The organism is Paenibacillus sp. FSL K6-3182, from assembly GCF_037976325.1.
GTDB lineage: Bacteria > Bacillota > Bacilli > Paenibacillales > Paenibacillaceae > Pristimantibacillus.
Genome location: NZ_CP150265.1, coordinates 3,222,302 through 3,336,831 on the forward strand (window position 1 = coordinate 3,222,302; position 114,530 = coordinate 3,336,831).

The 114,530-nt window shown below is 45.7% G+C and carries 125 protein-coding genes, 1 pseudogene and 1 riboswitch (2 of these 127 running past the window's edge); of the genes and pseudogenes, 104 read left to right on the forward strand and 22 right to left on the reverse strand.

All coding sequences use genetic code 11. The annotated features are described in order from the left end of the window. From MHH56_RS13850 to spoVM, 21 genes are all read left to right on the forward strand, one after another. Positions 1 to 1,390, forward strand: the 3' portion of a protein-coding gene (locus MHH56_RS13850; protein WP_339209592.1) for a bifunctional homocysteine S-methyltransferase/methylenetetrahydrofolate reductase. Its footprint begins 500 nt before the window's first position; only the last 1,390 of its 1,890 coding nucleotides appear in the window; the start codon falls outside the window, past its left edge; its stop codon occupies positions 1,388 to 1,390. 326 nt (positions 1,391 to 1,716) lie between these two features. Beyond that, positions 1,717 to 1,977, forward strand: coding sequence for a DUF370 domain-containing protein (locus MHH56_RS13855; protein WP_005548256.1), 261 nt, complete (start codon positions 1,717 to 1,719; stop codon positions 1,975 to 1,977). A gap of 13 nt (positions 1,978 to 1,990) precedes the next feature. Next, positions 1,991 to 2,608 (forward strand): guanylate kinase, encoded by a 618-nt coding sequence (gene gmk, locus MHH56_RS13860; RefSeq protein ID WP_076268262.1) that lies wholly within the window; start codon positions 1,991 to 1,993, stop codon positions 2,606 to 2,608. A gap of 16 nt (positions 2,609 to 2,624) precedes the next feature. Beyond that, entirely contained in the window at positions 2,625 to 2,834 is a 210-nt protein-coding gene (rpoZ, locus tag MHH56_RS13865) for a DNA-directed RNA polymerase subunit omega (protein ID WP_053375625.1), read from the forward strand. Between the two features lie 105 nt (positions 2,835 to 2,939). Beyond that, positions 2,940 to 3,122, forward strand: a complete 183-nt coding sequence (locus MHH56_RS13870; protein WP_339208828.1) for a hypothetical protein — start codon at positions 2,940 to 2,942, stop codon at positions 3,120 to 3,122. 28 nt (positions 3,123 to 3,150) lie between these two features. Continuing rightward, positions 3,151 to 3,363, forward strand: a complete 213-nt coding sequence (locus MHH56_RS13875; RefSeq protein WP_339208829.1) for a hypothetical protein — start codon at positions 3,151 to 3,153, stop codon at positions 3,361 to 3,363. Between the two features lie 24 nt (positions 3,364 to 3,387). Next, complete coding sequence (locus MHH56_RS13880) at positions 3,388 to 3,933, forward strand: NUDIX hydrolase (RefSeq protein WP_339208830.1); 546 nt, start codon at positions 3,388 to 3,390, stop codon at positions 3,931 to 3,933. A gap of 26 nt (positions 3,934 to 3,959) precedes the next feature. Then, the gene (locus tag MHH56_RS13885; RefSeq protein ID WP_339208831.1) at positions 3,960 to 4,100 is read left to right on the forward strand and encodes a hypothetical protein; all 141 of its coding nucleotides are present in this window, start codon (positions 3,960 to 3,962) and stop codon (positions 4,098 to 4,100) included. Beyond that, entirely contained in the window at positions 4,045 to 4,569 is a 525-nt protein-coding gene (locus tag MHH56_RS13890) for a YfiT family bacillithiol transferase (protein WP_339208833.1), read from the forward strand. Before MHH56_RS13885 ends, MHH56_RS13890 begins: the two co-directional genes overlap by 56 nt. A 256-nt stretch (positions 4,570 to 4,825) precedes the next feature. After that, complete coding sequence (gene coaBC, locus MHH56_RS13895; protein ID WP_339209593.1) at positions 4,826 to 6,037, forward strand: bifunctional phosphopantothenoylcysteine decarboxylase/phosphopantothenate--cysteine ligase CoaBC; 1,212 nt, start codon at positions 4,826 to 4,828, stop codon at positions 6,035 to 6,037. After that, the gene (gene priA, locus MHH56_RS13900; RefSeq protein ID WP_339208834.1) at positions 6,037 to 8,529 is read left to right on the forward strand and encodes a primosomal protein N'; all 2,493 of its coding nucleotides are present in this window, start codon (positions 6,037 to 6,039) and stop codon (positions 8,527 to 8,529) included. Before coaBC ends, priA begins: the two co-directional genes overlap by 1 nt. Before the next feature lie 42 nt (positions 8,530 to 8,571). Beyond that, positions 8,572 to 9,057 carry a peptide deformylase gene (def, locus tag MHH56_RS13905; protein ID WP_218639590.1) on the forward strand — a complete coding sequence of 162 codons (486 nt, stop codon included), beginning with the start codon at positions 8,572 to 8,574 and terminating at the stop codon, positions 9,055 to 9,057. 4 nt (positions 9,058 to 9,061) lie between these two features. Then, on the forward strand, positions 9,062 to 10,018 hold the full coding sequence (gene fmt, locus MHH56_RS13910; RefSeq protein WP_339208835.1) for a methionyl-tRNA formyltransferase: 957 nt from the start codon (positions 9,062 to 9,064) through the stop codon (positions 10,016 to 10,018). Then, positions 10,015 to 11,529: a 16S rRNA (cytosine(967)-C(5))-methyltransferase RsmB gene (gene rsmB / locus MHH56_RS13915; RefSeq protein ID WP_339208836.1), complete on the forward strand. Its 1,515-nt coding sequence runs from the start codon at positions 10,015 to 10,017 to the stop codon at positions 11,527 to 11,529. The genes fmt and rsmB overlap by 4 nt, the downstream gene beginning before the upstream one ends. 101 nt (positions 11,530 to 11,630) lie before the next feature. Beyond that, the gene (gene rlmN, locus MHH56_RS13920) at positions 11,631 to 12,677 is read left to right on the forward strand and encodes a 23S rRNA (adenine(2503)-C(2))-methyltransferase RlmN (RefSeq protein WP_076268270.1); all 1,047 of its coding nucleotides are present in this window, start codon (positions 11,631 to 11,633) and stop codon (positions 12,675 to 12,677) included. Between the two features lie 7 nt (positions 12,678 to 12,684). Next, entirely contained in the window at positions 12,685 to 13,446 is a 762-nt protein-coding gene (locus tag MHH56_RS13925) for a Stp1/IreP family PP2C-type Ser/Thr phosphatase (RefSeq protein ID WP_076268271.1), read from the forward strand. Between the two features lie 5 nt (positions 13,447 to 13,451). Further along, the gene (gene pknB / locus MHH56_RS13930; RefSeq protein WP_339208837.1) at positions 13,452 to 15,560 is read left to right on the forward strand and encodes a Stk1 family PASTA domain-containing Ser/Thr kinase; all 2,109 of its coding nucleotides are present in this window, start codon (positions 13,452 to 13,454) and stop codon (positions 15,558 to 15,560) included. Beyond that, positions 15,511 to 16,485, forward strand: coding sequence for a ribosome small subunit-dependent GTPase A (gene rsgA, locus MHH56_RS13935; protein WP_339208838.1), 975 nt, complete (start codon positions 15,511 to 15,513; stop codon positions 16,483 to 16,485). Before pknB ends, rsgA begins: the two co-directional genes overlap by 50 nt. A gap of 5 nt (positions 16,486 to 16,490) precedes the next feature. Then, on the forward strand, positions 16,491 to 17,135 hold the full coding sequence (gene rpe / locus MHH56_RS13940) for a ribulose-phosphate 3-epimerase (RefSeq protein ID WP_339208840.1): 645 nt from the start codon (positions 16,491 to 16,493) through the stop codon (positions 17,133 to 17,135). An 11-nt stretch (positions 17,136 to 17,146) separates the two neighbouring features. Then, complete coding sequence (locus MHH56_RS13945; RefSeq protein ID WP_076268274.1) at positions 17,147 to 17,422, forward strand: hypothetical protein; 276 nt, start codon at positions 17,147 to 17,149, stop codon at positions 17,420 to 17,422. A gap of 121 nt (positions 17,423 to 17,543) precedes the next feature. After that, a complete protein-coding gene (gene spoVM, locus MHH56_RS13950) occupies positions 17,544 to 17,624 on the forward strand; it encodes a stage V sporulation protein SpoVM (RefSeq protein ID WP_010345573.1) in 81 nt (26 codons plus the stop codon). A 99-nt stretch (positions 17,625 to 17,723) separates the two neighbouring features. On the opposite strand, the gene rpmB is transcribed toward spoVM, so the two are convergent. Further along, the gene (gene rpmB / locus MHH56_RS13955) at positions 17,724 to 17,912 is read right to left on the reverse strand and encodes a 50S ribosomal protein L28 (protein ID WP_053375639.1); all 189 of its coding nucleotides are present in this window, start codon (positions 17,910 to 17,912) and stop codon (positions 17,724 to 17,726) included. A 293-nt stretch (positions 17,913 to 18,205) separates the two neighbouring features. Between rpmB and MHH56_RS13960 the strand changes: the two genes are divergently transcribed. The 5 genes from MHH56_RS13960 to MHH56_RS13980 all read left to right on the forward strand — a co-directional run bounded on the left by MHH56_RS13960 (position 18,206) and on the right by MHH56_RS13980 (position 23,654). Further along, entirely contained in the window at positions 18,206 to 18,565 is a 360-nt protein-coding gene (locus MHH56_RS13960; protein ID WP_076268275.1) for an Asp23/Gls24 family envelope stress response protein, read from the forward strand. Positions 18,566 to 18,621: 56 nt separating this feature from the next. Next, entirely contained in the window at positions 18,622 to 20,349 is a 1,728-nt protein-coding gene (locus MHH56_RS13965) for a DAK2 domain-containing protein (RefSeq protein WP_339209594.1), read from the forward strand. 33 nt (positions 20,350 to 20,382) lie between these two features. After that, positions 20,383 to 21,237 (forward strand): DegV family protein, encoded by an 855-nt coding sequence (locus MHH56_RS13970; protein ID WP_339208841.1) that lies wholly within the window; start codon positions 20,383 to 20,385, stop codon positions 21,235 to 21,237. Between the two features lie 7 nt (positions 21,238 to 21,244). Then, positions 21,245 to 23,296 carry an ATP-dependent DNA helicase RecG gene (gene recG / locus MHH56_RS13975; RefSeq protein WP_076268278.1) on the forward strand — a complete coding sequence of 684 codons (2,052 nt, stop codon included), beginning with the start codon at positions 21,245 to 21,247 and terminating at the stop codon, positions 23,294 to 23,296. Between the two features lie 70 nt (positions 23,297 to 23,366). Next, a complete protein-coding gene (locus MHH56_RS13980; protein ID WP_076268279.1) occupies positions 23,367 to 23,654 on the forward strand; it encodes a stage VI sporulation protein F in 288 nt (95 codons plus the stop codon). A gap of 64 nt (positions 23,655 to 23,718) precedes the next feature. Here MHH56_RS13980 and MHH56_RS13985 read toward each other — a convergent pair whose 3' ends face one another. Then, on the reverse strand, positions 23,719 to 24,414 hold the full coding sequence (locus tag MHH56_RS13985; protein ID WP_339208842.1) for an SOS response-associated peptidase: 696 nt from the start codon (positions 24,412 to 24,414) through the stop codon (positions 23,719 to 23,721). 168 nt (positions 24,415 to 24,582) lie between these two features. Between MHH56_RS13985 and MHH56_RS13990 the strand changes: the two genes are divergently transcribed. Then, positions 24,583 to 25,878: a DUF2515 domain-containing protein gene (locus MHH56_RS13990; protein WP_339208843.1), complete on the forward strand. Its 1,296-nt coding sequence runs from the start codon at positions 24,583 to 24,585 to the stop codon at positions 25,876 to 25,878. Positions 25,879 to 26,067: 189 nt separating this feature from the next. On the opposite strand, the gene MHH56_RS13995 is transcribed toward MHH56_RS13990, so the two are convergent. The 3 genes from MHH56_RS13995 to MHH56_RS14005 are packed head-to-tail and all read right to left on the reverse strand — an operon-like array spanning position 26,068 to position 27,855. After that, positions 26,068 to 26,394 carry a YolD-like family protein gene (locus MHH56_RS13995; RefSeq protein ID WP_339208844.1) on the reverse strand — a complete coding sequence of 109 codons (327 nt, stop codon included), beginning with the start codon at positions 26,392 to 26,394 and terminating at the stop codon, positions 26,068 to 26,070. Further along, positions 26,391 to 27,656 carry a DNA polymerase IV gene (locus MHH56_RS14000; protein WP_339208845.1) on the reverse strand — a complete coding sequence of 422 codons (1,266 nt, stop codon included), beginning with the start codon at positions 27,654 to 27,656 and terminating at the stop codon, positions 26,391 to 26,393. Before MHH56_RS14000 ends, MHH56_RS13995 begins: the two co-directional genes overlap by 4 nt. After that, positions 27,646 to 27,855: a hypothetical protein gene (locus tag MHH56_RS14005; RefSeq protein ID WP_339208847.1), complete on the reverse strand. Its 210-nt coding sequence runs from the start codon at positions 27,853 to 27,855 to the stop codon at positions 27,646 to 27,648. The genes MHH56_RS14000 and MHH56_RS14005 overlap by 11 nt, the downstream gene beginning before the upstream one ends. A 240-nt stretch (positions 27,856 to 28,095) precedes the next feature. On the opposite strand from MHH56_RS14005, the gene MHH56_RS14010 reads away from it, so the two are divergent. The 10 genes from MHH56_RS14010 (at position 28,096) to MHH56_RS14055 (ending at position 38,809) form a co-directional block, all read left to right on the forward strand. Continuing rightward, on the forward strand, positions 28,096 to 29,643 hold the full coding sequence (locus MHH56_RS14010; protein ID WP_339208848.1) for a spore germination protein: 1,548 nt from the start codon (positions 28,096 to 28,098) through the stop codon (positions 29,641 to 29,643). 18 nt (positions 29,644 to 29,661) lie between these two features. Continuing rightward, positions 29,662 to 30,870, forward strand: coding sequence for a Ger(x)C family spore germination protein (locus MHH56_RS14015; RefSeq protein WP_339208849.1), 1,209 nt, complete (start codon positions 29,662 to 29,664; stop codon positions 30,868 to 30,870). Between the two features lie 16 nt (positions 30,871 to 30,886). Continuing rightward, positions 30,887 to 31,969 carry a GerAB/ArcD/ProY family transporter gene (locus tag MHH56_RS14020; RefSeq protein WP_339208850.1) on the forward strand — a complete coding sequence of 361 codons (1,083 nt, stop codon included), beginning with the start codon at positions 30,887 to 30,889 and terminating at the stop codon, positions 31,967 to 31,969. 93 nt (positions 31,970 to 32,062) lie between these two features. Continuing rightward, positions 32,063 to 33,535: a glycosyltransferase gene (locus MHH56_RS14025; protein WP_339208851.1), complete on the forward strand. Its 1,473-nt coding sequence runs from the start codon at positions 32,063 to 32,065 to the stop codon at positions 33,533 to 33,535. Between the two features lie 136 nt (positions 33,536 to 33,671). After that, positions 33,672 to 33,786, forward strand: a riboswitch (TPP riboswitch). Between the two features lie 182 nt (positions 33,787 to 33,968). Further along, entirely contained in the window at positions 33,969 to 35,009 is a 1,041-nt protein-coding gene (locus MHH56_RS14030; RefSeq protein WP_339208852.1) for an ABC transporter substrate-binding protein, read from the forward strand. A gap of 68 nt (positions 35,010 to 35,077) precedes the next feature. Continuing rightward, the gene (locus MHH56_RS14035; protein ID WP_054028091.1) at positions 35,078 to 35,380 is read left to right on the forward strand and encodes an MTH1187 family thiamine-binding protein; all 303 of its coding nucleotides are present in this window, start codon (positions 35,078 to 35,080) and stop codon (positions 35,378 to 35,380) included. Further along, positions 35,370 to 36,143 carry an ABC transporter permease gene (locus tag MHH56_RS14040; protein ID WP_339208854.1) on the forward strand — a complete coding sequence of 258 codons (774 nt, stop codon included), beginning with the start codon at positions 35,370 to 35,372 and terminating at the stop codon, positions 36,141 to 36,143. Before MHH56_RS14035 ends, MHH56_RS14040 begins: the two co-directional genes overlap by 11 nt. Positions 36,144 to 36,145: 2 nt before the next feature. Continuing rightward, positions 36,146 to 36,943, forward strand: a complete 798-nt coding sequence (locus MHH56_RS14045) for an ABC transporter ATP-binding protein (protein WP_339208855.1) — start codon at positions 36,146 to 36,148, stop codon at positions 36,941 to 36,943. Further along, positions 36,944 to 37,810, forward strand: a complete 867-nt coding sequence (locus MHH56_RS14050) for a TatD family hydrolase (protein ID WP_339208856.1) — start codon at positions 36,944 to 36,946, stop codon at positions 37,808 to 37,810. 207 nt (positions 37,811 to 38,017) lie between these two features. Beyond that, positions 38,018 to 38,809: a glucosaminidase domain-containing protein gene (locus MHH56_RS14055; protein ID WP_339208857.1), complete on the forward strand. Its 792-nt coding sequence runs from the start codon at positions 38,018 to 38,020 to the stop codon at positions 38,807 to 38,809. A gap of 114 nt (positions 38,810 to 38,923) precedes the next feature. Here MHH56_RS14055 and MHH56_RS14060 read toward each other — a convergent pair whose 3' ends face one another. From MHH56_RS14060 to MHH56_RS14070, 3 genes are all read right to left on the reverse strand, one after another. After that, complete coding sequence (locus MHH56_RS14060; protein ID WP_179089800.1) at positions 38,924 to 39,085, reverse strand: hypothetical protein; 162 nt, start codon at positions 39,083 to 39,085, stop codon at positions 38,924 to 38,926. 261 nt (positions 39,086 to 39,346) lie between these two features. Next, a complete protein-coding gene (locus MHH56_RS14065; RefSeq protein ID WP_339208859.1) occupies positions 39,347 to 40,402 on the reverse strand; it encodes a DUF418 domain-containing protein in 1,056 nt (351 codons plus the stop codon). A 314-nt stretch (positions 40,403 to 40,716) separates the two neighbouring features. After that, positions 40,717 to 41,568 carry an MBL fold metallo-hydrolase gene (locus MHH56_RS14070; RefSeq protein ID WP_339208860.1) on the reverse strand — a complete coding sequence of 284 codons (852 nt, stop codon included), beginning with the start codon at positions 41,566 to 41,568 and terminating at the stop codon, positions 40,717 to 40,719. Positions 41,569 to 41,712: 144 nt separating this feature from the next. Between MHH56_RS14070 and MHH56_RS14075 the strand changes: the two genes are divergently transcribed. Next, complete coding sequence (locus tag MHH56_RS14075) at positions 41,713 to 43,257, forward strand: FAD-dependent oxidoreductase (protein ID WP_339208861.1); 1,545 nt, start codon at positions 41,713 to 41,715, stop codon at positions 43,255 to 43,257. Between the two features lie 50 nt (positions 43,258 to 43,307). Beyond that, complete coding sequence (locus MHH56_RS14080; RefSeq protein WP_339208862.1) at positions 43,308 to 44,522, forward strand: MFS transporter; 1,215 nt, start codon at positions 43,308 to 43,310, stop codon at positions 44,520 to 44,522. Between the two features lie 16 nt (positions 44,523 to 44,538). On the opposite strand, the gene MHH56_RS14085 is transcribed toward MHH56_RS14080, so the two are convergent. From MHH56_RS14085 to MHH56_RS14095, 3 genes and pseudogenes are all read right to left on the reverse strand, one after another. After that, positions 44,539 to 44,685 (reverse strand): excalibur calcium-binding domain-containing protein, encoded by a 147-nt coding sequence (locus MHH56_RS14085; RefSeq protein WP_256710905.1) that lies wholly within the window; start codon positions 44,683 to 44,685, stop codon positions 44,539 to 44,541. A gap of 9 nt (positions 44,686 to 44,694) precedes the next feature. Beyond that, positions 44,695 to 45,117: pseudogene (locus MHH56_RS14090) on the reverse strand (NucA/NucB deoxyribonuclease domain-containing protein); the annotation flags it as partial. A gap of 199 nt (positions 45,118 to 45,316) precedes the next feature. Beyond that, positions 45,317 to 45,430: a YjcZ family sporulation protein gene (locus tag MHH56_RS14095; protein ID WP_339208864.1), complete on the reverse strand. Its 114-nt coding sequence runs from the start codon at positions 45,428 to 45,430 to the stop codon at positions 45,317 to 45,319. Between the two features lie 173 nt (positions 45,431 to 45,603). On the opposite strand from MHH56_RS14095, the gene MHH56_RS14100 reads away from it, so the two are divergent. Then, positions 45,604 to 45,888 (forward strand): hypothetical protein, encoded by a 285-nt coding sequence (locus tag MHH56_RS14100; protein WP_339208866.1) that lies wholly within the window; start codon positions 45,604 to 45,606, stop codon positions 45,886 to 45,888. Between the two features lie 445 nt (positions 45,889 to 46,333). Here the strand turns inward: MHH56_RS14100 and MHH56_RS14105 are convergent, their stop codons facing one another. Next, positions 46,334 to 46,582 carry a DUF2642 domain-containing protein gene (locus MHH56_RS14105; RefSeq protein ID WP_339208868.1) on the reverse strand — a complete coding sequence of 83 codons (249 nt, stop codon included), beginning with the start codon at positions 46,580 to 46,582 and terminating at the stop codon, positions 46,334 to 46,336. Between the two features lie 1,032 nt (positions 46,583 to 47,614). Here MHH56_RS14105 and MHH56_RS14110 point away from each other — a divergent pair. Further along, on the forward strand, positions 47,615 to 47,887 hold the full coding sequence (locus MHH56_RS14110; RefSeq protein WP_339208870.1) for a hypothetical protein: 273 nt from the start codon (positions 47,615 to 47,617) through the stop codon (positions 47,885 to 47,887). 516 nt (positions 47,888 to 48,403) lie between these two features. Here MHH56_RS14110 and MHH56_RS14115 read toward each other — a convergent pair. After that, positions 48,404 to 48,658: a hypothetical protein gene (locus tag MHH56_RS14115; RefSeq protein ID WP_339208871.1), complete on the reverse strand. Its 255-nt coding sequence runs from the start codon at positions 48,656 to 48,658 to the stop codon at positions 48,404 to 48,406. A gap of 461 nt (positions 48,659 to 49,119) precedes the next feature. Here MHH56_RS14115 and MHH56_RS14120 point away from each other — a divergent pair, with 461 nt between their 5' ends. Continuing rightward, the gene (locus MHH56_RS14120; protein WP_339208873.1) at positions 49,120 to 50,889 is read left to right on the forward strand and encodes an ABC transporter substrate-binding protein; all 1,770 of its coding nucleotides are present in this window, start codon (positions 49,120 to 49,122) and stop codon (positions 50,887 to 50,889) included. A 628-nt stretch (positions 50,890 to 51,517) separates the two neighbouring features. Here the strand turns inward: MHH56_RS14120 and MHH56_RS14125 are convergent. The 4 genes from MHH56_RS14125 to MHH56_RS14140 all read right to left on the reverse strand — a co-directional run bounded on the left by MHH56_RS14125 (position 51,518) and on the right by MHH56_RS14140 (position 54,025). After that, positions 51,518 to 51,874 (reverse strand): hypothetical protein, encoded by a 357-nt coding sequence (locus MHH56_RS14125; protein WP_339208874.1) that lies wholly within the window; start codon positions 51,872 to 51,874, stop codon positions 51,518 to 51,520. 392 nt (positions 51,875 to 52,266) lie between these two features. Beyond that, entirely contained in the window at positions 52,267 to 52,839 is a 573-nt protein-coding gene (locus MHH56_RS14130) for an IS3 family transposase (protein ID WP_339208875.1), read from the reverse strand. Beyond that, a complete protein-coding gene (locus MHH56_RS14135) occupies positions 52,811 to 53,152 on the reverse strand; it encodes an IS3 family transposase (protein ID WP_339208876.1) in 342 nt (113 codons plus the stop codon). Before MHH56_RS14135 ends, MHH56_RS14130 begins: the two co-directional genes overlap by 29 nt. A gap of 363 nt (positions 53,153 to 53,515) precedes the next feature. Next, positions 53,516 to 54,025, reverse strand: coding sequence for a MepB family protein (locus MHH56_RS14140; protein WP_339208877.1), 510 nt, complete (start codon positions 54,023 to 54,025; stop codon positions 53,516 to 53,518). Positions 54,026 to 54,239: 214 nt separating this feature from the next. Here MHH56_RS14140 and MHH56_RS14145 point away from each other — a divergent pair, with 214 nt between their 5' ends. From MHH56_RS14145 to MHH56_RS14165, 5 genes are all read left to right on the forward strand, one after another. Further along, positions 54,240 to 54,368, forward strand: a complete 129-nt coding sequence (locus MHH56_RS14145) for a hypothetical protein (RefSeq protein WP_339208879.1) — start codon at positions 54,240 to 54,242, stop codon at positions 54,366 to 54,368. Continuing rightward, a complete protein-coding gene (locus MHH56_RS14150) occupies positions 54,365 to 54,622 on the forward strand; it encodes a hypothetical protein (RefSeq protein WP_339208880.1) in 258 nt (85 codons plus the stop codon). The genes MHH56_RS14145 and MHH56_RS14150 overlap by 4 nt, the downstream gene beginning before the upstream one ends. Then, complete coding sequence (locus MHH56_RS14155; RefSeq protein WP_339208881.1) at positions 54,619 to 54,921, forward strand: hypothetical protein; 303 nt, start codon at positions 54,619 to 54,621, stop codon at positions 54,919 to 54,921. Before MHH56_RS14150 ends, MHH56_RS14155 begins: the two co-directional genes overlap by 4 nt. A 210-nt stretch (positions 54,922 to 55,131) precedes the next feature. After that, on the forward strand, positions 55,132 to 55,878 hold the full coding sequence (locus MHH56_RS14160; protein WP_339208883.1) for a phage tail protein: 747 nt from the start codon (positions 55,132 to 55,134) through the stop codon (positions 55,876 to 55,878). 171 nt (positions 55,879 to 56,049) lie between these two features. After that, a complete protein-coding gene (locus MHH56_RS14165; RefSeq protein ID WP_339208884.1) occupies positions 56,050 to 56,415 on the forward strand; it encodes a hypothetical protein in 366 nt (121 codons plus the stop codon). A gap of 98 nt (positions 56,416 to 56,513) precedes the next feature. On the opposite strand, the gene MHH56_RS14170 is transcribed toward MHH56_RS14165, so the two are convergent. After that, a complete protein-coding gene (locus MHH56_RS14170) occupies positions 56,514 to 56,855 on the reverse strand; it encodes a hypothetical protein (protein WP_339208885.1) in 342 nt (113 codons plus the stop codon). A gap of 340 nt (positions 56,856 to 57,195) precedes the next feature. Between MHH56_RS14170 and MHH56_RS14175 the strand changes: the two genes are divergently transcribed. From MHH56_RS14175 to coaD, 5 genes are all read left to right on the forward strand, one after another. Next, the gene (locus tag MHH56_RS14175; protein ID WP_339208887.1) at positions 57,196 to 57,432 is read left to right on the forward strand and encodes a helix-turn-helix transcriptional regulator; all 237 of its coding nucleotides are present in this window, start codon (positions 57,196 to 57,198) and stop codon (positions 57,430 to 57,432) included. Positions 57,433 to 57,653: 221 nt separating this feature from the next. Continuing rightward, a complete protein-coding gene (locus MHH56_RS14180) occupies positions 57,654 to 57,899 on the forward strand; it encodes a hypothetical protein (RefSeq protein ID WP_339208888.1) in 246 nt (81 codons plus the stop codon). Between the two features lie 56 nt (positions 57,900 to 57,955). Next, positions 57,956 to 58,261 carry a YolD-like family protein gene (locus tag MHH56_RS14185; RefSeq protein WP_339209595.1) on the forward strand — a complete coding sequence of 102 codons (306 nt, stop codon included), beginning with the start codon at positions 57,956 to 57,958 and terminating at the stop codon, positions 58,259 to 58,261. A 688-nt stretch (positions 58,262 to 58,949) separates the two neighbouring features. After that, positions 58,950 to 59,546, forward strand: a complete 597-nt coding sequence (rsmD, locus tag MHH56_RS14190) for a 16S rRNA (guanine(966)-N(2))-methyltransferase RsmD (protein WP_339208889.1) — start codon at positions 58,950 to 58,952, stop codon at positions 59,544 to 59,546. Beyond that, on the forward strand, positions 59,533 to 60,036 hold the full coding sequence (gene coaD, locus MHH56_RS14195; RefSeq protein ID WP_339208890.1) for a pantetheine-phosphate adenylyltransferase: 504 nt from the start codon (positions 59,533 to 59,535) through the stop codon (positions 60,034 to 60,036). The genes rsmD and coaD overlap by 14 nt, the downstream gene beginning before the upstream one ends. 39 nt (positions 60,037 to 60,075) lie before the next feature. Here the strand turns inward: coaD and MHH56_RS14200 are convergent, their stop codons facing one another. Next, the gene (locus tag MHH56_RS14200) at positions 60,076 to 61,347 is read right to left on the reverse strand and encodes a nucleoside recognition domain-containing protein (protein ID WP_339208891.1); all 1,272 of its coding nucleotides are present in this window, start codon (positions 61,345 to 61,347) and stop codon (positions 60,076 to 60,078) included. A 208-nt stretch (positions 61,348 to 61,555) separates the two neighbouring features. Between MHH56_RS14200 and MHH56_RS14205 the strand changes: the two genes are divergently transcribed. Then, positions 61,556 to 62,611, forward strand: a complete 1,056-nt coding sequence (locus MHH56_RS14205; RefSeq protein ID WP_339208892.1) for a S16 family serine protease — start codon at positions 61,556 to 61,558, stop codon at positions 62,609 to 62,611. A gap of 20 nt (positions 62,612 to 62,631) precedes the next feature. Here the strand turns inward: MHH56_RS14205 and MHH56_RS14210 are convergent, their stop codons facing one another. Then, entirely contained in the window at positions 62,632 to 63,882 is a 1,251-nt protein-coding gene (locus MHH56_RS14210; RefSeq protein WP_339208893.1) for a nucleotidyltransferase, read from the reverse strand. A 161-nt stretch (positions 63,883 to 64,043) separates the two neighbouring features. Here MHH56_RS14210 and MHH56_RS14215 point away from each other — a divergent pair, with 161 nt between their 5' ends. The 18 genes from MHH56_RS14215 to trmD all read left to right on the forward strand — a co-directional run bounded on the left by MHH56_RS14215 (position 64,044) and on the right by trmD (position 80,779). Beyond that, positions 64,044 to 64,565 (forward strand): DUF177 domain-containing protein, encoded by a 522-nt coding sequence (locus tag MHH56_RS14215; protein ID WP_054029020.1) that lies wholly within the window; start codon positions 64,044 to 64,046, stop codon positions 64,563 to 64,565. Positions 64,566 to 64,603: 38 nt separating this feature from the next. Beyond that, entirely contained in the window at positions 64,604 to 64,777 is a 174-nt protein-coding gene (rpmF, locus tag MHH56_RS14220; protein WP_006036546.1) for a 50S ribosomal protein L32, read from the forward strand. 277 nt (positions 64,778 to 65,054) lie between these two features. Beyond that, positions 65,055 to 65,651, forward strand: a complete 597-nt coding sequence (fapR, locus tag MHH56_RS14225; protein WP_054029019.1) for a transcription factor FapR — start codon at positions 65,055 to 65,057, stop codon at positions 65,649 to 65,651. Further along, positions 65,635 to 66,624 (forward strand): phosphate acyltransferase PlsX, encoded by a 990-nt coding sequence (plsX, locus tag MHH56_RS14230; RefSeq protein ID WP_339208894.1) that lies wholly within the window; start codon positions 65,635 to 65,637, stop codon positions 66,622 to 66,624. The genes fapR and plsX overlap by 17 nt, the downstream gene beginning before the upstream one ends. 9 nt (positions 66,625 to 66,633) lie before the next feature. Continuing rightward, complete coding sequence (locus MHH56_RS14235) at positions 66,634 to 67,620, forward strand: beta-ketoacyl-ACP synthase III (RefSeq protein ID WP_339208895.1); 987 nt, start codon at positions 66,634 to 66,636, stop codon at positions 67,618 to 67,620. Positions 67,621 to 67,754: 134 nt separating this feature from the next. After that, positions 67,755 to 68,690, forward strand: a complete 936-nt coding sequence (fabD, locus tag MHH56_RS14240) for an ACP S-malonyltransferase (RefSeq protein WP_339208896.1) — start codon at positions 67,755 to 67,757, stop codon at positions 68,688 to 68,690. An 18-nt stretch (positions 68,691 to 68,708) separates the two neighbouring features. After that, positions 68,709 to 69,458 carry a 3-oxoacyl-[acyl-carrier-protein] reductase gene (fabG, locus tag MHH56_RS14245; RefSeq protein ID WP_339208897.1) on the forward strand — a complete coding sequence of 250 codons (750 nt, stop codon included), beginning with the start codon at positions 68,709 to 68,711 and terminating at the stop codon, positions 69,456 to 69,458. 91 nt (positions 69,459 to 69,549) lie between these two features. Then, positions 69,550 to 69,783: an acyl carrier protein gene (locus MHH56_RS14250; RefSeq protein WP_053375686.1), complete on the forward strand. Its 234-nt coding sequence runs from the start codon at positions 69,550 to 69,552 to the stop codon at positions 69,781 to 69,783. Positions 69,784 to 70,072: 289 nt separating this feature from the next. After that, a complete protein-coding gene (fabF, locus tag MHH56_RS14255; RefSeq protein ID WP_054029014.1) occupies positions 70,073 to 71,314 on the forward strand; it encodes a beta-ketoacyl-ACP synthase II in 1,242 nt (413 codons plus the stop codon). Next, positions 71,304 to 72,008 (forward strand): ribonuclease III, encoded by a 705-nt coding sequence (gene rnc, locus MHH56_RS14260; protein ID WP_076268334.1) that lies wholly within the window; start codon positions 71,304 to 71,306, stop codon positions 72,006 to 72,008. Before fabF ends, rnc begins: the two co-directional genes overlap by 11 nt. 210 nt (positions 72,009 to 72,218) lie before the next feature. Next, positions 72,219 to 75,794: a chromosome segregation protein SMC gene (gene smc, locus MHH56_RS14265; protein ID WP_339208898.1), complete on the forward strand. Its 3,576-nt coding sequence runs from the start codon at positions 72,219 to 72,221 to the stop codon at positions 75,792 to 75,794. 42 nt (positions 75,795 to 75,836) lie between these two features. Next, entirely contained in the window at positions 75,837 to 76,844 is a 1,008-nt protein-coding gene (gene ftsY / locus MHH56_RS14270) for a signal recognition particle-docking protein FtsY (protein ID WP_339208899.1), read from the forward strand. A gap of 163 nt (positions 76,845 to 77,007) precedes the next feature. After that, entirely contained in the window at positions 77,008 to 77,370 is a 363-nt protein-coding gene (ylxM, locus tag MHH56_RS14275; protein ID WP_076268337.1) for a YlxM family DNA-binding protein, read from the forward strand. Positions 77,371 to 77,396: 26 nt separating this feature from the next. Then, on the forward strand, positions 77,397 to 78,773 hold the full coding sequence (ffh, locus tag MHH56_RS14280) for a signal recognition particle protein (protein WP_076268338.1): 1,377 nt from the start codon (positions 77,397 to 77,399) through the stop codon (positions 78,771 to 78,773). Positions 78,774 to 78,807: 34 nt separating this feature from the next. Continuing rightward, a complete protein-coding gene (gene rpsP, locus MHH56_RS14285) occupies positions 78,808 to 79,080 on the forward strand; it encodes a 30S ribosomal protein S16 (RefSeq protein WP_053375694.1) in 273 nt (90 codons plus the stop codon). Between the two features lie 25 nt (positions 79,081 to 79,105). Beyond that, positions 79,106 to 79,336: a KH domain-containing protein gene (locus MHH56_RS14290; protein ID WP_076268339.1), complete on the forward strand. Its 231-nt coding sequence runs from the start codon at positions 79,106 to 79,108 to the stop codon at positions 79,334 to 79,336. Between the two features lie 162 nt (positions 79,337 to 79,498). Further along, complete coding sequence (gene rimM, locus MHH56_RS14295) at positions 79,499 to 80,023, forward strand: ribosome maturation factor RimM (protein ID WP_339208900.1); 525 nt, start codon at positions 79,499 to 79,501, stop codon at positions 80,021 to 80,023. Between the two features lie 3 nt (positions 80,024 to 80,026). Continuing rightward, positions 80,027 to 80,779 (forward strand): tRNA (guanosine(37)-N1)-methyltransferase TrmD, encoded by a 753-nt coding sequence (gene trmD, locus MHH56_RS14300; RefSeq protein ID WP_339208901.1) that lies wholly within the window; start codon positions 80,027 to 80,029, stop codon positions 80,777 to 80,779. Between the two features lie 72 nt (positions 80,780 to 80,851). On the opposite strand, the gene MHH56_RS14305 is transcribed toward trmD, so the two are convergent. Beyond that, positions 80,852 to 82,270 (reverse strand): CAP-associated domain-containing protein, encoded by a 1,419-nt coding sequence (locus tag MHH56_RS14305; RefSeq protein ID WP_339208902.1) that lies wholly within the window; start codon positions 82,268 to 82,270, stop codon positions 80,852 to 80,854. Positions 82,271 to 82,473: 203 nt separating this feature from the next. Here MHH56_RS14305 and rplS point away from each other — a divergent pair, with 203 nt between their 5' ends. From rplS to MHH56_RS14340, 7 genes are all read left to right on the forward strand, one after another. Beyond that, positions 82,474 to 82,815, forward strand: a complete 342-nt coding sequence (gene rplS, locus MHH56_RS14310; RefSeq protein WP_053375699.1) for a 50S ribosomal protein L19 — start codon at positions 82,474 to 82,476, stop codon at positions 82,813 to 82,815. 97 nt (positions 82,816 to 82,912) lie between these two features. Next, the gene (gene lepB / locus MHH56_RS14315) at positions 82,913 to 83,614 is read left to right on the forward strand and encodes a signal peptidase I (RefSeq protein WP_339208903.1); all 702 of its coding nucleotides are present in this window, start codon (positions 82,913 to 82,915) and stop codon (positions 83,612 to 83,614) included. Positions 83,615 to 83,623: 9 nt separating this feature from the next. Next, on the forward strand, positions 83,624 to 84,490 hold the full coding sequence (gene ylqF, locus MHH56_RS14320; RefSeq protein WP_076268343.1) for a ribosome biogenesis GTPase YlqF: 867 nt from the start codon (positions 83,624 to 83,626) through the stop codon (positions 84,488 to 84,490). 21 nt (positions 84,491 to 84,511) lie between these two features. Further along, a complete protein-coding gene (locus tag MHH56_RS14325) occupies positions 84,512 to 85,126 on the forward strand; it encodes a ribonuclease HII (RefSeq protein WP_339208904.1) in 615 nt (204 codons plus the stop codon). Between the two features lie 249 nt (positions 85,127 to 85,375). Beyond that, entirely contained in the window at positions 85,376 to 87,202 is a 1,827-nt protein-coding gene (locus MHH56_RS14330; protein ID WP_339208905.1) for a hypothetical protein, read from the forward strand. After that, positions 87,199 to 87,507 carry an EscU/YscU/HrcU family type III secretion system export apparatus switch protein gene (locus MHH56_RS14335; RefSeq protein ID WP_076268346.1) on the forward strand — a complete coding sequence of 103 codons (309 nt, stop codon included), beginning with the start codon at positions 87,199 to 87,201 and terminating at the stop codon, positions 87,505 to 87,507. Before MHH56_RS14330 ends, MHH56_RS14335 begins: the two co-directional genes overlap by 4 nt. After that, a complete protein-coding gene (locus tag MHH56_RS14340) occupies positions 87,500 to 87,904 on the forward strand; it encodes a YraN family protein (protein ID WP_339208906.1) in 405 nt (134 codons plus the stop codon). The genes MHH56_RS14335 and MHH56_RS14340 overlap by 8 nt, the downstream gene beginning before the upstream one ends. 58 nt (positions 87,905 to 87,962) lie before the next feature. Here MHH56_RS14340 and MHH56_RS14345 read toward each other — a convergent pair whose 3' ends face one another. Further along, positions 87,963 to 89,588: a YifB family Mg chelatase-like AAA ATPase gene (locus tag MHH56_RS14345; protein ID WP_339208907.1), complete on the reverse strand. Its 1,626-nt coding sequence runs from the start codon at positions 89,586 to 89,588 to the stop codon at positions 87,963 to 87,965. A gap of 293 nt (positions 89,589 to 89,881) precedes the next feature. Here MHH56_RS14345 and sucC point away from each other — a divergent pair, with 293 nt between their 5' ends. From sucC to MHH56_RS14475, 26 genes are all read left to right on the forward strand, one after another. Further along, positions 89,882 to 91,042: an ADP-forming succinate--CoA ligase subunit beta gene (gene sucC / locus MHH56_RS14350; RefSeq protein WP_339208908.1), complete on the forward strand. Its 1,161-nt coding sequence runs from the start codon at positions 89,882 to 89,884 to the stop codon at positions 91,040 to 91,042. A 59-nt stretch (positions 91,043 to 91,101) separates the two neighbouring features. Beyond that, positions 91,102 to 92,034 (forward strand): succinate--CoA ligase subunit alpha, encoded by a 933-nt coding sequence (sucD, locus tag MHH56_RS14355; protein WP_053375706.1) that lies wholly within the window; start codon positions 91,102 to 91,104, stop codon positions 92,032 to 92,034. A gap of 177 nt (positions 92,035 to 92,211) precedes the next feature. After that, positions 92,212 to 93,345: a DNA-processing protein DprA gene (dprA, locus tag MHH56_RS14360; RefSeq protein ID WP_339208909.1), complete on the forward strand. Its 1,134-nt coding sequence runs from the start codon at positions 92,212 to 92,214 to the stop codon at positions 93,343 to 93,345. Between the two features lie 28 nt (positions 93,346 to 93,373). Further along, positions 93,374 to 95,482: a type I DNA topoisomerase gene (topA, locus tag MHH56_RS14365; RefSeq protein WP_076268350.1), complete on the forward strand. Its 2,109-nt coding sequence runs from the start codon at positions 93,374 to 93,376 to the stop codon at positions 95,480 to 95,482. 757 nt (positions 95,483 to 96,239) lie between these two features. Then, complete coding sequence (trmFO, locus tag MHH56_RS14370; RefSeq protein WP_076269141.1) at positions 96,240 to 97,559, forward strand: FADH(2)-oxidizing methylenetetrahydrofolate--tRNA-(uracil(54)-C(5))-methyltransferase TrmFO; 1,320 nt, start codon at positions 96,240 to 96,242, stop codon at positions 97,557 to 97,559. A 57-nt stretch (positions 97,560 to 97,616) separates the two neighbouring features. After that, positions 97,617 to 98,162 carry an ATP-dependent protease subunit HslV gene (gene hslV, locus MHH56_RS14375; RefSeq protein ID WP_076269142.1) on the forward strand — a complete coding sequence of 182 codons (546 nt, stop codon included), beginning with the start codon at positions 97,617 to 97,619 and terminating at the stop codon, positions 98,160 to 98,162. A 78-nt stretch (positions 98,163 to 98,240) separates the two neighbouring features. Then, positions 98,241 to 99,641, forward strand: coding sequence for an ATP-dependent protease ATPase subunit HslU (hslU, locus tag MHH56_RS14380; RefSeq protein WP_339208912.1), 1,401 nt, complete (start codon positions 98,241 to 98,243; stop codon positions 99,639 to 99,641). 27 nt (positions 99,642 to 99,668) lie between these two features. Further along, complete coding sequence (codY, locus tag MHH56_RS14385; RefSeq protein WP_339208913.1) at positions 99,669 to 100,439, forward strand: GTP-sensing pleiotropic transcriptional regulator CodY; 771 nt, start codon at positions 99,669 to 99,671, stop codon at positions 100,437 to 100,439. Between the two features lie 216 nt (positions 100,440 to 100,655). Next, positions 100,656 to 101,069 (forward strand): flagellar basal body rod protein FlgB, encoded by a 414-nt coding sequence (gene flgB, locus MHH56_RS14390; protein ID WP_339208914.1) that lies wholly within the window; start codon positions 100,656 to 100,658, stop codon positions 101,067 to 101,069. Positions 101,070 to 101,071: 2 nt separating this feature from the next. Continuing rightward, a complete protein-coding gene (gene flgC, locus MHH56_RS14395) occupies positions 101,072 to 101,521 on the forward strand; it encodes a flagellar basal body rod protein FlgC (protein ID WP_339208915.1) in 450 nt (149 codons plus the stop codon). A 36-nt stretch (positions 101,522 to 101,557) separates the two neighbouring features. Continuing rightward, positions 101,558 to 101,866 carry a flagellar hook-basal body complex protein FliE gene (fliE, locus tag MHH56_RS14400; protein ID WP_305953893.1) on the forward strand — a complete coding sequence of 103 codons (309 nt, stop codon included), beginning with the start codon at positions 101,558 to 101,560 and terminating at the stop codon, positions 101,864 to 101,866. A 42-nt stretch (positions 101,867 to 101,908) separates the two neighbouring features. Further along, complete coding sequence (gene fliF, locus MHH56_RS14405) at positions 101,909 to 103,480, forward strand: flagellar basal-body MS-ring/collar protein FliF (RefSeq protein ID WP_339208916.1); 1,572 nt, start codon at positions 101,909 to 101,911, stop codon at positions 103,478 to 103,480. 23 nt (positions 103,481 to 103,503) lie between these two features. After that, on the forward strand, positions 103,504 to 104,505 hold the full coding sequence (gene fliG / locus MHH56_RS14410) for a flagellar motor switch protein FliG (RefSeq protein ID WP_179089844.1): 1,002 nt from the start codon (positions 103,504 to 103,506) through the stop codon (positions 104,503 to 104,505). Next, positions 104,498 to 105,337, forward strand: coding sequence for a FliH/SctL family protein (locus tag MHH56_RS14415; RefSeq protein WP_076269149.1), 840 nt, complete (start codon positions 104,498 to 104,500; stop codon positions 105,335 to 105,337). Before fliG ends, MHH56_RS14415 begins: the two co-directional genes overlap by 8 nt. Continuing rightward, positions 105,324 to 106,649: a flagellar protein export ATPase FliI gene (gene fliI, locus MHH56_RS14420; RefSeq protein WP_076269150.1), complete on the forward strand. Its 1,326-nt coding sequence runs from the start codon at positions 105,324 to 105,326 to the stop codon at positions 106,647 to 106,649. The genes MHH56_RS14415 and fliI overlap by 14 nt, the downstream gene beginning before the upstream one ends. Positions 106,650 to 106,657: 8 nt before the next feature. Beyond that, positions 106,658 to 107,104 (forward strand): flagellar export protein FliJ, encoded by a 447-nt coding sequence (fliJ, locus tag MHH56_RS14425; RefSeq protein WP_076269151.1) that lies wholly within the window; start codon positions 106,658 to 106,660, stop codon positions 107,102 to 107,104. Positions 107,105 to 107,150: 46 nt separating this feature from the next. Continuing rightward, on the forward strand, positions 107,151 to 108,047 hold the full coding sequence (locus MHH56_RS14430; RefSeq protein WP_339208918.1) for an MgtE protein: 897 nt from the start codon (positions 107,151 to 107,153) through the stop codon (positions 108,045 to 108,047). A gap of 45 nt (positions 108,048 to 108,092) precedes the next feature. Next, positions 108,093 to 109,463 (forward strand): flagellar hook-length control protein FliK, encoded by a 1,371-nt coding sequence (locus MHH56_RS14435; protein ID WP_339208919.1) that lies wholly within the window; start codon positions 108,093 to 108,095, stop codon positions 109,461 to 109,463. Between the two features lie 41 nt (positions 109,464 to 109,504). Continuing rightward, positions 109,505 to 110,038, forward strand: a complete 534-nt coding sequence (locus MHH56_RS14440; RefSeq protein WP_339208921.1) for a flagellar hook capping FlgD N-terminal domain-containing protein — start codon at positions 109,505 to 109,507, stop codon at positions 110,036 to 110,038. Continuing rightward, the gene (locus MHH56_RS14445; protein WP_339208923.1) at positions 110,038 to 110,415 is read left to right on the forward strand and encodes a TIGR02530 family flagellar biosynthesis protein; all 378 of its coding nucleotides are present in this window, start codon (positions 110,038 to 110,040) and stop codon (positions 110,413 to 110,415) included. Before MHH56_RS14440 ends, MHH56_RS14445 begins: the two co-directional genes overlap by 1 nt. Positions 110,416 to 110,531: 116 nt before the next feature. Continuing rightward, positions 110,532 to 111,350, forward strand: coding sequence for a flagellar basal body rod protein FlgG (flgG, locus tag MHH56_RS14450; protein WP_076269155.1), 819 nt, complete (start codon positions 110,532 to 110,534; stop codon positions 111,348 to 111,350). 56 nt (positions 111,351 to 111,406) lie between these two features. After that, positions 111,407 to 111,634, forward strand: coding sequence for a flagellar FlbD family protein (locus MHH56_RS14455; protein ID WP_054028981.1), 228 nt, complete (start codon positions 111,407 to 111,409; stop codon positions 111,632 to 111,634). Beyond that, entirely contained in the window at positions 111,631 to 112,095 is a 465-nt protein-coding gene (locus MHH56_RS14460; RefSeq protein ID WP_076269156.1) for a flagellar basal body-associated FliL family protein, read from the forward strand. The genes MHH56_RS14455 and MHH56_RS14460 overlap by 4 nt, the downstream gene beginning before the upstream one ends. A gap of 37 nt (positions 112,096 to 112,132) precedes the next feature. Continuing rightward, positions 112,133 to 113,134 (forward strand): flagellar motor switch protein FliM, encoded by a 1,002-nt coding sequence (gene fliM, locus MHH56_RS14465; protein WP_054028979.1) that lies wholly within the window; start codon positions 112,133 to 112,135, stop codon positions 113,132 to 113,134. After that, positions 113,124 to 114,389, forward strand: a complete 1,266-nt coding sequence (fliY, locus tag MHH56_RS14470) for a flagellar motor switch phosphatase FliY (protein WP_339208924.1) — start codon at positions 113,124 to 113,126, stop codon at positions 114,387 to 114,389. The genes fliM and fliY overlap by 11 nt, the downstream gene beginning before the upstream one ends. A gap of 20 nt (positions 114,390 to 114,409) precedes the next feature. Beyond that, a protein-coding gene (locus MHH56_RS14475) for a response regulator (protein ID WP_076269158.1) crosses the window boundary here: on the forward strand, positions 114,410 to 114,530 show its beginning. Its footprint extends 242 nt past the window's final position; 121 of the gene's 363 nt are visible here — the first part of the coding sequence; the start codon lies at positions 114,410 to 114,412; its stop codon lies beyond the right edge, outside the window.

A 114,530-nucleotide genomic window follows, 5' to 3' on the forward strand; every position in this document is an offset into this window, starting at 1 on the left:
TGTTATTTGCCAGTTTGCAGTCGAGGATGTTGGCCGCACGCAGGATGGGAATGGCATGAAGGGAGCCTTCGATTTACTGCAAGAAGAGGGCGCTGATATGGTTGGATTTAATTGCCGCAGCGGCCCGAATGGGATTATGAGAGCGATCGACTCGATAACGGGGCCAGTTGGCTTACCATTATCGGTATATCCGAATGCAGGTATACCCGACTATATTGATGGCAAATATACGTATCCCGCAGGACCTGAATATTTTGCAGAGACAGCCTTGCGCTTTGCAGATCGCGGCGCTCGCTTGATTGGCGGCTGCTGCGGTACGACTCCTGAGCACATTAAGGCAATTGCCGAGGCGCTAGATGGTTATGTTCCACAGCTCGGACAAGCAGCTGTTCATACGGCTGCAGCAGAGAGAATTGTTGTAAAGCCAGTTGAGAAATTAGCTGATACAGTAGACGCTGCGCCACTGAAACAAACGGTGCAGGAGCCTAACATTGTAGATTTGGTTCAGAAGCGCCACACCGTCATTGTTGAGCTTGACCCGCCGCGTGATTTGGATATTCGCAAATTTATGGCTGGTGCTGCTGCTTTGAAGGAAGCAAAGGCGGATGCGGTTACGATGGCTGACAACTCACTGGCTGTTACGCGAATGAGCAACATTGCACTCGCAGCGCTTGTCCAGGAGAAAGTAGGCATTCGTCCGCTCGTGCATATCGCTTGCCGAGATCGCAACTTGATTGGTACGCAGTCACATATGATGGGTCTCGATGCACTCGATATCGATCATGTGCTCGCTGTAACTGGAGATCCTGCCCGATTTGGCGATTTGCCGGATTCGAGCTCGGTTTATGACCTTACTTCCTTCGAGATGATTCGTATGATTAAGCAGTTGAATGATGGAACAGCCTTCTCAGGCAAGCCGCTTAAGCAAAAAGCGAAGTTTGTTGTAGGCGCCGCATTTAATCCTAATGTGAAGCATTTAGACAAAGCGGTCCAACGGCTTGAACGTAAAATTACTTCGGGTGCAGATTACATTATGACGCAGCCTGTCTATGACCCAAGCTTAATTGAGCGAATCGCAGAATCAACGAAGCATTTGTCAGTACCAGTATTTATCGGAATTATGCCGCTGGCCAGCGGACGGAATGCCGAATATTTGCATAACGAGGTGCCTGGTATCCAGCTATCTGATGAGGTTCGCCAGCGCATGGCGGGTCTTGAAGGGGAAGCGGGCCGAGCGGAAGGCGTGCAAATTGCAAAGGAGCTGCTCGACGTTGCTTTGCCGCATTTTAATGGCATATATTTAATCACACCGTTTATGTTCTATGATATGGGTGTTCAGCTTACCAAATACGTTTGGGAGAAGACTGAGCGTACACAACTAAATCGATAAAATAGATGCGAAAACAGCCTTTTTTTGCTTGTTTTCGCATTTTCGCTTGTTCGTTCGTGAAAAATCAATTAAAATGAATCATGGATACAGATGCCGCACATATTCAGCGTGGTAAGGACAGGCTGCCTAAAATCGTTTATAATGGCTTCTAAAGCCTGTAACGGAAGTATGTCCGACACTTTTTTCGTCAACAATAGTGCAGTAGTTCTGTCGGTATTTGGCAAGAACGCGAACTTGTCGTATTCACATTTATAAAATATAAAAGGTATTTGAACATTTGTAGACAGATGCACAAGGGAAGACCGTAGGCGGAGGAGGAACGAGGCTTGGCTATTAAACTTATTAATATCGGATTTGGTAATATTGTATCTGCAAATCGCATTATATCAATCGTAAGCCCTGAATCGGCTCCGATTAAAAGGATCATTCAAGAAGCGCGTGACCGACATATGCTGATCGATGCTACATATGGTCGTCGCACACGGGCTGTTATTATTACGGATAGTGATCATGTGATTTTATCGGCGGTTCAGCCAGAAACAGTTGCGCACCGATTATCCACTAAGGACGACGATAACGACGAATAGTACGGGGAGTAATATGGATAAGGGATTGTTAATTGTATTGTCCGGCCCTTCAGGGGTTGGCAAAGGAACGGTTTGTTCGGTTCTTCGCAACAAGGTTCCTGAGCTGGTTTATTCTGTGTCGGCGACGACCAGGCTACCGCGTCAGGGTGAAGTGGATGGCGTGAATTATTTTTTCAAAAGCAGAGAGCAGTTCCAAGATATGATTGCGCGTGACGCACTTTTGGAGCATGCTGAATATGTTGGTAATTACTACGGTACACCGCGTGATTTCGTTGAACGCACTTTAGAAAGCGGCAAGGATGTTATTTTGGAGATCGAGGTACAGGGAGCGCTTAAGGTGAAACAAAAGTTTCCCGATGGTATTTTCGTATTTCTATTGCCACCATCTTTGGATGAGCTGAAGCAGCGAATTACCGGACGTGGTACTGAATCTTTGGATACGATCAATAATCGCATGTCTGTGGCCGTTGAAGAAATGAATTTGCTCGGTCACTACGACTATGCGGTATTGAATGATGAGATAGATGCTGCATGCGATCGTATTCGCAGCATCATGATTGCAGAGCATTGCCGCAGAGAAAGATATTTACCTTACGTTTCGGGAATGGTTGCCGCAATTGAGAAAGCATGAGTGAGGAGAATGAACGATGTTATATCCGTCCATTGATGAAATGGTGAAAAAAGTTGACAGTAAATACACGCTTGTCGTAGCAGCTTCAAGACGCGCACGCATGCTTCGCAACGGAGACAAGTCGGAGCTTAAAAACCCGCGCTCCCGCAAGTATGTTGGTGTGGCACTAGAAGAAATTTACGGTGACATTCTCCAAGTGGAAAACCTAGCAACAAAAGAGGATTAAGATCTGTTTTATTATAGTAAACAGAACAGCGGAGTGTATACTGGAGACAGTATTACACTCCTTTTTTCTTTTTTAATGCGCACAATTCTTGAAAGGAGCAATCCTGTGGATCCCATTTTTTTTACGATTATTATTATGGTTGTTTTCTTGTTTCTATTGTCATTTATTATCCGAGATTCGATAAACTCGTCTAAATTGACAAAGCAAGTGGAAATGCTTAATACAGAGATCCAAATGCTGAGGAAAGAAATCAAAGAGAACAAACATATTGTTGATAAGCGAGTTTGAGCAGGTCATAACGTTTCAAAGAGAGGCTGTGAGTGCGAGAATGATGGCAGATGAACAGGAACTCCGCGAAATAAAAGAGTCATTAAACAAGCTGGATGAACAGGTCAAGCGGATCGTTGCTAAGCCTAGACGCAAACGCTCAGGATGGATGAACTTTGTTATTGGCTTTCTTATTGTGCTTGTAGGGATATGCATGTCAGTTGGAATATTTGAATTTCTAAAAATGATGAATAATCAATAATAGACGATAAGGACGTACATCAAAATGAACATTAGCCTGCAATCTTTTCCAACATTATCTAAAGGTATAGTATGGGGTTTGGTTGAAAATTGTTTCTCTCTTGATTACGAAGTGGCAGAAAAATCTGTTAGCAATATTAGCATTATACCTACGGTTGGCGATCAATATGTAGTCATGAAGCTAGATGACGGAAGATGGGAACTTGCCGGAGGAACTTTAGAGCCTAACGAGCACCATATGGACGCCCTTGTTCGTGAAGTGAAAGAAGAACTTGGTGCAGAATTGGTTTCTTATACGTTGTTTGGCTGCTTTCAATGCCGCTCGTTTGCTGATGAGCCATATAGGCCGCATATTCCGCACCCGCATTTTGTGCGGCTAGTCGGCTATGGCGAGGTTAATCTGGTGGAGGCACCGCTTAATCCGCCAGACGGCGAGCAAGTCATTGCCGTTGATGTCGTGGATATTGACGAGGCAGTAGGTAGGTTCGAGCAAATAGGCAGATATGATATTGCCGAGCTGTACAAGCTTGCTCATCAGTTAAGAAAAGCAGCTCTTAATCAAGGGAAATAAAACATAAATTACAGCTCGAAATGTGAATGGATTACTTAGAATTTTCTGCCGCATATGATATGATAGAAGCAGTGTTTGCAGGTGCAGGACGAATGAACAGGAGGGAACGGAATGGACAAATTACGTTATCCAATTGGCAGGTACTCGTTCGAGGGAATGACGGTTAAGCAGCGTGAACAATGGATTGTAGAGATTGAGAAGCTCCCAGGACAGCTAAGAGCAGCTTTGGCAGATTTGGATGAAGACATGTTGAATACGTCTTATCGAAGCGGCGGATGGAGCTTGCGCCAGGTAGTTCATCATTTGGCAGATGCATCGATGAATAGTTTCACACGATTCAAGCTTGCCCTGACGGAGTCCAATCCGACGATTAAGCCTTTTAACGGGGAACGCTGGGCAGAAACCGCTGACAGCCTGCAAGCATCGACAGAGATCAGCTTAGCGATTGTAGAGGGTATTTATGCGCGCTGGGTATTGCTGCTTCGTTCAATGAATGCTTCAGATTTCGAAAAAATGTTCTATCATCCAGAGAAGGGCAGTCAAATTGGATTAGCTTATTTTCTTGGATTTGTAGCTTGGCACGGCAAACATCATGTTGCCCAAATTACAAGCTTAAGGGAACGCAAGGGTTGGTAGCACAATTCGTAATTATCAATGACAAATAAAGTTACACATTTCAAATAATATAACATGATAAGCTAGATACTTATTATGCGGCTTATCATTTTATCGCGTAACGAGCTTATCTGCCATTGGGCGGCTTCTGCCGTTTGCATTTGAAATATAAAAATTGATGTTAACATATTGTGAAAGCAGTTTATATTTCATCATGAAACGGGCTATTGCCGCCAAAGGATGGGTTTTGCTGTTTACGCTTGACGGGAGATACACCATGCTAAAAGGAAAAACAATTATACTCGGCATCACAGGCGGAATTGCAGCCTATAAAGGCGCAGCGCTTTGCAGCAAGCTGGTGCAGGCGGGCGTTAATGTGAACGTCATCATGACTGAATCGGCAACAAAATTTATAACGCCGCTCACGTTGCAAACGTTATCTCGCAATCCCGTATATATCGATACGTTTGATGAGAGAGATCCAGCGGTAGTTTCTCATATTCATTTGGCAGATCATGCGGATTTAATCGTCATTGCTCCGGCTACAGCTAATGCAATAGCAAAGCTAGCCGGAGGTCACGCTGATGATATGCTTAGCACAACGCTGCTTGCTGCTACTTGTCCGGTACTCATAGCGCCAGCGATGAATGTACATATGTATGAGCATCCAGCCGTTGTCCATAATTTGGAGCTGCTGGCGTCGCGCGGCGTGATGTTTGTTGAGCCTGGCACTGGGCAGCTCGCATGCGGCTATGTTGCCAAAGGACGCCTTGCTGAACCGGAAGATATCGTAGCTGCAATCGACTCGTGGTTTAGCAAAAACGGTAAGCTAAAAGGGAAAAAATTGCTTGTTACCGCGGGTGGAACGATTGAGCGACTGGACCCGGTAAGATATTTGACCAATGACTCGTCAGGCAAGATGGGCTTTGCAATTGCTGAGGCAGGGCTGATGATGGGCGCTGATGTAACTTTAGTTGCGGGCCGTACCTCAGCAGAGCCTCCTGCAGGTGTGAAGGTCATTCATGTGGAGTCCGCGCAGCAAATGCTTGAAGCTGTTACGAGCATCTATGACGACATGGATATTGTCGTGAAATCGGCAGCGGTAGCCGATTATCGAGCGGCACATGTGAGCGATCAGAAGATGAAGAAAAAAGGCGAGAAGCTCGTACTCGAGCTAGAGCGTACAAAGGATATTTTGGAGACATTGGGACAGCACAAGCAGAAGCAGTTTCTTGTTGGTTTTGCTGCAGAAACGGAGCAGATCGAGCATTATGCGATGGACAAGCTGCGCCGCAAGCATTGCGACCTCATTGTTGCTAATGATGTAAGCAAGGACGGAGCGGGCTTTAACGGAGATACCAATATTGTGCAAGTATATGGCGCAGAAGGACTTGTGGAGAAGATGCCGCTATTGTCTAAGCGTGAGGTTGCGAATCGCTTGCTGGAGTTGATTGCAGGACGGCTAGTGTCTCCTGGAGGGAACGGCTAATGATTGCTAAAGTAATTGTTGACGTGCCGAGCCGCCAGACGGATCGGCCGTTTGACTATGAAGTGCCTGCAGCCTTTGAAGATTGGATTGAGGTCGGCAGCCGCGTTGGCGTTCCTTTTGGCGGCCGCGTCTTGCAAGGATTTGTCACGGAATTGTCGGAGACGACAGATGTTGCTATAAATCGATTAAAATCGATTTCAGAGCTGCTCGATCATGTTCCGCCTTTATTGCCGGATCTTATTGAACTTGCGAAATGGATGAGCGATAAATATTGCTGCTCATGGACGACAGCGCTTCAGGCTATGATTCCGGCAGCCTTGAAGGGAAAGGCTGAACGGCTGGTTGGCATTCAAGACGAAGAAGCAGCAATGGTGGATCTGCCGCCAGCTATGCTGGAGTGGCTAGGCAGCAGTGGACAGCTTGTTAAACTTGAAGTGCTGCTGGAGCGTTTTCCTGAGCATGCAAAGGCCGTTAAGGCTGCTCTTCGCGAAGGTGTGCTGGTCGAACAAACTTCAATTCGCGATCGACTTGCTGTACGCAAGGTGCTGACCGTATATGTGCCAGATAATGTGGAGGCTGTACGCGTACAGATGGAAGCCTTGCCTTCTCGTGCGGCTAAGCAGCGTGAAGTTCTTGCCTTTATGCTGGAGCATGGCGGACCACTGGCGATGCAGCAGCTGCTCGCTTTGGCAGGGGGCTCTGCGGCAAGTGTTCGTTCACTCGCAGAGAAAGGGCTGCTTGAGCTTAGAGAGGTAGAGCAGCAGCGCGATCCTTATGCGGGTAGAGAATTTGAACGAACGACTCCGCTAGAGCTGACAGAAGGCCAGAAAGATGTTTATGACCGTATCGTTAGAGCTGTTGATGCGGGCGAGCCTCAGACGATGCTGCTGCATGGCGTAACGGGAAGCGGGAAAACGGAAGTTTATTTGCAGTCGATTCAATTTTGCTTGGAGCAGGAGAAGCAGGCCATTGTACTCGTTCCTGAAATTTCACTGACGCCCCAAATGGTTGAGCGTTTTAAAGGACGGTTTGGCGACGCAGTTGCTGTGCTGCATAGCCGGCTTTCGAATGGCGAGCGATACGATGAGTGGCGAAAAATTCGCAGCCGCCAAGTTCAGGTAGCCATTGGCGCACGCTCCGCTATTTTTGCACCTTTTGAACGAATTGGGCTTATTATAATTGATGAAGAACATGAATCCTCCTATAAACAGGAGGAAAGTCCGAAGTATCATGCACGTGATGTGGCGGTCAGAAGAGCGAAGCAGCATGGAGCGGCAGTCGTTCTTGGTTCGGCAACGCCATCGCTGGAATCCTTTGCAGCGGCTAGCCGGCCGCTGTCTGCCCGTGACGAAGGCCGCGAGCCGGCATTGCTGCCAATGCCTAGCCGTGTTGGCGACAGACCGCTTCCGCCGGTTGCCGTTATCGACATGCGCGAGGAGCTGAAGGAAGGCAACCGCTCGATGTTCAGCCGCTTGCTTCACAGCTCGCTTGCTGATAGGCTCGAGCGCGGAGAGCAATCGGTGCTGCTTCTAAATAGACGCGGTTACTCAACATTTGTGATGTGTAGGTCTTGCGGCTATACTGCAGCTTGTCCCCACTGCGATATTTCATTGACCTATCATCAGAAATCACGGGCGCTGCGCTGCCACTATTGCGGGCATGCCGAGCAGGCCCCAACCACATGTCCTTCTTGTCAAAGCGAGCATATTCGTTATTTTGGAACTGGAACGCAGCGGGTTGAGGAAGAGCTCTCGAAGCTGTTCCCGGGCATTCGTGTTATTCGCATGGATGTGGATACAACTACAGAAAAGAATTCGCATGAAAAGCTTCTGAAGCAGTTTGGCGAGCGTAAAGCGGATGTATTGCTCGGTACGCAAATGGTAGCGAAAGGTCTTGATTTTCCTTTTGTTACTCTAGTTGGCGTAATTGCTGCCGATACATCGCTTAATTTACCTGATTTTCGCGCAGCAGAACGAACGTTTCAATTGCTTACACAGGTTGCGGGACGTGCAGGCAGGCATCATTTGCCAGGTGAAGTCGTCATTCAAACCTATGCTCCCGAGCATTATGCAGTAGTGACCGCTCAGCAGCATGATTACACTGCTTTTGTAAGTGAAGAGCTGCGTCATCGCAGTGCAATGGGCTATCCGCCTTATTGCAGACTGATTCTCGTTACGATGTCTCATGAGCAGCTGCCGCTGCTATCTTCCATTAGTGAACGATTTGCTTCTGATCTGCGAGAATTAGCGGAAAATGAAGGCGTCCTTATTTCGCTAAGCAGCGGTTTTGGTCGAGCGCTAGAGGTGCTTGGACCAGTAGCATCGCCAATTTCGAGAATGAAAGATCGCTACCGTTTTCAATGTGTGATAAAATATCGTGGGAGTATCGATGCTTCGGCCCTTGTTCGCAAGGCACTCGTCCCGTTTACGGATGGTCCGCCGCAGCGCCAGGTGCAATTCAGTATTGACGTAGATCCACAAGTTATATTATAAATAGCTATTACTATTTTAATGAACGTAAAGGAAGGGAATACTATGAGTATCCGTATAATTGTAAAAGAGCCAGATCCGGTATTGCGGGAAGTGGCGAAGGAAGTAACGAAATTTAATGCAAACTTGCAAAAGCTGTTAAAAGATATGGCTGAAACGATGTACGATGCAGAGGGAGTAGGTCTTGCTGCGCCGCAAATCGGCATCTCGAAGCGTGTTATTGTAGTAGATGTAGGCGATGAGAATGGTTTGGTCGAGATGGTTAATCCCGTCATCGTAGAGCAAGAAGGAGAGCAGCTTGGTCCTGAGGGCTGCCTTAGCATTCCGAATCTTAATGGCGACGTGCTGCGTGCTGATCGCATTGTGGTAACCGGACAAGACAGCAGCGGACAGACGTTTACCGTTCAAGCATCTGGTTACTTCGCTCGCGCGTTCCAGCATGAAGTTGATCATTTGAACGGCATTTTGTTTACCGATTTGGCGGAGAGCATCTACGACATTTCGGAAAGAGCTAGAAAAGGCGGCGAATAGCTTCATGCGTATCGTATTTATGGGGACGCCAGAATTTGCCGTTCCCTCTTTGAAGCTGCTCCTTGAGCAGCAATATAATGTTGTCGCTGTTGTAACACAGCCTGATCGGCCGAAGGGCCGCAAAAAAACGCTGACGCCGCCGCCTGTAAAGGAAGCGGCGTTGTCGCTTGGACTGCCAGTGCTCCAGCCTGAGCGCATGCGCAGTGCGGAGGCGGTTGCAATGGTTGCTGAGATGCAGCCGGATCTGATTGTAACGGCAGCCTACGGTCAAATATTGCCGAAGGCGCTGCTGGAAATCCCTCGACTTGGATGCATCAACGTGCATGGCTCGCTGCTGCCGAAATATCGCGGCGGCGCACCTATACAGCGGTCGATCATAAATGGCGAGAGTTCAACTGGCGTGACGATTATGTATATGGCAGAAGGACTGGACACGGGCGATATGATTAGCGTCGTGGAGCTTCCAATTACTGATGAGGATACATCAGGCACAATGTTTGAGAAGCTGAGCATCGCAGGTGCTGAACTGCTTGGCAAGACGCTTCCTGCTATCGTTGCTGGAGAAGTAAAAGCCGAGCCGCAGCAGCACGAGCAAGCAACCTATGCACCGAATTTGACACGCGATGATGAACGAATTGATTGGACAAGACCTGCGCGTGCCATCTTTAATCAGGTACGAGGTTTGTCGCCAATGGCCGGCGCCTTTACGTACTTAAACGGAGAAGTATTCAAAGTGTGGAATTGCGGAGTTCCTTCGGCAGCCACAGCAGCTAATGCTGCTGCTGAGCCAGGGACCGTAGTTGCAGCAGACAGCAGCGGCATTCACGTTCAAACGGGTGAAGGCGTACTAGTGCTGAAAGAAATTCAGCCCGCTGGAAAAAGAACGATGACCGCAGCAGATTGGCTTAAGGGTGCACGCTTAGAAGCGGGCACACGATTAGGAGATGGTGGAGCAGCATGACGGAAAGTACACAAAAACCAAGTCCAAATCGCAATAGCAGCAATCGAGCAAAAGGAAAATCCGGAGCGAAAGCTGGTCATAAACGACCTGCTGCCGGCGGGCAGTCTGCTCAAAACGGCCAGCAGCAGCCGGCACCGCGAAAGGTGAAATCTCTCCGTGAGCTGGCAATGGATACATTAGTAAAGGTCGCACAAACCGGTGCATACAGCAATTTGCAGCTTAATCGCACATTGCAGGATGCAGGTTTGCAGAGAGCGGACGCTGGGCTTGTTACCGAGCTTGTTTACGGCACGATTCAGCGACAAGTGACGCTTGATTACTGGCTTAGCCGCTTTGTATCCAAAGGGCTGAATAAGCTTGAGCCTTGGGTACATCAGCTGCTTCGAATGAGTGCTTATCAGCTATTGTACTTAGATCGAATTCCGGCACATGCTGCTGTGAATGAAGCGGTTACGATTGCAAAGAAACGCGGACATTCAGGTATTTCAGGTATGGTTAACGGCGTGCTCCGCAGTATCGATCGCGGACGAGCTGAGCTGCAGCCAGCTGAAATTAAACATAAAGATCCAATTATGCAAATTGCGCTGCGGCATTCCTATCCAGAATGGCTCGTAAGCCGCTGGTCTACGGCTTACGGTTATGAGCAGGCAGAAGCTATCTGCGCTGCGGGCAATGAACATCCGCATACAAGCGTTCGCGCTAATACACTAAGGGGCACTCGTGAAGAGGCGATCGAGCTTCTAAAAGCAGCAGGATATGAGGCTGAGCCTTCTGTCATTGCTCCTGCAGGTATTACGATTAATCGCGGAGGCAATCTGGCCGATACAGACGGATTCCGCGAGGGTGTTTGGTCGGTACAGGATGAAAGCTCCATGCTGGTAGCTGAAGTTGTAGCGCCAAAAGCCGGCATGCAAGTGCTGGATTGCTGCGCGGCACCAGGTGGAAAGAGCGCGCATTTGGCAGAACTGATGGGCGGCAAAGGCAAGGTTTGGGCGAATGATTTGCATGCGCATAAACGTGATTTAATTGTGACGCAAACCGAGCGCTTGAAGCTTCGTAATGTTGAAGCGATTACCGAAGATGCTCTCAAATTAGGCGAGCGCTTCAAACCGCAATCGATGGATGCCGTGCTGCTTGACGCACCATGCTCTGGATTCGGCGTTATTAGACGTAAACCAGAAATCAAATGGACTAAAACCGCAGGTGATGTATCGGATATCGCTGCCATTCAACAGCGTTTATTGCATTCAGTATGTGATTTAGTGCGCCCTGGCGGTGTGCTTGTTTATAGCACATGTACGATAGAGAAGGAAGAAAATGAGCAGCAAGTAGCTCGGTTTCTGCAGGAGCATCCTGAATTTGAATTGGATCGCAATTGGCCAGAAGCTATCGTTGATCAGTTGATGAAAGCTGGAGCCATCGATGAGCATTTTAATGGTCAAGCTCAGCTGCTTCCACAGCATTTTGACAGTGATGGATTTTTCATAGCAAGGATGGTAAAGCGTCCATAATCGCTGCTTATGGCTGAACATGGGCGTTTGTGGTAAAATAAATCGATGGCGGTGTTCAGCTTCTATGAGCCGTCCTACTATAAAGGTACAGGTGTGATGAAATGAAACCATGCATATATGACTACACGCTCGAACAGCTTCAACAATGGATGACAGATAATGGTGAGCCGGCATTTCGCGGCGGACAGCTGTTTGATTGGTTATATGTGAAGCGGGTAAAGAGCTTTGAAGATATGTCCAACCTATCGAAAGCCCTTCGCGATAAGCTGGAGGAGAACTTCCAAATTATTACGCTTAATGAGATTACAAAGTTTGAATCGAAGGACGGAACCGTGAAGTTTCTATTCGGACTTCATGATGCCCACGCGATTGAGACTGTTATTATGCGCCATAACTACGGCAACAGTATTTGTGTAACTACACAGGTCGGCTGCCGAATCGGATGTACGTTTTGTGCTTCGACGCTTGGCGGCTTGAAACGCAACTTGACTGCGGGCGAGATCGTAGCGCAGGTTGTTACAGCGCAGATGATGCTTGATGCTACCGGAGAACGTGTATCCAGCATCGTTATTATGGGTTCTGGAGAGCCGTTCGAAAACTATGATGCAACGATGGCTTTCTTGCGTATTATGATCCACGAGAAAGGCCTTAACATCGGTCAGCGTCACATTACGGTTTCGACTAGCGGCATCGTGCCGAGCATGTACAAGTTTGCCGAGGAGAATACACAAATCAACTTGGCACTATCGATCCATGCACCAAATGATGCGCTTCGCTCAAAGCTAATGCCGGTTAACCGTCGTTTTCCTTTTGCTGATGTAATGGCAGCTTGCCATAACTATATTGCGAAGACTGGCCGGAGAATAACATTTGAATACGCCTTGATCGGCGGTGTTAATGATCAAGCTGAGCATGCGCAGGAGCTGGCAGACGTGCTGCAAGGAATGCTTTGCCATGTTAACTTGATACCTGTAAACCATGTCCCTGAACGCAATTATGTTCGGACTCCGCGCGAGGACATCTTTGAATTCCAGCGTGTACTTGAGAAAAATAAAGTGAGTGTAACGATCCGCAGGGAACAAGGGCATGACATTGCAGCTGCATGCGGCCAATTAAGAGCAAAACATATGGAGTCTCAGGCGAGGTGATGATTGATTGTTAACGGCAAACCGCAGTGATATTGGACGGGTTCGTCATGTCAATGAAGACCAATCATGGGTAAGTCAACTGAATAATGGAGTAACGCTTGCCATCGTAGCTGATGGCATGGGCGGCCATCAGGCTGGAGACGTTGCAAGCCAGAGAGCAGTTGACGCTTTCCGAAGCATGCTGGAGAAAAGCGCCGCTAAAGAGGACTTGTCTCTGCAAGAAGGAAAAATGCTCATAAGACAAGCGATTTCGCAGGCGAATGACGCTGTCTTTGAGCTTGCTTCCCAGAACGAGCAGTATCGGAATATGGGTACTACGATCGTGGCCGCTTTAGTGAAACAGGACAACGCTATTATTGGCCATGTGGGAGACAGTCGCGCTTACAAGATTACCGAGGGCGTCATTACACAATTAACGAATGATCATACACTTGTGAATGAATTGGTCAAGTCTGGCCAGCTTAGCGCAGAGGAGGCTGCTCACCACCCAAGGCGCAACGTACTGACTCGCGCAGTTGGTACGGATTCTCAAGTTGAAATCGATGTTCAAGCGGTAGAATGGTCCGCACAGGACGTGCTGCTGCTGTGCAGCGATGGATTATCAAATATGGTGAGCGATCAGGAAATGCTGCAAACGGTCACGACGGATCAACTTGAGCTGGATGCAAAAGCTGATCATCTCATTTCGCTTGCGCTGCAAGCAGGCGGGGACGACAATATAACTGTCGTACTTCTCCAAGAAGCAGCTGGCACGAATCGAGAGGGGTGACAAGGATGATTGGACAGGATTTAGGCGGACGTTATGAAATATTGACTCGCATAGGCGGCGGCGGGATGGCGCTTGTGTATAAAGCGCATGACGTGCTGCTAAATAGAAAAGTCGCAGTGAAGGTGCTGCGGCAGCAATTTGTGCATGATGAAGAATTTATTCGCCGATTCCGTCGTGAAGCACAGTCAGCAGCTGCGCTATCTCATCCGAATGTCGTCAGCATTTATGATGTAGGACAAGAAGAAGATACGCATTATATCGTTATGGAATATATTGAAGGCCATAATTTGAATGAAATTATACAAGAACGAGCGCCGTTGCAGCCAGATGAAGCGGTGCGCATTGCTATGCAAATTGCAGATGCGCTTGATCACGCGCATCAAAATCACATTATTCATCGTGATATTAAGCCGCATAATATATTAATTGGCAAAAATGGTCGTGTAAAGGTTACGGATTTTGGTATCGCAAGGGCGGTTACTTCATCCACGATTACACAGACAGGCTCGGTTATCGGATCGGTTCACTATTTTTCCCCTGAGCATGCCAAAGGAATTAATACCGGAGAAAAGTCTGACTTATATTCGCTCGGCATCGTGCTCTATCAAATGCTGACAGCTAAGCTGCCGTTTCTTGGCGAGAGCCCAATCAGCGTAGCTTTGAAGCATTTGCAAGAAAATTTCGAGGAGCCGCGAATCGTTAATCCGCATATTCCGCAAAGCGTTGAGAATGTTATTCTCAAAGCGATGCGTAAAAATCCAAGTGAACGTTATAATTCAGCACATGAAATGCTGCTAGATTTGGATACCTGCCTTCGTCCCGATCGGTTGAAGGAACCCAAAATTACATTCGCACATGTTAATGATTTGGAAGAGACGCGAGTGATGCCTGCTATTCGTGGCGATATTCGGCCAACAGAAACAACACAAGAGATCGCGCGGCCTGTCAACTCGGCAAATGATGAGCAGCAAAAAGAAGTTGAATTGCAGCCAAAGTCCAAGAGCTGGAAAAAACCGCTTACTGTCGTAGGTGTTACACTGCTCATACTGGCGATTATTATATTTGGCTTCATCAAACTTCTTGGGGTGCTTGATGTTGCAGAAGTAGACGTGCCTACTGTCGTAGGCAAAACCGAAATTGAAGCGCGTCAAATGATTGAGGGCGCGGGGCTTAAGATAGAAGATCCAACCATTCGCGAGCATAACAAGGAAATTCCGAAGGATCAGGTTATAAGTCAGTCAAAGATGAATATGCGAGTCAAAGAAGGCTCTCTAATTCAATTAACGGTGAGTGATGGACCTGAGCTGGAAGAAATTGATAATTATGTTGGGAAAGCGCTGCAGACCGCTATTGATGAGCTTATTGCACTGGGGATAACAGAGGATCAAATCGTAATTGAAGATCCTATTTTCAGTGAAGAAGCTCCAGATACGATCATTCAGCAGTCGCCAAAACCGGGTGAAGCCTACAATCCTGAATCGGTTGAATTTAAATTCGTGGTCAGCAAAGGCCGCGAGACCGTTGAGATGCCTAACTTAATTAACAAGCCGCTTGATGTAGCCAAGGATTTAATCAAAGCATACGAGCTTACATTAGACAAAGCTGATATTTTGTATGCTTCGAGTTATTTGCATGAGAAGGATCATGTCATTAGCCAAAGTCCATTCCAACCTAATGAGAAAGTAACCAAAGGGGAAAAAATTACAATCACTGTCAGCTCAGGGCCGCCAGCCGATGCGAAAGAGCATAAGTTTAATATTATGATTTCACCGGCGGAAGCAGGCAAAGCAAGTGAAGTTCGAATTGAATACTCCGATGCACGCGGTGAAAATATCGTATCAGAGAAACGTAAAATTACAGGAATGGAAACCTTCGTAGTTACCGTTCTTGTCTCACCGGATACGGAAGCCAGAGTAACGGTATTCCGAGACAATCAGTTTATTGATATCAAAACAATTACGTACAAAGAAATAGTCAATGGCACGAATTCATCCAATTTGACTATTCCGGGTAATGAAGTGAAGGAAACAGAAGCGCCGACACAAACGGAGGTTACCCAAAACAATGATGAGCCAATCGAAGAAGAGCAGCAGCAAGAGCAGCAACAGCCATAATAGCAAAGAGGGTCATCTCAAAGGCACGATAGTAAAAGCGCTCAGTGGTTATTACTACGTAAGGGCGGAGAATGCGGCGTCGGACTCGGCAACAGTCCAATGCCGCGCTAGAGGCGTCTTTAAGAATAAGGGCTTAACGCCGCTTGTAGGCGATGCAGTGATGTATAGCTTGACGGAGAACGGTGAAGGAACCGTCGAGGAGCTGCTGCCTCGTACATCAGAGCTTATTCGACCGCCAGTTGCGAATATCGATCTTGCGATTCTTGTGTTTTCGGTTACAGAGCCTGCTCTCAATTTGCAATTGCTGGATAAGTTCCTTGTGCATATCGAGCATGCAGGCATACCAGCAGTATTATGCTTAAGCAAGCAGGACTTAGAGAAAGACGGTTTGGAAACGGAGGAGGCGCAAGCTGCGGCTGCCTCCGTTAATCGTATATACAGAGCACTTGGATATGAAGTGTTCGGGACAAGCTCTCGTTTGGGAGAAGGCATTGCTCCATTTCAAGAAAAGCTGAAAGGACATATGGCCGTATTTGCTGGACAATCAGGCGTAGGCAAGTCATCACTGCTTAATGCGATCGTTCCTGGTCTTAAGCTGGAGACAAATGAAATCAGCAATCGTCTTGGACGAGGCAAGCATACAACGAGGCATGTGGAGCTTATTGAAATTGGAGGCGGCTTAGTCGCTGATACACCAGGTTTCAGCCAGCTGGACTTTCAGGAGCTGGGAATCGAAGATTTAGGTTATTGTTTTGTAGAAATGCGCGAGCTGTCTCCCGATTGTAAATTCCGTGGGTGCACGCATGTAAGTGAACCAGGCTGCGCCGTGCTTGCTGCGGTTGAGAGCGGGAAAATAGAAAAAAGCAGGCATGACCACTACTTGCTGTTTTTGACGGAGATGAGAGAGAAAAAACGGAGGTACTAACAACTATGACGATTATTGCCCCTTCCATATTATCGGCCAACTTTGCAAGGCTAGGAGAGGAAGTTCAAGCTGTCGAAGCGGCAGGAGCAGATTGGATTCACATCGACGTGATGGACGGTCATTTTGTCCCCAATCTAACTTTTGGACCGCCGGTCATTTCAGCTATCAGGCCTGTGACGAAGCTTCCTTTTGATGTGCATTTGATGATTGAACGTCCGGAACTTTCAATTGAGGACTATATTGCAGCAGGCGCGGACCGCATTACTATTCATGCTGAAGCTTGCGTGCATTTGCATAGAACCGTCCATTACATAAGAGAAAAAGGGCTGCCTGTGGGCGTAGCAATTAATCCGGCAACACCTGTATCTATGCTGGAGCCTATTTTGCATGATCTTGATCTCGTGCTTATTATGACGGTTAACCCTGGATTTGGGGGTCAGAAGTTCATTCCTTATTCGCTTGTGAAGCTGCGCCAGCTTCGTGCGATGCTGGAGGAGCAGGGACTAGATGATGTTCATGTACAGGTTGACGGTGGTGTTAATCAAACAACGGCAGCAGTCATTCGTGAAGCTGGCGCTAATGTGCTCGTGGCAGGAAGTGCCGTGTTCTCAGAGGTAGACCGAGCCGCGGCAATCGCGGTATTGCGCTAGGAGGTACTGCGATGAATGAACGGTTGAAAACAACACTCTGGCTGTTGATGTATACATTTCTTGCCGGACTGCTGCTAGCGCTATTCTCGATGATATCGGATTTTTATCGGTATCTCTTCTCGCTCCTCGCATTGTACGTGGGCATTCGCTTTTTCCGGAGATTTGAAAAGCTAGGAATGCGAATCGCTTTTTTCGCGCTATCGATCGTATTTTATTTACTAATTGCTGTCGTTGGAGCGGCTATTATATACATAAGAGATAATCCAATGCCAATAACGGGCGCATAATAGGCTTTCCCCTCAGACGCACTATGGAATAGGACAAACTGACGACGCATAGGATGTTTACATGAGCGTAGTAATGTTGTCACGGATAAATTCGATGAGCGTGTCTGAGGAGGGATGAGGCATGAAATTTTATACAATCAAACTGCCTAAATTTTTGGGCGGGTTCGTAAAGGCGATTTTGAATACCTTCCAAAAAAATTAGGTCTAGATGCTGCAGGACACCCTTCGGCCGTGATCGTAGAAAAGCAAAAAAAAAAGCACCTGAGCGCTCAGGTGCTTTTGTCTATGGCCATTGCCATCATTATACGCGTGTAACTTTACCAGCTTTAAGTGCGCGTGTGCTAACATAAACACGTTTCGGTTTACCATCAACCAAAATGCGAACCTTTTGCACGTTTACGCCCCAAGAACGACGAGTTTTGTTGTTTGCGTGGGAAACGTTGTTACCTTTACCAGGTGCTTTACCTGTAAGAAAACATTTGCGGGACATGACTACACCTCCTTTAAATCTTGCTTGAACAAAACGGATTCCATTAATATGGCTTCGTTATGCGTGAGGAAAATTTCATTCGTAAGCGAAATAACATTTAAACACACTTGAATATCGTATCACAAACATTGGTTCTGTTCAACCTAAATATAAGGACAAGGATGTTCTTTATCGCTTTTAAAGCGAGCAACCATGCAGAATAACTGGATTTATTGAACAGACTTCTATAAAGGAGCCGTTTATAGTACAATAATACTTAGTCCATAATACATACAGTAAGGGAGTGTATTTCCATGCCAATGCAGCTAAGCACAGAATTAGGTTCCATACATGTCTCAGACCATTGCATAGCCATTATTGCGGGCTCTGCGGCCATGGATTGTTATGGACTTGTCGGGATGGCTTCACGCAAACAGCTAAAGGACGGAATTGCCGAGTTGCTCGGACGAGACAATTTGACTCGCGGCGTTGAAGTTAGACGAGTAAATGAAGAATTGCATATTGATCTCTACATCATCGTAAGCTATGGAACAAAAATTTCCGAGGTAGCGCATAACATTCAATCCAAGGTAAAATATGTGCTGAACGACGTAATCGGTCTACAAGTGGAAGAAGTCCATATAATTGTGCAGGATGTCAGGGTACTTAAGTAACAGGGAGGGAAATTTCGTTGAGTAAGCGCTTTATAAACGGATCTGATTTTACCGCAATGGCACTGCTCGGCGCGGATTATTTACAGCGAAACGCAGAGCACGTTAATGCATTAAATGTATTCCCAGTGCCGGATGGCGACACGGGAACAAACATGAACTTAACGATGTCCTCAGGCGTTCGCGAGCTGCGCAGCAAGCCGTCAAGCAGCATTGGAAAAACGACAGAAGCCTTATCTAAGGGGCTGCTGATGGGGGCTCGGGGCAATTCCGGCGTTATCTTGTCACAGCTGTTCAGAGGTTTCTCCAGGTCGCTTGCCGGTCTTGAAGAAGCGGGAACGGTGCAAATAGCCGCTGCTTTGCAATACGGTGTTGACCTCGCTTATAAAGCTGTCGTAAAGCCTGTAGAAGGAACGATTCTTACCGTTGCCAAGGAAGCTGCGAAGCATGCCGTTCAGTACGCCCGTAGAACGAGTGACGTGGCTGAGTTGATGCACGAGGTGCATCAGAAGGCATATGAAGCTTTGCAGCGTACGCCTGATTTATTGCCTGTACTAAAGCAGGTTGGCGTAGTCGATTCTGGCGGACAAGGTCTCGTGTTTATTTATGAGGGCTTCGTACGCAGCCTAGCAGAAATCGATGGCCAGCTTGATGCTTATTCGATGCCGTCAGAAGCAGCTCCACCTGAAGAAGTGGCTGTTCCTATTATCGTGCCACCAATTCGCAAGCAAGAGCCGATCTCGGCACAAGCACGCTTAGCGACGGAAGCTATTGAATTTTTATACGATATGGAATTTTTTATCAATCGCAAGCTAAGCGGACAAGCGGGAGCGTTTTTTGATGAATCCGCTTACAAACGTGCTCTTGGGAAAGATGGAGACTCTATATTGGTCATAACAGAAGACGATATTATTAAAGTTCATGTACACTCTCGCAAACCGGGAGACGTACTGAACCTATCGCTTCCTTACGGAGAATTAACCGATATTCATATTCTTAATATGCGCGAGCAGCATCGTGATTTGCTTGAGCATGAGGCAGAGGATTCAGCCGTTGTTGACTATTCTGCAGCAGAACTGCTTGCAGGGCAGGCCGTACAAGGAGTTCCGCCTGGTCAAGTATTTGAATGGGCGCCGTTTGGAATTATCGCTGTTGCTCTAGGCGAGGGGATTACGAACATTTTCCTCGAGAATGAAGTGGATACGGTATTGTCTGGCGGTCAGACGATGAATCCGAGCACAGAAGATTTTGTGAAGGCGATCGAGGCTCTGTCAGCAGAGCATATCTATATATTACCGAATAACGGAAATATTATTTTGGCAGCTGAACAAGCTGCTGAGCTTAGCGAGCGGAATGTTACGATTATCCCAACTCGCACGATACCTCAAGGTTTAGCAGCAGTACTTGCTTTTAAGGATGACGAGACGGCTGAACGCAATAGCGCATGGATGAAAAACGCTGCTGAGCAGGTTATGTCGGGACAAGTAACAAAGGCTGTGCGAGATACGACCATTGAAGGTGTGGATATTCGCGAGGGCGATTACATCGGCATTAAAGAAAAAACGATAGTTGTATCCAAAGCAAACTTGCTCGAAGCCTGCCAATCCCTCATTGCGAACATGCTCGATACAGGCGGAGATTTGCTGACGATTTTGTCAGGTGAGGATGCGGAAGCGACCGAAACGGCGTCGTTATGCGAATGGATCGGGGAGCAGTATCCTGATCTGGAGCTTGAATTGCAAAAAGGCGGACAACCGCTGTATCCGTATGTTTTTGCTTTGGAGTAAATGTAATCGTTCTAACAATGGGAGGAAATGGCCATGGGAAAGGTCCGAATAGTAACGGATAGCACATCTGATATTCCGGAAGAGGTCAAGAAGCGCTTGGGGATATCGGTAGTTCCCCTTAAGGTGCTGTTTGGCGAGGAGACGTTTCTAGATGCGGTGACGATTACGTCCGAACAATTCTACGAGAAGCTTGCGCAGTCATCTGTTCTTCCTACAACATCTCAGCCATCACCAAACGAGTTCTCAGAAGTATATGAGCGCTTGATTGCGGAGGACGCTGATTCACCTATTATTTCTATTCATTTGTCGGCCGCGCTCAGCGGTACGTATCAATCGGCTGTCATTGCTCATTCCATGCTCGAGCAAGAAGCGGATATTACGATAATCGATTCTAAATCTGCTTCATACGGGTTCGGACTACGTGTTGTGAGAGCTGCCGAAATGGCACAAGCAGGCGAATCGAAAGAACGGATTATCGAAGAGATTGAGCGGCTTGAGCGCAGTACTAATTTATACTTTCTAGTCGATACGTTGGAATATTTGCAAAAGGGCGGACGAATTGGCAAAGCATCCGCGTTGATCGGTTCAATACTCAACATAAAGCCTATCTTATCTTTGGACAAAGAAGGGGTTGTGCTAGCTGTAGATAAAGTGCGCGGCTCTAAGAAGGCGATGGCTCGTATCATTGAATTATTGAAACAAACGTATGGCGATGAGCCGGTCGGTATGACGATGGCTTACTCTTTCAGTAAAGACACAGCTGAGGATTTGTGTGAGCTATTGAAAGCCCAGTTCAATGTACAAGAAATGAACTGGACGACGGTAGGTGCTGTTATCGGCACGCATACGGGACCTGGCACATCGGCCGTGTTTATGTACAGGATGTGATCGTAAAATGACACTTGATCAAATTTCTGTTCGGCAAATCAAAGGCGTGAGTGCTCCCAAGGAATTGGAGCTTCACGCCTTTGGCGTGAGAACAGTGGCGGATATACTTGATTATTTTCCATTTCGCTATGAGGATTATCGCATTCGGGAGCTGACCGATGTAAAGGAAGGCGAGAAGGTGACCGTTCTAGGACATGTCCGAGGCATTCCTATGCTGCAGCGATATGGAAAAAGTAAATCAAGATTAACATGCAAGGTTGAGGTTGGACAGTGGCTCGTGACGGCAGTCTGGTTTAATCGGCATTTTCTGCAGGACCAGCTTGTCATTGGCCGTGAGATTATGCTTACGGGCAAGTGGGAACAGCAGCGCCTGCAAATGACGATATCGGACTCGGAGTTTCCTGGCAGCGGCGGACCGGCTAAATCGGGAACACTGCAGCCGGTTTATTCGGTAGGCGGAAGCATCACACAGCCTTGGATGCGGAAGACCGTGCGTCAAGCGTTGACGCAATATGGGTCGATGATTGAAGAGATTTTGCCGTTTGAGCTTGTGGAGCAGCATCATTTGATGCCCAGACGCGACGCGGTGCATCGCATTCATTTGCCGGATGATACGAAGGAAGGGCTGCAGGCGCGCAAACGATTGGTATATGAGGAGCTGTTTCTGTTTCAGTTGAAGCTCCAAGCGTATCGGGCTCTTAATCGCAAACGGAATGATGGCATCGCACATCGGATTGAGAGTGAGACGATTCGTCAATTTGCCGCAACCCTTCCGTTTGAGCTGACAGATGCCCAGAAGAAGGTCGTTAATGAAATTTGTGTCGATATGAGAAGGCCGTCCTGCATGAATCGGCTGCTTCAAGGCGACGTTGGCTCCGGCAAAACGGTTGTGGCAGCTATTGCACTGTATGTTGCGGTGAAATCAGGTCATCAAGGGGCTTTGATGGTGCCAACAGAAATACTGGCTGATCAGCACATGCGCTCGCTTACAAAAATGTTCGCAGAGCTCGGAATTGAGGTTGCTCTTCTGACGGGAAGTGTAACAGAGCGCAAACGCAGGGATGTGCTTGCGGGGCTTCAAATGGGCATGATTGATATCGTCGTTGGAACGCATGCTCTAATTCAGGACGATGTTTTTTTTCGGAGCCTTGGGCTCGTCGTTGTGGATGAACAGCATCGTTTCGGCGTCAATCAGCGGAGCGTGCTGCGGCGCAAAGGGATGAACCCTGATGTGCTTACGATGACAGCAACGCCGATTCCGAGAACGATGGCGATTACCGCATTCGGCGATATGGACGTGTCGACGATTCGCGAGCGGCCGCATGGGCGCAAGCCGATTAAGACGTATTGGGTTAAGCACAGCATGATGGAGCGTGTGCTCGCTTTTATAAGGAAAGAAGTAAACAAGGGGCGTCAAGCTTACATCATCTGCCCGCTGATCGAGGAGTCGGAGAAGCTCGATGTGCAAAATGCGATTGATCTGTATGTGCAAACGCAGCAGTCGTTTCCAGATTTGCGGGTAGGCCTGCTGCATGGACGCCTTTCAGCTGCGGAGAAGGAAAGCGTGATGGGTGCTTTTGGCGCAAATGAAACGCATGTGCTTGTGGCGACGACGGTCGTTGAGGTAGGTGTCGACGTTCCTAATGCGACACTTATGATCATTATGGATTCGGAGCGATTCGGATTATCCCAGCTGCATCAGCTGCGAGGACGTGTAGGGCGGGGAGAGCATCAATCGCATTGTATATTAGTAGCCGATCCGAAATCAGAAACGGGACGCGAGCGAATGAAGGTCATGACGGACACGGATGACGGATTTGAAGTGTCTAAGCGGGATCTTGAGATTCGTGGTCCGGGCGATTTTTTTGGCACGAAGCAAAGCGGCTTGCCTGAGTTTCGTTTGGCTGACATGGTCGCTGACTATGAGCTGCTGGAGCTTGCTAGGGATGATGCTGCTGAATTAACAGGACGAGATGATTTTTGGACGAATGAGTCGTTCGTTAGATTGCGCAGCTTGCTGGAGCAGGATCAATTTTTTCAAGGGGAACAGCTGGACTAGGCAATATTCACCTCCTTTCGGCATATAGTTTAACGATGTGACTGGATTGCCTGATGGAGGTGTCAACGAAGTGAGTTACCAAAACTATGGGATTAAGCCTCAGCTGGTCGAGCGTGTTAAATACAAAATGAAAAACCCTGCTGTGAAGGAACGGATTAGGGACCTGCTAGGAAATGTGACCAAATACGATTTGCAAGACCGGCCAAAGGTTAGACGGCTTGTGAAAGCGGCGTCCGTTATTTTGCAGGAGCAGCTTACGGATACACAGGAAGACCAGATTGTTGCTTTCATTATGGCGCAAAAGATTGACCCGAACAACACGTTTCATTTGCTGAAACTGTGGGGGATGTTTCGCTGACCGCTTTGGTCAGCGATTTTTTTTTTTATTTGGCAATGGGAATATCGTTCTGCTTGGTTTGCTGCTACCATAGCTCGAGCTGCTCGTCCACTTCAATGCGCTCGATTAAAGAAGAGTCGTCGTTCCGGACGCTTCCGACTGCAAGGGAGACAGGGTAAGCTTCAAGCTCATGCGATGAGTATGGCTTAAGGAGTGGAGTGATCATCTTAACGTCCGTTACCGCGCGGTTCAGCCACAGCTGCTCAGCCTCGGGCCGCAAAATGACCGGCATGCGATCATGAACCTCGGAAACGAGCTCGTTTGGCGTAGTTGTTAGAATCGTACAGCTATTTATTTTGGTCCCTTCAGGAGAAATCCAGGTCTCGTACAGACCGGCCATGCTGAATAAGGAGCGGTTCTTAAGTACGAAGCGCATTGGCTGCTTGCCTTGTGTTGTCGTTTTCCATTCATAGAAACCATCGGCAGGGATGAGGCAGCGCTTGCGCTGCAGCGGGGCTTGAAAGGCAGGTTTGCTCGATGCTGTCTCTGATCGAGCATTCAGCATCTGGAAACCAATTTTCGGATCATCCGCCCATGGCGGCACAAGTCCCCACTTCAGCTCGCCTAGCCGATTATTTTGGCCATCATTTATAATGGTCAGCACCTGCTGGCTCGGAGCTATATTATATTTCGGACGGTGAAAAGGTACCATCGTTTCTTCAATCATATACCTAACCATCAGCTCTTCCAACGTAACTGTGAGTGTATACCTTCCGCACATGGCTGTCATCTCCTTTCTAATGCTTTTATTATACATCGTGTGCGCTCGAATCGCATATGTTGCATACACAGTATGACGAACTGCTCCGTGGCTGATACTGGATACTAGAGGGTTTAAACTAGGCAACAAGCTTGTATAGTCAACGACGCGATAGGAGGAGCACTGACAATGGACAAAAAGCATGAGGGACGGTCTTATCGCCGTACATTCGGTTACTGGCTAGGGCAGCTGCTCGCGCTCCCCAGCGCTGCGTTTGACTATGCAGTAGGCAAGTGGGGGGCAATGAGCGCATCGGATGCGATGATTGCGGAAGCAATACCACTGCAGCTTTCAGCTTCTTCCGTTGCAAAACTGAAGTATGCATGGTCGAAGCATTTTGAATCTGCGGATGCTTCAGCGGTGACAAGCTGGAATGAAGAGGAGCTTGCGCTAATTGAACGAATTCGCGCTGAGACTGCTGCTGCCAATCGGAATAACGTGACGAGAACGGAAGCTTATCGTATTTTGTATTTCCGCACTCCGGAGCTGCACTGGGCGCTGCTTGCGCATATGGTGTCCCGTAATGGCGGCTGGAATATGACTGACTTGCAAGGCGAGTGGCTTCCATGGCTGCTGAACTCGGAACAGCGGTTAGCTGTGTTTCGTTTTTTGGAGCAGGCGAATGCATTGATATTTCAAGATGCTTATCCGCAGCTGCTCTTGTATGAACGGAGCAGGCGCGAGGGGAGGAGCTTGTTCCATCTGCTGCCTGCTTTTGGCGTATCCTCGTTTATGGCGCCGGTCTGGAAGCAGTACTGGCGAGATCGTGACGCGGTGCCGCTCACGATCGCATTAATCGTTAATGAGCAGCATTATATCGAGCAGCGTGTTGTACAGCATCCCTTTTTTCGAGAGAAGGTGCTGCATACGTTATTTTTTGGTCTGCAATCGCTGCTTCAGCTGAACGGGGTTATTTTCCCCTATGGCAATGACCAGGGAAAAGGGGAAGGAGCGTTTGCGCTGCGGCTCTCTGGTCTTATTTTGGAGCGGTTTGAAAATATAGAAGAGAGAATTGAATTCGGCAAACGTTTATATGCGATGTTATTCGGTGTACCGCGCGTCTATGAAGGAGCTAGATCCTTCGCTGCTGCGGTTAAGCATACAGGCTCGCGTGCCGACTACGCGCCGCATATGTTTACGCGTGTACGTCAGCAGCCTCCACAGCCAATTTATAAGGAGCGTCTGCTGGGTGCACGGTTAAAGCCTGGTGCTGAGCCGCTTTACAGCCCAGAGCTTAGTGCAGCGTGGAACGATCAACCCCTTGAAATGCCGGAGCCTGGGGATTGGTTTACGTCCGTTGCCGATATTTCGCCTTATTTTCAAAAGCTGCCAATGCCGCATTCTTTTGAAATTACGAATGAATATGGGCTCATGCTTAACAAGATCGAATTGGCTGTTCTTGCGGTGCAGCGTGGCAATAAGTGAAGCCCCTGAACTTCGACACTTGTTGGCGGAGCTGGACGAGATCGAGGGAAGAGGCCAGAAGCGATACGAAATAATATCAAAGGAAAACAGGAACTGCTTCGTTGGCTCTCCTGCCAGTTGAGCAGTTCCTGTTCATGGATGATTCTACTTTAGGCTGCTTTGAGCGAAGCTATTGGAACAGGGCACTCCTTATTCCCAAGCTGCAGCGCCTTCAATATCGTAAATAGAGAACCATTCGCCATCGACCATGAAGCGGCCTTTCAGCTGATCTACGCGGTCGACGATTCCGCTGACGGTCAGTTCCTCTTGCGGATGAAATAACCGGAGCGTAATGGGCTGCCGCTGCTGCAGCGATTCTGTCACGGAGCGGGCTACATGTTCCCATTCCTGCTCATCTAGCTCCACCCGTTCACGCAGCCGCAATGTCTTCTCTTGCTCATTGATTGCGACTTTGTGCTCGGGCAGCATCATCCGGCTCGACTCCCAAAGTCCGTTGCCTTCAAGTTTTTTTCTCATTTGTAATGTCCTCCGATCTTCTCAGAGCGGTGCTGCGCTTGCCCCGCGTCCGTAATGGACACCGCTCTCAAAATAGTGGCATCCCCATATTTCCTCTTCAAGGCGTCCGTCGCCCGCTCAAGCGCCATCGTCTTCTCACGGTTCGGATCAAACAGGGAAAGCTGATATTCGTCATCCTGCGAAAATTGCGATAGGCTGACGCCAACCTTCCTTACGGGATAACCGTCCCAATGCCGCAGCATCAGCTCTACCGCGGCCCGATAAACCTGATTCGTGACGTTTGTCGGATCGTCCATCTTCATCTGACGGCTAAAGCCTGTAGGCCGATCATAATCGGCACCCATTAATCCGACGGAAACGACATGCCCCATATATCCTTTGCCTCGGCAGCGCTGGCAAACGAGCTCGGTCAGCTCAAGCAGTACAACTTTGATCTCCTCCAGCTTCCCATAGTCACGCGGGAGCGTCATCATATGCCCGATGGCCTTGGGCGCAACCTGATGTGTGCCCGGCGTTACGGGACTTTTGTCAATTCCGTTTGCGATGTTCCAATACAGCTCCGCGTTGATATCGGAGTTTTTGCCGAATTTACGGCGCATCATCAGCTTCAGCTTCTCAAGCGGCGTTGCCGCTAATTGGCCGATCGTCTCCAGTCCCATCGATTGGAAGTGCCTCGTCATCCGGCTGCCGACCATGAACATCTTGGAGACGGGCAAGGTCCAAAGCGTATCCTCAAGATTGTCTCTTGAGAGGGTGTAAATGCCTGCATCGTTTTTTTTCGCATAGTTGTCACAGGCCGTCTTAGCCAAAATTTTATTCTCCGCAATACCGAAACGGGTGTACACTCCAAGCTCTTCTTGGATGCGGGTTTGGATATGATGAGCCAGGTCATCCGGTGAGCCGTACAAATGCAGCGAGCCCGTCACATCGAGAAATTGCTCATCGATCGAATAAGGCTCGACGAGGTCTGTATAGGATTGATAAATGCTCGTAATCATCATAGAAACATCGATATACAGCTGCATGCGCGGTTTGATGATAATTAAATCCGGGCATTTCGCCAGCGAGTCTCCCAGCCGCTCAGCAGTCGTTACTCCAAATGACTTGGCGATCGGGCAAGCAGCCAGAATGATGCCGGAGCGTCGTTCGGGGTCGCCCGCAACAGCAACCGGCAGATGGCGATACTCGGGATGCTCCGCCTTCTCCACCGATGCATAAAACGATTGGCAATCCGCAAGCATAATGACTTTGTTAAGAGACATTTCGGCTCACCAGCTCTGCTGCTAATACATTTTCCGCAAGAAAGACGCGCTGTGCGCCGGAGTCTATACAAAAGGCTCTGACATAACCGTCTCTCACAGATAGGACACGAATCCTTCGTTTCGTAAACTTGCCTTTTTTGCTCATATAAATCACATCTACGACACAACCGACTAGGCTGAACCATTTTTCCATTGTCATGATGCATCTCCTCCATAACAAGAACGTTTGTTCTTATTATATACAGAACGCACGTTCTTATACTAGAGGTTATTTGTGGTTATTATTGACAAGGTTTGGTTGAGAACAGCTTCGCAGTCCGATTAGACGTACGAATAGCTATACGCAGGGCAGCATGAAAACCAATCACAAATAGGACAGTACATATTTACATCCATAATGCGCCAAAATAGAAGCAACATGGAAACGAAGGGTGCCGTTATGAACAAACAAAACACAGGTAGGCTAACAACGTTTAGTCCGTCGCTGCATGCGAATGTGAAAACCATTCGCGATTGCTTCGGCAACAGCACGGATATCGTAATCCGAATGTTTCGCAGCGATGCGGCTCCAGAACGTGAGATTGCCATTATTTATGTGGATGGAATCGTGAACTCACAAATCATTAATGAGAGTGTCATGGAGCCGTTAATGTCGATGAGGCTTCCGCAGCATGCTCATGTGAAAGGAAGCAAGCTGCTGGAAGCGCTTCGCAGCTGCGTCGTTTCAATCGGCTCGGTGCAGAGTGTGAACACATTGGAGCATGCACTCCAATATATGACGGACGGATTATGTGTCATTATGGCGGATGGCAGCGCGGAAGCGCTGACGGCGGATGTGAATGGCGGCGAACAGCGCAGTGTTACGATTCCTCAGACTCAGACCGTGATTCGTGGTCCGCAGCATGCTTTTGTAGAAAGTATTCAAACGAACATCAGCTTGGTCAGGCGCATAATTCGTTCCTCTGACCTTCATGTTCAAGTGCACAAGATCGGTCAGCAAACGCATACGAACGTGGCTGTCCTGTATTTGCACGGAGTAGCAGATGAAGGGATCATTAAGGAGGTTTACCGCAGACTAGCGGCAATCGAAATAGATGGTGTGCTTGAGAGTGGATACGTGGAAGAATTTATTCAAGATGAGACGTTCACACTGTTTCCAACACTTTCAAATACAGAGAGGCCGGATGCGGTTGCAGCAGCGCTGCTTGAGGGAAGAGTAGCGGTTATGGTCGACGGCTCCCCAATTGCTTTAATGGCTCCGACTACTTTTTTTACATTTTTCCAATCGCCAGAGGATTATTATCAACGATATGATATTGCATCATTCGTACGTATCATTCGTTACGGTGCCTACGTCATATCGATTCTTCTGCCTGCCTTGTATATCGCAGTTACGACCTTTCACCAGGAGATGCTTCCGACAACGCTGCTTATTAGTCTAGCGGCGCAGCGAGAAGGCATTCCGTTTCCAGGTCTGGTTGAAGCCTTGATAATGGAGATTACATTCGAGGTGCTGCGAGAAGCCGGATTGCGAATGCCGCGGGCGATTGGGCCTGCCATATCCATCGTCGGCGCTCTCGTACTCGGCCAGTCGGCTGTTCAGGCGGGCATCGTATCGGCAGGTATGGTCATCATCGTATCCTTCACGGCCATTTCAAATTTTGTTATGCCGGAATTCAATATGGCGGCTACCTCTCGCATTATCCGGTTTCTCTTTATGATTATGGCGGGTATTTTTGGGTTTTTCGGCATTTTTATTTCCGTGATGTTAATGCTGATCCATTTGGTATCACTGCGCTCCTTCGGAGTGCCATATATGTCTCCGCTGGCACCCGGTCCCACAAAACAAGGGCCTTGGCGAGATGTTTTTATAAGGCTGCCATGGTGGGCGATTGTGCTTCGGCCTCTAGATTTGAATCTGCGCAATCCAAAGCGGCGGCCGAACGGAAAAAAACCGCCGACACAGCGTCATTCCGATAAGGCGTAATGAAAGGGGGGATCTGCCATGAAAAGATGGAGGCTGCTGCTGCCGATGCTCATTTGTATACTGGCAACCGGCTGTTGGAACCGCGTAGAGCTGAACGATATTGCGATTATTGCTGCTACCGGCCTTGACTGGAAGGATGGGAAATGGGTGGTGTCCTATCAAGTCGTCCTTCCGCAAGCCATCTCCACTCAGAGCGCGAGCACAAGCACAGCGGCGGTCCACGTTTTTTCAACGAAAGGTGAAAGCATTCGAAGCGCGGTCAGCAAGGCGAGTCAAGAGACGTCGCGCCGTCTCTACTTCTCACATACTCAAATTGTCATTATCGGTCAGGATGCTGCGCGAAAAGGGCTGGGACCACTCCTAGACACCTATTTGCGCAATCATGATTCCCGCGAGACGGTGAATGTTTTCTTGTCGAAGGGGAGCGCGCGCCGAATGATGGAGCAATTGATCCCGCTTGAGAAAATTCCAGGCGCAGCCATTCAACGCATGATCAATAATGAAGAAATGAACAGCTCTACCTTTCATCAAATGACCATTCATAAAATACTTCTGGATTTGCTTGGTACGACGCAGGCCACAGGCATACCAGGCTTAGTTGTGTCTGGTACGAATGAGAGTGTGGACAATGCTGGGCAACTCGCTTACACTAGTACACCCTCCAAGGTCAGATTATTTGATTTGGGTCTCATTTCAGGTGACAAGCTGGTAGGCTGGATCAGCAATGAAGAAAGCCAAGGCGTGATGTGGCTCGCAAATCATGTGAAAAAAACGACAGTTCCATTTGCATGCTCAGAGGATAAGAGCGAGCAAAAACTTTCATCTATTCGCATTACTCATGCGAGTACCAAGCTGACTCCCAGACATTCAAGCGGCAAATGGCTGATGGATGTAAGCGTAACTGCTACTGGAACGCTGATGGAGTACAATTGCGAGGGAGATCTCACGAATCCCAAACAAATAGTGAAGCTACAAAAACGGGTTGAGGACGAGATCGTTGCTATTATGCAAAAAGGGTGGGGCGCTGTTAGCAAGTACAAAACGGATGTAATCGGCTTTGGAAGTACCATTCGCAATAAATATCCAAAGCAGTGGGCAGAAACGGTTGCTAGCTGGTCAGAGGAATTTCCAAACATCGAATTAAAGCTAAAAGTAAAGGTGAATCTGAATTCAACAGGCATGAGCGGAAGCGGATTTAAGAAAGCGCAGGAGAAGGACGACTTATAAGTAGAAAGGAGACCCTATGCAGCAGATTGGTAAAAACCAGCTTTCTATTTTGATCATCGTTTTTTTAATCGGCAGCACCCCTTTGTTCGAGCTCGGCATAAAGGCGAAGCAGGATGCTTGGCTGGCGATGACGCTTGCTGCGATTGCTGGTCTGCTGCTTATCGTTATGTACGTCCAGGTGCAGAAGCGCTCCCCGAATTCGGAGCTTGCTGAGCTTTATGTTATACACTTCGGAAAATGGATCGGCGGCTTTGTAGGGATGCTTCACGCGTTATGGTTTGCTTATGAATCGATGCGCAACGTACGGGACGTCGGGGAGCTTACGATGACGGCGCTGCTCACCTTTACGCCGAAATGGATTGTTATGCTGCTTATTATTAGCACCGCGGCTTATGCCGTTAGTAAGGGCGTTGAAGTATTTGTCCGTGTCGTGCAGCTGCTGTTTCCGATCGCAGCACTTAGCTATACTTTTATAATTTTGCTCTTGTTTATTGCCAGATTGCCGAAAATCACGCATTTGCTGCCGATTTTGGAACATGGGATCGGGCCTGTCGTGAAGGCGGCCTTTCCGGATTTGTTATCATTTCCGTTTGGGCAAATGGTTATTTTTTTCGTTTTTTGGAAGCACGTCAGCGAGAAGAAAATGATCGGACGTGTCACTTACAAGGCTTATGTTGGCGTATCCCTATTTCTAATTCTAATGAATACAATTACGCTATGCGTATTGGGGCCAGAGCTGTCCTCGCTTACAGCACTGCCGCTGCTTGAGGTTGTGCAGTTAATTAGTCTGGCTAATATATTGGAACGGCTTGATGTGCTCGTAACACTGCTGCTTTTTATCGGTCTCTATGTAAAAATGACTGCGCTATACATGGCATCGGTATTCATGTTCAATATGATCACTGGTATTGCCTACCGATATTGTGTGCTGCCCATTGGTCTCATTATTTATGGGGCGTCGTTTATCGAACCAAATAATACCACCCATATTTGGATCGGACTCGATATTACGCTGAAGATTGCCCCTTTATTTCAAATCGTGCTGCCGCTGCTTATGCTTTTCGTCGGAATACGCAAGAAATACAAAAAGGCAGCATGATTGAAAGTTGCGCACAGTGCTCACCCAAGCGGATAGGCTGACATATTTTATAGGTAAGTAAGCCGTTTATACTTGCTTGAGGAGGATATACGCGTGAGCGATGCCAATAGCTGCATGACAAGCATTATTCTCGTTACCTACAATAAGCTTGAATACACGAAGCAATGTGTGGAGAGTGTTCGGAGACATACGCAGAGAGGCAGCTATGAGCTGATTATTGTAGATAATGGTTCGACGGATGATACGGTAAAATGGGCTAAAAGCGAGAGCGATATCATCGTAATCGACAATGGCTGCAATGCTGGTTTTCCTAAGGGCTGCAACCAAGGAATGGCCGCGGCCTCGGGCGATCTTCTGCTGCTGCTAAATAACGATACAATCGTAACGCCAAGCTGGCTTGACGGTCTCAAGCGCTGCTTATTTAGTGATGAACGAATCGGGGCGGTCAGCCCCGTTACGAATTCGGCTTCCTACTGGACGACGATCCCGGTCACCTATACGACGATAGATGAAATGGAGCTGTTTGCTTCGGCACTGCATGCCAACCCTGACAGAACAAAATGGGAGGAGCGCGTGAAGCTGGTCGGCTACTGCCTTTTGCTGCGGAGAGAAGCATGGGAGAAAACGGGATCGCTCGACGAAATCTTCGGTATCGGCAACTTTGAAGATGATGATTATAGCCTGCGGCTCCGGCTGGCGGGATATAAGCTGATGCTGTGCGGCGATACGTTTATTCATCATTACGGGAGCATCTCCTTTAGCTCAGAGCCAGAACAATATGTACAAAACTTCAGAAAAAATGCTATTGTTTTTATGTCCAAATGGGGCTTTGACCCTGGTGATGCAACGTATATACGAATGGATTTAAGTACCGTAATTGAGCGGGAATCGCATGAGTACAGACGCGAGAATTGCTCGATTATGGAAATAGGTTGCGGGTGCGGAGCTACGATATTGCATATGAAAAAGCATTTCTCAACCGCAATATGGTACGGAGTTGAACGTAACGAGCTGGCGGCTAGAGTAGCAGAAGCTTCGGGAATTACCGTATTCCGCTCGAATGATCCGAAGGATTGGAGGCTGCCTGTTGAAGGTTTTGACGGCATCGTAATCGGAGATGCTCATGCATACGGGACACCGCAAGCAATGAAAAGTCTAGTTCGACTTCTAAAGCCTGGCGGCTGGCTAGTCGGGTGTTTTGCCAATCGCTATTATTTCGACAATATTCGGCAATATTTAGATCCTGCTAATGCACAAGCACAGCATCAAGCGACATCACAGTACTCAGCAGAACAAGTTAGCCAGCTTTATTTGCAGGCCGGTTTTACCTATGTGAAGATTACACGTGCGGATAATAAACCGCAGGAGCAGCTAGAATACATCCATCTGCTAGAGCGGCTAACGTCTGAAGAGATGTCAAAAGAGCTGACAGCTGCTTATTTGCTCGTATATGGACGCCTTGCTTCTGCAGTAGAGATCCAAGATACGGCAGACTTAGAAGGTTCGAAGGCTGCTGAAGAAGCAAAGGTTGAATGGCTGGATGAGCATGTTGATCTAGGGCAATGACAGCGGGTGCAGGAGCTGCACGTTCTGGCTGCCGCATAGTAAGAGGATGAGTATCGCGGCTTGATGATAATCATTTTCAAAAAAAACTAGCATTAAATGCGGGTTTTGCTATACAATGAATGGTATTGACGAAACCGAATATGTTCCGGGGAGCTGGTTAGGCCGGCTGAGAGGGGATTTTCTATACAATTCCGACCCGTTAAACCTGATCTGGATAATGCCAGCGTAGGGACAGAAGCTCTGTTTTGCAAGCAGGCGAGATCAAATTGATCAAGCATTTGCTGTATAAACAGCTGCACAGCCAATGATATGGCGTCCTCCGGATTAGGGGGACGCTTTTTTTTGTTGCGATTAGAATGATGCAGCCATGGAACCGGATACTACGAGGAGTCGTCGCCTATAAGAATCGAAGCATGGAGAGGGGAACAACATCATGAATCAGAAAAAAACAGGGCATTTGTCGTGGAAAATCGTGGCCGCGATGCTAGTGTTCGTATTGGCGCTGGCAGGCTGCGGCGGTGGCGCTGGGAACAAGGGCGAACAGCCGAAAGAGCAAGAGGGAACAGCGGACAAGCCGCTAGAGAAGGTGCAGGTTGTACTCGACTGGACACCAAATACGAATCATACCGGACTTTATGTAGCTAGAGATAAAGGTTTTTTTAAGGAGCAAGGCTTGGATGTTGAAATTATTCAACCAGGACAAAGCGGTGCCGATCAAATGGTCGCTTCGGGCAATGTGCAGTTTGGCGTAAGCTATCAGGAGTCTGTCACGATGGCGAGAATTGCCGGCGTGCCGCTCGTATCGATCGCCGCTGTCATTCAGCACAACACCTCAGGTTTTGCTTCTCCGCTTGCAAAGGGAATCGATTCACCTGAGAAATTTGAAGGGAAAACGTATGGCGGCTGGGGCGCTCCTGTTGAGGAGGCGGTCATTCAATCGCTTATGCAGGAGAAGGGTGCAGATGTGAGCAAAGTAAATATGATAAGCATCGGCGACGGCGACTTTTTTACGGCAGTGAAACGGGATATTGATTTTGCATGGATTTACTACGCATGGACTGGCGTGGAAGCAGAGCTGCGCGGCGAGAAGATCAATATGGTTTATTTAACAGACTACAGCGACAAACTGGATTATTATACGCCGGTAATCGTGACGAACGAAGATTTGATTAAGAATAAGCCGGAAACAGTCAAAGCGTTTACTGCTGCCGTATCCAAGGGCTACCAATACGCGATCAGCAATGCGGAGGATGCAGCAGAAATTTTAATAAAAGCAGAGCCGGATTTGAACGCAGAGCTTGTGCGCGCCAGCCAAAAATGGTTAAGCTCCAAATATCAAGATGACGCGCCGCGCTGGGGCGAACAGAAGTTAAGCGTATGGGAAAACTATGCGGCATGGATGTTTGAGCACAAGCTGCTGGAGAAGGAGCTTGAAGCGGAGAAGGCATTTACGAACGAATTTTTACCACAATAAGCTATTCGAACATATGGAGGGCGGGAAAGCCCGCTCTCACTTACAACGATGAGAAAGAAGGAAATCAAATGGCAAACGCATTAGTAAGTATTCAAATATTACCGACAACGCCAGGCGGCGAAAGTGTTATTCCTTACGTGGATCGTGCAATTGAAATCATTAAAGCGGCAGGTGTTCCTTATCGTGTAGCACCGCTTGAAACGACGATGGAGGGTGAGCTGAGCCATCTGCTCAGCGTCGTGCAGTCGATGAGCGAGGCGATGGCGGAGATGGGCTGCCCGTCCGTTATTTCACAAATTAAAATTTACTACAATCCGGCAAACGGCGCTTCCATGGGCAGGCTGCTGGAGAAATATCCAGATGGGCAATAAGAAATCGATTTGGCCGAAAATTTGGAAGCCGGCAGCACTGCTGATCGTGCTGCTCGTCTGCTGGCAGGCAGCTGCATGGCTTGGATTATTTCAACAATGGGAGTTTCCATCACCAATTTCAATTGTACAAGAGGCCATCCAAATTTGGCCAAGGTTAATGATGCATACGGGAGCAACGGTGAAAATCATGCTGCTCGGCTTTGTGGGAGGATCGGCGGTGGGCTTCGTGCTCGCCGCTTTGCTGCATTTAATTCCTGGGGTTCGATCGGCAGTATACCCCTTGCTCGTGCTGTCGCAAAACGTTCCCATCATTGCGATCGCTCCAATTTTGACGATGCTGCTAGGTTATGGAATGCTGCCAAAGGTGCTGCTTGTGATCATGGTGTGTTTCTTCCCGATCACAGTTGCCATGCTGAGCGGCCTCATGAACACCGATGCGCAGCTTCGTAATTATTTGCAAATGATCGGCATTCGCAAATGGCAGTTGTTCTGGAGATTGGAGCTTCCTCATGCGATTGTTCATTTGTTTTCCGGCTTGAAAATTGCGGCCTCTTACAGCGTACTCAGTGCAGTTGTGGCCGAATGGATAGGCACGAACAAAGGACTTGGCGCATTTATGATCATCTCGTTCAAAGGCTTTATGCCTGATCGAGTGTTTGCAGCAGTTATCATTATTGTTGCGATCAGCTTGACGTTATTTGGGCTAATAACCTTAGCGGAGCGTCTTGTCATACGTTGGCGCCCTGAGAAAGAGGTGAGCTGACAGTGGTCAATCGTGCTGAGCATCATTCAGTGACGCTTCAAACGCAAAATATTCGAATGAAGTTTGGCAAAGGACAGATGAGCAAAGAAGTGCTTGGCGGGTTATCCATTTCAATAGCAGATGGGGAGTTCGTATCGATTGTAGGGCCGTCCGGCAGCGGAAAAACAACCTTGTTTCAAATTATCGGCGGTTTGGAACGTCCTACGGAAGGCGAAATTTGGATCGATGGCAAGCAAACGACGGGCGAACGCGGACATATTTCCTATATGCCGCAGCAATCGTCGCTGCTTCCATGGCAAACCGTTGCAGGCAATATAGAGTTGTCTCTTACGATCTCTGGCGTTGATAAAAAACTCGCGAAGGCGAGGACAAAGGAATGGCTCGAGCGAATCGGGCTGCAGGAATATGCGGATTCTTATCCGCATGTGCTCTCTGGAGGAATGCAGCAGCGGGTTTCTTTCCTCCGGGCACTGCTTGCTCCGCAGAATCTCATGCTGCTGGATGAACCGTTCGGCGCACTGGACGCCTTGACGCGGCAGCAAATGCAGCAGTGGCTTATGTCGATCTGGGAGCTGAACCGAAGATCGGTGCTGCTCGTTACCCATAGTATTGAAGAGGCTTTGTTTCTATCGGATCGGATTATTGTGCTGTCACCATCGCCGGCAGTGGTGCTGGAGGAATTTCAAGTCCCATTCGAGCGTCCGCGTCATGAGTCTTTATGGACAGACCCACGGTTTTATGCGATGAAGCAGCGCATTTATGATCTGCTTAAGACGGGTGCGAAGGAAGGAAACGTATAGATGGCGATACAAACAAGCAATGGTCCGCGCGAAGGGCAATTGTACTCGGAATCTCCTCAGCAGGAAGGCACATGCATAGACGCGCATATTCATATTGATTTGTATGAAGCAGAGCAGCGTGATGAGCTTCTAGAGCGTGCGTTCGCAGAAGGTGTAGCAGCTGTGATTGCCGTATCTATGCATTTGGAATCGTCTATTGTGAACCGTGACATTGCCCTGCGTTACGCAGGACGTGTGCACCCTGCTTATGGTTTCCACCCAGAGCAGCCCATACCTGCCGATAAGGAGCTTGATGAGCTATTCGATTGGATTCGTTTGCGTCATGAAGCAGGGGAACGGTTTGCAATTGGCGAAGTAGGGCTGCCGTATTATACGCGAACAGAAGCGCAGCAAGCTGGGGGAAATATCGTTTTTGATGAGAATCCATACCTGCAGCTGTTGGATCGGTTTGCTGCGCTGGCTGCCGAACTTGATCGTCCAATTGTATTGCATGCAGTATATGAGGACGCCGGCAAAGCTTGCGACATTTTGGAGCGGCATGGCGTTCGCAGAGCGCATTTTCATTGGTTCAAGGGCGATGCTGAGGTTATCCGCCGAATGGCGGCAAGCGGCTACATGGTGTCGGTAACGCCAGACGTCGCTTACGAGGCAGAAATACAGCAGCTTGTAAGAGAGTATCCCACTCAGCTGCTGATGGTGGAGACGGATGGGCCATGGCCGTTTGAGGGAATCTATGCGGGTCAGCAGACTCGGCCTGCAATGGCTGCAGATGCAGCAAAGCATATTGCGAATATAAAGCAGCTGCCAGCTGTGCAGGTTGCGGAAATAATGCTAGCCAATACTCGCCGCTTTTATGGACTCCTATAGTATTCCATTCATACAGAAAAGGCCGCTCCATCAGAATGAATAATCTGAGGATGCGGCCCTTTTATATTTAAAATACAAAAAAACATAGTGGTAGAGTCGACCTTTCATACCACTTTGTCCATTGCCACTTGCGCTTTCACAGCATACAAAGATAAGGACAGGGTAATAGATGGCAAGCCAAAGTGGACAGCAGAAAGGAGACAGACGATGGCACAGCTGACGAAACAACAATTTATTGAACAATTAGCTCCGACGGTTATAAGAATAAAGCGAGAAGGATCAACGATGTTTCCATCCGTACGTTTAGCGCAAAATGTACTTGAAACCGGCGGTGTTATTCACCCGTGGTACAACTTAGGCGGTATCAAGGTGGGCAGCGGACAGACGAATGCATATTGGCACGGAGAAGCGGTCGTTAAAGGAACATGGGAGGTCGTCGATGGCCGAAGCGAGAATACGCGCGCTGCTTTCCGAGCCTATGAGAGCGTCTATCATTTTTATAAGGATTTGGATTTGCTGCTGGCTACTTCGCGCTATGAGCGTGTTCGCAAGGCAGTGACGCCAGAACAGCAAGCTGACATGCTGTACGCATGCGGCTATGCGACAGATCCGGCTTATCCAGCCAAATTAAAAGCCATTATTTTGCAGTATGGGTTGAAAAAATATGATGCTTTAGGAAGCACACCGCTGCCTAAGCCAGAGAAGCTGAAGGATGCAGAGCTTGTTGTCGTTTTGTACAAGGGGGAGGTTATTTCAGAGGGTTACTTGCTCAAGGGTACAACTTGGGTACCGGCAAGGCTGCTTGGTGAAGCGCTCGGAGCGAAGATTGATTGGACGGGGAAAAAGGTTACCGTAAACGGCAAAGAGCTCGACTCGATTTTGTCCGAAGCAACAGGTTATGTACAAATACGGGATCTGTCCGCAGAGCTTGGGTTAACCGCTAGTTGGGAACCGGCTGCGCGAGTCATATTGCTGTCGCAGGTGAAGGCAGGCAGTTAGTTAAGCGATTTAAGCTTCTGCCATCCTCTACAAAATAAGCAAGAAGCCAGCGGATCATCCGTTGGCTTCTCTTTTTGTGATGCAGTTTAGAAATCATGCTATGGAATGAGCAGTTTATTTGCCTTTCTTGGATGCAGCCCAAAATGCGAGTACGACAAGGGGGATAAAAATGTACCACGGAATGGTAATTGTACCGCCAACAATAACAGCGAGCACCATCACGATCAAGACACCGAGAATAATGTAAAGACAGCCTCTGCCGAACGTTTCCATCATTAATCGCCTCCTAAAGCTTAGGTTTTGCCAGGGCAAAACCTCCTTCGCAAGCAGTCACTTCTTGAGAGTATATTCGGTAATAACGTTTTTATGGGTGACATGGTTCCAAAAATTGAAGGGACAAAGAGGCTGCTGTATGAAATCAAACGGCCCAAAACAAACAAAAAAATGACCCGCATCGCTGCGGGCCGGTGTCCTAGATCTATATATCAACAGTGGGGTTGATGTCTCTTAGTATAAAAAATGAACCTTAACGCAGCATTAAAAATGTTTGTCGGTTTGTTTACAATAGCGTTCGTTATGAATGGCCGGAATCGTCCAATAGGTTGCCATTCTCCAGATCCATTCCATCGGTCCCATTTTGAAAAAGGAAAGCCAGACCATACTGAATATCATTTGGATAATATAAATGCCGATGCAAAGCAGTGTCGTTTGAATAGCGCTAAGCATGCCATTTAAATTAAAAAATGCTGCCGCCATAAGCACGATAATCGTTTGCCCTAAATAGTTGGTTAATGCCATTTGGCCATAGGCTCTTAAAGGTTTGAGCAGCGTACGAATAAATGGATGTTGAACAGCCCGAACGAGAGTCGTGACATAAAATAAAGCGACAAGAAGACCTATAAATGCGGCTGCCCCTTGATATATTTGCATGGCTATCATTTCAGATGAAGAGCTGCCTTCCTCAATCACCATAAAATTTTGCTCGGGTAGTATACGGTACTGGATAAAGGTACCAACAGCGGCCATTGCAAAAGAGATCCAATGCAGCTTACGAATCGTAGATTTTGACTCTGCAAGACGTTGAAACACCTTATATTGTCCAGTTGCAAGCCCAAGCAGAAATAAAGGTAGAATAAGCAATAGTTTGCCTCCTAGAAAGGCGGCAGGAAGTATAAGCACCAAAGCGATAATCAAATTGATTTTTGGTTTAAGCTTGTAGAAAGGAAGAAGGATAAAGCCGGCAATTGCGTAAAGAAACAAGGCCTCTCCAGGATGGAATTTCTGATGAACAAATCCTATGGCTAGCAAAAAAATAAGCCGGCGAATAAATAAAAGGTAGCCGTTATTGCCTTTCTCGATCGCTCTAGATAGAAATAAATAAAAGCCTACGCCAAATAAAAAGGTGAATATGACATAGAAACGCGACTCTACCGTCAAATCTAGGATACGAGACATATACCAATTAGCAGTCCCCGCTTCAGCTGGCGCTACGTTAAGAAGGGGCAAAATATTGACAAGTAGAATGCCAATTAAAGCAAAACCTCGCAAATAATCAAGCGTTTCAATTCGTTTGTTTTCAGAAATAGGGTTCAAGCAGCATACACTCCTAATCTTTACTTTGAATATAAAATGGTTTGGACTTTATTTTAAAAGGAATCTTTCCCTGTGAAAATTACAACAATAATTACAGCAGCGACAGTTCTTATCGTTTTTAACCATTGATTCATAAGTGGTTGCCTCCTCTGATATTCAATAATCTATTTCCTATCATAAAGAAAAAGACGATAGGCAGCCATCGATTAGAGTGACATTAAAGGTGACAAGATTGTAAGATGCACTCTAGGTAGAAACAGAAATAGGACGGAGCAGATTAAGCAGCTGCTCCGTCCTATTTTTAAGTAAACTGACTAATGTATCTGGTTATTGTCTGGAACAAAACGTCCATGCTCCGGAACCGCAATTTCTTTGAATTTTTTCGTTAGGAGCTTGAGATTATCAGACAAGGTTGCGCCAAACATCGGTTCTCCGTGACCGGTAATCGCCAAATTCGGATTCAGATCTTTGAGATTTCTAACGGATTGCTCGGCGGCTTTCCAATTCGTCGTAAAGTATTTAGGGGGACCGCTAATTTCCTGCTCCTGTGTGATGACCTTATATAGCGATTCCTGCTTAACAGTTGCAAATGCGTCACCAGCAATCAAAGTGCCATCCTCAGGACGGAAAAATGAAGTATGTCCTGGTGTATGCCCCGGCGTATGAATATACTTCCAGCCTGGCATTCCCGGCACGCTGCCGTCTGTTGGAAAGGGATGTACTTTGTCGTCGAGGTGAATTCCTTTATGGGGGAAGAAAGTAGAAAGCTCAGACAAGAGACCGCCATGTACAGAGGAGTCCGCGGGCGGATAATCGGATTCTCCGGTCAAATAGGGCAGCTCCAGCTTGTGCGCGTACACGGGCACATTCCAGTGTTCAATCAATTCAATAATGGCACCGACATGATCGAAATGGCCATGAGTAAGCAGAATCGCTTGAGGAGCGGAATCAAAGCGTTCCTCTGCTTCTTTAATAATTTTATGCGCGGATCCTGGCATGCCTGCATCAATAAGAGCCCAGCCCGCTTCTGGTTTCTTTGGATCACCAACAAAACAAATATTGACGAATTGGATTGAGTAACAATAAACATCAGGCCGATAAGCAAGTCCATTTCCACTAGCAGAAGTCGTTATCGGCACAAAAGAATGCTCGAATGAGCTCTCCAACGTAAAACGCCTCCTTTTTCATCATTCTCTTGTATAAACTGTCCAAATGACTATTGGTTATGCTTTTGGCTTAAGCAGATCATTATTTTTAGAATGAAATAATAGCGATTGGTACAAATTAAGGTGCATTATTTCTAGGAGGTGATGGTCATGGAGAAAACATATGATTTACCCAAATTTCCGGAGTCTTATTGGTCAGAAACTTCGAGTCGGCAATCTTCATACGCCATACTTGAAGAAAATATAGAAGTCGATATTGCCGTCGTTGGAGGCGGGATTTCGGGTGTAACAGCTGCTTATTTATTAGCTCAGGAAGGGTTTAAAGTTGCCCTCATAGAAGCGGGTCAGCTTCTTAATGGAACAACGGCGCATACAACTGCGAAGATAACAGCGCAGCATGATCTTATTTATGATGAACTTATGCAGAAAGCTGGAGCGGAAAAGGCAGCATTATATTACAAAGCGAACAATGACGCCCTTCAATTCATTAAGGAAACAATCAAGCTGCATAAAATGGAATGCGGATATTCCGTACAGGATGCGTATGTTTATACCGATTCAGAGGCATACATAACTAAGCTTGAGAACGAGATGTCTGCTTATTCGTCGCTCGGCATTCCTGGCTCTTTCACCGATCAAATTCCTTTGCAGATCCCAGTCAAAGCGGCTGTCATCATGCAAGATCAAGCGCAGTTTCATCCATTGCAATATTTGTATGAGCTTGTGCGGAAGTTCGTGGAAGCAGGTGGGTTTATTTATGAGAAAACGACAGCTATTGACGTAGAAACAGGCCCATTGCCGGAAGTGATTACAAGCAAAGGACACCGTATCAAATGTAAGCATGTCGTATCTTGTACTCATTTTCCATTCTTTGATGGGCATGGATTTTATTTCTCAAGAATGCATGCAGATCGTTCTTATGTACTCGGCTTTCATGTTGAGGATGACATTAAAGGCGGCATGTACATAAGCGCTGAGGACCCGAAGCGCTCCATTCGCTATGTAGAAACGTCGAAAAACACAAGGCTGCTTCTCATTGGCGGTCAAAGCCATAAAACAGGCCAAGGGATTTGTACAATTAATTATTATGAGGAGCTGAAAAGATACGCGGAGCAGCATTTTCGGGTAAAGGAAATTGCGTATCGTTGGTCGGCCCAGGATCTTGTTACTGGTGATAAAATTCCGTATATTGGCCGAATAACGGAATCTTCCACTAATGTTTTTGTTGCGACGGGCTATCGTAAATGGGGCATGACGAATGGCACAGCCGCCGCTTTGCTTATTAGAGACTTAATTATGAAGAAGGATAATGCATATGAGGAGCTTTATGCGCCTTCACGCTCGATGTCGCTCGGAACGATCGCGAATCTTATTGTAGATAACGCTGATGTGGCGAAGCATCTTATCGCTGGCAAACTCGAAATGGCTCATAAGCGTGCGGAGGATTTGGCACTGGATGAAGGCAGTGTCGTGCTTTTGCATGGAAAAAGAGCAGGAGCTTATAAATCAGAAGATGGAAAATTATTTCTCGTAGACACAACTTGCACACATATGGGCTGTGAAGTGGAATGGAATAATGGGGATCGCACATGGGATTGTCCTTGTCATGGCTCTAGATTTGCGATTAATGGCGATGTGATGGAGGGGCCTGCAGAAGAGCCTTTAAAAACCTTGCATCTTCGGCATTAAAAATGAACCCAGATGCGTCAAACCATTCCGAATAAGAAAGGAGTACATCTGTGAAAAAAAAGTGGGACTTAGCAGCTTTAGCATCCATCCCATTAATTATGACGCTCGCTAACTCAATGTTGATTCCCGTATTGCCCTTAATGAAGAAAAAACTGAATATCTCTTCTGTGCAGTCGAGCTTAATCATAACGGTTTATGCTGCAGTCTCGATTATTTGTATTCCAATCGCTGGGTATCTGTCAGATCGTTACGGACGGAAAATAGTCATTATTATAGGCTTGTCCATTGCAGCGATTGGAGGACTGATATCAGGCTTAGCTGCTTGGTTGATGCATTCCCACGTTTATGCGGTCATTTTGGCAGGAAGATTTATACAAGGGATTGGTGCTGCAGGCGCTTTTCCAATTGTCCTTCCGTTAGTAGGTGACATGTTCGAGAGTGAGGAGGAAGTTAGCAGTGGGCTTGGGATGATTGAGACCTCCAATACATTTGGAAAAGTGCTCAGTCCGGTATTAGGTTCGGCGCTTGCCCTAGTTATATGGTACTTGCCTCTTGCTGTTATTCCGTTCATATCATTAATTTCAATCATTGGGGTTATTTTCCTCGTAAAGGAGCCTAAATCAAAGCAAAAGAAAAAAGAAGAGAGCAGTTTAAAAAAGTTTTTTCAATCCATTAAATCGATACTCGCTGAGAAGGGGCACTGGCTTTATGCAACCTTTGCCATCGGTGGTCTTGCAATGTTCATTATGTTCGGATTTCTATATTACTTGTCATCGGTCTTAGAGGACCATTACAATATCGAAGGCATTTGGAAAGGATTGCTGCTAGCCATTCCTTTAAGCGCCATATGCCTTGCTTCGTTTATCACTGGAAAAATTGTAGGGGAAAACAAAGCGAAAATGAAGTGGTTTATTGTCATCGGCACTGCTGTACTTGCGGGGATGATGCTGGTTTGTGGAATCATCAATACAAAAGGGATATTTTTTCTAATTACTTTTATGTTTATAAGCGGAGCTGGTATTGGATTAGCCTTGCCGAGCTTGGACGCTTTAATAACGGAAGGGATAGAGAAAAAACAGCGAGGCACCATTACCTCGCTGTATAGCAGCACGCGTTTTATAGGCGTAGCCGTAGGTCCATTGATTGCATCAGTATTGCTCAAAAACGAAGCATTGCTATTTTATTTGTTTGCGGGATTTGCATTGCTATGCTCCATACTGGCCTTGTTGACGATTAAGCCAAGCAAGCAGAAATCGGCCTCGTGAGAAGGAGTATATATGATCAGCTGCATGCTATTCCATCTTTATCACGATCCAATTTTAAGGAGTATCCGGGGTCTCCTTTATGTAAAGGTGCGGCCCCAGCTGCTTTAGCAGCTGCACAATTGGCATAATAAACGGTTTCTTCTGTTGGCTTCGGCTGCTCCATCGCTTCATCAATAACGAATAATACACGCGTTCCGTCCTCTAAATCAGTCAAAAGATTTCCAATCCACGAACCAGCGCCGCGATTATCCTTAGGAGAAACATAAGCGATATCCGCACCAGCACCTCCTTCTTTGCACATGGCCATCGGCCATTCATCTCGATCATAGCCCTTTTTGGTTGGAATACTCCGTAACGAGGCTTCACGATTAGCGTTAGCGCCATCTCGATCGATCGTACAAACCGCTGAAGCACCTGCACGAATGGCTGCTGCAATATGCGCCATCGTCTCCGGATAACGATCAGTAGGCAAATGAATCGTCATTCCATACTCTGAAGCAGTGGAAGCCGGGTTTGAATCAGAACTGATAATGAATTGTCCGCATCCTGTGAGGATAAGGGTTAGGGTGAGTAATGCGGCTAACAATGATCTCATGATGTGTCTCCATTTCTAGTCATTTGAAACCATCATACAATACAGCTTGCAGTATCGGATAGGATGAGGTTTACAATACTGTGCAAAAACGGATAATTTCGAATATATAATGAATGTAACGGAGAAAAAAAGAAGACCTATCGAGTAGGTCTTCGGAGGAAGTGTATGAGGATAATATAGAAGCTCAGTGTTTAGAGGGTTATCTGCCGTAACCGCCGAATGCACCACAAGTGCAAGCGATAATAACCAACAAGATGAAAAGGACCAGAATCGTACCAGTGTTAGTGAAAGCACCGCCAACGTGACTGGACATTTTTCATAGCACCTCCTTTGAATTGAAGATTCTATAGGTTATGCTCCACTTTTTCTTTTTGATTGGGTGTTTGTTATAGAGACTTTTTATATATGTCACTAGCCGATGAGAGCCCTTTGTGATGGAGAATTTGGAGATTTAGTAGGAATTCAGCATATGGGATACGCTTTATTTTGTCGAATACGATATCTCGGACGTTACCGAAAGAAGAGACGGGTGTAGGCATGGGATTGTTGTCGATGATCAACTTTATCTCTGGTGCCATTGCGATGAGCCTAATTGGCAAATTGCTTGATAAAGGTTCATCATCCTTTCACTTAAATCCGGTTGTGACGAATCCAACAGCGTATGTGTACAGTAATATTTTTGTTGTACTAAGTATTGTAATTGTTGTTGCAATCGTTATATATCGTCTGCAGTTTGGAGCAGCCAAAGCTGTTGCGCGAGCTAATCAATGATGTATATTCTTGTTAATTGAAATACAACAAATGCTGCTGCGCCAAACATTAATAGTCGACCTGTATATTTTGCAACTTTTTCTGCGACCTGTTCTGCTTCTTTCATCTTGGGAGATTCTTCTCCATAGGATCGTTTCTTTAAGGAGAGTAATACAAATACAAGGAGCATGAGCCCGAAGAAAAGATATTTTGCTAGCGTAGTATCAAACAACGAAATGAATAAATGAAGCAAAGCCTTCCATGGATTGAATTCGCTGGCGAAAAACAGGAGCATCACCTTCTTTACCTAATTATTGGAATTATACCATTTGAATAGTGGATGATTACAGGTTTTTTTTGAGAATGCTCGATGCAGAGTCTAACAAAATAAAGTAACAGCATTCATAAGAAAAAAGGGTGCTCTCCAAGTAGGTTTGCCTACTAGGGGAGCGCCCCTTTGTTCGATTTATAATGGCATTGTCCATACAATTTCAGCGATTCGAACGCAAGCCTGACGGCTGTGTAATTGCAGGAGCACATGGTCTGGTTTTACGTCAATGATAGATCCTTCGATTGCTCCCCTCGTTGTTTCGAGTAATACGCAGCGACCAGTTAAGCGCATGAGGGCTTCTACTACATAAGGATCAATGGCCGATACAGTTTGAATTTGAACGGGATTACTCTGAACTGGACTGACGTTGCTTGGTTGATACAAATTATCCACTCCTTAAATATAGGTTCTAACCCATCATATGCAGATGTCTAGTGCATGGAGTGGGCTAAAGCCCTGTATTATTATTCGATTCGTTTGACATACATAAAAGTAATAAATAGGTACAACATACTATTTTTAAAAAACCGATAATACTAAAATATGAGAACTATAGTAGATACAATTTATCCAACCCTTTTATCCAAACCTGACGGCAATCACGTTCGGATTCATTTCACTCATTCGTCTCACTGATCTCACTGAAATCGCATATCATCCTAAGCTCACATCTATCTCTAACGAACTGTATCCTGCTTATTTAGCATAAAACTGCCTTTCTGAAGTTTTAACGAACCGTATAGACGTTATAGCTTGCTGAAGATGGTGTTATGCGTTACTTTTCTCGAAATAAGGATACTGGAGTTCGTTAAAATTTTAATCCCTTATAAATGGGTTAAATAAGAGCTGCTGGGTTCGTTAGCTATAGGTCTAGTAGGAGAGAGCATTGTTGGAAGCAGTGAAATCAAAGAAAAGCCTTATCAACCAAACAAAGCAAGGGCTGTTCCAAACGTAGATAGATCTACTTCTGAGCAAGCCCCTCTTTATTTTGGTTGAGTAATGAAGATTTTTTGCTAACGATTACTACATTATCGGGTATTGAAGAACTAACTTTAATCATCACCATAAGTATAGTTCACTATTTTTTCTTACTTTTCTTATTGAAACTCCACATGTGATTGAGCCATTATGCAATTAAAAGGAGTGCAGTTATTGCTAGGTAGTTGTTTGTTTAATATCATTTTGGTAATTACAGTTCCAATTAAGAGAAACACCAGTAACGCTGAATATGATCAAGAGACCTGAGTCCATGAGTGATCACATCCTTAGATTAATTTTATAAATCGATGTACTGCTCCTTATTAAAGACAGGTAATACCTAAACCGAAATCATTTTCAGCATAAAAAATGTAAATATGAGCACTATAATTATTGGGCAATAAAGGACTATAACAATAATTATTGGAGGTTCATTCAATGAGCGTGAAAAAGGATGCTGCTGATTTTCTAGAAAATCAACAATTGGAGCAAGCACAGCAAGAGGTTCAGGTGGCGCATCAATTGATGCAAGTAGAGAGTCAAGAATTACTAGAAGCGGAACAGCTCCTGCAAACGGAGATTCAACATGTTTTGCAGGCTCAACAACAAGTGAAACAAGAACAACAAGACATTCAAGCAGCACAACAATTACTACAACAAGCACAAGCTGCTGCTATGGCTTCTCAAAACAATCCACTTCAAGACTCCTAAGAGCTAAAGTGTTGAAACGCAATGGCAATGAAATAAGTGAAGATGAAAAGCCTTCGGATAAATCTGTAGGCTCTTTCATGTGTTCGTGATCAAGATTCGTGTGATTCGTGTGGTAGGGGACATATGTAGGATTAATTAATTATGAAACTGGTTCATATTGAAAATCAAGATTCTGAGTCGTCTTGTTTTGCTAATTTAATAAAACTTAAAACAATAACTATTAACTGTAAAGTTAATAGAAAAAATTCGATTATATAATTTCTATTTCTATTTCTACTCATCGCAATGCCTTCTCTCGACAAATTCTTTGATAATTCCACTAAATTTTAACATACAAAACAAAGTAAGAATACACAATTTGAGCAAAAAATAGGCTGATATTATTGGATTGATGTAGAATCAGAAATTGAAACTTCAACTAAAGTGTTACATCGTTAGAACCAGAATGAGGGGAAACTAAAAAAAGGGCCCCGATTAAGAGCCAATTCATAAACCAAATCATGAATAAAAATCATGCTATCCGCGTTGTAACAGTAAATAGCCGGATACAGCTGTTGTTCTCTTGCTAACAACTACAATAAAGCCGTTCTTCTTCAAGCATTTTATTGCAGGGATAAGGAGCGAGCCTGAAGTTAGTTTGCTTTCACAAGGTTTAGCACTGCCGATGACACGGGAAGCAGTAATTTTGCGAGCAGAACCGGGGATTAGCGGGTTTCTTGTCCAGGATACTAATACTAAATCAGGTTCTAAAGGAATACCTACAGAAGACATATCTATCACCTCGCTTTCACTAGACTCTGTATCAAATGCTGGAGGATGATAGATTGTGACTTAAATGATGCCTTTTTTTGAGATACATTGAAATGATAGATTGATAAGTAGTATAAAATTAAAAGTAAATCAGAAAAAAGAGCCGTCAGGATGTTTTCCTGCGAATTTGCGAATCACTCACTGTAAACTGGTATTAAAAACGTCAAATTCTTAAGTAAATTAAGTTTAGCTGGTTATCGTAAACTTTTAAAACGATTACATAATATATTTCGTTCAAGGGAGATAGTACTATATCATTAATTAAATATTGCATTTTATTTGTTCGACATAGCAAAACGTAAAATTTGGAATTTGGTTAGGGTACCTCGCTTGTTAATTTCATTATACAGGTGAAAGAAAGGTGTAAAGAGTGTAGAATATGCTCAATAGATTTCCTCTTTTAAGTGAGGTGAGGAATTACGATGTTAACAATTGAACGTTATTTGACGCTATACGGGCGGTTTGCGAGTGAGCTTGGAGCTGGGGCAGCGGCAGAGGCATCACTTGAGAAAATAGCTGAGGCGCTGTATTGTACGGAACGAAATGCCAAGCTTGTCCTCCGCAAACTGTCAGAGGAAGGCTTCATTGAGTGGAAGGCAGGAAGAGGCAGGGGCAATCGATCACAGATTACCTTCCGGAAAGACCGGGAGAAGCTGCTTCTGGATCTGTCACGACAGTATGCCGAAGACGGTGATTATAATAAGGCTTTTCATCTTCTCCAGAACTTTGGGGAAGGAACGGCGGCAAATGAGAAATTTATGGAGTGGATGAGAGGCAGCTTTGGCTTCCACAAACAGCAGGGGAAACTGGCCGATGTGCTGCGCCTTCCTATTACAAGGACGATCATGACCCTGGATCCGGCAGAATGTATCTTTTCATTTGATGCGCATATCATTCAGCAGATTTGTGACAGACTTGTCGTGCTGGAGGAGAATACGGGCCGGATATTGCCCTGTATCGCCCATGAGTGGGAATGCAATGAGGATGCTACTGCATGGACTTTTCATCTGAGGAAAAGCGTATTATTCCATGACGGAACTGAACTTACCGCAGCTGATGTTGTCTTTACGATAGAACGTCTGAGAAGCGGAAAAATTAATAGCTGGATTATGCGGTCGCTGGACAGAGTCGAAGCCATATCAGAACGGATTGTACGCATTCAATTGCATAAACCCAACTGGTTATTTCTCAAATATGCCTGCTCCGTTGTAATGTCAATATTGCCCTCAGGCCTGCTGGGGCAAAGCGAAGAGATGTTCTGGAAGCGTCCCATTGGCACAGGCCCTTTCCAGATTGAAGAGTGGAACAGTGCAAGGCTGCTGCTTGAAGCAAATGTACAATATTTTCAATCACGTCCTCTTTTGGACCAGGTCGAAATCGTACATGTACCGCAGCATGAAGCTCTTAAGGCCAATGTGGCAAGTTGGAAGCAACTTATCTGTAATCCGAAGCAGCTGGCTGTGATGGAAGAGAACGGCTGGATCAAGCTTGAATCCAAGAACGTCTGTACGAGTATGCTGAGCTTTAACATGCAGAGAGCAGGACTTCAGCAGTCGGAGATGTTCCGCTCTATTTTAGATCAGCTGCTTGACCGGAATCGAATGATTCGCGAACTTGGAGGCTACCGGTATATGCTGGCCAAAGGTTTTTTCCCTAAATCAGAACCTTTTGAAGGAATAAGGGAAACAGGTTGTGATGAGGAGCTGCGCAAGCAGATTGTCCGATACGGATTCAATCAATCGCCGATTACGTTATGTTCGCATACGAGTAATGAGGCTGATGCCCGATGGATTCAGAAGCAGTGTACCGACTATGGCATTAAGATGCAGGTTCGTGTTGAGTCACCGGAGAATGTGCTGGATGAGGTTGATTTGACGCTGTATTCGCTCGTATTTCCTGAGGATGAGGTTAGTTTGATCGAGAGCTGTGAACAGGAAGACAGCTTCTTGAAGAGACTGATGACGCCGGAGCTTTCGGTTTGGACACTTGATCGATTTGATGAGGCGCTTGCTTGCAGGAATTCGCCAGACCGAATGGCTATTTACACAGAAATTGAAGAGAGAATTCGGGAGGAGTACCAGGTCTTATTCTTGCTTCATAGTAAATTTTATACCGACTACCATCCTTCTTTAAAAGGAGTCCGGATCAATTCGCTCGGCTGGATTGATTTCAAACACATTTGGCGTGCCTAACAATTGGTTCCTCTTTTTACATCTTTAAAATAAAGAATGAGATTTAGAAAATCCCCCTCAAAAGCCATTTAGAGGAGGGTTTTTTTCATTGCTTACATCTGATTAACTAAAAGACTCAGCAACCTTTATAAAAGTTTCTTGCTTATATTCTACTGATTTTTCTTGAATGCTTTTAAAAAAATTATGAAATGTTAAAAGTTCATTGAACAATACGAGTACTGCTTAAGGAGATCACGCGAATTATTCGCAGTTAGAGCCATTATGGTGAACCTTACCCAAAATAAGAAAAAAAGCATTTCTTGGATATTTCATTATTTTAAAAATCCTTGTATCTTTTTTTTAATTGGGTTGTCTTATATTGAGAGGCGTATCGATATGACAAGCGGGATGGGGCTGAAGGATATGCAAATAGGTAACTGAACGGAATTGATAATACACGGTTGGGCGAGACCCTAATTTGTAGTCAATGAAAAGCCATAGGCAGAGAGCTAAAATCCATAGGATTTCTACAACTGGTTGCCATTCTTGTCTCACAAACAGGGAGAAGTCTCCATAATAGTAGGGAGGCTTTTTTCCTGTTTTTGCATGTGAGTTGGATTTTCAATATCGTTATAAATGATGGCGTTTATTACATTTGTGCAAAGTCTTCTGGCTGCATAGCATCCCATTCATCGCTTCGATATGCTTTACCATTATATCTTACATAATACAGCATATTCAGGTTTTTAATTTCTTGTTTTAATACTTTCTTATCAAATGGTCCGTTTCCGAAAATTTCATTTAAATCTTCGTTTAGTAAATTTAAAATTTCGTCCGGCATCATGGCGTTGCTGTTATCGATAAGCTCTACCCCTGAGTACTCCAGGTTCATTTTAATTTTAAATCCTGAACTGACAATCCCTTTTATTAATAATGTGGAGTTACTTTTTGGTTTTTGTTTAATTTCATCAAAAAACACAGAACAATTAATACCTTCTGGAATCAAGGGAACACCTCATATCTATTTTTACTCCTTAACAGGAGTCTATTAGTATTGTACACCTAATTTATTTATTTCTCTCTCTTATTTAAGATTCTTCTTTATTATTTAAATCAAAGCATTGCTAGGCATGGTTTTATCATTAATATTGTCTAGATACCATTTAACTGGAAGAGAAGAGATTGGCAAAAGGATAGAGATGACCAAGAAGGGGTGAGTTTAAAATGGAAGCGGCTAGTTGAATCTAAGCAGAAAGAGTCAGAACTGATATTAACTGTTTGGAATTGGGATTAAGGGGTGGCTAAAAAAATGGATGCACCAAAAAGTTGTAAAAAAAGATCGCCGCGAAAAAAGTTGCTTTGGTCAAGACTCTTATTTGTAGACATTGCAAAAAACACCTAGACAGAAAGCTGACGTCTGTAAGCAACAGGCATCAGTTTTTTTAGTTTTCTCTGCGGTCGCTCGTTATTATAGAAATGCAAATATTCTTCAATTCTCCTTTGTGCCTCTTCTAAACTTCGGATATGATAAGGATAGAGTGCTTCCGCTTTTAAATGCGAAAAGAAGCTCTCCATAGAGGCATTGTCATAACAATTGCCTCGGCGGGACATACTGATTCGGGCGCCAACCTTCAGCAGCATGTCTTGGTAATCGTAGGACGCGAACTGGAATCCTTGATCGCTGTGAACGATCAATCCAGTCACGTCTTTTTCCTTTTTAAACGCTTTCTCAAAGGTTTGTAGGACGAGTTGGTTATCATTACGAAGGCTCATATGAGAAGCTACGAGTTCTCCGTTATACAAATCCTTAATGGCAGATAAATATATCCATGTATCGACCACGCGGTATTGAGTGACATCCGTTACCCACTTTTGTTTAGGCTTATCCGCTTTAAACTCCCGCTGAAGCAGGTTTGCCGCAACGCGTGCACCTACTGTGGTTTTATAGCTCTGACGTCGCTTCTGACGCAATCTTAGAGCGAATCCCCATCTCTTGCATAAGCCTAAGAACTTTCTTGTGATTCACACGTTTTTCATAGTCTTGAAGCAAATGCATTTGAATCTGCCGATATCCATATACGCCATTGTACTTCGTATACACTCGTTTAATTAATGCCTTGAGATCTTCATCGCGATCTATAACTTTGCGCTTCAAGTAGGCGTAGTATCCGCTTCTGGAGACGCCAAACCATTTGCAGAGTTCAGTAAGAGGGTAGGATTCTGCTGCTGCTTCAATGACACGATATTTCGTTTTTGTACCTCCTGCATCCAGATTTCCAAACACTTTTTTAGCATCTGATTGTCTCGTTTAAGCTTTTGAACGTATCTATCCTGATCTATGTATTCCTCACGACGTCCTCGCTGATCCGCTATCTTTTGATACGACCATCCCTCTTCAACATGTAAGCGGATTGCCTCCACTTTCGTTGTATCTTCATAATGCTTAACTTTTGCCCTTTAACCGCCACAAAAATACACCCCCTAGAATTTCATCGGAATAACCTAGGGGTTTTTCCAATGTCTATTCTAAGGGGTGCACTTCATAATGAAACGGATTCTTTTCTTGTTAACAGGCGTGAAGTTTTTATAATAAAGTTTGATCATTTTCTGGCTATGATCTTCAACAATCGCGCCCGATTGCGGAGGATTAAAGAGAATAAAGTTCTATTACTTTTTCTAAGGGAAATTGATTCGGAATACACATATCAACAAAATAGGGTAACTGCCATTTTTGAGTTTTCATCGCTTGTTTACTACTCGGACTGTCCCAGCTAGGATAAACTCTTATTGCCATTTTGCCCTTTGTTGAAGTAGACCTAAGAATGTTCTGTTTTAAAAGAATTTCTTTTGGAAAAATAAATTGCCCAAACTCATTTTCATTTTTAAAGGTAGTTATAACTAATAAATCAGGGGCTTCCTCATATAAGTAAGGTTGATTTTGATTATTTTCGTCCTTTTCCCAAAATGCAACAAACTGCCCTACTTTGGTAGGGGTTATATTCGAAACTCTGAATCGAACTGTTTTAGAAGATAATTGAAATGTACCAGCACCATACTTAGAATTTTGCTTTTCTTCTTGAACTGACTTTACAGTTAAGTGATTCGACTCATAAATCTTTTTATTTACATAAGTTAATGCTGTAAAAAAATTATTCATTTCTTCACTCCTAAAATTCACACAAGATGGCCCGATTGCTGAATTGTCATAATCCATCTTGTCGACGTAATTGTATCAAACTTTATTATAAATTATCGAACCTATTTAAAAAGATCAATCTTTATTATTAATTATCAAACGTACTCGTTGAGCTGATGATGCAAATTGCTGAGCTACAAGCTGAGGTTTCAGCTTTGAAAGGAGGGAATGCCTAATGCTGACGTTCTATAAGTTTAGGGTAGACAACGGTATGCTTCAGCTGTCTGAAGTGCCTAACCCCTATCAAAACCAAATGAGGTTACAAGGTTATACGGACACTGTTGAGGCAGGCGAGGATGAATGACCGATAACATTATTGTAATTTATGACAAGCTAGAAACGGATTTCTCTCATTTCGGACTTGCTGTCATTCGAAACACCATTGATCCAGGGCCGCGCATCTTCCAGCGAATCAATGCTGATTACACCTTGAATTTTCTGTACCATACACCGATGAAGCCGTTCCGTATCTTGAGGAGGAAAATATCGTTAAGGTATCCGGCCAGCTCTTTATTATCCGAACGAATAATAAGAGCAGAGACGCTTCTGGACAATTGATTGCTAAGGTTTTTGCTGAGCATGTTTGTACGGAGCTCATAACCGATTATATGCCGCTGCTTCAATATACAGGTGCTACAGCTTACGCTATCGTAGACGGCATATTAGCTAATACTCGATTTAAAGGCAATGCAGCAGCCGTTACGTCCTTACATGACTTTACAGTAGAGCGTAAGAGTGCAACATGGGGACTAAATCATTTTATAGCATTGTCTGATGCAGAAATGAAACGGGACAATTTTAATCTAACATATCGGTGCGGACAATGGCGTATGGATCAGCTACCGAAAAAACCTTAAGAGCATATCCCGCACTAAAGAGAGCCAAGGTGTCATTACTCGGCTTTTTGTGTACGGAAAAGATGGAATTTCTTTACCGCAGCCTATTGATAGTCCTCATATTGGCTTGTACCCGCGTCCCAAATGTGGCTGGTGACATTTGATGATATTGAGGATTTACAAGTGCTGAAGACCAAGGGCTAGGCTTATCTAACTACCGTTGACACGTATTTGCTTTCATATGTTGCGGATGTTACTGAGCTTAAAGGCGTTAAGGGATACGGAGAAAGTGAAGCTTTCGAGATTGGCGATACAGTACACATTGATGAAGAGGATTTAAAAATAGAAGTGACGGCTCGCATTGTCGAATACGAGGAGTATCCTCTATCTCCCGAACGTTCACGGGTGGTACTAGCTAATTTCCTTCCAAGCCCCACAGATACATTGACTAAAATGCAAGATACAGCAAGGGTTGTTGAGAGTGTGACAACAGGCGGTGGGCGCATTAGCACGGGCTGGATTGAAGGAAAGATAAACACTCTTAAAAATCAGCTTGTTGCGTCAGGTGCGTATGCGAGTGCTGAGTTGCTACTGAATGAAGGCTTTTTACTTGAAAACACGGATATGAACAGTCCAGATTATGGCGCATTGTATCTTGGCCCTGGTATCTTTGCCATCGCATCTGAAAAGGTTGGCGGCAATTGGAACTGGCGAACATTTGGCAAGGGATCGGGCTTCACGGCTGATGTTATTAATGCAGGCATACTAAATGCAAATCTTATTCGAATTAATTCGGAAACTACTTTTGATCCTGGCTATGATCCGAGCACAAAACAAACACCATCAGCTGCTCAACAAAAAGCGAATGCAGCGAAGCAAGCAGCCTTTGAAGCGGCAGCGCTTGACGCTCAGAATAAAGCTACCGCGGCACGACAAGCAGCAGAGGCGGTTGCAGCAGCTAAAGCGCTGCTAGCGTAAGAGGAACCAATTGCTCATGCTGATGGAATCGTAACGGCTGAAGAACAGGCTCGCATCACTCAAGCTGCTAATAACCTAGTCGCCGCTAAGACAGATACGACAAAAAAAGCAAATGATGCTGAGCAAGCAGCAAAGGAAGCTAGCATTCTAAAAGGAGTCAAGTACAAGTCAGTGTACACGGATGCCAACGGCTTCCATGTGGATGGGCCGGACGGTGAAGTATTGCGCATGGGGGAATTTGCTCCAGGGCAGTTCGGTACCATTGCTTATCACACAGACGGTTCTACTACTGCACTAACACCAGCAGGATTAATAAGAAAAACAGCTTCAGGAGATATGCCTTATAACTATTTAGTGGCTGCTGGAAATAACTCTACAGGAGCAAGCGGCAAATATTTCGTGAACGCTACAGGAACGGACAATGGTGAAGGTATACCAAATATAACTATAACTTTGCCTTCAGATTTCAAGGGCAAGGATTTTAAAGAGCGTTTGGCACTAGTGAGAGATAGTTTTTTTGTGCAAGAAACTAAATAAACGCCAGGGACGAATCTTCGAGTTTCAACAAATGAAGCTAGATCCTCGAATTTGGTTTTATCAGTTCCTTCTATGTTGACTGCTTGAGTTTTGAGCGTTTATACGGCATAAGAAAGCCGTTCATCTGATAATGATTGTGAAGCGTATAATTCTAAATATGCGCTTGCTTCATTTAGGGCGATTTGTTTATAGCTTGCTTGCCATTGCTCGTTGGTCGTTTCTGCTTGGTTGGCAGTAGGTTGGTGGACATTTGAGGGAATGACTACCGTTTCATTTTTTTGTGCTTCAACAGCTGGATCAGAGTTTACAGCAATCAAAACAATAGATAAGATCAAACACCATACCAAACCAATAGCCTTGGAAAAACCATTCATTTTCTTCCAACGGATTGAAATCATTAGGAACGGAGCAATAATCCAACCAAGTATTTTTAGTAACAATATAATCTCTCCTTATTTTTTGTGTTTAATAACATTGAAAAGAGCAACAAGGCTTAGAGCTAAAGCAGCGACAATTACGATCCATGTAATTACATTCATCGCGATTCCCTCCGTTTATTTTAATCTTGCTATATGTTAAGATTGGGCGGAGAGGCCGTGGTAGCGACCTCTCCGAGGAACCTTACTTGCGTTTGCGGCGCTTGCGTGGGGTTCCTTTTTTGTTTTTCTTACGACTGACTTATCATGATTGCCGTGTAGCACTGTATGATAGCCGTAAGAAGTAAAACCCAATCCTTCATTTCCTTTTCACCCTTTCAGAAAGCGCTTTTGAAGCGAGACAATGGGGCGTCAGAGGCTCAAGGTTTCGGATATTGTAAAGATGACAGGGCTGGCAAGGAATACAGTGAGCGAACTATATCATGGAACCTCGAAGCGAGTTGACCTTGAAACGCTTGATAAATTATGTATTGCTTTAGAGTGCGACCTGAACGACATAATAACATTTGAAAAAGAAGACTCTGGCAAGAAATGCTGGAGTTTTATTTTTGCCTTGAAACAGAACACTTGTTTGCGTTAAAATAAGACCAAACATTCGTATCGAGGTGAAAGGCATGATCGAAAACTATATCGGCCGGACAGTACAAATTTTCTATAATGACCGAAAACGGAATATATCAATTCGAATAATTCAAGTGTTATCCGTCCGGAAAGGAAAGGTCAATGCCTTTTGCCTGAGTGCGAACGAGCCACGTGTATTTAATGTAGAAGGAATAATTGATGTGGAGTTGATTAAACAGCATGCTTGATGATGCAGCACGCAAGGTTTTAACAGTTATGTGGAACGTGTACCGCAACGATCCTTCTATAATAGATGTAAATTATTTAAGTCAAAAGGCTCAGCGGACAGAGGAACAGGTGAAAGATGCAATTAACGAACTAGTCAAAGATGGATTTGTTTTATGGGATAGAAAGGCTAATACGTTCAAAGTACTATATAACCGCGAAGCAGCTAAGCCGGTAATGTCCCGTGGATGGATTAAATGAACAAGGTGAGTCGATTAAATCCAGAGAGTAATAAAATGTGGTCAAGCAGCCGTATGATGTTGCCTGAGCATGTCATAACGATAAATAAGCAGAGTAAAGAATTGGAGGATTTGGACATGGCAAAAGGACCCAAAAGACCAACTAGAGATGAATTTGAGATGGAGGAATTAGGTGAGCGCCTCGTCGAAGCTCAACAAGAAGAATTGCAGATAAAGCTAATCGTTTGGAACTGGGATCAACCTGTTATTGGAAAAATAACAAAGATGGACTCGCGAACAAAGTCGGTTCATGTAGAAAATCATGGTGATATGATTAAGGTTCCGTTTATGGATATAATGAGGGTACAGTCAGCAGACAGTTAATTATATAGAAGAAGTTGAAAAGTCCTTATAATTAATAAGGGCTTTTTCTTATCTTTATGTACATTAAACAAGTGTGTAAAAAAAATCAAAACCTATCGTATTCTTACGATCTGCAAAACAAAAGAAAACCCGCTAAATCCTTGTTAATCAAGGCTTTAGCGGGTTTATGTAAATCATTAAAATGATCTAGGTAGTTCTTAATGGCGTCTCGGAAGAGATTCGAAAACGTATAGTAAGTAAGGTTATAAAAAATGGAGTATTACAGACTGAAAGCGACTTATTTTGTTAGATAGTAGTGAAGTGTATCTCAACAATAATTTTGGTGGACAATTGGTGGACAGGAATATAGATTGCATTCAATTTAACTCAAATAAACCTTGATATAACAAGGCTTTACACAAAAAATCGGGCGCCCCTTTCGGAGCGCCCTTTTCATGGGAGAGGAGAAACCGGACGAAGAGCTTATGGGGAAACGTAAGTCTTCTCCGCGGTTGTCTACGACATCTTGCGACGCCGATAAATTTATTTTGTCCTTATTACTGGTAAATATACTTGTTCAAAATGAAAAAAATATCGTCGAACAGATATAGGTCAGCTACGTCCTCAATTTTCGAGATGCAACTGCTTTATTATGAACGGGATTCTATGGTACGATAGGCGGGAATGAGATAGAAGGGGGCAATTGCAAGTGAGAGTCATTGCGGGCGAGGCCAAGGGCCGCACGCTTAAGGCTGTGCCTGGTATGAATACGAGACCGACAACGGATAAGGTTAAGGAAGCTATTTTTAGCATGATTGGACCTTACTTTGACGGAGGAATAGCACTGGATCTGTTCGCAGGTACAGGTGGATTGGGTATCGAGGCTTGGAGCAGAGGCATAGAACGTACTGTTTTTGTTGATCGGGAAAGAATAAGCATTGATACGATTCGTCAAAATGTTGAAACGGCGAAGATGGGAAGCGCTGCTGAAATTTATAAAAATGATGCGGAGCGCGCATTGAAAGCGCTAGCGAAGCGGGAGCAAAAGTTCCGGCTTGTTTTTCTTGACCCGCCATACAAAATGATTACGATGGATAGTCTTATGACACAGCTTGCCCAAAATAAGATGCTTGAGCCGGATGCGATTATCGTAGTCGAGCACGATGCAGCTCACCGTTACCCGGAGAAGCTGGAATATTTTGACCAACTGAAGCATGCGAAATACGGGGATATTGCCGTTTCTATATATCAATATTACAGCGATGACAGTCATCAAGACGGGAGTGAATCCGATGTTAACGAATAAACAAGAGCGCGTTGCTGTATATCCAGGCACGTTTGACCCTGTAACTTATGGCCATTTGGATATTATTCGAAGGTCTGCCAAACAATTTGATCGGTTAATCGTTGCCGTATTGAACAATTCGAGTAAAAATCCTTTGTTCAGTGTGGAGGAGCGCAAAGCGCTGCTTACAGAAGTGACGCGCGATATTCCAAATGTGGAAATTGACAGCTTCCGGGATTTGCTCGTTCGATTTATGAAAACACGGCAAGCAAACGTCATTATTAGAGGCATTCGTTCGGTAACTGATTTTGAATACGAGCTGCAGCTCGCTTCAACTAATCATTTGCTAGATGATGAAATAGATACGATGTTTATGATGACGAATCCGAAGTATTCCTACTTAAGCTCGAGCATCGTAAAAGAAATTGCACAATTTCATGGCGCAGTGTATGAGCTGGTACCGCCAATTGTGGAGAAGCAGCTAAGAGAGAAATATAACTCGAAAATATAAATAAATGTTTGAAAAAGCCATTGTTTATCTTATTTTGGATTATATCGACTTACCTGTTCTCCGGAATGGCAGAAGAATGAGGGATACAAGCAGTCCCAAAAGAGTGAGTAGGATGCAGGCTGATAGGGAGAACTGCCATAAAAATGGTAAATCATTTGCATTTATGATTTCAGCGATAGTGTGTTTCATCGAGTAAGGATCAGATGGCGCCAACGTTGGCGTTGCTCCAGGTTCGAGTATTGGACGAAGTAATGAAGTGAGCGGCTTCCACAGAATGATCATAAATACACAAGCATGGAGAGCATGAACGATTCTCCATAATGCGAATGGGAGCAGCTTAAGGTCCGTACCAGTAATGGAATATCCAGCTTGTAAAATGCCGCTTAGACCGCTCCATGCAAGCACAGTTGCGATAGCGGCAGCATTCCCGAGCATGCCGGCTCCGGGAGCATCCCAGATCGCAGCCGCATAAGCACCCATATGACCTTCAAAAAAAGCTTGGCTAATAAAGTTTAGCCCAGCCTTATCCAGCCATGGAGAGAGCAGCGGCTCTGATAATTTTGCAAGCACAGCAGCAAAAATCATAAATCCGCCGATCATCATAAGCTTCTGAACGCTTGCTGCAACAGAGTCGCCAAGCGTTTTGCCGAAGCTGCGGCCATCCTGCTCTCTTCCGAGGCGAAATGCCTCTGCCGCTCGATGAAGGATGGTGCTGCGATGCTCCTCGTCATTGGCTGTCACTGATTGTTTTTGCCCTAGTTGCCGACCTGGCTGTTCCTGATCTGACCGCTCCTGACCTGACTGCTCTTTACGCCTGAACAGCGTCATTATAAACATGACCCATAGCGCGGATATCCATACGGCTGCAGCAATAATGACACCTACAATGGGCTTGTGCAGAAAGCCTGCGCCTATAACGACAAGCATAAATAATGGGTTTGGCATATGAGCTAGGGCTAGCAGCCGCTGGCCCTGTTGTTTTGTCACGACGTTTCTTTTGCGTAAGGAAGCTGTCGCTTCTGCTCCCGCGGGATAACCACCCATCCAACCAAGAACTATCGTAAGCGCGGCTTCACCTGGCAGTCTAAACAGTCGGCTCATCAGCGGCTGGAGCAGAGAGCCTAGCGCATGCGTGAGCCCAAAGGCAGCAATAAGCTCAAACAATACGAGAAACGGCAATAAACCGGGGAATACAATATTCCACCAGACGGTGAGTCCTTGAAGCGAGGCTTGAAACGCAGCATCTGGCTGAATGATGATGGCAACAACGAGCAATATGGACAGGAACGCTAACATAACTGTTTTAGCCAATGCTACTCCACTCCTTTAATCTGCTGCAAAAATAGAAATGATGCGACACGCCGGAATGCAGGGCTAGGGCATCATGAGATGGACAATCATATACGTTAAATAGTACGCGTATAAAGTCATGGATAGACCATTTGGAGCAGCTTGTCTGCCTCAGAATAGTTAATGCTATATTTGACTGGCAAATTGGAAGTTTGAACGGGGTGTGCGATTGCAAAAACAACGATCAGATTTTCGCAGAATAGCAACGATCGCTGTATCGACAGCGGCTTTGATGTGGGTATTGTTATATGCTCCAACGCCCTATGTTGTTTATGAGCCGGGGATTGCTGTACCTGTTAAACCGATGGTAACGATTGAAAAGGGAGATGCTTTAGGAAAAGGCGACTTTTTGCTGACAGCAGTGAAAATGACGGAGCCTAATTTCTTGCGGACTATTCAATCGATGTGGAATTCGAATATGGATGTGCATCTCAAACGAGATGTGCTGCAAGGATACACAAAAGAAGAGTATGCACAAAGGCTAAGCATCATCATGCAGGGCTCGCAAAACAATGCGATTGAAGCTGCTTATCATTACGCAGGTTTACCCTATGCAAGCAAGCTGAACAGCGTTGTTATTACGGAAGTAAATCCTATCGATCACCCTTTGAAAAGTTCATTCAAAGCAGGAGATAAGCTTTTAGGCATTCATGGCGAAAAACCGCCGAGCAGCTTGGCAGATTTGTTTGAGACGCTGAGAGGGTATGATAAGCAGCAAAACGTTTTATTTGATGTGGAGCGCAAAGGGCAGCAACTACAGGTCTCTTACTCATCGGATACATTAAAAACTGTCTCGACTAACGAGCAGCTCTTGAGTGTTCTGGGCATCGTAAACTTGACGGAACAACGCGGCTTGGACCCATCGGATCACAATAACCGTATCAGTATAAAAGTAGGCGATATTGGGGGGCCATCGGCCGGTCTTGTTTTTGCTTTGCAATCCCTGGACCTGCTAACGAACGATGATTTGTCGGGAGGTCATCGCATTGCGGCGACAGGCACGATTACTCCACTCGGAGAGGTCGGAGCTATCGGCGGAATAAAGCAAAAAGTTGTCATTGCAAGCGAGGAAGGCGCGGAGCTGTTTCTTGTTCCTTCTGATAACTATAAGGATGCCGAGGCGAAAGCAAAAGCGCTTAACGCCTCGATGAAGGTGGTCAGCGTAAGTACGCTGAAGGAAGCTGTGGAGCAAGTAAAAGTTTATCTCGCTGGGAAAGAAAGGTAACTTTCATTTATTTATTTCGATTAGGAATCGATGGTTACAGGTCTTTCCGTAAAATCACGGAATAACGATTGAGGGGCATGAATGCCCGGTACGCCTAGTGAATAGACACTGCTCGCTTGTGTATCAAGCTCCAAATAACGGAAGGGCTTTGGTGCTCTTGCAGCGCTTTGCAGCACAGGTAATTTGGCACAATTTCGCATGCGTCGCAATAAAAGCTTGCCTTTTTCCGTAAAACCAAGCACTCTTATATATTCAACACCCGAAGCAAGCTTATCCGGTGTGAAATCAGATTTCTGATGTCCAAGCAGAATAGCAAGAAGTGAACGCTGCAGCTTCGTTCTCGTATAGCGCTTCGTTTTTAAAGCTTCTAGCAGGTCATCGAACTGGCGCGAGGGCAGCTTGGGAAGGGCATTCAAAATGCGATGCTCCAATCCTTCTGTCATCTCATGCAGGTTCGAAAGTTCATATGACGAGCGAGTTACAATCGCGTGAAGCAGCGCATTCGTAAAGGGCTCCCAGCTAATCGGGCAACGTCCGCTAGCCCATTCCTGCTGCAAGATTCGCGTTGTGGATTCCGGTACATAAGCGCGCGCTTCCTCAAGAGATCGTTTCTCGAGCAGCAGCTTGCGGATTGCGGTCGCGCTTGCGATTTGGCTGTCGGTTGCGGTTTCTTGATTGTACTGCGCTTTCTCACGAGTGATAGTGTACGGCTCCATTTTGCCGCCTAGCCGTTTCAGCGCAAGCAAATAATGGAGCGCTAATGTATGATTAGGAAGCGCAAATGGAAAATTAGCGGCAGAGGAATAGCCCTGATCCGATAAGTAGGTGGTAATGGCGCTGCTGTACGCGTTCGGATAACTAATTCCCGTTTGAAGCAGCTGCTTCAATAAGGCTTTAAAGGCTGGCGGCTCGTTTGTAATGAGCTCTGCTGCCTGTAGCAGCGGCTCAAGCTCACCGTTTTCCGTTCCGAAGCAGAAGCTGTCAACGACGCCTGTCGCCTCTAATAAGGACACAGCGCCATAGGCGAACCACTCTGCGGCTTGTGTTGCGTAAGCAACCGGCAATTCAATGACAAGATCGCAGCCGCCTTCAAGCGCCATACGTGTTCTAGCCCATTTATCCAGCAGGGCGGGCTCGCCGCGTTGCAGGAAATGGCCGCTCATGACGGCAACGACGGCGTCAGATTGCGTTATTTTGCGCGATTGTTGCAAATGATACAAATGTCCGTTGTGAAATGGATTATACTCGACAATGAGCCCGACGGTGCGCATTCGCTTGATCCTCTCTCTGTTAAATGTTGGTTGTTTCACTATAGCATAGAGAGGGAGCACAATCACGGTCTGCATCAAGTGTTATTGAAAAACCGTGTGAAAATGTTGACAAAACAGTAGTCTGATAGATATAATAATCTTTGTTTGTTTGGGGTGATCTGATGCAGTTTCATATTCAAGAAACAATGTCCAAAGGGTTGAAAACTACAATCGACGAACAGCTCGATGTTAGTGACCTTTTTAAAGGACGCCAAGATGTTTATCGTACGGGACCTCTCCATGTATCGCTTCAGGTAACTGGGCACGAAGAGTTTATCGAAGTGGATGGCAAGCTTGCCATCGATCTCGAGCTTGCCTGCTCACGCTGCCTTGAACCGGTAAAGGATCATACGGTTATTCGATTCTCTGAAGTATTTAAGCGGGCTACGTCTGACGAAGACCGTGATGAGGATATGGAAGAGGAAGAGAGTGATTTCATTGAAGTAAATGCGGACAGACTGGACTTGAAGCCTTATGTGGAAGAAGCACTTCAACTGTTCATGCCTTTTGCACCGCTTTGCAGCAATGATTGTAAAGGTCTCTGTCAGACTTGCGGACAGAACTTAAATGAGCACAAATGCAGCTGCTCCACGGAGAAGGTTGATATCCGTTTTGCAGCGCTAAAGGATCTATTTAAGGAATAAGAGTAGTGCTGATTGAATTTTTGAAGGAGGTGTTAAATATGGCAGTACCTCAGCGTAGAACATCCAAGACTCGCCGTGATAAACGTCGTACGCATTTCAAACTTGCAGTACCGGGCATGGTGAAGTGTGAGCAATGCGGCGAGCTGAAATTGGCTCACCACGTATGCAAAGTTTGTGGATATTACAAAACAAAAGAGATCATTTCCCAATAAGAAATGATGTCTGGGATAGCACTTCATCCAAGTGATGAAGTGCTATTTTTTTGCTCATATCGATTCGTATGACGCTAGGGAATGGATGAAAAAGCAGTTATATTTTTATGCAACATTGCGCTCGAGCGTATTTTTTTATATACTTAATTAGTACCAGGTGATAATATCAAGCAACATACATATACTAATCGTACTGATGCCTCACAAGGCCGCGGAACAGATATAAGATTGTCTATCATTCACTATTTGGTAAAAGGTGGTGCCGAACATCGAACGAATGCCCAAACGGCAGCGGCATCAGCAGCTTGCCCGACACATTGATGAAAATCCTTTTATAACGGATCGGGAACTGACTAGGTTGCTCAAAGTAAGCATCCAGACGATACGCCTTGACCGGATGGAGCTTGGTATTCCAGAGCTTAGAGAACGTCTGAAGCTGATGGCAGAACGTTCATACGACTCCGTTCGATCGCTCGCATTGCACGAGGTGATTGGTGATATTGTCGATTTGGAATTGGACAAGAGCGGCATCTCGGTATTCGAGATTCGTGAAGAACATGTATTCTCCAGAACGGGCATTGCACGCGGTCATCACGTATTTGCACAAGCAAATTCACTTGCCGTTGCTATTATAGATGATGAAATTGCACTTACCGTAACAGCGGACATTAGATTCATTCGACCTGTTAAGCTTGGGGAGAAATGTATTGCCAAGGCTTATGTTCGTTCCATTTCGGGCGAGCGAAGCAAGGCGAAGGTAGAGCTGTTCACATATGTTGGAGACGAAATGGTGTTCCAGGGTAACTTTGTTATTTATCGGTCCGCGGGAGACACAGATGCTGAAGGAGGAGACGTACGTGCGGATCGCTATTGATGCTATGGGGGGAGACAACGCCCCTAGCTTAATTGTGCAAGGAGCGCTTGACGCGGCGGCGCAGTGGCCCGATACAGAGCTGCTGCTCGTTGGTGAAACGTCTGTTATTGAACCGCTCATGAAAGGGCAGAAGCCCGCTAATATAACCATTTGCCATGCTGATGAGGTCATTGGTCCAGATGATGAGCCTGTTAAAGCGGTACGCCGCAAAAAAGGAGCATCCATGGTCGTTGCTGGACAGCTCGTTCGTGAAAAGCAGGCAGATGCTATGCTGTCAGCAGGCAATACTGGCGCTTTGATGGCGACTGGACTTCTTGTCGTCGGTCGAATGGATGGAATCGAACGGCCCGCGCTCGCTCCTATGATGCCTACGATGGATGATGTCGGCATTCTTACGCTTGATTTGGGAGCGAATATGGATGCAAAGCCGGAGCATCTGCTGCAATATGCAATTATGGGAAGCATTTATCGTGCAAAGGTTCACGGACTGGAGAAGCCGAGAGTTGGGCTTCTGAACGTGGGAACTGAAGCGATGAAGGGCAATGAGATGGCTAAAGCGGCTTACGCTTTGCTTGAGCAAGCTCCAGTGAATTTTATCGGCAACGTTGAAGCAAGAGATGTTCTAAATCGAAATTGCGATGTCCTTGTTTGCGACGGCTTTGCCGGCAATATTATGCTGAAGGCAATGGAAGGCGCTGCGGGTACGATTTTTGATTCGCTTAAGGACGCTTTCGGTCAAACGCTGTTAACGAAGCTTGCTGCGGCTATCATGCTTCCTAAGCTGCGTGTGCTTAAGAAGAGAATGGACTATAAGGAGCATGGTGGTGCACCTTTGCTTGGACTGAATGGCCTTGTAGTAAAATGCCACGGCTCCTCGGATGCCCTTGCTGTGAAAAATGCCGTAAGACAGGCTCGCAGCGCCATTCAAGGACAATTGATTGAAACAATCGCATCAGAAATCAACGGGAAGTGAGTGTGCGAAATGGGTTTACATCCTGTCGGAATAATTGGTACTGGTAAATACGTGCCAGAACGTATTTTATCGAACAAAGAGCTAGAAGCAATGGTTGAAACAAATGATGAATGGATTGTTACTCGCACAGGCATTAAAGAACGCCGCCTAGCATCTGCAGAAGAAGCAACATCCGATCTTGCCCTGCATGCATCGCGTGAAGCGATTGCCGCTGCTGGCCTTACGCCAGAAGATATCGATCTTATTATTGTTGCTACAATTACGCCTGATATGTTTTTCCCTTCGACTGCCTGCTTGCTTCAAGATAAGCTGGGAGCAAAGCAAGCGGCTGCGTTCGATTTGTCGGCTGCTTGCTCCGGATTTATATATGGACTAGCGACAGGAACGAGTATGATCGCCAGCGGCATGTACAAGCATGTGCTTGTTGTAGGCGCTGAGACACTATCACGTATTACTGATTACACGGATCGCAACACATGCATTTTGTTTGGTGACGGTGCTGGCGCAGTTGTGCTTGGACCGGTTGAAGAAGGCCGCGGCTTCCAATCGTTTGTGCTTGGCGCAGACGGAAGCGGTGGAGACTTGCTGAAGGTTCATGGAGGCGGATCACGCGTTCCAGCATCGGAAGAAAGCATCCAGTCGAAGCAGCATTTCATTCATATGGCTGGCAATGATGTATTCAAGTTTGCGGTTAGAATTATGGGCAGCGTGGCTGAAGAGGCTTTGCAGAAAGCTGGCCTAAACAAAGAAGATATTGATCTTCTTATTCCTCATCAAGCGAATATTCGGATTATCCAGTCCGCTTTAAACAGACTAAGCTTGTCGGAAGATAAAGCGATGGTTAATTTGGACAAATACGGTAATATGTCATCGGCATCCATTCCAGTTGCACTGGCTGAAGCCGTTGAGCAGGGTCGTGTGAGTGAAGGAGACCGCCTTGTGCTTGTAGGTTTTGGCGGCGGCTTGACATGGGGAGCTTCGGTTCTGGTATGGTAGTATGAACGCAGCAGCTTTTTGAAAAAATAAGACGTTATAAGTTTTCCTCTTATGACGAGCTTACATATCACCGCGAAACGAGCTTTACTGCCTGATGCAGTTCGAGCCGTATACGTGTGTAAGGGGGAAACGTTATGAGTAAAATAGCATTTGTTTTTCCGGGGCAAGGCGCACAAGCTGTCGGAATGGGCAAGGACGCCTATGATGCGTTTGATCGTTCCCGTGCGATTTTTGAACAAGCGGATGAGGCACTGGGCTTCTCATTAAGCCAGATTATTTTTGAAGGACCAGAAGATACACTTAAACAAACAGCGAATACACAACCTGCACTGCTTACCGTTAGCGTTTCGCTATTGGAAGCGTTGGAAGGCCGGGGTCTGAAGCCGGATTTTGTTGCTGGGCACAGTCTTGGGGAGTATAGCGCGCTTGTCGCTGCAGGAGTCCTATCCTTTGAAGATGCTGTTCGTACTGTCCGTGCTCGCGGTCAATTTATGGAGCAAGCTGTTCCTAGCGGCCAAGGCGCAATGGCAGCAGTGCTCGGCGCTGAACGCGATACGCTCGCAGCGCTTTGTGCGGCAATTACAGCTGAAGGCTCGGCTGTTGAGCTTGCAAATGTGAATTGTCCAGGTCAAATTGTGGTGTCAGGTACTGCAGCAGGTGTTGATGCTGTTGTCCAGCGCGGCAAAGAAGAGGCTGGAGCTAAGCGGGTTATTCCTCTTGAAGTAAGCGGTCCATTCCATTCATCCCTAATGAAGCCTGCAGCTGTAAATCTTCAAGCGACATTAGCTGATATAGCGATGAAGGATGCTAATGTTCCTATTGTGGCGAATGTCACTGCCAATGCGGTAACATCGGCGGATGAGATACGTGGTCTGCTCGTAGAACAGGTGTGCTCACCTGTCCTTTGGGAAGATAGCGTACGTTATTTAGTCGAGCAAGGCGTTGATACATTTGTGGAAATCGGGTCGGGAACGGTGCTTGCCGGCCTGATCAAAAAAGTCGACAAAAATCTACGCATCATCTCGATTAACAGCATCAGTGCGCTTGAAGCGCTGCAGGTGAATGAATAATAGGATGGAGGGGATTCGATGTTTGCTAGCTTGGAAGGAAAAAAAGCACTCGTAACAGGTGCATCGCGGGGCATTGGCAGATCGATTGCTATTGCCCTCGCCGAGGCAGGCGCGGATGTTGCCATTAACTACTCAGGCAGCGAAGCGGCAGCAGCTGAAACGGCGCAAGCTGTAGAAGCACTCGGTAGACGCGCTATTGTTATAAAAGCTAATGTTGGCAAAGTAGATGAATTTGACGCGATGGTCAAGGAAGTCATCGAGCAATTCGGAGCGGTTGACATATTAGTGAATAATGCGGGCATTACAAGAGATAATTTAATCATGCGTATGAAGGAAGACGAGTTTGACCAAGTCATTGAAACCAACTTAAAAGGGGTTTTCAACGGCATTAAAGCGGTCACTCGCTCTATGATGAAACAACGCTCCGGCCGAATCATCAACATTTCTTCTGTTGTTGGTGTGCTCGGAAACCCTGGGCAGGCTAACTATGTTGCAGCCAAAGCTGGTGTCATTGGTCTTACTAAGGCTAGTGCCCGCGAGCTTGCGTCACGCGGCATTACAGTTAACTGTGTAGCCCCAGGATTTATTCAAACCGAAATGACGGACAAGCTGCCGGAAGAAATGCGCCAATCTTTATCTGGCCAAATTCCGCTTGCCCGTCTCGGTGATCCGAGCGACATCGCAAACGCAGTCCGTTTTCTTGCTTCGGATGCTTCAGCCTATATGACTGGACAGACGATTCATGTGGACGGCGGCATGTATATGTAACACCAGATAATTCAGCAATAATGAATTAAAACGGTTACGTATGGCATTTTATCTTTAATTCTCGTATAATACCATGGAGGAGGTGAACCGGATGTCCGAAGTAGTAGATCGCGTAAAACGTATCGTCATCGACCGACTAGGCGTAGACGAAGCGGAAGTTACACTTGAAGCTTCATTTAAAGATGACCTCGGCGCTGACTCTCTTGATGTCGTTGAATTGGTCATGGAGCTAGAAGACGAGTTTGATATGGAAATTTCTGATGAAGATGCTGAGACTATCACCACTGTGGGAGAAGTAGTTAAATACATACAATCTCATACGTAAGAAGGACAAGTCCCGTTTTTAATAAACGGGACTTCTCTCCATCTAGGCAGTTTCCTGAATTACACTTAAGCAAGCAAGGCAGCTTTTATATAAAAAAGCGTGAATGGCTTTATGTGCATCTCATTTATACCTCCTTATATTTCAAGCGTAAAGGTTTCGCCGTTTGGTACGGCTAGGCTTGTATTTACGGAGAAATATAAGCAGGGTATACGCAATATAGCAACATTGACCGATTAACAAAGGTGACGCAGCTTGCGCATCAAATTTGCTGGACATAGAGGTGAATCGAATGAAACAAAGAGTTGTTGTTACGGGTATGGGGGTTATTACCTCACTCGGTTCCGATTTGGAAGAGTTCTGGGGTAACTTGCTGGACGGAAAATCAGGTGTATCGGTTGTTGAAGCTTTCGATTTCTCTGAGTATCCGACGCGCATTGCCGCAGAAGTTAAAAATTTCAATCCCGAAGATTACGGTTTAGATAAAAAAGAAGCACGCAGAATGGATCGTTTCGTACAATTCGCTGCAGTAGCTAGTCAATTGGCAGTTAAAGATGCTGATTTGCAAATTGGTACAAATGCTGACCCTGAGCGTGTTGGCGTTATGGTCGGTTCCGGTATCGGCGGACTTGGCACTTGGGAAGACCAGCACAATATTTTGCTGGAGAAAGGCCCTAAGCGTGTCAGCCCTTTCTTTATTCCGATGATGATCGCGAACATGGCTTCTGGACAAGTATCCATGCTTACTGGTGCGAAAGGTCCAAATAGTACGGCAGTAACCGCTTGTGCTACGGGCACTCATTCCATCGGCGATTCTTTCAAATTGATTCAACGCGGCGACGCTGACGTGATGATTGCTGGCGGAGCAGAAGCGACGATCAGACCGACCGGCATGGCAGGCTTCTGCTCGATGCGTGCGATGTCCGTTCGCAATGAAGAGCCTGAAAAAGCAAGTCGTCCGTTCGACGTTGACCGTGATGGTTTCGTAATGGGCGAAGGCGCTGGTGTACTCGTGCTTGAATCACTTGAGCATGCGCAGGCACGCGGTGCAAAAATTTATGCTGAGGTTATTGGTTACGGTATGAGTGGTGACGCTCATCACATGACTGAGCCAGATCCAGATGGTGCAGCTCGCTGCATGGTGAAAGCATTCAAGGATGCTGGAATTGATCCTTCTGAGATCGACTACATCAATGCGCACGGCACTTCGACACCTGTCGGTGATCGCTCAGAGACAAAAGCGATCAAAAAAGCGCTCGGCGACCATGCTTATAAAGTAGCGGTCAGCTCAACAAAATCGATGACAGGTCATTTGCTAGGTGCTGCTGGCGGCGTTGAAGCCGTAATTCTCGGCTTGACTATCAAAAGCGGAATCATCGCTCCGACTATTAATTTAGACAATCAAGACCCGGAGTGTGATCTTGATTATGTACCTAATAAACCGCGTGAAGCGAATGTAAGGATAGCATTGTCCAACTCATTTGGCTTCGGCGGTCACAACGCATCGATCGTGATGAAAGTTTATGAAGCGTGATTCCTTCTATGAGCTGCAGCAGCGGCTGCAGCTCAGTTTTAAGCGGACAAAGCTGCTGAGGCAAGCTTTCACTCATACTTCTTATGTAAATGAACACAAGCGCGGGTCAGCTCAGGATAATGAGCGTTTGGAATTTTTGGGAGATGCGGTGCTTCAATTACTCGTTTCTGAGTATTTGTTCGCAACGTATCCGCAGCGGCCTGAGGGCGAGCTTACGAGAATGCGTGCATCCATCGTCTGTGAGCCATCTTTAGCCCAATTTGCTGAACGCTTGGAGCTCGGTTCGCATGTGCTTCTCGGACGCGGTGAAGAGCAGCTAGGCGGTCGGCAAAGGCAAGCATTGCTAGCTGATTTGTTCGAGTCGTTTGTCGGTGCCATTTTCCTTGACGCAGGAATTGAGGAAACGAGAGCTTTTCTTAATGAGCATATGTTTCCTTTTGTTGAGTCAAACGACTATGGTCTTCTTGTTAAAGACTCCAAGTCGAAGCTGCAGGAACGATCGCAGCATCATGGGCTTGGCGCGGTGGAATACCGAATCATTGAAGAACGTGGACCTGCGCATGACCGTGAATTTGTCGTTGAAGTATATCTCGGTGAAGAGCGTTTTGGCGTCGGCAGCGGGAGGACGAAGAAGGAAGCGGAGCAGCGTGCTGCAGCTGAAGCATGGCGCACGCTATCGCAGGAACAAGGCTAATCAGCATAGAGAGTTTCCGGAAGGTCTTCTGACCTGCCGGGCGCTCTCTTTTTTTATGAACGTTTATTATGTGGCCCTGATAAAAAGGAAGAGTGGTTTAACCAGCTGAAATAAGGTGATAAACGCAGCATTTGGTTGCTTTTAGTAGCTTAAATGGTTATCAAGGCCCATAAGATGTGGTACAATGAGGGGTGAGGTGAAAACCAAGACATGTTTCTGAAACGGATTGAATTATCAGGCTTTAAGTCTTTCGCTGATCGGACCGAAATGGAGTTTGTAACCGGTATTACTGCGGTTGTAGGGCCGAACGGCAGCGGAAAAAGCAACATCTCGGACGGCATACGCTGGGTGCTCGGCGAGCAAAGCGCAAAGAGCCTCCGCGGCGGCAAGATGGAAGATATTATTTTTGCCGGAAGCGATGCAAGGAAAGCTGTCAATTACAGCGAGGTATCCCTTACTCTTGATAACTCGGATGGGGCATTGCCGCTCGAGTATAACGAGGTAACAGTGACACGCCGTGTACATCGCAGCGGAGATAGCGAATATTTAATAAACAAGCAGCCATGCAGGCTAAAAGATATTACCGAGCTATTCATGGATACCGGTATCGGTAAAGAAGCTTATTCCATCATTGGACAAGGCCGAATTGAAGAAATTTTAAGCACGCGCTCGGAGGATCGTCGCGGAATATTTGAAGAAGCCTCCGGCATCGTCAAATACAAGTCGCGTAAGCGCGAAGCGCAGAGGAAGCTTGATGAAACCGAGCAGAATCTGCTTCGCATTCATGATCTGGTGACAGAGCTTGAAGATCAGGTGGGCCCGCTTCGCAAGCAATCGGAGAAAGCCATTCACTTCAAAGCGCTTAAGGAACAGCTGAAAACGAAGGAAATCTCTATGTACGTACATAACATCGAACAGATTCACGGTTCATGGACGGAGGCAAACGGCAAGCTTGAGCGTTTGCAGCAGGAGCAGCTTCAGCTATCTACGGTTGTCAGCAAACATGATGCACATTTGGAGAAGGATCGACAGCAGCTGCGGGAGCTTGAGCTGGAGCTAGATCAGCTTCATGAAGCGATGCTGCAAATTAGTGAGGATTTCGAGAAATGTGAAGGATACGGCGAGGTTCTAAAGGAACGCAAGCGCAACTTGGAGCAAAATAAACGTCAGCTTGAAGAATCAATCGCTGCACAGGACGCTCGCATTGTCACCATGACGCAGGAAGAAGCGGAATTTCGCAGCCGTGCAGCTGCGTTGCAGCTGCAGCTAGCAGATCTGCGCTCGAAAATAGCCGATGAAGAAGCGCGTCTCGTAGGCGTTGCAGGCGGAGCAGTCGTTGATGCGGAAGAAACACTCAAAAGCGAGCTATTGGAAGTGCTAAGCTCGATGGCGCAGCACCGCAACGAAATTCGTTATGCTTCGCAGCAGCAAGAAGCATTGCAGCGGCGGATGGAGCGAATTAGCGAGGATGAGACCAAATGGCTGGAGCAGCAGGAAAAATTGGACGAGAGACGCTCTGCACTTGCGGCTTCGCTTGAATCTACGCTGGCGCGACTAGAGCAGGCAAGAAACAAAACACTTTCGGAATCTGAACAAACGAGAAAGATTTCTCAAAGTTTGGAAGAGGTCACTTTAGCCATGCGAAAGTGGGAGCAGAAACTCGACAGTCATGTTTCTAGGCGCGATACCATGAAAGAAATGCAGGATGCGCTAGATGGCTTTATGCAGGGCGTAAAGGAAGTTCTCAAAGCTTCCAGACGCGGCAATAGCGGAATCAGCGGTGTTCATGGCGCGGTTGCGGAGCTTGTTCGTGTTCCTGAACGCATTGAGACTGCCGTTGAGACTGCACTGGGCGGGGCCTTGCAGCATGTGGTCATGGAGGATGAGAAAACGGCTCGCGCAGCTATCGCATTCTTGAAGCAGCGTCAGCTAGGACGAGCTACCTTTCTGCCGCTCGATGTCATTCGTGGCAGACAAGTTCCTGAGCATGACAAGCGTATAGCCGAATCCATTGAGGGCTTCGTAGGCGTTGCTGCTGATTTGGTAAGCTCGGATGACCGCTATTCAGCGATTGTGAACAGTTTGCTTGGCAATGTATTGCTAGCCGAAACACTGGAGCAAGCCAACCGGATTGCATCGAAATGTCAATATCGATACCGCGTCGTCACGCTTGAAGGTGATATTGTCAATGCTGGCGGTTCAATGACGGGGGGCAGCTTGCAGAAGAAAGGCGCCAGCCTGCTTGGTCGTCAACGTCAAATCGACGCGCTTGATCAAGAGATTGCAGATGCTCGCAAGATGGTAGAGCAGCTTCGTAATAAGCTAAGCGATTTGCGCAAAGAACATTCTATTCGCACGCATAATATTGAGGAGCTGCGTGCAGAAGGCGAGAAAAGCCGTATTGAAGAGCAGCAAATTAGAGCTGAGCTTCAGCAGCTTCACAATGAGGCGAAGCATCTCGACGAGCAGCGTCAGCTGTATTCAGCAGATCGTAACACTCATTTGTCCGAGCAGAAAGATGTTCAGGCAGCAGCCAAAGCTGCAGAGCTCCGTTTAGAACAGCTGGTTGTAGATGAAGCGAGGCTGCAGGAAGCGATTCGTATGGCAGAAGAGCGGCGTAAAGCTAGCGAATTTGCGAAGGAAGAGCTGCAAGGCCAGCTTACCGATATTAAGATCGCTGCAGCGAAGACTGATCAAGAGAAATTATCGTTCGAAGATCAATCAGCGAGAGTACGAGCGGAAATCGGTCGAGCGAAGCAAGAGCTTGGAAGCTTGCGTTCCTTGTCCGTTCAGCAAGAGGAAGAAATCGCAAGGCATGCCGATGAAACGGTACAGCAGATTGAACAGCTCAATCACCTGCGTTTGAAGAAACAGGAATGTGCAGAGCAAACGGATTTCAAACGATCAGCACGCGCTAAGCGTATTGCCGAGCTCGATTTGGGCGAAAGTGAAACGAAGGAGCAGCGCGGACAACTTCGGACGGTTGAAGAGCAGATGAGACAGACCGAAATTGCGGCTAACCGTCTAGACGTGGAGCTTGATAATCTGCTTCGGAAGCTCAGTGAGGAATATGAGCTTAGCTATGAACTCGCTAAGGAGCAGTACCCTGTACCTGAGGATGTTCTCGGTACACAAAATGAGGTTAGAGACGTTAAACGTCAAATAACCGCTCTTGGCGAAGTGAACTTAGGTGCAATCGAGGAGTATGAGCGAGTCAGCGAACGTTTTGAGTTTTTGTCAGAGCAGAAGGATGATTTGATCGACGCAAAAACGACGTTGTACCAGGTCATTCGTGAGATGGACGATGAGATGTCCAAACGGTTCAAAGCGACGTTTGAAGCGATTCGCAGTCATTTTGTTATCGTATTCGCGAAGCTGTTCGGTGGTGGCCGGGCTGATCTTGTGCTCGTTGAGCCAGATCGTGTTCTTGATACAGGAATCGACATTGTCGCTCAGCCGCCAGGCAAAAAACTTCAAAATCTACAGCTGCTCTCTGGTGGAGAAAGAGCTTTGACCGCAATCGCTTTGCTATTTGCGATTTTACAGGTGAAACCCGTTCCGTTCTGCGTGCTTGATGAGGTTGAAGCTGCGCTTGATGAGGCAAACGTATCACGCTTTGCTCAATATTTGCGTGAGTTTTCAGAGCTTACGCAGTTTATCGTCGTTACTCATCGTAAAGGCACGATGGAGGAAGCGGATGTGCTATATGGTGTTACGATGGAGGAAGGCGGCGTATCGAAGCTCGTTTCTGTGCGCTTAGAGGATGAAGAGCCGGTATCCGCATAACTTATAGAAAAAACGGCAACGTGAGGATGGGGAGTTGGAACGATGAGTTTTTTTAAGAAGCTGAAGGAAAGCATCGCTACAAAGACAGAAGCGGTGACAAATATTTTCAAAGAAGGCTTATCGAAGACGCGTACGGCTTTTGTTGAGAAGGTAGAAGAGCTAATCACACGCCGCAAAAAAATCGATGAGCAGTTTTATGAAGAACTAGAGGAAATATTAATTGGTGCCGACGTTGGTGTGAATACCGTTATGCAGCTTATTGACGATCTGCGGGTCGAAGTGAAAAAACGGAAGATCGAGGATGCTTCAGATTTGCAGCCGATCCTCTCTGAGAAGCTGATTCAGCTGATGAAGGGTGATGATCATTCCGGCTTGCGGATGGCACCGAGTGGCATCACTGTTATTTTGTTCGTTGGCGTAAATGGCGTTGGCAAGACAACGACCATTGGCAAGCTTGCTCATAAATTTAAGAGCGAAGGTAAGAGTGTACTTATGGCAGCCGGCGACACGTTCCGCGCAGGAGCTATTGAGCAGCTGGAGGTATGGGGACAGCGTGTTGGTGTCGATGTCATTAAGCAGCAATCAGGAGCTGACCCTGCAGCAGTGATGTTCGATGCAGTGCAAGCTGCAAAGCAGCGCGGCGTAGACGTTCTGTTATGCGATACGGCTGGCAGGCTGCAAAACAAAACCAATTTGATGGAAGAGCTGAACAAGATTTTCCGCGTGATTCAGCGCGAGCTTCCTGACGCTCCTCATGAGGTTCTTCTTGTGCTTGATGCAACGACTGGCCAAAACGCACTTAGCCAAGCAAAATTGTTTGGCGAGAAAAGCGGCGTAACCGGTCTGGTGCTGACAAAGCTTGATGGCACAGCAAAAGGCGGAATCGTAATTGCTATTCGTAATGAGCTAAGCCTCCCGGTTAAGCTTGTAGGTCTTGGCGAAAAAATGGGCGATTTGCAGCAATTCGATTCAGAGCAATTTATTCATGCTTTGTTTGCTGGGTTAATCCAGCGTGAAGATGATTCTGAAGCTGAAAAAACGTCGGAGTAAGCGGCGATTAACGATGGTTTGGAGCAGTTAAAACAGCTCGTAAAGGTGACAAGGGAAAATACTTGACAGCAGTCTATAGTGTCATGTATTATAAAAGACGTTGCTGGTGTAAAGGTATTTACCTTGTCGGCAGAACAAGCAAATAACAGGAGGGGCTGAGGGGATGAAAGCAAATGAACCAGATGCCTTGTCCAAGACAACCCGAATAAACTTGTTGTTCGACTTTTACGAGCCGCTCTTGACAGAGAAGCAGCGGACGTTTCTCAAATATTATTTTCACGACGACTTCACACTTGGGGAAATTGCTGGCGAGTTTGGAATTAGCAGACAAGCGGTTTATGAGCACATCAAGCGTGCAGAACAAGTGCTAGAAAGTTATGAAGGCAAGCTCGGCTTGCTTGTAAGACATGAATCCTTTCAACAATTAACTGTGCAGCTTGTAAACAGCGTTAACGAGCTTTCCATTGCAGAGCAGGACAAGCAGGCGCTTATGAGTGTCATTGCACAATTTAAATTAGCCGAATAAAACATGAAGAATGGAGGTGACGGTACATGGCAGCATTTGAGAGCTTATCGAGTCGGCTTCAAAATGTGTTCAGCAAGCTGAGGGGCAAAGGCAAGGTTTCCGAGGATGATGTTAGCGAAGCAATGCGTGAAGTGCGTTTGGCGCTTCTAGAGGCAGACGTTAACTTTAAAGTCGTAAAGGACTTTATTGCGAAGGTGAAGGAACGGGCTATTGGCCTCGATGTATCCAAGAGCTTCACGCCCGGCATGGTCGTCATCGATATCGTAAATAAAGAGCTGACCGAGCTGATGGGCGGCACGCAGAGCAAGCTGGTTAAGGCTAATAAGCCTCCGACAGTCATTATGATGGCGGGTTTGCAAGGTGCGGGTAAGACAACAACTTCAGGCAAGCTGGCAAAATTGCTTCAGAAGAGCAACAATAAGCCGCTTCTTATCGCTTGTGATATTTATCGTCCTGCTGCCATTAAGCAGCTTCAAGTGCTTGGTGAACAAATCAATGCGCCGGTCTTCTCCTTGGGTGATCAGACATCACCTGTAGAGATTGCGCGTGCTGGACTACAGCATGCCAAAGAGAACGGCAATGACTATGTCATCATTGATACCGCCGGTCGTTTACATATCGACGAAGAGCTGATGGAAGAGCTTAAGCAAATTCATCAAGTTACAAAGCCGGATGAGGTTCTCCTCGTTGTTGATGCAATGACAGGACAAGATGCTGTAAACGTTGCACAGAGCTTTCATGAACAGCTCGCTTTAACAGGCGTTGTACTAACGAAGCTCGATGGCGATACTCGCGGTGGCGCGGCGCTGTCGGTAAAAGCAGTTACAGGCTGTCCGATTAAATTCGCAGCAATGGGTGAGAAGATCGACTCCTTGGAGCCGTTCCATCCAGAGCGTATGGCTTCTCGTATTCTCGGCATGGGCGATATGCTATCGCTTATCGAGAAGGCGCAGTCGAATATTGATGCAGATAAAGCGAAGGAAATGGAACGTAAAATGCGTACAGCAGAGTTTACGTTCGACGATTTCCTTGAGCAGATGGAGCAGGTTCGCAATTTGGGGCCGCTTGATCAAATTATGGATATGCTGCCCGGCATGAACAAGATGAAGGGCATGAAGGATATGAAGGTCGATGAGAAACAAATCGGCCGCGTCGAGGCTATTGTCCGCTCCATGACGAAAGAGGAGAAGCAAAAGCCAGAGCTGCTTAATCACAGTCGCCGCAAGCGTGTTGCTGCAGGCAGTGGAACAACGATCGTTGAGGTAAACCGCCTCATTAAGCAGTTTGACGATATGAAAAAAATGATGAAGCAATTCTCATCGATGATGGGACCGAAAGGGCCTAAGGGCGGCAAGAAGGGCCTAAAAGGTATGCTCGGCAAAAATATGAAGTTCCCGTTTTAATGGTTGTTTACTCTTTGAAGGAGGTGAATTTTTAATGGCAGTACGTATTCGTTTGAAAAGAATTGGTGCTCACAAAGCTCCTTTCTACCGCGTAGTAGTTTCGGATTCCCGTTCGCCGCGTGATGGTCGTTTTATCGAAGAAATCGGTACTTATAACCCGGTTGCACAACCGGCTCAAGTTAAGATTGATGAAGAGAAAGCGCTAAAATGGTTGCAAACTGGAGCGCAAGCTTCTGATACCGTTCGTGACTTGCTTTCCAAAGCTGGTGTTCTTAAAAAGTTCCATGAGCTTAAGCAACAGAAATAACTGTTGAATAGCGGAGGGCCTTGAGATGAAAGAATTGATTCTTGTCATAGCGAAGGCATTGGTTGATCATCCTGAACAGGTGCAAATCAATGTGAAGGATGATGACCGTGGCACGATATACGAGCTTTCGGTTCACCCCGAGGATATCGGTAAAATCATCGGTAAACAGGGACGCATAGCGAAAGCGATTCGCACGGTAGTGACTTCTGCTTCCGTGAAATCGCAAAAGCGTGTCATCGTCGACATTATGTCATGATGTACGTATGAAGAGAAGGTTGGGATGAATGTCCTAACCTTCTTTTCAATATGTACACTTATCCATGGATGTCGCTAATCATTACGGCTTCGTTCTTCAACATGGAACGAAGCCGTTTTTGCATGTATAATAAGGCTATACACATATGAAGGGCTGGTTCTAATGAACGAAAAATGGTTTACAGTCGGGAAAGTCGTTAATACGCACGGTATCCGCGGAGAGCTGAAAATTCTTTCGCAAACGGATTTTGCAGATGTTAGATTTGCTTCTGGAAACAAGCTGCTTATGGTAAATGAGGAAAGCGGAGCTTCACTGGAAGTAAAAGTAATCAGCTCACGCGCAAACAAAAACGTATACATATTGAAGCTGGAAGGCTTCACTGATATTAATGCGGTTGAGAAATATAAAGGCTGGGTACTGAAAATTTCAGCCGATCAGCAGCTTGAGCTTGAAGAAGGCGAATATTATTATCACGAAATTATAGGCTGCCGCGTCGTTACCGAGGAAGGCGAGGAGCTGGGCACGATTTCGGAAATTTTAAGCCCAGGCGCAAATGACGTGTGGGTAGTGGATCGTCCGAAGGGCTCGGGGAAGCAGCTGCTTTTGCCTGTTATCGATGATGTCTTAGTCAATGTCGACACAAAAGAGAAAATCGTGACGGTCCATTTGATGGAAGGATTGATTTAACCGATGAAAATAGATGTGCTGACGCTGTTTCCCGAAATGTTCGACGGTGTGTTCAATTCGAGCATTTTAGGAAAAGCGAAAGAGAAGGGGATCGTATCCCCTCAAGCAATCAACTTCCGTGCTTATTCAGGCAATAAGCATAACACGGTTGATGATTATCCATACGGCGGCGGTGGCGGCATGGTCTTGAAGCCAGATCCGGTCTTTGCTGCGGTAGAGGATTTAAAGCTGGATGACAATATAAAGCCGCGTGTTATTCTTCTATGCCCGCAAGGAGCACAGTTTACGCAGAAGAAGGCTGAAGAGCTTGCAAAGGAACAGCACTTGGTTCTTATTTGCGGTCACTATGAAGGTTATGATGAGCGTATACGCGAGCATCTTGTAACAGACGAGCTGTCGATTGGTGATTACGTGCTTACGGGTGGTGAAATACCTGCGATGGTGCTCATCGATAGCGTTGTTAGATTACTGCCAGGAGTTCTTGGCAATGAAACTTCTGCGGTTACAGATTCATATAGCACAGGTTTGCTTGAGCATCCCCATTACACTCGGCCTGCGTCGTTCCGCGGCTGGGATGTCCCGGATGTGCTTATATCTGGTCATCATGCGAATATTGAGGTGTGGCGTCGTGAGCAGTCGCTGCTGCGGACGCTGCAGCGCCGTCCTGACCTTCTGAAGAGCGCCCCGCTTACGGACAAGGAACGCAAATGGGTGGCTTCTCAGTTAAAGCAGGAGCCTAATAAGACAGGCAAATAGTACGACCCTAGCTAATAAACAAAGCCGCAACGAATTTCGTTGCGGCTTTGTTTATTTAGAAGTATTCGATGATTATGGCGTGTAAAAATTTTGGGTATAGTAGACGTTATAGGTTCCGCCTAATGCAACACCTGTACCTAGTCGCTCAAGCTTGCTGTTTAATAGTGCTTCACGATGGCCTTCTGTAGAATTGACCCAGCCATAGTGAGCAAATATGCTATTTTTGTATCCGGCAGCTATGTTTTCGGCAGCTGAGTGATACTTAACGCCTTTTGCTTTCATTCGGTCAAAGGGAGACGAGCCGTCTGGATTCGTATGGTCAAAAAATTTACGTGCACTCATATCGTTGCTGTGACCATGCGCTGAGGCAGCAGCGAGCTTGTCCCATTGCAGCAGAGGTATTTTGCGAACAGCGCGCTCAGCGTTAGTAAGATCAAAGAGTTGTTGTTCATAGGCGTCTGCCAGCTTGGATGTATTTGCTGATTTTAACGCTGTGGATTTGGAAACGGCTTGATCCATTTGCATGACACCAGCTATTTTGTTTCCATCACGTCGGTCAATGAAGAGAACGGTATGTACTTTTTTTGTAGTGTAAGCATAATAATCGTTATTTGTCTCGACATTGGTTGCTTCGCCAACCAGCTTTTTGGCATTACCAATCGTTTGTCCGATCTGGATGCCCGACTTCATCGCCCAGCTATCTTTGCCATTGGAGAAAAGTGCGATTACCCGGTCATTTTGGATGCCGAACATCATGTAGTTGGTATAACTGCTATTATAAACGTACCAGGAGAAACCATATTCGCTTAGATCAATCCTAGACGGTTTTCCGAGCGTTTGTTGAAGCTTTTGCAGTGAATCGTTTATCGTTATCTCATAAAGGCGATCACCTGTGTTAATAATTTTAGCATCGGACAACGCTTTTGAGTGAAGTTTGAGGTTATAGAAGAAGGTAAGCGCCTCAGCGCGTGTAAGTTTTCCATCTGGTATGAAGCCGCTAACGGTGGCAGAAGTGCGTCCGTTCGATATTTTCTCATCAAGCAGCCATTGAATTGCGCTTTGCTCTGTAAATTCTTTTCCATTTGCCGCGGAAGCCAGTAGTAACGCAGCTTGTCCACGTCGGAATTCGACATTTTGTGAAGCGTTATTGATAGGCCAGCCCAAATTATTCGCATAATCGTAATAAGGCTTGGTCCAATTGCTGGCGCTGGAAGATGATGTAGTGACCAATCCATAGGCTCTCAATAACATAGCAAGAAACTCAGCTTCATTAACAACCTTGTTTGGTTTGAAGGAATTATCCCCATATCCCTGAGCTAATTTCTGATCAACAGCCCAAGAGATATAGGAGCCAGCCCAGTGTCCATTCGTATCTTTAAAAACCAAGGATTCAGCAGAGGTTTGCAATGGTGCAGAAATGGTTAATATTAAAAGTACAGATGCGATTCCCCCTTTTGTTTTGTTACAAAAAGATTGTTTATTATGGTGCAATTTTGTCACCTCTTCATGTCGGTGTTTGTCATCATTTAGTATACATGATTTATGAATAAAAAAATCGTGTTGTATTATTGGGCTAGCTATGGTAAAATTTCTAATGTTGTTCGTAAAGTCGGACGGTCCGCTATCAGCGATGAACCGATTCAGAGGAATCCGGTGAGCTTATAAGAACGTCTATGGTGGAAGGAGTGAATCAAATGAATCTTTTGCAAACAATCGCGCAAGAAAATCTGCGCCAAGGTCTACCGAACTTTCGTCCAGGTGACACGCTAAAAGTTCATGTAAAAGTTATCGAGGGAACTCGTGAGCGTATCCAATTGTTCGAAGGCGTTGTAATCAAACGTCGCGGCGGTGGAATCAGCGAAACTTTTACAGTGCGTAAAATTTCCTACGGTGTTGGTGTGGAAAGAACTTTCCCGCTTAACTCGCCTAAAATCGAAAAAATCGAAGTGGCTCGCCGTGGTAAAGTACGTCGCGCGAAATTGTACTACCTACGTAGTCTTCGCGGAAAAGCTGCTCGTATTAAAGAAATTCGTTAAGAACAAACGACAAGAGGGGCTTGCGCAAACAAGCTCCTTTTCGTTTTTTCTCAAAGGTCATTTACATATTACAGCATATGGGAAGAAGGCGGACTGAATGGACTCACAGCAGCGAAATGACGGGCTGGACAATGGCAATGATCATGAAATGAAAAATACGCAGGAACATGCGGACATTGAGCAGAATTTACCAAACCGTGCAGCAGCCCATGCATCCGGCTCAGGAAAACAGGGCGGAGCTTATAAAGAAGTCGTAGAATGGATCAAGGCTTTAGTCATTGCGGTCGTTCTCGTATTTCTCATTCGTCAATTTTTGTTTTCACCATTCATCGTCGACGGACCTTCCATGAAGCCTAATTTCGAGACCGGCGAACGGTTAATAGTAAATAAAATTTTGTATACGATACGCGAGCCGAAATTTGGTGAGGTCGTAGTGTTTGATGTTCCAGAGCAAGGCCGAAAATTTATAAAACGAGTGATTGGCGTACCGGGTGATAAAATTCGACTCGAAGGCGATGACCTTTATATTAATGATAAAAAAATAGACGAGCCTTATTTAAAAGAAGCTATTGCGGCAGCACATGCCGAAGGCAAGCTATACAACGAAAAAGGAATAAATTCCGATGTATCTGAAATCACTGTTCCTGAGGACACGATTTTTGCACTTGGCGACAATCGCAGCGATAGTACAGATAGCAGGGTTATCGGATTTGTATCGGATAAAGAGGTTGTTGGACGTGCCGATATTATTTTTTGGCCGCTGAACAAACTAGAGTTTATAAAGCACTGGACTAAATGAGGTGAGTAAATGACCATTCAATGGTTTCCGGGTCATATGACGCGGGCGAAACGGCAAATACAAGACAAGCTCAAACTAATCGATCTTGCCATCGAACTATTGGATGCACGGGTTCCGCTATCTAGCCGTAATCCGATGATTGAGGAAATTTTGAACGGCAAGCCAAGATTGATCGTATTAAACAAATCAGACTTGGCTGATCCAAAAACGACAGAGCAATGGATGGCTTATTTCCGTAATGAAGGCCATGAATCGATCGCAATTGATTCCTCAACAGGCACGAAGGTAAATGAGGTTCCGCTCAAGGCAAAGCAAATTTTGCATGAGAAAATTGCACGTCAAATTGCAAAAGGCATAAATCCGCGTGCAATTCGCGGACTTATTGTAGGTATACCGAATGTCGGGAAATCCACGTTGATCAACAAGCTCGCTGGACGCGCTATTGCTTTAACCGGCGACCGTCCTGGCGTTACGAAGGGACAACAATGGATTAAGATTGGAACTGAAATGGAATTGCTCGATACACCGGGCATATTGTGGCCAAAGTTTGAAGACGAGCTCGTCGGATACAGGCTTGCTATGACTGGTGCCATTAGAGAGCAAATTTTGAACGTTGACGATATCGCGTTTTTTGCGATGCGTGAGCTGGTAGATCGATACTGGCCTAACATGAAAGAGCGGTATGAGCTTGAAACGCCACCTAAGGACGCTACGGATTCAGATGAAATCGTGCGTGTGATGGAAGATATCGGACGTCGGAGAGGCTGCCTTGTTAGCGGTGGACACGTCGATTTGGAGAAAACATCCGGAATCATTTTGCGTGATTTGCGCTCAGGAAAGCTAGGAAGAATTACGCTCGAAGCGCCACCTTATTGATGTGAAACGGGGGAACGTAACGTGCTGCAATATGAACAGTCGTTATGGGAAGAAGGATTTAAAGCGATTGCTGGTGTAGATGAGGTTGGCCGAGGTTGCTTGTTCGGAGACGTCGTGGCAGCTGCCGTTATTTTACCGCCAGGGCTTGTGATTGAAGGGGTTAACGACTCCAAGAAGCTTTCCGAGAAAAAGCGTGACCAGCTGTATGATATTATTTTGCAGGAATGTGTAGCGTGGTCGGCTGCTCGTGTTGATGCTGAAACGGTTGATCGAATCAATATTAAGCAGGCAGCTAGGCTTGCAATGAAAATTGCAGTGGAATCGTTACAGCTTCCTTCTGACTATTTGCTTGTTGATGCAGAGAAGGTCGATGTTAGTCTGCCGCAGCTCTCAATCATTAAAGGGGATGCTACAAGCCAATCGATCGCTGCAGCCTCTATCGTTGCCAAGGTTACGCGCGATAGGCTTTGTGTGACTGAATGGGAGCAGGAATATCCAGCTTATGGCATTGCTATACACAAGGGATATGCAACGAAGCTTCATCGGGAGCGATTGCTAGCTAATGGACCAAGTCCTCTTCATCGCAGATCGTTTCTCGGCAATTTATTTACAGAGGAGCAGCTGCTTCTCTTCTAGCTGCATCTCGCAGCATATATTATATGACGCTCGATTGATTGTGCGAGGCAAAAGATGCCTAGTGTAATTATCGGGCGTTATTTTGTTTTTGTGCTGTTTTTTGGGATGAACGGCTACAAGCTTTACTCATTTTGACCGATATAAGGCTTATAGGTTTAATGAAGTCGTACATGCTTATGTAAAGAGCTCGCTTAAGTGCAAAGAGCAAACGCATAGAATGGCGCTGGAGCAACGGAGGCGAATGAACAAATGAATATAAGTCAAATGATGCGAAGCTTCTTAGGAGAGGCTTCTAGTGCGGATACACGAGCTGTGGAGCTTAAAGTTGGACAAGTGGTAAGAGGCGTCATTTTGCAGGTGATGGAAAATAACGAAGCGCTCGTACAAATTAACGGTGTACAAGTGCGTGCGAAGCTAGAGATGCCGCTTCAAGTGGGACAATCAGCAATGCTCCAAGTGCAGCCTCAATCAAGCGGAGCGCTTGTAATGCTTAAACAAGTTGAACCTGGTCAAGTGGGATTGCCTGATGATACGTTCAAAGAATGGGCTAAACAGCTGGCGTTGCCAGAGCAGAAATGGGCAGCGCAAATCGTCAAGGATTTGCGGAAGGAAGGCGTTATTCTGAACCGCGACGTTGCGCAAGCCTTTCAACAGGCTGCATCCGCGATGCCGGCTGGTGGAGATGCGGAGCAATGGATGCAGTCCGCTGCCGCAACCTTTAAAAGAGGGCTGCCTATGACTGGCGCTACTGTAGGTGCGATGCAGCAGGTTATGTTCGGGCGCAGCACGCATGAGCTGCTTGAGACGTTGCAGCTGCAAATTACTTCATTCACGAGCGTTTCGGATGAAGGGAAAGCTGAAACAAAAGCTGCAACTCAAGCAGCTGCACGTGTGCAAGCGCTTCTGACGGAAGGGCTCGAGCTGCTTCGTGGAGTGACGGCTGAGTCTAGTGCAGCAAGATCAGGAGAAGCCGTTACAAAGGACATACCGACTTCAAAGCAATTAAACGCGCAAATCGTCAAAACGGACTTGCCGCAGGCAACAGCAGCACCTGTCGCTATGTCTGAGGACGAAGCTCCGGATCAACAAGCTAATCCTCAAGCGGCTAGAGCATTAGCCAGTCAGTCAAGTCAGCCCAACTGGCTGGGACAGATGATGAAATGGATGGGCGTCGATCATGAGCTTCAGCTTGCCAAAGTATTTACAGCGGATACTCAATTGAGCCAGCAAGCGCCGGCTCCTCAGCCAGCAACAACGGAAACTGCTGCGAAGCCGGCAACTGTAACGACTGCTTCAGCACCACCGCTGCAGACTCCTATCGTCGAGGCTAACAGCAAAGAAGCTGCTCCAACCGTAATGCTGGCAAAACCAGCAGAGTTTGAAACCGCTGATTCTCAGCAAGCAAGGCTGCCGGATCAAAAGCATATGGTTGAACGAGCAGCCTTAGCGGTTCTTTCGAACGTTGCAGACAGCATTCCAATGACAGATTCTTCTCCGCCTGCACAGCAGGAATCATTGAAAAGTGCCTTGCTAGCTCTGGTTTCATCGGATCATACACCTCCTGCTCTCAAAGAGACAGCGCAGCAGCTTGTACAGCAAATAACAGGCCAGCAGCTTTTGCTTACTCCTGAGCGGAACAGCTCAGTTCTCACGCATGTGACGATGTTTATTCCAATCAATAACGCAGACGGCAAACAAACCGCTTCGGTTCACATTCAGACAAGAAGAGGGCGAAAAGGAGAGCTTGACGCTTCGAATTGCAGATTGCTCTTTAATTTGTCGATGAATACGCTGGGCGATACAATGGTTGATGTAAATGTGATGGACAAAATTGTAAGTTTAAACTTGTGGAATGATCATCCTGCAATTTCATCGCTTGCAGAAGGATCTCGAAATGAAATTGCTGCCAGCTTGCAGCAAGCAGGCTATCAGCTGCTTTCACTGCGAACAACGCCGCTTCCCAAAGCGGGGGAATCAAAGGTGGAAGCAGCATCAGCAGCAGTTAAGAACCAGCAAATGACGGATATGAGCGCCTTTGCAGCCAATCGTTACAAAGGAGTCGATTATCGTATATGAGCAGCGATCAGAGTGAAAATCAGCCACAAACGAAAGTCAGGAAAGCAGTAGCCTTAAAATACGAGCCAGGCGAGCGCACTGCTCCGGTTATGGTTGCGAAAGGGAAAGGGCATTTGGCGGATCTCATCCTTGAGAAAGCGAAGGAAAATGGCATTCCTGTACAAGAGGATTCCTCGTTGGTAGAAGTGCTCTCTAAGCTTGATATCGATCAAGAAATTCCGGGTGAGCTGTATACGCTCGTCGCAGAAATTTTAAGCTTTGTTTATCGTTCTGACCGAAAAGCGAGGGAAATGATAGATGGGTGATGATGAGGGAAGAGCGAAAGGGACGCGGAAACTAGATAATAGGAAAGCTACGGGTCAGCTTGGCGAGGATGCAGCTTGTTTGTATTTAGTAGAAGAGAATTATAATATTCTCACGCGGAATTGGCGATGTAGAATAGGAGAAATTGATATTATTGCTGAACATTCTGATAGATTTGTATTTGTAGAGGTGCGTACGAGAAAAGAAGGCGGTAAATACGGCACAGCCGCGGAGTCGGTGGATTATCGCAAACAACAGAAGGTAAGGGACGCGGCTCAAGTTTATTTACGCAGTGTTGGGCGCTCAGATGCATCCATTCGCTTTGATGTTATTGCGATAACGTTGAGCCGTGCAGATGAGATCGTCACTTCTTTAAAGCATTTTGAGGCAGCGTTCTAAAATGGTAACAAATTGGACTTTCTCTGACGGGAGCTAACCTACAGAGAAAGTTTTTTTATTATGAAAGCGGCTTATCAAGCCCGCGATATTGAATAGCTTCCGCGATATGCATCGTATCGACTGCGTCGCTTGCTTCAAGATCGGCTATGGTGCGTGCCAGCTTCAGCATTCTATCGTATGCCCGCATACTGATTCCAAGCGCTTCAAAAGCACTTTCCAGCAGGCTTGCGGCTTCTGGCTTTATATTTACAGACCTTCGAAGGGCAGCGCCGTTTAATGATTCAATAGGATTGAGACTGGTGCCTGCTGTGCGATCTTGTTTAAAGGCATATGCACCCAGCACTAGCTGCTTCATTTGGGCAGTATTAAGTGATGGGCCAGTTGAAGCATGCTCTAGTGAAATGGGTCTTGGCACTTCTAGCTGTAAATCTATTCGATCAAGCAATGGCCCTGATATCTTAGATCGATAACGGCTAATGAGTGTAGCGCTGCAAGTGCAGCGTTTGTCGCCATACTCATGCCCATAATAGCCGCATGGACATGGATTAAAGGAGGCAGCCAGCATAATGCTGGCTGGAAACTGGAATACAGCTTTGGAGCGGGAAATGGTTACTATACGATCCTCCAGCGGCTGTCTCAAAACCTCAAGCACCTGTCTCGGAAATTCTGGCAATTCATCAAGAAACAACACGCCGCGATGAGCGAGTGTAACTTCTCCCGGCTTCGGGATAGAGCCGCCGCCGATCAGTCCGCCGGACGATATGGTATGATGCGGAGCGCGAAATGGTGGATGTGTAATAAGGCCATGGGAGCTATCGAGCAGTTTGCCAGCTACACTATATATTTTCGTAACCTCCAGCGCTTCTTGTTCAGTCAATAAGGGCAATATCCCCGGTAGACGCCGAATCATCATCGTTTTACCCGTGCCTGGAGGTCCGCTGAGCAAAATATTGTGTTTGCCAGCCGCGGCTATAAGCATAGCTCGTTTGGCTTGATGCTGACCGATAACATCTCCATAATCACCAATTTCATCTTGCTTATCTAGAAATGTTTTGTTTTCAATTTGGTTAAATCTGGAATCGTTTCTATGATCGACACGAATATCGTTCCAGTCGGATTGTTTCTTTTTGATTAAATCAAGCTCTTTCAGGTGGCTTAACGCAAACAATTCCATATCAGAAATCCAGATGGCTTCCTTGACGTTCGCGACAGGCAGCAAGACACGCTTAAAGCCAAGTCGTTTCGCTTGTTCAATCATGGCAAGTACGCCGGGAACCGGACGGACATTGCCGTTAAGTGAGAGCTCTCCAAGAAGAAGCGTATTCTCAAATGGGGCAACGCTAATTTGTCCGCTTGCAGTTAAGATGCCCGCCGCAATGGCTAAATCAAAGGATGTGCCTTCCTTGCGCAAATCGGCAGGAGCTAGATTAACCGTAATTCTGTCCATAGGAAAAGTAAAACCACTATTTTTTAGAGCGGCTCGAACGCGTTCAACAGATTCGCGAACAGCAGGATCAGGCAAACCCACTACGTTGATTTGGGGCAGGCCGCTGGAAATATCAACCTCAACCGAAATGCTTTTACCATCTACTCCATAAACGCTTGCGCTCTGAATTAAACTAAACACGACAAAAAGCACCCCCATATTTGTGAATGAAGGTGCTTCCTTACGATTCCGTTCCATCGTTATGAATTTGCCAATATCATAATTTAGTTAACTTTAAATTGTCAATATTTAAAATGTTTCGGGTATGATTTTTAGGATTGGGTCATACTAAATGGCGTGGTATTTTCCCTTATAAAACGAGCAATCCAGCTGGTTTTATCGCTTTAATCTCATTTTGAGATGAAACCCATATCAAAAAAGCCGTATTAATTATGCGTGAAAGTAAGGTAACTGGCGGGGAAAGGTGCTACAATAATAGAGGTTTGTGTACATATGACTGATTTCAGTCTGTGAAATGGAGGATTTCAACAATGAATATCCATGAATATCAAGGGAAAGCGGTCCTTAAACAGTATGGTGTCGTCGTACCTGAAGGTAAAGTAGCCTTCACTGTAGACGAAGCTGTTGACGCGGCTAAATCGCTCGGAACAAAGGTTGTTGTCGTGAAAGCACAAATTCACGCTGGCGGCCGGGGTAAAGCGGGCGGAGTTAAAGTAGCAAAAAATCTTGATGAGGTGCGCGCTTATGCTAGTGAGATTCTAGGTAAAGTGCTTGTTACGCATCAAACAGGTCCAGAAGGCAAGGAAGTCAAACGTCTTCTGATCGAAGAAGGCTGCGACATTAAGAAAGAATATTATATCGGCGTAGTATTAGACCGTGGTACAGGTCGTGTCGTTATGATGGCTTCGGAAGAGGGCGGCACTGAGATTGAAGAAGTTGCTGAACACTCCCCGGAGAAAATCATTAAGGAGATCGTTGATCCTGCTGTTGGCTTGCAAGCGTTCCAAGCACGCAAACTAGCATATGCAATCAACATCCCTAATGAGCTTGTTAACAAAGCAGTTAAGTTCATGATTTCTCTTTACACCGCTTTTGTTGAGAAAGATGCATCCATTGCAGAAATCAATCCGCTTGTTGTAACTGGCGACGGACAAGTTATTGCTCTTGATGCTAAATTGAACTTCGACTCAAACGCTCTTTATCGTCACAAAGATATCGTTGAGCTTCGCGATTTGGAAGAAGAAGACGCAAAAGAAATTGAAGCGTCCAAATACGACCTTAGCTACATCGCTCTTGACGGCAACATCGGTTGCTTGGTCAACGGTGCAGGCCTAGCGATGGCAACAATGGATATTATCAAATATTACGGCGGCGACCCTGCCAACTTCCTAGACGTAGGGGGCGGTGCTACAGCTGAGAAGGTAACAGAAGCGTTCAAAATCATTTTGTCTGATGAAAAAGTTAAAGGTATTTTCGTTAACATTTTCGGCGGCATTATGCGTTGTGACGTAATTGCAAATGGCGTTGTCGAAGCAGCGAAGCAAGTCGGTCTTGACCGTCCGCTCGTTGTTCGTCTAGAAGGTACTAACGTAGACCTCGGCAAAACTATTTTGAAAGAATCGGGATTGAACATCGTGGCTGCGGATTCCATGGCGGACGGCGCGCAGAAGATTGTCGCTCTCGTGAAATAAGATAACTTGCTGTGTGGCATAGGCCGCATACGAATTCATTCAGGGGATGTGAGTTAAGAGTGAGCATTTTGGTTAATAAAGATACAAAAGTCATTACCCAAGGTATTACAGGAGCAACTGGCTTGTTCCATACCAAAGGCGGATTGGAATACGGTACGCAAATGGTCGGCGGCGTAACACCTGGTAAAGGTGGCACTAACGTTGATATTACACTTGATAACGGCACGCTCGTATCATTGCCTGTTTTCAACACGGTTGCTCAAGCAAAAGCTGCTACTGGCGCTAATGCTTCAGTTATCTATGTACCACCTGCATTTGCTGCAGATGCAATCATGGAAGCGGTTGACGCTGAGCTTGATCTTGTTATCTGTATTACAGAAGGCATTCCCGTGCTTGATATGGTAAAAGTTAAACGTTACATGGACGGCAGCAAAACCGTTCTTATCGGACCTAACTGCCCAGGCGTAATTACGCCGGATGAATGCAAAATCGGCATTATGCCTGGTTACATTCATACAGCTGGACATGTTGGCGTAATTTCTCGCTCAGGAACATTGACTTATGAAGCGGTTCATCAATTGACGACTCGTGGAATTGGACAATCTTCTGCAGTAGGAATCGGCGGCGACCCGGTTAAGGGCTCTGAGTTTATCGATATCTTGAATCTTTTCAATGAAGATCCAGATACCTACGCGGTTATCATGATTGGTGAAATCGGCGGTACAGCAGAGGAAGAAGCTGCTGAGTGGATTAAAGCAAACATGAAAAAACCAGTTGTCGGCTTCATTGGCGGCGCAACAGCGCCTCCGGGCAAACGGATGGGACATGCTGGCGCAATCATTTCCGGTGGTAAAGGAACAGCTGCTGAAAAAATCGCAACACTTGAAGCTTGCGGCATTAAAGTAGCTCCAACACCATCTGAGATGGGTTCAACGCTTGTGAGTGTTCTTGAAGAGCAAGGCCTTCTTGAAAAATGCATCACACGCAAATAATTATATAGTTTGATCTAAGGTAAGCAACCTTTCAACGACCCGATAACGGGAGTTGGAAGGTTGCTTTTTTTTTTGCGGATTGCCATTATTTTATCGGCTGACTTGCATTCTTATGCTATCTACCGCACAATAGATAAGTATGTAGGCCAGCCCGAGTAGAGAAGGGGCTTGGTACAGATGACTAAAAAACAAGATATTCGTAGACAAATGGTTATTGCCTTTCACGAAATTCCTGGCATAGGATGGCATGCAATTCAGAAGGCTGTTCACCATGAATTTTGGAATAAACGCTCATGGAGCATAGAAGATTTACTTGCTATAGGCCTGCATCGTGGTCAAGCGAAAGCAGCGGCTGAACGTTATGCAGAGCGTCCATGGATTTTGACAGAAGATCCGTCAGAAGCAGTTGCTGCAGTAAATGCAATCGCATTAACGCCTTATGATACCGAATATCCGAAAATTTTAAGAGAGATTGCACAGCCGCCTTGGGTCTTGTATGCTAGAGGACGTCTTGAGCTGCTGCAGCGTCCAGCAATTGCAGTAGTAGGTACAAGAGTGCCGACCGCATATGGCAGGCAATCAGCGACTACGCTGGCACAGGAGCTTTCCTCTGCTGGCTTGACGGTGGTTAGCGGCCTAGCCAAAGGTGTCGATAGCAAAGCTCATGAAGCAGCGTTGTACGGAGCGGGAGGAACGATTGCTGTTCTGCCTACGCCTATTGATAAGTGTTATCCAACTGAGAATCTATCATTGTTTCACAAAATTGCCGAGCATGGCTTGCTCGTCTCAGAAACGCCGATCGGTACTCCGCTGCATCCTGGACAATTTCCGCAGCGCAATCGTATTATTGCGGCATTATCCGTAGGAACGGTTATTGTGGAAGGCGCAACGAAGAGCGGCTCTCTGATAACAGCACAGCATGCGATGGACATGTCTCGGGAGTTGTTTGCTGTACCCGGTCCAAACTCATCGCCTAAGAGTGAGGGGCCAAATGCGCTCATCAAACGCGGAGAAGCAAAGCTTATTAGCTGCGTTGAAGATATTATCGATGAGCTGAATTGGCTGCCGGAAGCGCTTAAAGCTTACAAGGAAGCAGATGCAGCGAGCAAGTCCGAACAGGAATTAAATAAGCCAGAGCTCACGCCTGAGGAGAGTAAATTGATTGCTTTTTTACGAGATCAGCCCTTATCTATTAATGAGTTGCACGAGCTCTCCGCCTTCCCGTTTGGACATTTGAACGCACTTCTGCTAAATTTATGTATAAAACGCAAAATTGAATTGCAGCCCGGATCAATATATATTGCTTTATAGCTTGCAATGGAGAGAGGAGGCGCCTTACATGGCAGATTCTTTAGTTATCGTCGAATCACCCGCGAAAGCCAAAACGATTGGTAAATATCTTGGCAGTAAATATATCGTTAAAGCTTCTATGGGACATATTCGCGATTTGCCCAAAAGCCAGATCGGCGTCGAGGTTGAAAATGATTTTAATCCTAAATACATAACCATACGCGGCAAAGGCAGCATTCTCAAGGAATTGAAGGATGCCAGCAAAAAAGTGAAACATGTCTTTCTAGCAGCCGATCCGGATCGCGAAGGTGAAGCGATTGCTTGGCATTTGGCGCATTATTTGGAGCTGGATGAGACCGATACTTGCCGCGTTGTATTTAATGAAATTACGAAACAGGCCGTGAAGGATGCTTTTAAGACACCGCGAAAGATTAATATGGATTTAGTTAACGCGCAGCAGGCGAGACGGATTTTGGACCGATTGGTTGGTTACAAGATTAGTCCGCTCCTATGGAAAAAAGTGAAGAAGGGCTTGTCTGCCGGCAGGGTTCAATCGGTTGCCGTTAAGCTCATCATCGATCGTGAAAACGAAATCGATGCATTCATCCCTGAGGAATACTGGTCCATCACTGCGAAGCTGACTCATGCAGGAATTCCTTTTGATGCGAAATATCATTCTATTCATGGAGAAAAACGTGAGTTAGGCAAGGAAGCTGACGTTGAGGAAGTTCTCCAAGCGATGAAGGGCAGCAAGCTCACAGTCTCTGACGTGAGAGAGAAGGAGCGTCTGCGCAATCCAGCGCCTCCATTTATAACGAGCTCCCTTCAACAGGAAGCGGCAAGGAAACTTGGCTTCCGGGCTTCTAAGACGATGTCAGTAGCACAGCAACTGTATGAAGGCGTTGAGCTGGGTAAAGAAGGTACAGTCGGTTTAATCACTTATATGAGAACCGATTCTACGCGCATCTCGCCTATCGCTCAAGAAGAAGCGAAAGAATTCATTTCTGAAAAGTATGGCGAAGCTTTTGTGCCTGAACAACCACGCATTTACACAAAGAAAAACAGCAACGCTCAAGACGCGCATGAAGCGATTCGGCCAACGTCCATATTAAGAGATCCCGAATCAATGAAACCGTTCTTGAGTCGTGATCAGCTGCGACTGTATAAGCTCGTATGGGAACGTTTCGTATCGAGTCAGATGCAGTCGGCAGTGCTCGACACGATGACTGTGGATTTGCAGGCAGGCGATACAACGTTTAGAGCTACTGGTTCTAAAGTGAAATTTGCCGGCTTTATGAAGGTATATGTGGAAGGCAACGATGACGGCACGGTTGAGGAGCATAAGTTTTTGCCGCCGCTAGCCGCTGGAGATGTCATTCAATCAGAATCGATAGATCCAAAACAGCATTTTACGCAGCCGCCGCCACGTTTTTCGGAGGCACGTCTAGTAAAGACGCTTGAGGAGCTCGGTATAGGTCGTCCAAGTACGTATGCGCCGACACTGGAAACGATTCAGAAGCGCGGATACATTGCAATGGAAGAGAAAAAATTTATGCCAACTGAACTTGGAGATCTAGTCATTCAGCTCATGGAGGAGTTTTTCCCTGAAATTTTGGATGCGGAGTTTACAGCGAACATGGAAGGCAACCTCGACCATGTGGAAGAAGGCACAGAGGATTGGGTAAAAGTGCTCGCTACATTTTACGAATCCTTCGAGAAAAGATTAGAAGTTGCCGAAGATGAAATGAAGGAAATCGAAATTCAAGACGAAGTGTCTGATGAGCTTTGTGAGAAGTGCGGACGCCACTTAGTCTATAAGATGGGCCGATTTGGCAAGTTTCTTGCGTGCTCGGGCTTCCCGGATTGCCGCAATACGAAACCTATCGTCAAGGATATCGGTGTGACATGCCCGAAATGCGCAGAAGGCAAAATCATTGAGCGTCGGAGCAAAAAGGGACGTATATTTTATGGCTGTGATCAATATCCCGGCTGTGATTATGTGTCATGGGATAAACCGACGAACAAACCTTGCCCGCAATGCGGCGAGTCCAAGCTTGTTGAAAAGCGCAATCGCAGCGGAGCAAAGCTGCTTTGCCCAACATGTGATTATTCCGAAGAGGTATTGGATGAAGACGAGCAAGGTACCGATACGGATTAAGTAAGCATGAGCTAGCAGTATCAACCATACTACAGAATCGAATGACAACCGCCTTACCCGTCCTCCCTTCACAAAGGGGGGACACCGTTGTTAAACGGGCTATTAAGCTGCTGTAATCGATTTATAATGGTTTCAATCATTCTGATATTTCAAATGGCTTAAATCGCTCAAATCGCACCTAAGCTTCTTCTGCCTTTCAGTCATGCAGTACTAAAGTTTGCACAAGCTGAACTCATATCACTAACTGATGGATGAGATCTATGTTAGCGCAAGCTGGAAGCGATATTACGGCAATGGGATGGATAACCGACTGATTAACACAGAGGTTAGTCCAATTGCAGGTGTCCAGAGGACGCAGTCCTTGGGGCCCTCCCTTGGAAGGGAGGGTTTGGGTGGGTTCGAAAAGCTTGTGGGGGTTTTAAGTTTTAAAAGGATTTGAAGTTTTAAAAGGTTTGATGTTTAAAAAGGAATTGAATGTTTTAAAATGCTTGTAAAACTGTTATAAAATTGTTGTAAAAGTGTTTTGAATAACAAAAGTGTTTTAAAAGTTTTGTAAAGCATGAAAGGCTCTAAAAGCTCTTTCATCCTTCAAAAAGCTTATAAAGTTTTAAAGTTGAAAAACTTCACAACATTCAAAATGTTTGAAATTATTGGAAGGTTCGAAATTATTAATTTACAATAAAAAAACCTTTGAAGGCAAGGTAGTAGCGCCAAAGGTCAACCTACGTGAACTATATCTGAAAGGATTGAATATATTTTGTCACAACCACAAAAAGTAACCGTCATCGGAGCAGGACTAGCAGGCAGCGAGGCAGCATGGCAAATTGCATCACAAGGAGTACCTGTCGTTTTGTATGAAATGCGTCCAGTCACAAAAACACCTGCTCATCATACGAATCAATTTGCAGAGCTTGTATGCAGCAATAGCTTGCGTTCTAATGGTCTTGCAAATGCTGTTGGAGTATTAAAGGAAGAGATGCGCCGACTAGACTCGCTTATTTTGAGCTGTGCTGATCAGCACGCTGTACCTGCGGGAGGAGCGCTGGCGGTTGACCGCGACGGTTTCTCTGGTGAAGTTACTCGCAGACTGCATGAGCATCCACTTGTTGAAGTACGGAATGAAGAGGTAACAGAAATTCCGAAAGACGGAATTGTTGTTATTGCTACAGGCCCACTGACAGCACCGGGCTTGTCTTCGCAAATTCAAGAGCTGCTGGGCGAAGAGTATTTTTATTTCTATGATGCTGCAGCGCCAATCGTCGAAAAAGATTCTATTGATATGAGCAAGGTTTATTTAGCTTCCCGTTACGATAAAGGTGAAGCTGCTTATTTGAACTGTCCAATGACAGAAGAAGAATTTGAAATTTTCCACGAAGCGCTGACAACAGCTGAGAAAGCAGAAGTAAAAGATTTTGAGAAGGAAGTCTACTTTGAAGGCTGTATGCCGATCGAGATTATGGCAAGCAGAGGCAAACAAACCGTATTGTTTGGACCTATGAAGCCAGTTGGACTTGTAAATCCGCACACGGGTGAGCTGCCGCATGCTGTAATTCAGCTTCGTCAGGATAACGCTGCAGGAACATTATACAACCTAGTCGGATTCCAGACTCATCTCAAATGGGGAGAGCAAAAACGCGTCTTCTCATTAATACCAGGTCTGGAAAATGCTGAGTTTGTTCGTTTCGGCGTTATGCATCGCAATACGTTTATCAATTCACCTCGTTTACTTAAGCCTACCTATCAGCTTAACAACCGCGAGACCTTATTTTTTGCAGGCCAGATGACCGGTGTTGAAGGTTATGTGGAATCTGCTGCTTCCGGCTTGATTGCTGGAATCAACGCTGCAAGATTAGCTCGAGATCTTGAACCACTCGTATTGCCGGAGCAAACTACGCTTGGCAGTATGGCTCATTATATTACAACAGCCGATTTCAAGCATTTCCAACCGATGAATGCTAATTTCGGTTTATTTCCACCGCTTGAGAAGAAGATCCGCAGCAAAAAAGAAAAGAACGAAATGATTGCGAATCGCGCTTTGGAAGGTATTGAGCAATTTAAAAAGGAACATTTGCAATAATATTGCGTAATGAAGGCATGGCAATTTAATTATTTGGAACCTTGAGGAGGCAAAGCAATGGAAATGCAATTTCACGCTACAACGATTTGCGCAGTTCGTCATGAGGGAAAAGGTGCAATTGCCGGGGATGGCCAGGTCACTTTTGGAAATAGCATGGTCATGAAAAACTCTGCTAAAAAAGTAAGAAGGCTTTATCGCGGTCAAGTCGTCGCAGGTTTTGCAGGATCAGTTGCAGATGCCATTACTTTGTTCGAGAAGTTTGAGGCAAAGCTGGAGGAGCATCACGGCAACTTGCAGCGTTCAGCTGTTGAGCTTGCCAAGGAATGGCGTTCAGACCGTGTCCTTCGTAGATTGGAAGCGATGATGCTCGTTATGGACAAAACCGGCTTGCTGCTTATTTCAGGCAACGGTGAGATCATTGAGCCGGATGACGGCATTCTAGCAATTGGCTCAGGCGGCAGCTTCGCATTATCGGCAGCAAGAGCGCTTCAGCGTCATGCACCTCAAATGGAAGCAAAGGATATCGCGCGTTCATCGCTAGAAATAGCGGCAGAAATTTGTGTATTCACGAATCATAATATTATTGTTGAAGAGATCGTATAAATCGAGTAACAGGATTTTGGATAGAAGGCCAAACTTCGGAAAGTCTTAGCGAAGAATAGAAATCGGAGGGATTTTATAATGGGAAATGATGCACTGACGCCTCGTCAGATCGTAGCGGAGCTTGATAAGTATATTGTTGGGCAAAAACCAGCGAAACGTTCTGTAGCCATTGCGCTTCGCAATCGTTACCGGAGAAGTTTGCTCGATGAAACGCTGCGCGATGAAATCGTTCCGAAAAATATTTTGATGATCGGACCTACCGGAGTAGGTAAAACGGAAATCGCACGCCGCTTGGCAAAGCTGGTTAAAGCACCATTTGTGAAACTAGAAGCGACGAAATTTACTGAGGTCGGATATGTAGGCCGTGATGTTGAATCAATGGTCCGCGATCTAGTGGAAACAGCTATACGTATGGTGAAAACAGAAAAAACGGAAAAAGTAAAAGACAGAGCTGAAAAGCTAGCTAATGATCGCATCGTTTCTTTGCTTGCTCCGTCAACGGCTAAGGTTAAATCGCAAAAAAATCCATTTGAAATGTTGTTTGGCAATCAACAGCAATCAGAAGAGCAAAAGGAAGAGCCGGAAGTGGAAAATGCGCTCTTTCAAAAACGTTCGCAAATTAAAGAGCAGCTCGCGGCTGGCAAGCTGGAAAACGAAATCATTGAAATTGAGGTAGAGGACTCCTCTCCTAATATGATGGATATGCTTTCAGGCCAGGGCCCAGAGGGCATGGGCATGAATATGCAGGAGCTGTTCGGTCAATTAATGCCGAAGAAGCCGAAGAAGCGCAAGCTGCCTGTAAAGGAAGCTCGCAAGGTGTTGACGCAGGAGGAAGCTAACAAAATAATCGATATGGATGATGTCATTACCGAATCGATTACAAGAGCTGAGCAATCCGGCATTATTTTCATAGATGAAATTGACAAAATTGCGAGCCCATCACGTGGATCTGGCCCAGATGTATCTAGGGAAGGTGTTCAACGTGATATTTTGCCTATCGTTGAAGGCTCTACTGTCATGACAAAATATGGTCCCGTTAAAACGGATTATGTGTTGTTTATCGCTGCTGGTGCGTTTCATGTTGCGAAACCTTCGGATTTGATACCAGAGCTTCAAGGTCGTTTCCCGATTCGGGTAGAGCTGACTAGTCTTAGCTTGGACGATTTTGTAAGTATTTTGAAAGAACCAAAAAATGCTTTAACGAAGCAGTATTCAGCTCTGCTTGAAACGGAAGGCATTCAGATCGAATTTACTGATGAGGCGATTCGCGAGCTTGCATCCATTGCCGCAGATGTTAACCGCAATACTGAAAATATTGGCGCGCGTCGTTTGCATACGATTTTGGAGAAGCTGCTGGAGGATCTATCTTTTGAAGCGCCTGAGCTGTCGCTCGAAAAAATGACGATTACGCCGGAATACGTTCGAGAAAAACTCGGAAGCATTGCGCAAAATCGCGATTTGAGTCAATATATACTGTAGTTGTTATGAGTTTTGGGAGGCATTAGAATGACTTTACTAACAAAGACTAGAACGCTGAACCGGTTGTTGCAACGCGCAGCTGGCAAAGCGCTGAGTTTCAGGGAAATGGCAGAAGTACTTTGTACAACGATTCAAACCAATGTGTTTGTCGTCAGCCGGAGAGGTAAAATACTTGGCTGCTCCGCAGTAGATGCGTTTGATCACGATTTCATGCGAACGTTATCAGCTGATGAGCTTCGTTTCCCGCAAGAGAGCAACGTTCGGTTTCTTGATATGCAGGAATCGATGACGAATGTGAAGCCAGATTTGGGAATTTATGAAACTTTTCCGCGGTTAGGCGATCAAGAAATTATGACGGTTGTACCTATTATTGGCGGAGGAGATCGTCTAGGTACGTTGGTCCTGACCCGTTTGTCTGGTACTTTCGATGACGATGACCTTATTTTAGCTGAATATGGTTCAACGATTGTTGGCATGGAGATTTTACGGGAGCGCGCGGATGAGATTGAGCAAGAGGTTCGCAGTCGTGCAGTCGTTGCCGTTGCGGTCGGTTCGTTGTCATTTAGTGAATTAGAAGCAGTCGAGCATATTTTCGAGGAGCTCGATGGCAAGGAAGGTTTGCTTGTCGCATCGAAGATTGCTGACCGGGTAGGAATAACTCGTTCAGTTATTGTAAATGCGCTTAGGAAGCTGGAGAGCGCTGGTGTCATAGAAACAAGGTCATTAGGCATGAAAGGCACATACATTAAAATATTAAATCACCAATTATTGCAAGAATTAGATAAGATGAAGCGATAATTATAGGACGTTTAGACCATTTTTGCCCTATCTGATTTTAAAGATAGGGCTTTTTTCTTATTGTAATAATTTAGGAAATTGTTGAATATTATCATGTCGGCAAAAATCGACACATGTATCTCATTTTTTTAATATTTACTGTCGAACAAAGAAGGAATGAGCAGTAATCTGTTGAATACGTTAAGAAGATCCCCTATGTGAAAGTGGTGAAACTACGTGAATTTGTTGAATGGCGCAGCATTTGGAAGAATGGAAGGTGCGCTTCAAGCAGCTGAAATGCGGCAGCGCGTCATTTCTAACAATGTGGCAAACGGTGATACGCCGCATTTCAAACGGTCAGAGGTTTTGTTTGAGGAATTATTAGAGCAATCCATGGGAAATACGCAAGGGCAATTGATCGGCAAACGAACGAATCAAAAGCATATTGCTATTGGAGCAGGTTCTTCTAATGTACCTATACCCAAACTTATTACCGATGAAACAACTTCGATGAACAACAATGAAAATAATGTTGATGTCGATCGTGAGATGTCTTTGCTAGCTAAAAACCAATTAAGCTACAACTTTTATGTCCAACAGATTAATCATGAGGTAAGAATGATGCGCACAGCGATTGAAGGGAGAGCTTAACGATGAAATTGTCCACAGGGTTTGATATCAGCGCTTCGGCTCTATCAGCACAAAGACTGCGGATGGATGTAATTTCTTCTAATATAGCGAATGCTGAAACGACGAGAGGCAGTTTTGTAAATGGACAATTCCAGCCGTACAAGCGAAAGATGGTTGTCATTGAACCTCTGCAGCAGTCCTTCTCAAATGTGCTTTCTCAGCAAATGAATGAAAACTCCACTGCTCAAGGAGTTAAAGTTACGAGAATTAAAGAGGATCAATCGCCAAACAAGCTCATTTATAATCCAACGCATCCTGATGCTGATGCAAACGGCTATGTAAATATGCCGAATGTGGATGTAACGAAGGAAATGGTAGATATGATTGCAGCTACAAGATCTTACGAAGCAAACGTAACCGCGCTAAACGCTACCAAATCAATGTTTATTAAGGCACTAGAAATCGGAAAGTAATTGATTAACAATTCCATATGAAGTATTGGGGGAGTAATGATGATACAAGCGATGTCGCTTAGCCCGGTTCAGCCAACCAAACTCATTGAAACTAAATCGGTTCAAGAAGCGACTCCGGCCCAATTGACGCAATCATTTGGTCAATATTTAGAAACGGCAATTAATAATGTAAGCGATCAGGAAAAGAACGTTCATAAGCTTAACGACAAATACTTAATAGGTCAGGTTGACGTTTCAAAGGTTTTAATTGCTTCTGAGCAGGCGCAACTAAGTTTGCAGCTTACCTCACAAGTCCGCAACAAAATGGTCGAGGCATATCAAGAAATGATGCGGATGCAAATTTAACCATCATGAAGACCTAGCATAGTATTTGGGTGAGGTGAAAATGTGAACGAGAGAATCGCCCAGTTTCGAGGTAGGCTTACACAATTATGGAGCCAGACGGGCAGAAAACAAAAAATTTGGTTGGGGGCATCTATTAGTGGACTATTGTTAGCAATTATTTTGTTAACGATTGTATTTACGAGAACGGAATACGAAATTGCTTTTCAAGGTTTGGATACAACAGACGCAGCTGCTATCATGACTTACTTAGACGGAAGCGGAATACCTTACCAGCTCAGCAACAATGGGAAAAGCATTTCAGTACCGAGCACAGATGCAGCACGAATAAAAGTAGATGTAGGTTCTCAAGGTTTAGTTCAAAACGGTTCCATTGGTTTTGAAGCATTTAATGCAAGCTCAAGCCAGTTTGGTACAACCGAAAATGAATTCAATGTTAAATATTTGAATGCTTTGAACGGTGAGGTTCAACAGTTGCTGAATGCGATGCAAGGTGTGGACAGTTCGAAGGTTTTGGTTAACTTGCCAAAAGAAAGTGTATTTCTTTCTGCAGAAGACGCGGAGCAAGCATCAGCATCGATTATGATGAAATTCGTGTCCGGCTATCGTCCAAGTCAGAAGGAAATCGACGGCTACTACAACCTAGTGAAAACAGCGGTTCCGGATTTGGCAATAAAGGATATTACGATCTCAAGTCCTCAAGGTGAATTAATTTATTCTGATGTTGCTGGCGGAATAGCTAATAATTCAGATGCGGTTGAGTCCCAATTCGTCATTCAGCGCAAATATGAGGCTGAGCTCAAGAAAAATATTCAGCAGTTTCTAGGAACGATCGTTGGAGCTGATAATTTAGTCGTTCAAGTTTCTAGCAGCATGAATTTCGATAAGAAGACATCGCAGGAATCTGTTGTGAAGCCGCTAGAGAATAACAACAATAACGGCATTATCATTAGTGAACAGCTGAATAACAGTACTTCGACTGGCAATTCGGGAGACGCTGGCGGTGTTGCAGGAACCGGAGAGACTGACGTACCGGGCTACGAAGCGGCTGCGACGGGCAACAATTCTTCAGAATCGAACTCGACTATTCGGAATTATGATGTGACGCGAATCAACAACAACATCGAATCCGGACCTTTTGTTTTGAAAGACCTTTCTATTAGTATCGGCATTGAACAGTCACAAATGAATGATGAAGCAAGCAGAACGGCCATTATGACATATTTGACTGCATTGGTGCGCGCACAATTAGCTGATTCTGGTCAAGATGTAACCAATGACGCATTGATAGAGAAAAAAGTTGCTCTTATTGCAAGAACATTTTCTGGAAGCAGTTCTGCTAAGGACTCAAGCCTTCTATCAACACCTTGGATTATCGGAATTGGTGTTGCTGCTCTTGCTATCATTGGCGGACTAATCTTTATGTTAGCACGCAGACGCAAGAAGGTTGCCGAGGAAGAAATCGAATTGGTTGCTCCAGCTAAAGTGGAATATCCAACTCTTGATTTGGAAAGTGTCAACAACGACAGTCAGGCTAGGAAAAATCTTGAAACACTTGCCAAACGAAAACCGGATGAGTTTGTTAACCTTCTTCGCACATGGCTTGTGGATGAATAGAGGTGGTTCATGTGTCAAAATCAATGCAAGGATTATCTGGTCGACAGAAAGCTGCCATTTTACTTATTACGCTTGGACCTGATGTATCCTCTCAAATATTCAAGCATTTAAGAGATGAAGAAATTGAACAGCTAACACTTGAAATCGCAAATGTCCGTAAAGTGGACAGTAGTGATCGTGAAACGATTTTAAGCGAGTTCCACCAAATCTGTATGGCTCAAGAGTATATCACGCAAGGCGGCATTTCTTATGCCAAAGACATTTTGGAGAAAGCGCTTGGTGAACAAAAAGCTCTTGAAGTTATTAACCGGTTAACGGCAACGCTCCAAGTAAGACCATTTGACTTCGCTAGAAAAGCGGAGCCTACACAAATTTTGAACTTTATTCAAAATGAGAACTCGCAAACGATTGCTTTGGTATTATCGTATTTGCAATCGGAGCAGTCTTCGCACATTCTTTCATCGCTGCCGCAAGAGAAACAAGCAGAGGTTGCAAGGCGAATTGCTCTGATGGATAGCACATCGCCAGAAGTCATTTCGCAGGTAGAAAGAGTGCTTGAGCAAAAACTATCCGCAACCGTTACCCAGGATTACACGAATGCTGGCGGTATCGACTCTATCGTTCAAATATTGAATGGTGTCGATCGCGGGACGGAGCGTACGATTCTCGACGCGCTTGAAATTCAAGATCCAGAGCTTGCAGAAGAAATCAAAAAACGGATGTTCGTGTTCGAGGACATCGTCAATATCGACAATCGCTCCATTCAACGAATCATTCGCGATATCGAGAATTCCGATCTTCAGCTTGCGCTTAAAGTGGCAAGTGAAGAAGTTAGAGAAGCCATCTTCCGCAATATGTCGAAGCGTATGGCCGAAACATTCAAAGAAGAAATGGAATTTATGGGACCAGTGCGGCTTCGTGATGTTGAAGAAGCGCAAACACGCATTGTTGCTACGATTCGCAGATTAGAAGAGTCAGGTGAAATCATCATCGCCCGTGGTGGAGGAGACGATATCATTGTCTAATTTGATCAAATCTTCGAGTGTGATTACTCTTGATCAATTGAAGCAGCTTGAATGGCTGCATCAAAGGAATCTTGAAATCAATGAATCGCTGGATCAGGAAGAGGATATGGAACCCGTTCCTGATGAAGAAACGATAACTTTGCGAGATCAAATATTAAATGATGCTCAGCTATATGCAGAAGAGAGACTGCGTGATGCAGCAGAAGAAAGCGAAAAGCTTCTTGCTGAAACACAGCAGCAAATCGATGTATGGTGGCTCGAAAAACGTACGGAAGATGAATCAGCATCAGAAGCATCCAGGCAATCAGGCTATGAGCTTGGTTATGCCGAAGGAGCCGCGCAATCCGAAAAGGAAATGCGTGAGATCTGGGAGCAAAAGCTGGCTGAAGCATCGGATGTGCTAAAAACTGCATTCCAAATGAGAGAACAAATCATTCAGGAAGCAGAACCCTTTCTTGTTGAACTAAGCTGTGCGATTGCCGAAAAAATTATTGGGCAGCAGCTATCTACGGCACCTGAAATGGCAATCGAGCTCATTCGCAAATCATTGTCTAGACGCAGAGAGCAAGGAGTTATTACTCTATGTGTTGCACCTGGGCAGCTTGCATTCGTGCAAGCGGCAAGAGAAGAGCTTCATATGGCCATCGATTCACAAGCGGAATTGCAAATTTTGCCTGACTCGACGGTTAAAGACAACGGTTGTGTCATTCGCTCTTCATTTGGCAGCATAGACGCTCGAATTGACACGCAGCTTGCTGAGATCAAAAAAGAATTAATACATCTTGCTCATCATAGCGGCGAAGAACGAGGTCAAGCCTATGATAGTGAATAATCTAGATGTGCTTAAGTATATCGAGCATTTGCAGCCGCTTGATCCCGTTCGGGTCAATGGCAAAGTCACTCAGGTCATCGGCCTAACCGTGGAGTCAGAAGGACCTGATGCGAGCATAGGCGATGTTTGCTTTATTTATCCTTCCAAAGGCGCAAAGCCTATCAAGGCAGAGGTCGTTGGGTTTCGTGATAATAAAGTAATATTAATGCCTCTCGGTGATCTTCAGTCCATTAGCCCGGGCTGTGATGTTGTAGGTACAGGCAAGCCTTTGACTGTTCAAGTCGGATCAGAGCTGCTCGGTAAAGTGCTCGATGGACTTGGAAATCCGCTGGATGGTTCATTTTTGCCAAGGCGTATGCCGCATTATTCTACTTATAATGAACCAAGCAATCCGCTTAAACGTCCGCGCGTCGTTGAACCACTCGGTATCGGTGTAAGAGCGATCGATGGGCTTCTTACCGTCGGGCGTGGTCAGCGTGTTGGCATATTCGCCGGATCCGGTGTAGGGAAAAGTACACTGCTTGGCATGATTGCTCGCAATACTTCAGCTGATGTTAACGTAATTGCGTTGATCGGCGAGCGTGGTCGTGAAGTGCTCGAATTTATCGAGAAGGATCTTGGCCCAGAAGGCTTGTCCCGTTCGGTCGTTATTGTTGCAACTTCAGATCAGCCAGCACTCATTCGCATGAAGGGCGCATTAATTGCGACATCCATTGCTGAATATTTCCGTGATCGCGGTCTGGACGTTATGTTGATGATGGATTCCGTTACAAGGTATGCAATGGCTCTTCGTGAAGTAGGTCTGGCTATTGGTGAACCGCCTGCTACTAGAGGTTACACACCTTCTGTATTCGCTGCGCTGCCAAAGCTTCTGGAACGTGCAGGGACAGGGCCAACAGGCTCGATAACCGCCTTCTACACCGTTCTTGTTGATGGTGATGATATGAATGAACCTATCGCGGATGCTGTCCGCGGAATATTGGATGGTCATATCGTTTTAAGTCGTCAGCTAGCGCATAAGGGTCATTTTCCTGCCATCGATGTTTTAGCTTCTGTCAGCCGTGTTATGAAGGAAATTGTCACAGAAGAACAGCAAGATGCGGCGAATGAACTGAAAAAAATGCTAGCTACATATAAAGATTCGGAAGACCTGATCAATATAGGGGCGTACCAACGAGGATCAAATGTAGAAATTGATATGGCGCTAGAATTTATTGAACCGATTCAGAGCTACACAAAGCAAAAGACCAATGAAAAGGTGAGCTTAGAGGAAGCGCAAAGTCGTTTAATTAATGACTTCTACAGGAGTTGAATCACGAGATGGCATCGTTTCGTTATACTTTTCAAAAGGTTGTTGATTTAAAATCTAGTGAAAAAACACAGGCGGAATGGATTCTTTCATCGGCCATTGGTGCTCTAGCGGCTGAAGAATTGTCGTTAGAGCAATTGCGTGCGAAGCAGCAAGAATGGGAAAGCAAGCTGCTTGAATCTTCACAGACTGCTGTTCCTTTATCTGAGCTTCAAGTTATTCAGCAATATTTGGACTATTTGGTCACTTGCATTACAAGCAAATTGAAAGATGTGTTGCATGCACAGAAGGCGGTTGAGCAAAGCCGACTTAAGCTTTCAGACAAGATGAAAGATGAGAAAGTGTGGCTTAAAGCAAAAGATCATGCGCGTGATCGGTTCCAGTATGCGATGCAAATCAAAGAGCAGAACGAACTAGATGAGATGGCAAGCGTCCGTTTCATGATACCAACCCCATAAAGTGATGCGTGACACCGGCTAGAGGGAGTGAGTGGAATTGGCGGGTATGGATAATGAAAAGCAAGGCTATAGCACGCTAGAGAGAATTATGTTTTTGATGACACCAATTTTATTCGCAATCGTATTGCTCGGTGTTTTGTACACCTTGTTCAATATTGATTTCCGCAATAAAATGCTGGAAGCCGGAAACTCAGTTCCCTTTCTAAAAGACGTGCTTCCCGAGCCTAAGGTTGCAGGCGGGCCTGGAAATGATGATGCTTTGAAGACAGCGAATATGTCAGCAAAAATTGCAGATTTGCAAACACAGCTTACTGCAATTGAAAGCGAACTGGCAGCTGCGAATCAAACGAAAGCGACGCTTGAGCAAGAAGTAAAGGACTTGGAAAGTGATAACATCCAGCTTAAAGGTGTAAACGATGATCAATTGCTTGAGGATGAGCAGTATCAAGCGAAAATTCAAGAGCTGGCAAGCATGTTTTCCAAAATTACGCCAAGTAAAGCTGCTCCAATCTTGCAAAGTATGACTTTAGATGAAATAGTGCTCGTATTTGCAAATATGCGGCCTGACGATCGAGTGCGCATTATGGAGAAGATGAATCCTCAGACGGCAGCTGATGCAGCGATGAAGCTGAAGGATAACGTGCAGGCAAAGGATTTGCAAATTGCCGCGCTTCAAGCAAGACTTGATTCGCAGAAATCGCCAACAACGAAGCCTGCTTCCTCTGTTCTTGATCAAGAGCAATTAAGTGCAACGTTTACAGCTATGAATGCAAAGAGCGCAGCAGAGCTTCTTATCAAAATGATAGATGTGAGTCCAAGCAAAGTGCTTCGGATATTAAATGCGGTGGACAATCAAACAAGATCATCCATTATTGCAGAAATGTCTGGAATTAATGAAACGACTACAGCAAAAATTGTAGCTAAATTAATGACAGGAAGTTAATGTCTGACCTTAAGTTTTCCCTCTATTTGAAAGGAGGTGAGAAAAATGGAAATAAACATTTCACAAGTTGCTGTAGTACAACCGCAAGCACAAGGAACAACAACGGGACAAGCGAGCGGCAATACAAGCGGAGCAGCGTTTCAGAAAACGTTAGTGCAGCAAATTAATAGCGAAACCGCTGGCAGCACAAGTCAGACACAAGCTGCACCTTTAGTTGCAAACGTATCTAAGGAAGCTATGGCTTTGGTGGATGGCGCTACTGTAGCACCAACATTAACTGACCTCATGTCAATCATCGATGGTTTGCTAGCGCAATTGGATGCAACTAATGGTGAAGACGGCAAGGCTCCTCTTGAAGATGATCAGCAGCTCCAACAGTTGGAAGATGTGCTTGATCAAATGAATGCTTTACTTGCTCTGCTTGGCATTCCAGTGCCTGTTATTCAACAACCGATTGGTCAACCGACTAACGGTGAGGAAGATTCCTCTATTTCATTAGAGGGGAAAAATGCAGTAAATATCAAATCAAGCCTGCAGGATACGTTGCTGCAAATGCAAGTGATGCTGCAGCAGGGAACAACAAAATTGGTTGGACAGCAAGAGCCAACGGTTTTGGTGGCACAACAGCTTAAGGCGTTAACAGCGATTTTGGAAGGCGAGCCGGTGGATACGACTAAGACTCATACGAAATCGACCGCTTTTACACAACAACTGTTTACGGCTCAAAATGTACAGCAAGCAGACGTTAGTACGCTATTGCAACGACTGTCACAGCAAACTGCCCATCCAGTATTATTAACAACTGCAGTTCAGGGTATGGAGCAGGCAATCGCATCAGATGTATCTGACTCTTCTATTGAATTGATTCCGCAAATGCAGCTTGGAACAAACAATCCGGATACAATGCGGACGTTTACTTCTCTTGTTGCTAATGCAGCAGCAGCTACATCATTTGTTGTCGCTGATGAATTTGCCCAATCCATGACAGGTATGATCGTACAGAAATTTGATCTTACAACATTGAATGGCGTTTCAGAAGCGAAGATCATGTTATACCCTGAACATTTAGGGCAAGTAGACGTTAAAATAACGATGCAAAATGGACTTCTAACCGCGATCTTCCAAACGGATACGGCAATGGCCAAGGACATGCTGGATAATCAAATGGCTCAACTGCGGTCAGCACTTCAAGCACAAGGCCTTATGGTAGATAAGCTTGAGGTTTCGCAAGGTCAATCAGCTGCGCAGCTGTTTCAACAGCAGCATGGACAAGGAAGCAACCAGCAGCAGTCATCTAATCGTAATGCTGTGAACACTGACGATACTGTGAATGAGTCTCAATTTGAAACCGAAATGGTTCAACAAGCGACAATTCAGGGTCTTGGATTTGGCAGAGGCATCAACGTTAAAGCGTAGTAGAGTTAGTAGAGGGTTAGAGAGATCGGAGGTGATCGGAAATGGCAGATAGCGTTTCTACTCGCGTAGTTTGGCCGAATTACAGCAAAGAGAATGTACAAGCTGCAGCAAACAAAAAAAACACGGATACGCTTGGAAAAGATCAATTTCTAAGTATTCTAGTTACGCAGCTTCGCAACCAGGATCCTATGCAGCCGCTTCAGGATAAAGAGTTCATCGCTCAGATGGCGCAATTTACTTCTGTAGAGCAGCTGATGAATATGTCCACCGAGCTATCTTTAATGCGTCAAAACATTGGTTCAGCATCCAGCTTGATCGGTAAAACGATTGAATGGAATGAATATGATGATGCTGGTGCAATCAAGACCGCCAAAGGCGTAGTTGATTCCATTATTTCGAAGGATGGTCTCCTTTATGCAAGGGTAGGCGGAGCTGAGATTGCTCTTGATTATGTCAACTCTATCTCGGAAACAACGGGTGAAACACCACCGCCAGAGGATTCTACAGGGGAAGATAACGGCGTAGACAAGAATCCTTCGGATCCAGCTGGCGCTGAGGAAGGGGCTGATAAATAATGAGTGAAGGCATAAAAATCGGTCATATTTTCCCGGTTAAGTCGACACCTCTGCAGCCTAGCAAGACAGTTGCCAATCGTACAGCTCAACCATCTGAATTTCAAGAAATACTTAATGGCAAGGTTTTAAAGTTTAGTCATCATGCCGAGGTTAGAATGCAGCAGCGAGGCATTAACTTGCAACCAGAGTCATTAACCAAAATAATGAATGCGGTCGAAGAGGCTGCATCCAAAGGCGCTCAGGATTCATTAATCGTTTTCCGAGACATTGCAATGATTGTGAATGTCCCAAGCCGTACAGTTGTGACTGCAATGGATGGCGCGCAAATGCGAAGCAACGTATTTACGCAAATAGACAGCGCTATTATATTATCGTAAGGCTGGACCTATCAGGGAGCCTCAAGCTGTGGACCGATTGAAGCAGTTTATGATAGTGCTAACATTTTTTTGAAGCCCATAAGATTTTAATCCATTCCCTAGGAGGAATTACGAAAATGCTAAGATCGATGTATTCGGGCGTGTCCGGTATGCGCGGCTTCCAAACAAAGCTAGACGTTATTGGTAACAATATTGCGAACGTGAACACGGTTGGCTTTAAAGCAGGTCGCGTCATGTTCAAAGATATTTTGAGCCAAACGGTTGCGGGCGTTACCGCACCTGAGGAAGGCGTGCGCGGCGGCGTTAACGCAAAACAAATCGGACTCGGCGTGTCTATCGGCTCTATCGATACCGTACATACCGCTGGAAGCGCAATGACAACGAACCAACCGACAGACCTTCGTATTGACGGAGACGGATTTTTCGTAGTTAGAGCGAGCGAAGATTCTGAAATGCTTTTAACACGTGCGGGCAACTTTACGCTTGATTCGAATAGACAGCTTGTTACAGGTGATGGCTATTTCGTACTAAGCGTTGATCAAGAGCCTATCGTACTTGATGAGGCAATTACGGCGTTTTCAATTGGTCAAGACGGAACGATCATGGGTGTAACAGCGGATGGTACGGAAGCCGTTGCACAGCTTGGCGTAGCCAAAGTTGTAAATCCAAGTGGCCTTGAGAAACTGGGCGGCAATATGTACCGTGTTACAGCGAATGCTAATCCGGATGCTTCTATTGAGGATTTCATGACGTTCGCGACTGATCCTGAATTCGGTACAGGCGCAATCATTGCCGGTCAGCTGGAAATGTCTAACGTTGACTTAACTGCTGAATTTACAGAAATGATCGTTGCACAACGTGGTTTCCAAGCGAATTCACGTATCATTACAACTTCTGATGAAATTTTGCAAGAGGTAGTTAATCTAAAACGATAAGTAAGTCATAACGAGCGGGAGGCTTAACGCCTCCCCTAGGTGTGAGGGGGCAACTGATGATTACCGTAACGCGGTTGAACGGAACAAAGGTCACAATAAATGCTTTATTAATTGAAATGATTGAAGAATCAGCGGATACGGTGATTACACTTACGACGGGCAAGAAGCTGGTTGTAAAAGAAAAAACAACGGAACTGTTGCAGCTTAATGGGCAGTATCTTCGCACAATTGGCCTTATTGCGGCGGCCCAAAAGAGTGAGCAAACGGAGGGTCCATCGTCATGAAGAAAATGCTACCTTGGTTAATTACGATTTTGTTATCTATAACATTAATCGCCATTGTTTCAATCATCTTGTTCAAGTCGTTTTTTACTGACCCTAAGGAGCAGGCGACGGAGACAAAAACGATTGAGGTTAAAGCTTTATCGGCTGATGAGCGTGTGGCCGTAACTTCTGAATTAAAGGAATTCAGAAGAAATCTGAAAGATCGTGAATATGTCGTTATTTTGAGTTTTGCTTTCCAGCTCGACAAGAAGAAAACAAAAGAAGATTTTGATAAACTGCTTGAGATTGAAGTTCGCCCAATTATTAACCGTGTTATTGCTGATATGACAGCAGATGAGCTGCAGGGTTCTCAAGGTGAAGACGCACTTGAGTCGAAGCTTCTCAACTTAATCAATCCTATTATTCCTAAAGGTAAGTTGATTAAGGTAGAAATCACAGACTTTACACTTGCTCCACTTTAACTGACTACGCAGACATTCCTCGAAGGAGGTGAGATATTTGGTTGATGTTTTATCGCAAAATGAAATTGATGCGCTACTAGCTGCCTTGGATTCCGGTGAAATGGATGCAGAGGATTTAAAGAAGGAAGAAACGACGCGAAAAGTCAGTGTGTATAATTTCAAACGCGCCGTACGTTTTTCGAAGGATCATATTAGAAGTTTGACGCGGATTCATGAAAACTTCGCACGGTATTTGACAACCTATTTCTCAGCACAACTTCGCACATTTGTTCAAATTAATGTCGTGCAGGTCGAGCAATTGCCTTACGATGAATTTATTCGTTCGATACCAAAGATGACGATATTGAACATTTTTGAAGCGGAGCCGTTGGAAGGTCGTATGGTGCTTGAAGTTCATCCAAACGTAGCGTACGCAATGCTGGATCGAATGTTAGGCGGACAAGGCATAGCGCCATCCAAAATCAACAACTTAACTGAAATTGAAACCATTATTATGGAGAAAATTTTCAGTCGAACATTTGAAGGCTTGCAGGAAGCTTGGAAAACAGTAATCGATATTTCTCCTAGGCTGGAAGCATTGGAAACGAACCCGCAGTTCATGCAGATTGTATCGCCCAATGAAACGATCGCTCTCATTTCATTCAGCACCAAAATTGGCGATACGACGGGTATGATTAACCTTTGTATTCCGCATGTCGTTATTGAACCGATTATGTCCAGGCTGTCTGTTCATCACTGGTTTGTATCGCAGAAGAAAGCTCGCGCGCCAGAGGAAGTTGAAATATTGGAGCAGCGAGTAAATAAAGCGAAGCTTCCTATCGTAGCTGAGCTTGGCGAATCGTCGCTAACCATTCAAGAGTTTCTAGGACTGAATATTGGTGATGTTATTTCATTGAATAAATCAGTTAATGATGGTCTCAACATTAAAGTTGGAGACAAGCTTAAATTCATTGGCAGTGCAGGCTCTGTTAAGGATCGGCTAGCTGTTCAAGTAGATGAGATTGTCACTGAAGGAGTGGAAGAAGATTATGACGAGTAAAGACTATTTGTCACAAGAGGAAATTGATGCATTGCTACGTCAATCCTCCAGTGAGCCGGAACCGGAGCAGCACACTGAAGTCGGAACACAACTTTCAGACTTTTTATCCGATATGGAACAGTCTGCTCTGGGTGAGATTGGAAACATAACATTTGGCAGTGCGGCAACAGCATTGTCAACGTTGCTTGGAAAGAAAGTAGATATTACTACACCACAAGTTACTATTGTAAGAAAAGATGAGCTTGCTGACATTTTCCCTAAGCCTCATGTTGCAGTTAGCGTGCAATACGTAGACGGCTTTCAAGGCATTAATTCACTTGTCATAAAAACAAAAGATGCCCAAATCATTGCTGATTTGATGCTTGGCGGTGAAGGCACCAACATCACTGTAGAAGAGCTTAATGAAATTCACATTAGTGCAGTTCAAGAAGCGATGAATCAAATGATGGGATCATCTGCTACGTCGATGTCAACGATATTTAATCGTTTTGTCAATATTTCGCCGCCGGGCATTGACATTCTAGATGTTAATAATGGTGATGGCATGGAGCATTTGCCACCGGTAGATATGTTTATAAAAATATCATTCCGGCTTACGATTGGAGATCTCATAGATTCAACAATCATGCAGCTGCTTCCCATTCCGTTTGCGAAACAAATGGTTGATATATTAATGGGAGTGGTAGATGATCAGCCAGCTCAGCCTGCTGTTCCAGCGCCTCAACCGGCTGCAGCAGCGCCGACAGCACAACAAGCTATGGCAATGCAAGAAACGGCTGCAGCAGCCCACTTGAACGCTGTGCCGCCGCAAATGAATATGGCTTCACAGGCGCCTCAAATGCCTTCTATGCCGTATCAAACACCTGCAGCTGGCTACGACATGTCGATGCAGCCGCCGGGGCCTCATACATATGGTCATGCAGCTAGTCGAAATGTTAATGTACAGCCTGTGCAATTTGCTAATTTTGGCAATGCGCCAATTATTCAGCCAGATGAGACAAACCTCAATTTACTTCTCGACATACCGCTTAAGGTCACGGTAGAATTAGGAAGGACCCAAAAGCAGATAAAAGATATTTTGGAGCTGTCGCAAGGTTCTATTATTGAGCTGGACAAGCTAGCTGGCGAACCAGTCGACATCCTAGTGAATAACAAGCTGATCGCAAAAGGCGAGGTTGTTGTCATAGATGAAAACTTTGGTGTTCGTGTAACGGATATCGTAAGCCAATGGGACCGCATTCAAAAATTACAATAGCATCCTAGGAGGATAAAAAGATGGCAAACCGCATTCTTATCGTAGACGACGCAGCTTTCATGCGCATGATGATTCGTGACATTTTATCAAAGAACGGCTACGAAGTCGTCGGTGAAGCCCAAGACGGCGCACAAGCAGTTG

Excerpts from the sequence above, each read along its gene's own strand:
- MHH56_RS14035 (WP_054028091.1), top strand. The coding sequence starts at position 35,078 with ATGGCAAACGCATTAGTAAGTATTCAAATATTACCGACAACGCCAGGC.
- fabF (WP_054029014.1), top strand. The coding sequence starts at position 70,073 with ATGAAACAAAGAGTTGTTGTTACGGGTATGGGGGTTATTACCTCACTC.
- MHH56_RS14150 (WP_339208880.1), top strand. The coding sequence starts at position 54,365 with ATGACCGATAACATTATTGTAATTTATGACAAGCTAGAAACGGATTTC.
- MHH56_RS14235 (WP_339208895.1), top strand. The coding sequence starts at position 66,634 with ATGGGTTTACATCCTGTCGGAATAATTGGTACTGGTAAATACGTGCCA.
- rpmF (WP_006036546.1), top strand. The coding sequence starts at position 64,604 with ATGGCAGTACCTCAGCGTAGAACATCCAAGACTCGCCGTGATAAACGT.
- rnc (WP_076268334.1), top strand. The coding sequence starts at position 71,304 with ATGAAGCGTGATTCCTTCTATGAGCTGCAGCAGCGGCTGCAGCTCAGT.
- ffh (WP_076268338.1), top strand. The coding sequence starts at position 77,397 with ATGGCAGCATTTGAGAGCTTATCGAGTCGGCTTCAAAATGTGTTCAGC.
- MHH56_RS14330 (WP_339208905.1), top strand. The coding sequence starts at position 85,376 with ATGAATATAAGTCAAATGATGCGAAGCTTCTTAGGAGAGGCTTCTAGT.
- MHH56_RS14210 (WP_339208893.1), bottom strand. The coding sequence starts at position 63,882 with ATGCGCACCGTCGGGCTCATTGTCGAGTATAATCCATTTCACAACGGA.
- fliJ (WP_076269151.1), top strand. The coding sequence starts at position 106,658 with ATGGCATCGTTTCGTTATACTTTTCAAAAGGTTGTTGATTTAAAATCT.
- MHH56_RS14445 (WP_339208923.1), top strand. The coding sequence starts at position 110,038 with ATGAGTGAAGGCATAAAAATCGGTCATATTTTCCCGGTTAAGTCGACA.
- rsgA (WP_339208838.1), top strand. The coding sequence starts at position 15,511 with ATGATGAGCCAATCGAAGAAGAGCAGCAGCAAGAGCAGCAACAGCCAT.
- MHH56_RS14345 (WP_339208907.1), bottom strand. The coding sequence starts at position 89,588 with ATGGAACGGAATCGTAAGGAAGCACCTTCATTCACAAATATGGGGGTG.
- rlmN (WP_076268270.1), top strand. The coding sequence starts at position 11,631 with ATGAAACCATGCATATATGACTACACGCTCGAACAGCTTCAACAATGG.
- fliY (WP_339208924.1), top strand. The coding sequence starts at position 113,124 with ATGACGAGTAAAGACTATTTGTCACAAGAGGAAATTGATGCATTGCTA.
- rplS (WP_053375699.1), top strand. The coding sequence starts at position 82,474 with ATGAATCTTTTGCAAACAATCGCGCAAGAAAATCTGCGCCAAGGTCTA.
- hslU (WP_339208912.1), top strand. The coding sequence starts at position 98,241 with ATGGGAAATGATGCACTGACGCCTCGTCAGATCGTAGCGGAGCTTGAT.
- MHH56_RS14430 (WP_339208918.1), top strand. The coding sequence starts at position 107,151 with ATGGATAATGAAAAGCAAGGCTATAGCACGCTAGAGAGAATTATGTTT.
- trmD (WP_339208901.1), top strand. The coding sequence starts at position 80,027 with ATGAAAATAGATGTGCTGACGCTGTTTCCCGAAATGTTCGACGGTGTG.
- smc (WP_339208898.1), top strand. The coding sequence starts at position 72,219 with ATGTTTCTGAAACGGATTGAATTATCAGGCTTTAAGTCTTTCGCTGAT.
- MHH56_RS14115 (WP_339208871.1), bottom strand. The coding sequence starts at position 48,658 with ATGTCTTCTGTAGGTATTCCTTTAGAACCTGATTTAGTATTAGTATCC.
- MHH56_RS14120 (WP_339208873.1), top strand. The coding sequence starts at position 49,120 with ATGTTAACAATTGAACGTTATTTGACGCTATACGGGCGGTTTGCGAGT.
- rsmB (WP_339208836.1), top strand. The coding sequence starts at position 10,015 with ATGACGGAAAGTACACAAAAACCAAGTCCAAATCGCAATAGCAGCAAT.
- fabG (WP_339208897.1), top strand. The coding sequence starts at position 68,709 with ATGTTTGCTAGCTTGGAAGGAAAAAAAGCACTCGTAACAGGTGCATCG.
- MHH56_RS14015 (WP_339208849.1), top strand. The coding sequence starts at position 29,662 with ATGAAAAGATGGAGGCTGCTGCTGCCGATGCTCATTTGTATACTGGCA.
- MHH56_RS14140 (WP_339208877.1), bottom strand. The coding sequence starts at position 54,025 with ATGAATAATTTTTTTACAGCATTAACTTATGTAAATAAAAAGATTTAT.
- MHH56_RS13970 (WP_339208841.1), top strand. The coding sequence starts at position 20,383 with ATGGGAAAGGTCCGAATAGTAACGGATAGCACATCTGATATTCCGGAA.
- MHH56_RS13945 (WP_076268274.1), top strand. The coding sequence starts at position 17,147 with ATGAATGAACGGTTGAAAACAACACTCTGGCTGTTGATGTATACATTT.
- rimM (WP_339208900.1), top strand. The coding sequence starts at position 79,499 with ATGAACGAAAAATGGTTTACAGTCGGGAAAGTCGTTAATACGCACGGT.
- rpmB (WP_053375639.1), bottom strand. The coding sequence starts at position 17,912 with ATGTCCCGCAAATGTTTTCTTACAGGTAAAGCACCTGGTAAAGGTAAC.
- rpsP (WP_053375694.1), top strand. The coding sequence starts at position 78,808 with ATGGCAGTACGTATTCGTTTGAAAAGAATTGGTGCTCACAAAGCTCCT.
- MHH56_RS13965 (WP_339209594.1), top strand. The coding sequence starts at position 18,622 with ATGGCACTGCTCGGCGCGGATTATTTACAGCGAAACGCAGAGCACGTT.
- MHH56_RS14185 (WP_339209595.1), top strand. The coding sequence starts at position 57,956 with ATGTTGCCTGAGCATGTCATAACGATAAATAAGCAGAGTAAAGAATTG.
- fmt (WP_339208835.1), top strand. The coding sequence starts at position 9,062 with ATGCGTATCGTATTTATGGGGACGCCAGAATTTGCCGTTCCCTCTTTG.
- MHH56_RS14095 (WP_339208864.1), bottom strand. The coding sequence starts at position 45,430 with ATGTCCAGTCACGTTGGCGGTGCTTTCACTAACACTGGTACGATTCTG.
- MHH56_RS14040 (WP_339208854.1), top strand. The coding sequence starts at position 35,370 with ATGGGCAATAAGAAATCGATTTGGCCGAAAATTTGGAAGCCGGCAGCA.
- MHH56_RS14005 (WP_339208847.1), bottom strand. The coding sequence starts at position 27,855 with ATGACAATGGAAAAATGGTTCAGCCTAGTCGGTTGTGTCGTAGATGTG.
- hslV (WP_076269142.1), top strand. The coding sequence starts at position 97,617 with ATGGAAATGCAATTTCACGCTACAACGATTTGCGCAGTTCGTCATGAG.
- MHH56_RS14000 (WP_339208845.1), bottom strand. The coding sequence starts at position 27,656 with ATGTCTCTTAACAAAGTCATTATGCTTGCGGATTGCCAATCGTTTTAT.
- priA (WP_339208834.1), top strand. The coding sequence starts at position 6,037 with ATGATTGCTAAAGTAATTGTTGACGTGCCGAGCCGCCAGACGGATCGG.
- MHH56_RS14215 (WP_054029020.1), top strand. The coding sequence starts at position 64,044 with ATGCAGTTTCATATTCAAGAAACAATGTCCAAAGGGTTGAAAACTACA.
- spoVM (WP_010345573.1), top strand. The coding sequence starts at position 17,544 with ATGAAATTTTATACAATCAAACTGCCTAAATTTTTGGGCGGGTTCGTA.
- coaBC (WP_339209593.1), top strand. The coding sequence starts at position 4,826 with ATGCTAAAAGGAAAAACAATTATACTCGGCATCACAGGCGGAATTGCA.
- MHH56_RS14340 (WP_339208906.1), top strand. The coding sequence starts at position 87,500 with ATGGGTGATGATGAGGGAAGAGCGAAAGGGACGCGGAAACTAGATAAT.
- MHH56_RS14335 (WP_076268346.1), top strand. The coding sequence starts at position 87,199 with ATGAGCAGCGATCAGAGTGAAAATCAGCCACAAACGAAAGTCAGGAAA.
- MHH56_RS14175 (WP_339208887.1), top strand. The coding sequence starts at position 57,196 with ATGGGGCGTCAGAGGCTCAAGGTTTCGGATATTGTAAAGATGACAGGG.
- MHH56_RS14085 (WP_256710905.1), bottom strand. The coding sequence starts at position 44,685 with ATGGAGCAGCCGAAGCCAACAGAAGAAACCGTTTATTATGCCAATTGT.
- MHH56_RS14145 (WP_339208879.1), top strand. The coding sequence starts at position 54,240 with ATGCTGACGTTCTATAAGTTTAGGGTAGACAACGGTATGCTTCAGCTG.
- flgG (WP_076269155.1), top strand. The coding sequence starts at position 110,532 with ATGCTAAGATCGATGTATTCGGGCGTGTCCGGTATGCGCGGCTTCCAA.
- pknB (WP_339208837.1), top strand. The coding sequence starts at position 13,452 with ATGATTGGACAGGATTTAGGCGGACGTTATGAAATATTGACTCGCATA.
- MHH56_RS13960 (WP_076268275.1), top strand. The coding sequence starts at position 18,206 with ATGCCAATGCAGCTAAGCACAGAATTAGGTTCCATACATGTCTCAGAC.
- MHH56_RS13995 (WP_339208844.1), bottom strand. The coding sequence starts at position 26,394 with ATGAGAAAAAAACTTGAAGGCAACGGACTTTGGGAGTCGAGCCGGATG.
- MHH56_RS14030 (WP_339208852.1), top strand. The coding sequence starts at position 33,969 with ATGAATCAGAAAAAAACAGGGCATTTGTCGTGGAAAATCGTGGCCGCG.
- MHH56_RS14020 (WP_339208850.1), top strand. The coding sequence starts at position 30,887 with ATGCAGCAGATTGGTAAAAACCAGCTTTCTATTTTGATCATCGTTTTT.
- fliI (WP_076269150.1), top strand. The coding sequence starts at position 105,324 with ATGATAGTGAATAATCTAGATGTGCTTAAGTATATCGAGCATTTGCAG.
- flgC (WP_339208915.1), top strand. The coding sequence starts at position 101,072 with ATGAAATTGTCCACAGGGTTTGATATCAGCGCTTCGGCTCTATCAGCA.
- fabD (WP_339208896.1), top strand. The coding sequence starts at position 67,755 with ATGAGTAAAATAGCATTTGTTTTTCCGGGGCAAGGCGCACAAGCTGTC.
- MHH56_RS14180 (WP_339208888.1), top strand. The coding sequence starts at position 57,654 with ATGCTTGATGATGCAGCACGCAAGGTTTTAACAGTTATGTGGAACGTG.
- MHH56_RS13990 (WP_339208843.1), top strand. The coding sequence starts at position 24,583 with ATGGACAAAAAGCATGAGGGACGGTCTTATCGCCGTACATTCGGTTAC.
- def (WP_218639590.1), top strand. The coding sequence starts at position 8,572 with ATGAGTATCCGTATAATTGTAAAAGAGCCAGATCCGGTATTGCGGGAA.
- fapR (WP_054029019.1), top strand. The coding sequence starts at position 65,055 with ATGCCCAAACGGCAGCGGCATCAGCAGCTTGCCCGACACATTGATGAA.
- MHH56_RS14440 (WP_339208921.1), top strand. The coding sequence starts at position 109,505 with ATGGCAGATAGCGTTTCTACTCGCGTAGTTTGGCCGAATTACAGCAAA.
- rpe (WP_339208840.1), top strand. The coding sequence starts at position 16,491 with ATGACGATTATTGCCCCTTCCATATTATCGGCCAACTTTGCAAGGCTA.
- MHH56_RS14110 (WP_339208870.1), top strand. The coding sequence starts at position 47,615 with ATGAGCGTGAAAAAGGATGCTGCTGATTTTCTAGAAAATCAACAATTG.
- fliE (WP_305953893.1), top strand. The coding sequence starts at position 101,558 with ATGATGATACAAGCGATGTCGCTTAGCCCGGTTCAGCCAACCAAACTC.
- ylqF (WP_076268343.1), top strand. The coding sequence starts at position 83,624 with ATGACCATTCAATGGTTTCCGGGTCATATGACGCGGGCGAAACGGCAA.
- MHH56_RS13880 (WP_339208830.1), top strand. The coding sequence starts at position 3,388 with ATGAACATTAGCCTGCAATCTTTTCCAACATTATCTAAAGGTATAGTA.
- topA (WP_076268350.1), top strand. The coding sequence starts at position 93,374 with ATGGCAGATTCTTTAGTTATCGTCGAATCACCCGCGAAAGCCAAAACG.
- MHH56_RS14250 (WP_053375686.1), top strand. The coding sequence starts at position 69,550 with ATGTCCGAAGTAGTAGATCGCGTAAAACGTATCGTCATCGACCGACTA.
- sucC (WP_339208908.1), top strand. The coding sequence starts at position 89,882 with ATGAATATCCATGAATATCAAGGGAAAGCGGTCCTTAAACAGTATGGT.
- ylxM (WP_076268337.1), top strand. The coding sequence starts at position 77,008 with ATGAAAGCAAATGAACCAGATGCCTTGTCCAAGACAACCCGAATAAAC.
- ftsY (WP_339208899.1), top strand. The coding sequence starts at position 75,837 with ATGAGTTTTTTTAAGAAGCTGAAGGAAAGCATCGCTACAAAGACAGAA.
- MHH56_RS13885 (WP_339208831.1), top strand. The coding sequence starts at position 3,960 with ATGGATTACTTAGAATTTTCTGCCGCATATGATATGATAGAAGCAGTG.
- MHH56_RS14290 (WP_076268339.1), top strand. The coding sequence starts at position 79,106 with ATGAAAGAATTGATTCTTGTCATAGCGAAGGCATTGGTTGATCATCCT.
- recG (WP_076268278.1), top strand. The coding sequence starts at position 21,245 with ATGACACTTGATCAAATTTCTGTTCGGCAAATCAAAGGCGTGAGTGCT.
- dprA (WP_339208909.1), top strand. The coding sequence starts at position 92,212 with ATGACTAAAAAACAAGATATTCGTAGACAAATGGTTATTGCCTTTCAC.
- MHH56_RS14455 (WP_054028981.1), top strand. The coding sequence starts at position 111,407 with ATGATTACCGTAACGCGGTTGAACGGAACAAAGGTCACAATAAATGCT.
- codY (WP_339208913.1), top strand. The coding sequence starts at position 99,669 with ATGACTTTACTAACAAAGACTAGAACGCTGAACCGGTTGTTGCAACGC.
- MHH56_RS14060 (WP_179089800.1), bottom strand. The coding sequence starts at position 39,085 with ATGATGGAAACGTTCGGCAGAGGCTGTCTTTACATTATTCTCGGTGTC.
- MHH56_RS14050 (WP_339208856.1), top strand. The coding sequence starts at position 36,944 with ATGGCGATACAAACAAGCAATGGTCCGCGCGAAGGGCAATTGTACTCG.
- MHH56_RS14010 (WP_339208848.1), top strand. The coding sequence starts at position 28,096 with ATGAACAAACAAAACACAGGTAGGCTAACAACGTTTAGTCCGTCGCTG.
- MHH56_RS13890 (WP_339208833.1), top strand. The coding sequence starts at position 4,045 with ATGGACAAATTACGTTATCCAATTGGCAGGTACTCGTTCGAGGGAATG.
- coaD (WP_339208890.1), top strand. The coding sequence starts at position 59,533 with ATGTTAACGAATAAACAAGAGCGCGTTGCTGTATATCCAGGCACGTTT.
- lepB (WP_339208903.1), top strand. The coding sequence starts at position 82,913 with ATGGACTCACAGCAGCGAAATGACGGGCTGGACAATGGCAATGATCAT.
- gmk (WP_076268262.1), top strand. The coding sequence starts at position 1,991 with ATGGATAAGGGATTGTTAATTGTATTGTCCGGCCCTTCAGGGGTTGGC.
- rpoZ (WP_053375625.1), top strand. The coding sequence starts at position 2,625 with ATGTTATATCCGTCCATTGATGAAATGGTGAAAAAAGTTGACAGTAAA.
- MHH56_RS14075 (WP_339208861.1), top strand. The coding sequence starts at position 41,713 with ATGGTCATGGAGAAAACATATGATTTACCCAAATTTCCGGAGTCTTAT.
- MHH56_RS14460 (WP_076269156.1), top strand. The coding sequence starts at position 111,631 with ATGAAGAAAATGCTACCTTGGTTAATTACGATTTTGTTATCTATAACA.
- MHH56_RS14435 (WP_339208919.1), top strand. The coding sequence starts at position 108,093 with ATGGAAATAAACATTTCACAAGTTGCTGTAGTACAACCGCAAGCACAA.
- MHH56_RS14055 (WP_339208857.1), top strand. The coding sequence starts at position 38,018 with ATGGCACAGCTGACGAAACAACAATTTATTGAACAATTAGCTCCGACG.
- fliG (WP_179089844.1), top strand. The coding sequence starts at position 103,504 with ATGCAAGGATTATCTGGTCGACAGAAAGCTGCCATTTTACTTATTACG.
- MHH56_RS13985 (WP_339208842.1), bottom strand. The coding sequence starts at position 24,414 with ATGTGCGGAAGGTATACACTCACAGTTACGTTGGAAGAGCTGATGGTT.